This window comes from Streptomyces sp. NPDC002055, assembly GCF_040296705.1.
In the GTDB taxonomy this organism is placed as follows: domain Bacteria; phylum Actinomycetota; class Actinomycetes; order Streptomycetales; family Streptomycetaceae; genus Streptomyces.
The window spans coordinates 1-114,583 of the sequence record NZ_JBEOXS010000023.1; the positions used below are offsets into that span (position 1 = coordinate 1).

Annotated in this window: 102 protein-coding genes, 1 tRNA gene, 3 pseudogenes and 1 riboswitch; of the genes and pseudogenes, 48 read left to right on the forward strand and 58 right to left on the reverse strand. The window is 71.4% G+C overall.

Translation table 11 applies throughout. The features are described from left to right. Positions 1-310 precede the first annotated feature (310 nt). The 6 genes from ABT112_RS16395 to ABT112_RS16420 all read right to left on the reverse strand — a co-directional run bounded on the left by ABT112_RS16395 (position 311) and on the right by ABT112_RS16420 (position 9,255). Entirely contained in the window at positions 311-2,104 is a 1,794-nt protein-coding gene (locus ABT112_RS16395; protein ID WP_502975363.1) for an ATP-binding cassette domain-containing protein, read from the reverse strand. Continuing rightward, positions 2,047-3,834, reverse strand: coding sequence for an ATP-binding cassette domain-containing protein (locus ABT112_RS16400; protein WP_351510031.1), 1,788 nt, complete (start codon positions 3,832-3,834; stop codon positions 2,047-2,049). Before ABT112_RS16400 ends, ABT112_RS16395 begins: the two co-directional genes overlap by 58 nt. Positions 3,835-4,136: 302 nt before the next feature. Further along, positions 4,137-4,265 (reverse strand): SapB/AmfS family lanthipeptide, encoded by a 129-nt coding sequence (locus ABT112_RS16405; protein ID WP_351510033.1) that lies wholly within the window; start codon positions 4,263-4,265, stop codon positions 4,137-4,139. 16 nt (positions 4,266-4,281) lie between these two features. Beyond that, positions 4,282-6,984, reverse strand: coding sequence for a class III lanthionine synthetase LanKC (lanKC, locus tag ABT112_RS16410; RefSeq protein ID WP_351510035.1), 2,703 nt, complete (start codon positions 6,982-6,984; stop codon positions 4,282-4,284). Positions 6,985-7,561: 577 nt separating this feature from the next. Beyond that, positions 7,562-7,795 carry a ferredoxin gene (locus tag ABT112_RS16415; RefSeq protein WP_351510037.1) on the reverse strand — a complete coding sequence of 78 codons (234 nt, stop codon included), beginning with the start codon at positions 7,793-7,795 and terminating at the stop codon, positions 7,562-7,564. Further along, on the reverse strand, positions 7,795-9,255 hold the full coding sequence (locus ABT112_RS16420; protein WP_351510039.1) for an aldehyde dehydrogenase: 1,461 nt from the start codon (positions 9,253-9,255) through the stop codon (positions 7,795-7,797). The genes ABT112_RS16415 and ABT112_RS16420 overlap by 1 nt, the downstream gene beginning before the upstream one ends. A gap of 252 nt (positions 9,256-9,507) precedes the next feature. Here ABT112_RS16420 and ABT112_RS16425 point away from each other — a divergent pair, with 252 nt between their 5' ends. From ABT112_RS16425 to ABT112_RS16455, 7 genes are all read left to right on the forward strand, one after another. After that, positions 9,508-10,563 carry a Strvi_7410 family MBL fold metallo-hydrolase gene (locus ABT112_RS16425; RefSeq protein WP_351510041.1) on the forward strand — a complete coding sequence of 352 codons (1,056 nt, stop codon included), beginning with the start codon at positions 9,508-9,510 and terminating at the stop codon, positions 10,561-10,563. Positions 10,564-10,700: 137 nt separating this feature from the next. After that, positions 10,701-10,795: riboswitch (adenosylcobalamin-variant (AdoCbl-variant) riboswitch) on the forward strand. A 174-nt stretch (positions 10,796-10,969) separates the two neighbouring features. Continuing rightward, on the forward strand, positions 10,970-12,334 hold the full coding sequence (locus tag ABT112_RS16430) for an SCO2321 family membrane protein (RefSeq protein WP_351510043.1): 1,365 nt from the start codon (positions 10,970-10,972) through the stop codon (positions 12,332-12,334). Positions 12,335-12,577: 243 nt separating this feature from the next. Continuing rightward, positions 12,578-13,261, forward strand: coding sequence for an SCO2322 family protein (locus tag ABT112_RS16435; protein WP_351510045.1), 684 nt, complete (start codon positions 12,578-12,580; stop codon positions 13,259-13,261). Beyond that, positions 13,258-14,604, forward strand: a complete 1,347-nt coding sequence (locus tag ABT112_RS16440; protein ID WP_351510047.1) for a CbiQ family ECF transporter T component — start codon at positions 13,258-13,260, stop codon at positions 14,602-14,604. The genes ABT112_RS16435 and ABT112_RS16440 overlap by 4 nt, the downstream gene beginning before the upstream one ends. Then, the gene (locus ABT112_RS16445; RefSeq protein ID WP_351510050.1) at positions 14,601-16,220 is read left to right on the forward strand and encodes an ABC transporter ATP-binding protein; all 1,620 of its coding nucleotides are present in this window, start codon (positions 14,601-14,603) and stop codon (positions 16,218-16,220) included. Before ABT112_RS16440 ends, ABT112_RS16445 begins: the two co-directional genes overlap by 4 nt. A gap of 92 nt (positions 16,221-16,312) precedes the next feature. Beyond that, on the forward strand, positions 16,313-17,302 hold the full coding sequence (locus ABT112_RS16450; RefSeq protein ID WP_351510052.1) for an ECF transporter S component: 990 nt from the start codon (positions 16,313-16,315) through the stop codon (positions 17,300-17,302). Positions 17,303-17,325: 23 nt separating this feature from the next. Further along, positions 17,326-17,613, forward strand: coding sequence for a DUF6881 domain-containing protein (locus tag ABT112_RS16455; protein ID WP_351510054.1), 288 nt, complete (start codon positions 17,326-17,328; stop codon positions 17,611-17,613). 53 nt (positions 17,614-17,666) lie between these two features. Here the strand turns inward: ABT112_RS16455 and ABT112_RS16460 are convergent, their stop codons facing one another. Beyond that, a complete protein-coding gene (locus ABT112_RS16460; protein WP_351510056.1) occupies positions 17,667-18,836 on the reverse strand; it encodes a steroid 3-ketoacyl-CoA thiolase in 1,170 nt (389 codons plus the stop codon). Between the two features lie 215 nt (positions 18,837-19,051). On the opposite strand from ABT112_RS16460, the gene ABT112_RS16465 reads away from it, so the two are divergent. Further along, positions 19,052-20,284, forward strand: a complete 1,233-nt coding sequence (locus tag ABT112_RS16465) for a cytochrome P450 (RefSeq protein ID WP_351510058.1) — start codon at positions 19,052-19,054, stop codon at positions 20,282-20,284. Between the two features lie 75 nt (positions 20,285-20,359). Here ABT112_RS16465 and ABT112_RS16470 read toward each other — a convergent pair whose 3' ends face one another. The 8 genes from ABT112_RS16470 to ABT112_RS16505 all read right to left on the reverse strand — a co-directional run bounded on the left by ABT112_RS16470 (position 20,360) and on the right by ABT112_RS16505 (position 26,471). Next, positions 20,360-20,650 (reverse strand): S1 RNA-binding domain-containing protein, encoded by a 291-nt coding sequence (locus ABT112_RS16470; RefSeq protein ID WP_351510060.1) that lies wholly within the window; start codon positions 20,648-20,650, stop codon positions 20,360-20,362. A 662-nt stretch (positions 20,651-21,312) separates the two neighbouring features. Next, positions 21,313-21,564 (reverse strand): S1 RNA-binding domain-containing protein, encoded by a 252-nt coding sequence (locus ABT112_RS16475; protein WP_351510062.1) that lies wholly within the window; start codon positions 21,562-21,564, stop codon positions 21,313-21,315. A 1,429-nt stretch (positions 21,565-22,993) separates the two neighbouring features. Continuing rightward, on the reverse strand, positions 22,994-23,569 hold the full coding sequence (locus tag ABT112_RS16480) for a S1 RNA-binding domain-containing protein (protein WP_351510064.1): 576 nt from the start codon (positions 23,567-23,569) through the stop codon (positions 22,994-22,996). 50 nt (positions 23,570-23,619) lie between these two features. Next, positions 23,620-23,877 (reverse strand): DUF7660 family protein, encoded by a 258-nt coding sequence (locus ABT112_RS16485; RefSeq protein WP_351510066.1) that lies wholly within the window; start codon positions 23,875-23,877, stop codon positions 23,620-23,622. A 221-nt stretch (positions 23,878-24,098) separates the two neighbouring features. Next, the gene (locus tag ABT112_RS16490) at positions 24,099-24,512 is read right to left on the reverse strand and encodes a contact-dependent growth inhibition system immunity protein (protein ID WP_351510069.1); all 414 of its coding nucleotides are present in this window, start codon (positions 24,510-24,512) and stop codon (positions 24,099-24,101) included. A gap of 561 nt (positions 24,513-25,073) precedes the next feature. Beyond that, positions 25,074-25,382, reverse strand: coding sequence for a hypothetical protein (locus ABT112_RS16495; protein WP_351510071.1), 309 nt, complete (start codon positions 25,380-25,382; stop codon positions 25,074-25,076). Positions 25,383-25,558: 176 nt separating this feature from the next. Beyond that, positions 25,559-25,957 carry an Imm50 family immunity protein gene (locus ABT112_RS16500; protein WP_351510073.1) on the reverse strand — a complete coding sequence of 133 codons (399 nt, stop codon included), beginning with the start codon at positions 25,955-25,957 and terminating at the stop codon, positions 25,559-25,561. 10 nt (positions 25,958-25,967) lie between these two features. Further along, entirely contained in the window at positions 25,968-26,471 is a 504-nt protein-coding gene (locus tag ABT112_RS16505) for an Imm50 family immunity protein (RefSeq protein WP_351510075.1), read from the reverse strand. A 258-nt stretch (positions 26,472-26,729) separates the two neighbouring features. Between ABT112_RS16505 and ABT112_RS16510 the strand changes: the two genes are divergently transcribed. Both ABT112_RS16510 and ABT112_RS35370 read left to right on the forward strand, forming a co-directional pair. Further along, positions 26,730-27,302: a MepB family protein gene (locus tag ABT112_RS16510; RefSeq protein ID WP_351510077.1), complete on the forward strand. Its 573-nt coding sequence runs from the start codon at positions 26,730-26,732 to the stop codon at positions 27,300-27,302. Positions 27,303-27,533: 231 nt separating this feature from the next. Continuing rightward, the gene (locus ABT112_RS35370) at positions 27,534-28,151 is read left to right on the forward strand and encodes a DUF6023 family protein (protein WP_502975364.1); all 618 of its coding nucleotides are present in this window, start codon (positions 27,534-27,536) and stop codon (positions 28,149-28,151) included. A 20-nt stretch (positions 28,152-28,171) separates the two neighbouring features. On the opposite strand, the gene ABT112_RS16520 is transcribed toward ABT112_RS35370, so the two are convergent. Next, on the reverse strand, positions 28,172-29,035 hold the full coding sequence (locus tag ABT112_RS16520) for a class I SAM-dependent methyltransferase (RefSeq protein ID WP_351510081.1): 864 nt from the start codon (positions 29,033-29,035) through the stop codon (positions 28,172-28,174). Between the two features lie 85 nt (positions 29,036-29,120). On the opposite strand from ABT112_RS16520, the gene ABT112_RS16525 reads away from it, so the two are divergent. Then, positions 29,121-29,720, forward strand: coding sequence for a TetR/AcrR family transcriptional regulator (locus tag ABT112_RS16525; protein WP_351510083.1), 600 nt, complete (start codon positions 29,121-29,123; stop codon positions 29,718-29,720). Between the two features lie 55 nt (positions 29,721-29,775). Here the strand turns inward: ABT112_RS16525 and ABT112_RS16530 are convergent, their stop codons facing one another. From ABT112_RS16530 to ABT112_RS16540, 3 genes and pseudogenes are all read right to left on the reverse strand, one after another. After that, entirely contained in the window at positions 29,776-30,873 is a 1,098-nt protein-coding gene (locus ABT112_RS16530) for a serine hydrolase domain-containing protein (protein ID WP_351510085.1), read from the reverse strand. Positions 30,874-31,055: 182 nt separating this feature from the next. Then, positions 31,056-31,253, reverse strand: coding sequence for a hypothetical protein (locus ABT112_RS16535; protein WP_351510087.1), 198 nt, complete (start codon positions 31,251-31,253; stop codon positions 31,056-31,058). Between the two features lie 505 nt (positions 31,254-31,758). Further along, positions 31,759-32,265: pseudogene (locus ABT112_RS16540) on the reverse strand (PadR family transcriptional regulator); the annotation flags it as partial. A gap of 106 nt (positions 32,266-32,371) precedes the next feature. On the opposite strand from ABT112_RS16540, the gene ABT112_RS16545 reads away from it, so the two are divergent. Both ABT112_RS16545 and ABT112_RS16550 read left to right on the forward strand, forming a co-directional pair. After that, a complete protein-coding gene (locus ABT112_RS16545) occupies positions 32,372-33,061 on the forward strand; it encodes a cysteine hydrolase family protein (RefSeq protein ID WP_351510089.1) in 690 nt (229 codons plus the stop codon). A 275-nt stretch (positions 33,062-33,336) separates the two neighbouring features. Next, a complete protein-coding gene (locus tag ABT112_RS16550; RefSeq protein WP_351510091.1) occupies positions 33,337-34,197 on the forward strand; it encodes a CPBP family intramembrane glutamic endopeptidase in 861 nt (286 codons plus the stop codon). A 104-nt stretch (positions 34,198-34,301) separates the two neighbouring features. Here the strand turns inward: ABT112_RS16550 and ABT112_RS16555 are convergent, their stop codons facing one another. After that, complete coding sequence (locus ABT112_RS16555) at positions 34,302-34,907, reverse strand: DUF5701 family protein (protein WP_351510207.1); 606 nt, start codon at positions 34,905-34,907, stop codon at positions 34,302-34,304. A 331-nt stretch (positions 34,908-35,238) separates the two neighbouring features. On the opposite strand from ABT112_RS16555, the gene ABT112_RS16560 reads away from it, so the two are divergent. Further along, positions 35,239-35,907, forward strand: coding sequence for a TetR/AcrR family transcriptional regulator (locus ABT112_RS16560; protein ID WP_351510093.1), 669 nt, complete (start codon positions 35,239-35,241; stop codon positions 35,905-35,907). Between the two features lie 53 nt (positions 35,908-35,960). Here ABT112_RS16560 and ABT112_RS16565 read toward each other — a convergent pair whose 3' ends face one another. From ABT112_RS16565 to ABT112_RS16590, 6 genes are all read right to left on the reverse strand, one after another. Continuing rightward, positions 35,961-36,149, reverse strand: coding sequence for a DUF397 domain-containing protein (locus ABT112_RS16565; protein ID WP_351510209.1), 189 nt, complete (start codon positions 36,147-36,149; stop codon positions 35,961-35,963). 31 nt (positions 36,150-36,180) lie between these two features. After that, on the reverse strand, positions 36,181-36,954 hold the full coding sequence (locus ABT112_RS16570) for a hypothetical protein (protein ID WP_351510095.1): 774 nt from the start codon (positions 36,952-36,954) through the stop codon (positions 36,181-36,183). A 21-nt stretch (positions 36,955-36,975) separates the two neighbouring features. After that, positions 36,976-37,191: a M10 family metallopeptidase domain-containing protein gene (locus ABT112_RS16575; RefSeq protein ID WP_351510097.1), complete on the reverse strand. Its 216-nt coding sequence runs from the start codon at positions 37,189-37,191 to the stop codon at positions 36,976-36,978. A gap of 1,239 nt (positions 37,192-38,430) precedes the next feature. Further along, on the reverse strand, positions 38,431-38,679 hold the full coding sequence (locus ABT112_RS16580; RefSeq protein WP_502975368.1) for a DUF397 domain-containing protein: 249 nt from the start codon (positions 38,677-38,679) through the stop codon (positions 38,431-38,433). A gap of 219 nt (positions 38,680-38,898) precedes the next feature. After that, the gene (locus tag ABT112_RS16585; RefSeq protein ID WP_351510099.1) at positions 38,899-39,186 is read right to left on the reverse strand and encodes a DUF397 domain-containing protein; all 288 of its coding nucleotides are present in this window, start codon (positions 39,184-39,186) and stop codon (positions 38,899-38,901) included. Further along, complete coding sequence (locus ABT112_RS16590; protein ID WP_351510101.1) at positions 39,170-39,994, reverse strand: helix-turn-helix domain-containing protein; 825 nt, start codon at positions 39,992-39,994, stop codon at positions 39,170-39,172. The genes ABT112_RS16585 and ABT112_RS16590 overlap by 17 nt, the downstream gene beginning before the upstream one ends. 86 nt (positions 39,995-40,080) lie before the next feature. Here ABT112_RS16590 and ABT112_RS16595 point away from each other — a divergent pair, with 86 nt between their 5' ends. Then, entirely contained in the window at positions 40,081-40,587 is a 507-nt protein-coding gene (locus ABT112_RS16595) for an ATP-binding protein (RefSeq protein WP_351510103.1), read from the forward strand. Between the two features lie 349 nt (positions 40,588-40,936). Here the strand turns inward: ABT112_RS16595 and ABT112_RS16600 are convergent, their stop codons facing one another. Continuing rightward, positions 40,937-43,093, reverse strand: a complete 2,157-nt coding sequence (locus ABT112_RS16600) for a bifunctional glycosyltransferase 87/phosphatase PAP2 family protein (protein ID WP_351510212.1) — start codon at positions 43,091-43,093, stop codon at positions 40,937-40,939. Between the two features lie 553 nt (positions 43,094-43,646). On the opposite strand from ABT112_RS16600, the gene ABT112_RS16605 reads away from it, so the two are divergent. From ABT112_RS16605 to ABT112_RS16615, 3 genes are all read left to right on the forward strand, one after another. Continuing rightward, positions 43,647-43,973: an antibiotic biosynthesis monooxygenase family protein gene (locus tag ABT112_RS16605; protein WP_351510214.1), complete on the forward strand. Its 327-nt coding sequence runs from the start codon at positions 43,647-43,649 to the stop codon at positions 43,971-43,973. A 421-nt stretch (positions 43,974-44,394) separates the two neighbouring features. After that, positions 44,395-45,834 carry a sensor histidine kinase gene (locus ABT112_RS16610; RefSeq protein WP_502975369.1) on the forward strand — a complete coding sequence of 480 codons (1,440 nt, stop codon included), beginning with the start codon at positions 44,395-44,397 and terminating at the stop codon, positions 45,832-45,834. Between the two features lie 7 nt (positions 45,835-45,841). Next, positions 45,842-46,522 carry a response regulator gene (locus ABT112_RS16615; protein ID WP_351510104.1) on the forward strand — a complete coding sequence of 227 codons (681 nt, stop codon included), beginning with the start codon at positions 45,842-45,844 and terminating at the stop codon, positions 46,520-46,522. On the opposite strand, the pseudogene ABT112_RS16620 reads toward ABT112_RS16615, so the two are convergent. The 8 genes and pseudogenes from ABT112_RS16620 to ABT112_RS16655 form a co-directional block, all read right to left on the reverse strand. Then, a pseudogene (locus tag ABT112_RS16620) lies at positions 46,481-47,203 on the reverse strand (phosphatase PAP2 family protein); the annotation flags it as partial. The gene ABT112_RS16615 and the pseudogene ABT112_RS16620 sit on opposite strands and share 42 nt — an antisense overlap. 219 nt (positions 47,204-47,422) lie before the next feature. Beyond that, entirely contained in the window at positions 47,423-48,001 is a 579-nt protein-coding gene (locus tag ABT112_RS16625; protein WP_351510106.1) for a hypothetical protein, read from the reverse strand. A 95-nt stretch (positions 48,002-48,096) separates the two neighbouring features. Next, positions 48,097-48,921: a hypothetical protein gene (locus ABT112_RS16630; protein WP_351510108.1), complete on the reverse strand. Its 825-nt coding sequence runs from the start codon at positions 48,919-48,921 to the stop codon at positions 48,097-48,099. A 498-nt stretch (positions 48,922-49,419) separates the two neighbouring features. Beyond that, positions 49,420-50,334 (reverse strand): hypothetical protein, encoded by a 915-nt coding sequence (locus ABT112_RS16635; protein WP_351510110.1) that lies wholly within the window; start codon positions 50,332-50,334, stop codon positions 49,420-49,422. 22 nt (positions 50,335-50,356) lie between these two features. Then, positions 50,357-51,217, reverse strand: coding sequence for a hypothetical protein (locus ABT112_RS16640; protein WP_351510112.1), 861 nt, complete (start codon positions 51,215-51,217; stop codon positions 50,357-50,359). After that, on the reverse strand, positions 51,214-52,452 hold the full coding sequence (locus ABT112_RS16645) for a putative T7SS-secreted protein (protein WP_351510114.1): 1,239 nt from the start codon (positions 52,450-52,452) through the stop codon (positions 51,214-51,216). The genes ABT112_RS16640 and ABT112_RS16645 overlap by 4 nt, the downstream gene beginning before the upstream one ends. Then, positions 52,449-52,721, reverse strand: coding sequence for a hypothetical protein (locus tag ABT112_RS16650; RefSeq protein WP_351510116.1), 273 nt, complete (start codon positions 52,719-52,721; stop codon positions 52,449-52,451). Before ABT112_RS16650 ends, ABT112_RS16645 begins: the two co-directional genes overlap by 4 nt. Positions 52,722-52,977: 256 nt before the next feature. After that, positions 52,978-55,074 (reverse strand): MDR family MFS transporter, encoded by a 2,097-nt coding sequence (locus ABT112_RS16655; protein WP_351510118.1) that lies wholly within the window; start codon positions 55,072-55,074, stop codon positions 52,978-52,980. A gap of 712 nt (positions 55,075-55,786) precedes the next feature. Between ABT112_RS16655 and ABT112_RS16660 the strand changes: the two genes are divergently transcribed. Further along, the gene (locus ABT112_RS16660) at positions 55,787-56,449 is read left to right on the forward strand and encodes an HAD-IA family hydrolase (protein WP_351510120.1); all 663 of its coding nucleotides are present in this window, start codon (positions 55,787-55,789) and stop codon (positions 56,447-56,449) included. 206 nt (positions 56,450-56,655) lie between these two features. On the opposite strand, the gene ABT112_RS16665 is transcribed toward ABT112_RS16660, so the two are convergent. Then, positions 56,656-57,240 (reverse strand): TMEM165/GDT1 family protein, encoded by a 585-nt coding sequence (locus ABT112_RS16665; RefSeq protein ID WP_351510122.1) that lies wholly within the window; start codon positions 57,238-57,240, stop codon positions 56,656-56,658. 258 nt (positions 57,241-57,498) lie between these two features. Continuing rightward, on the reverse strand, positions 57,499-58,341 hold the full coding sequence (locus ABT112_RS16670; RefSeq protein WP_351510218.1) for an ABC transporter permease: 843 nt from the start codon (positions 58,339-58,341) through the stop codon (positions 57,499-57,501). 578 nt (positions 58,342-58,919) lie between these two features. Between ABT112_RS16670 and ABT112_RS16675 the strand changes: the two genes are divergently transcribed. The 5 genes from ABT112_RS16675 to ABT112_RS16695 all read left to right on the forward strand — a co-directional run bounded on the left by ABT112_RS16675 (position 58,920) and on the right by ABT112_RS16695 (position 65,374). Further along, positions 58,920-59,591: an HNH endonuclease family protein gene (locus ABT112_RS16675; RefSeq protein WP_351510124.1), complete on the forward strand. Its 672-nt coding sequence runs from the start codon at positions 58,920-58,922 to the stop codon at positions 59,589-59,591. Between the two features lie 184 nt (positions 59,592-59,775). Next, positions 59,776-61,650, forward strand: coding sequence for an alkaline phosphatase D family protein (locus ABT112_RS16680; RefSeq protein ID WP_351510126.1), 1,875 nt, complete (start codon positions 59,776-59,778; stop codon positions 61,648-61,650). A gap of 279 nt (positions 61,651-61,929) precedes the next feature. Next, positions 61,930-63,900 carry an FAD/NAD(P)-binding protein gene (locus ABT112_RS16685; RefSeq protein WP_351510128.1) on the forward strand — a complete coding sequence of 657 codons (1,971 nt, stop codon included), beginning with the start codon at positions 61,930-61,932 and terminating at the stop codon, positions 63,898-63,900. A 73-nt stretch (positions 63,901-63,973) separates the two neighbouring features. Then, entirely contained in the window at positions 63,974-64,426 is a 453-nt protein-coding gene (locus ABT112_RS16690; protein ID WP_351510221.1) for a DoxX family protein, read from the forward strand. Positions 64,427-64,699: 273 nt separating this feature from the next. Continuing rightward, positions 64,700-65,374 carry a DedA family protein gene (locus ABT112_RS16695; RefSeq protein ID WP_351510129.1) on the forward strand — a complete coding sequence of 225 codons (675 nt, stop codon included), beginning with the start codon at positions 64,700-64,702 and terminating at the stop codon, positions 65,372-65,374. A gap of 306 nt (positions 65,375-65,680) precedes the next feature. Here ABT112_RS16695 and ABT112_RS16700 read toward each other — a convergent pair whose 3' ends face one another. The 4 genes and pseudogenes from ABT112_RS16700 to ku all read right to left on the reverse strand — a co-directional run. Next, entirely contained in the window at positions 65,681-66,415 is a 735-nt protein-coding gene (locus ABT112_RS16700; protein ID WP_351510131.1) for an alpha/beta hydrolase, read from the reverse strand. 211 nt (positions 66,416-66,626) lie between these two features. Further along, a complete protein-coding gene (locus ABT112_RS16705; protein WP_351510134.1) occupies positions 66,627-67,106 on the reverse strand; it encodes a hypothetical protein in 480 nt (159 codons plus the stop codon). Positions 67,107-67,364: 258 nt separating this feature from the next. Further along, on the reverse strand, positions 67,365-67,793 hold the full coding sequence (locus ABT112_RS16710) for a hypothetical protein (RefSeq protein WP_351510136.1): 429 nt from the start codon (positions 67,791-67,793) through the stop codon (positions 67,365-67,367). Between the two features lie 396 nt (positions 67,794-68,189). Next, positions 68,190-69,305, reverse strand: a pseudogene (ku, locus tag ABT112_RS16715) (non-homologous end joining protein Ku); the annotation flags it as partial. 30 nt (positions 69,306-69,335) lie between these two features. Between ku and ligD the strand changes: the two are divergent. From ligD to ABT112_RS16730, 3 genes are all read left to right on the forward strand, one after another. After that, positions 69,336-70,232 (forward strand): non-homologous end-joining DNA ligase, encoded by an 897-nt coding sequence (ligD, locus tag ABT112_RS16720; protein ID WP_351510137.1) that lies wholly within the window; start codon positions 69,336-69,338, stop codon positions 70,230-70,232. Between the two features lie 4 nt (positions 70,233-70,236). After that, positions 70,237-71,136, forward strand: a complete 900-nt coding sequence (locus ABT112_RS16725) for an ATP-dependent DNA ligase (protein ID WP_351510139.1) — start codon at positions 70,237-70,239, stop codon at positions 71,134-71,136. A 126-nt stretch (positions 71,137-71,262) separates the two neighbouring features. Then, positions 71,263-71,886: a hypothetical protein gene (locus ABT112_RS16730; protein ID WP_351510223.1), complete on the forward strand. Its 624-nt coding sequence runs from the start codon at positions 71,263-71,265 to the stop codon at positions 71,884-71,886. A 123-nt stretch (positions 71,887-72,009) separates the two neighbouring features. Here the strand turns inward: ABT112_RS16730 and ABT112_RS16735 are convergent, their stop codons facing one another. Next, on the reverse strand, positions 72,010-72,927 hold the full coding sequence (locus tag ABT112_RS16735; RefSeq protein WP_351510141.1) for a LysR family transcriptional regulator: 918 nt from the start codon (positions 72,925-72,927) through the stop codon (positions 72,010-72,012). 415 nt (positions 72,928-73,342) lie between these two features. Here ABT112_RS16735 and ABT112_RS16740 point away from each other — a divergent pair, with 415 nt between their 5' ends. Both ABT112_RS16740 and ABT112_RS16745 read left to right on the forward strand, forming a co-directional pair. Then, positions 73,343-74,077, forward strand: coding sequence for a L,D-transpeptidase family protein (locus tag ABT112_RS16740; protein ID WP_502975370.1), 735 nt, complete (start codon positions 73,343-73,345; stop codon positions 74,075-74,077). Between the two features lie 489 nt (positions 74,078-74,566). Further along, the gene (locus tag ABT112_RS16745) at positions 74,567-76,399 is read left to right on the forward strand and encodes a glycoside hydrolase family 15 protein (protein ID WP_351510227.1); all 1,833 of its coding nucleotides are present in this window, start codon (positions 74,567-74,569) and stop codon (positions 76,397-76,399) included. Between the two features lie 11 nt (positions 76,400-76,410). On the opposite strand, the gene ABT112_RS16750 is transcribed toward ABT112_RS16745, so the two are convergent. Further along, positions 76,411-77,064, reverse strand: coding sequence for a GNAT family N-acetyltransferase (locus tag ABT112_RS16750; RefSeq protein WP_351510144.1), 654 nt, complete (start codon positions 77,062-77,064; stop codon positions 76,411-76,413). 303 nt (positions 77,065-77,367) lie between these two features. On the opposite strand from ABT112_RS16750, the gene ABT112_RS16755 reads away from it, so the two are divergent. Next, positions 77,368-79,203: a TIGR03767 family metallophosphoesterase gene (locus ABT112_RS16755; protein WP_351510146.1), complete on the forward strand. Its 1,836-nt coding sequence runs from the start codon at positions 77,368-77,370 to the stop codon at positions 79,201-79,203. A gap of 187 nt (positions 79,204-79,390) precedes the next feature. Here ABT112_RS16755 and ABT112_RS16760 read toward each other — a convergent pair whose 3' ends face one another. After that, positions 79,391-80,242, reverse strand: coding sequence for an LLM class flavin-dependent oxidoreductase (locus ABT112_RS16760; protein WP_351510148.1), 852 nt, complete (start codon positions 80,240-80,242; stop codon positions 79,391-79,393). Between the two features lie 370 nt (positions 80,243-80,612). Here ABT112_RS16760 and ABT112_RS16765 point away from each other — a divergent pair, with 370 nt between their 5' ends. Continuing rightward, entirely contained in the window at positions 80,613-81,035 is a 423-nt protein-coding gene (locus ABT112_RS16765; RefSeq protein ID WP_351510150.1) for a DUF4234 domain-containing protein, read from the forward strand. 400 nt (positions 81,036-81,435) lie between these two features. After that, positions 81,436-83,517, forward strand: a complete 2,082-nt coding sequence (locus ABT112_RS16770) for a HelD family protein (protein WP_502975371.1) — start codon at positions 81,436-81,438, stop codon at positions 83,515-83,517. 47 nt (positions 83,518-83,564) lie between these two features. On the opposite strand, the gene ABT112_RS16775 is transcribed toward ABT112_RS16770, so the two are convergent. The 3 genes from ABT112_RS16775 to ABT112_RS16785 all read right to left on the reverse strand — a co-directional run bounded on the left by ABT112_RS16775 (position 83,565) and on the right by ABT112_RS16785 (position 86,379). Continuing rightward, positions 83,565-84,713 (reverse strand): serine hydrolase domain-containing protein, encoded by a 1,149-nt coding sequence (locus ABT112_RS16775; RefSeq protein WP_351510155.1) that lies wholly within the window; start codon positions 84,711-84,713, stop codon positions 83,565-83,567. A 352-nt stretch (positions 84,714-85,065) separates the two neighbouring features. Then, positions 85,066-85,464, reverse strand: coding sequence for a recombinase family protein (locus ABT112_RS16780; protein WP_351510157.1), 399 nt, complete (start codon positions 85,462-85,464; stop codon positions 85,066-85,068). Between the two features lie 444 nt (positions 85,465-85,908). After that, positions 85,909-86,379 (reverse strand): lamin tail domain-containing protein, encoded by a 471-nt coding sequence (locus tag ABT112_RS16785; RefSeq protein WP_351510159.1) that lies wholly within the window; start codon positions 86,377-86,379, stop codon positions 85,909-85,911. 702 nt (positions 86,380-87,081) lie between these two features. Between ABT112_RS16785 and ABT112_RS16790 the strand changes: the two genes are divergently transcribed. From ABT112_RS16790 to ABT112_RS16840, 11 genes are all read left to right on the forward strand, one after another. After that, positions 87,082-88,293 carry a helix-turn-helix domain-containing protein gene (locus tag ABT112_RS16790; RefSeq protein ID WP_351510161.1) on the forward strand — a complete coding sequence of 404 codons (1,212 nt, stop codon included), beginning with the start codon at positions 87,082-87,084 and terminating at the stop codon, positions 88,291-88,293. A 113-nt stretch (positions 88,294-88,406) separates the two neighbouring features. Continuing rightward, positions 88,407-88,775 (forward strand): DUF6415 family natural product biosynthesis protein, encoded by a 369-nt coding sequence (locus ABT112_RS16795; protein WP_351510163.1) that lies wholly within the window; start codon positions 88,407-88,409, stop codon positions 88,773-88,775. Next, positions 88,772-88,981, forward strand: a complete 210-nt coding sequence (locus tag ABT112_RS16800) for a hypothetical protein (protein ID WP_351510165.1) — start codon at positions 88,772-88,774, stop codon at positions 88,979-88,981. The genes ABT112_RS16795 and ABT112_RS16800 overlap by 4 nt, the downstream gene beginning before the upstream one ends. 319 nt (positions 88,982-89,300) lie before the next feature. Beyond that, positions 89,301-91,034 (forward strand): sensor histidine kinase, encoded by a 1,734-nt coding sequence (locus ABT112_RS16805; RefSeq protein ID WP_502975372.1) that lies wholly within the window; start codon positions 89,301-89,303, stop codon positions 91,032-91,034. Between the two features lie 96 nt (positions 91,035-91,130). Continuing rightward, entirely contained in the window at positions 91,131-91,784 is a 654-nt protein-coding gene (locus ABT112_RS16810; protein ID WP_351510168.1) for a response regulator transcription factor, read from the forward strand. A gap of 242 nt (positions 91,785-92,026) precedes the next feature. After that, the gene (locus ABT112_RS16815; RefSeq protein ID WP_351510170.1) at positions 92,027-93,589 is read left to right on the forward strand and encodes an alpha/beta hydrolase; all 1,563 of its coding nucleotides are present in this window, start codon (positions 92,027-92,029) and stop codon (positions 93,587-93,589) included. Between the two features lie 350 nt (positions 93,590-93,939). Further along, on the forward strand, positions 93,940-95,127 hold the full coding sequence (locus ABT112_RS16820; RefSeq protein ID WP_351510172.1) for a helix-turn-helix domain-containing protein: 1,188 nt from the start codon (positions 93,940-93,942) through the stop codon (positions 95,125-95,127). Positions 95,128-95,445: 318 nt separating this feature from the next. Further along, positions 95,446-96,639, forward strand: coding sequence for a helix-turn-helix domain-containing protein (locus ABT112_RS16825; protein ID WP_351510174.1), 1,194 nt, complete (start codon positions 95,446-95,448; stop codon positions 96,637-96,639). A 112-nt stretch (positions 96,640-96,751) separates the two neighbouring features. After that, positions 96,752-97,126 (forward strand): DUF6415 family natural product biosynthesis protein, encoded by a 375-nt coding sequence (locus ABT112_RS16830; RefSeq protein ID WP_351510176.1) that lies wholly within the window; start codon positions 96,752-96,754, stop codon positions 97,124-97,126. Continuing rightward, complete coding sequence (locus ABT112_RS16835) at positions 97,123-97,314, forward strand: hypothetical protein (RefSeq protein ID WP_351510179.1); 192 nt, start codon at positions 97,123-97,125, stop codon at positions 97,312-97,314. The genes ABT112_RS16830 and ABT112_RS16835 overlap by 4 nt, the downstream gene beginning before the upstream one ends. Positions 97,315-97,697: 383 nt before the next feature. Next, complete coding sequence (locus ABT112_RS16840) at positions 97,698-98,876, forward strand: methyltransferase domain-containing protein (RefSeq protein ID WP_351510181.1); 1,179 nt, start codon at positions 97,698-97,700, stop codon at positions 98,874-98,876. A 47-nt stretch (positions 98,877-98,923) separates the two neighbouring features. Here the strand turns inward: ABT112_RS16840 and ABT112_RS16845 are convergent, their stop codons facing one another. Next, a complete protein-coding gene (locus ABT112_RS16845) occupies positions 98,924-99,133 on the reverse strand; it encodes a helix-turn-helix domain-containing protein (RefSeq protein WP_351510182.1) in 210 nt (69 codons plus the stop codon). A 304-nt stretch (positions 99,134-99,437) separates the two neighbouring features. Then, positions 99,438-99,509 (reverse strand) — tRNA-Val (locus tag ABT112_RS16850). A 361-nt stretch (positions 99,510-99,870) separates the two neighbouring features. Here ABT112_RS16850 and ABT112_RS16855 point away from each other — a divergent pair. From ABT112_RS16855 to ABT112_RS16870, 4 genes are all read left to right on the forward strand, one after another. After that, positions 99,871-100,728: a DUF4097 family beta strand repeat-containing protein gene (locus ABT112_RS16855; protein ID WP_351510184.1), complete on the forward strand. Its 858-nt coding sequence runs from the start codon at positions 99,871-99,873 to the stop codon at positions 100,726-100,728. 74 nt (positions 100,729-100,802) lie between these two features. Next, entirely contained in the window at positions 100,803-102,203 is a 1,401-nt protein-coding gene (locus tag ABT112_RS16860; RefSeq protein WP_502975365.1) for a hypothetical protein, read from the forward strand. Positions 102,204-102,601: 398 nt separating this feature from the next. After that, positions 102,602-103,111, forward strand: a complete 510-nt coding sequence (locus ABT112_RS16865; RefSeq protein ID WP_502975366.1) for a DUF4383 domain-containing protein — start codon at positions 102,602-102,604, stop codon at positions 103,109-103,111. 284 nt (positions 103,112-103,395) lie between these two features. Further along, a complete protein-coding gene (locus tag ABT112_RS16870; RefSeq protein ID WP_351510189.1) occupies positions 103,396-103,611 on the forward strand; it encodes an FmdB family zinc ribbon protein in 216 nt (71 codons plus the stop codon). 187 nt (positions 103,612-103,798) lie between these two features. Here the strand turns inward: ABT112_RS16870 and ABT112_RS16875 are convergent, their stop codons facing one another. The 4 genes from ABT112_RS16875 to ABT112_RS16890 all read right to left on the reverse strand — a co-directional run bounded on the left by ABT112_RS16875 (position 103,799) and on the right by ABT112_RS16890 (position 109,185). After that, a complete protein-coding gene (locus ABT112_RS16875) occupies positions 103,799-104,458 on the reverse strand; it encodes an O-methyltransferase (protein WP_351510191.1) in 660 nt (219 codons plus the stop codon). Positions 104,459-104,495: 37 nt separating this feature from the next. Beyond that, positions 104,496-105,320 carry an HAD family hydrolase gene (locus tag ABT112_RS16880; RefSeq protein WP_351510193.1) on the reverse strand — a complete coding sequence of 275 codons (825 nt, stop codon included), beginning with the start codon at positions 105,318-105,320 and terminating at the stop codon, positions 104,496-104,498. Next, entirely contained in the window at positions 105,317-107,899 is a 2,583-nt protein-coding gene (locus ABT112_RS16885) for a phosphoribosyltransferase (protein ID WP_502975367.1), read from the reverse strand. The genes ABT112_RS16880 and ABT112_RS16885 overlap by 4 nt, the downstream gene beginning before the upstream one ends. Positions 107,900-108,027: 128 nt before the next feature. After that, complete coding sequence (locus ABT112_RS16890; RefSeq protein ID WP_351510195.1) at positions 108,028-109,185, reverse strand: HpcH/HpaI aldolase/citrate lyase family protein; 1,158 nt, start codon at positions 109,183-109,185, stop codon at positions 108,028-108,030. Between the two features lie 211 nt (positions 109,186-109,396). Between ABT112_RS16890 and ABT112_RS16895 the strand changes: the two genes are divergently transcribed. Then, positions 109,397-110,278, forward strand: a complete 882-nt coding sequence (locus tag ABT112_RS16895; RefSeq protein ID WP_351510197.1) for a TerD family protein — start codon at positions 109,397-109,399, stop codon at positions 110,276-110,278. A gap of 108 nt (positions 110,279-110,386) precedes the next feature. Here the strand turns inward: ABT112_RS16895 and ABT112_RS16900 are convergent, their stop codons facing one another. The 5 genes from ABT112_RS16900 to ABT112_RS16920 all read right to left on the reverse strand — a co-directional run bounded on the left by ABT112_RS16900 (position 110,387) and on the right by ABT112_RS16920 (position 114,266). After that, positions 110,387-111,127 (reverse strand): TerD family protein, encoded by a 741-nt coding sequence (locus tag ABT112_RS16900; RefSeq protein WP_351510199.1) that lies wholly within the window; start codon positions 111,125-111,127, stop codon positions 110,387-110,389. A 100-nt stretch (positions 111,128-111,227) separates the two neighbouring features. After that, a complete protein-coding gene (locus tag ABT112_RS16905) occupies positions 111,228-112,364 on the reverse strand; it encodes a DUF475 domain-containing protein (RefSeq protein ID WP_351510201.1) in 1,137 nt (378 codons plus the stop codon). Positions 112,365-112,413: 49 nt separating this feature from the next. Then, positions 112,414-112,989: a TerD family protein gene (locus ABT112_RS16910; RefSeq protein WP_351510203.1), complete on the reverse strand. Its 576-nt coding sequence runs from the start codon at positions 112,987-112,989 to the stop codon at positions 112,414-112,416. 112 nt (positions 112,990-113,101) lie between these two features. Further along, complete coding sequence (locus ABT112_RS16915) at positions 113,102-113,677, reverse strand: TerD family protein (RefSeq protein WP_351510234.1); 576 nt, start codon at positions 113,675-113,677, stop codon at positions 113,102-113,104. A 130-nt stretch (positions 113,678-113,807) separates the two neighbouring features. After that, the gene (locus ABT112_RS16920; protein ID WP_351510205.1) at positions 113,808-114,266 is read right to left on the reverse strand and encodes a peroxiredoxin; all 459 of its coding nucleotides are present in this window, start codon (positions 114,264-114,266) and stop codon (positions 113,808-113,810) included. Between the last annotated feature and the right edge of the window lie 317 nt (positions 114,267-114,583).

Sequence of the window (114,583 nt, forward strand, 5' to 3'; positions counted from 1 at the left end):
GAGCGAACTGTCACTGGTTTTCCGACGTGTGCTATTCCGAACCGGAAGCTTCCGGAACCCCCACCCCTCCGGCCCCGGCCCCCTCCCGTCTCGTCGGCGGCTCTCCCCCGGTGGTGGGTTGGCCGTCCGAGCGTCCCTCCGGCTGTCTCGTCAGCGGCTTTTCCTCGGTGGTGGGTTGGCCGTCCGAGCGTCCCTCCGACTGTCTCGTCAGGGGCTTTTCCTCGGGGGTGGGTTGGCCGTCCGGTCCTGTGCCCTCCCGTCCACCTTTGCCGGATGGCGGGTTGGGGGTCCGAGGGGTGCTCGCCGTGGTTCACCGGGTCGGGGTGTCGGTGTGCCAGTGGCCCGTCAGGTCGCGGTAGAGGTCCGAGCGTTCCAGGAGGTCGTGGTGGGGGGCGCAGGTGGCTCGGGTGCCGTCGAGGATCAGGACGCGGTCGGCGCGGTGGGCCGAGCTGATGCGGTGGGCGATCACGATCAGGGTGCCGGGGCGGTCGGCGAAGGCCTGTTCGGCGCGGGCCTCGGCGGCCGGGTCCAGGTGGCAGGTCGCCTCGTCCAGCAGGACCAGGGGGGCCGGGGAGAGGTGGGCCCGGGCCAGGGCCACCAGTTGGCGTTCTCCCTGGGAGAGGGCGGCGGGGTCGACGAGGGCGTCCGGGCCGCCGAGTCGGTGCCAGAGGGCGTCCAGGCCGACGGCGTGGGCCGACGCTTCGAGTGCTCGGGGTTCCGCGCCGTCCGGGCAGAGGTAGAGGAGGTTGTCCCGGAGGGTGCCGGTGAAGACGTAGGCCTGTTGGGGGATCAGGACCCGGAGGCGGGACAGTTGGTGGTGACGCAGCGGCTTTCCCTGGATGTGGATGTCGCCCGTGTCGGGCTCCCGCAGGCCGGCGATCAGGGTGGTGAGGGTGGACTTGCCGATGCCGCTGGGGCCGACGACCGCCAGGTGTTCGCCCGGCTCGATCACCAGGTCGAGGTCGCGGAGGACGGGCTGCGCCCCCGGGCCGTACGCGAAGGTGACGGAGCGGAGTTCGACCCGCGGGGGTGCGGGGTCGACGGGGGCCGGTGGCGTGGCGGGTGGAGTGGGGCGGGGCTCGGTGGCGGTGAGGTGGTCCAGGATGACCAGCAGGCGGGTGCCCGAGGCGCCCAGGGCGGTCATCAGGGTGTGCAGGGCGGGCAGCAGCGCCTGGGTCAGGTAGGTCAGGGCGCCGAGCAGCGCCCCTGCGGTGAGGCCCTTGCCGAGCAGCCAGGGGGTGGCCGCCAGGAGGAGCACCACGGGGAGCTGGCCGGCGACCGCGAGGGCCAGGGAGCGGGCGGCGGCCCAGCGGGCCAGGGCGTGGGCAGCCCGGGTCTGGGCCGCGATGAGGTGCTCCGCCTCGGCGGCCGTACGGTCCTGGGCGCCGCAGGCCACGATGTCCCGCAGGCCGGTCGACACCGCTCCGAAGCGTTCGGCCAGGGCCTCGTCGGCGCGCAGGAACTCGCGCTGGCGGGCGGCCATCGGGTGCAGGGTGGCGGCGAACAGCAGCAGTCCGAGGGCCAGCGGCGGCAGGACGACCAGCAGGAGCAGCGGGGCGAGCGAGGCGAGGCCGAGCAGGGCTCCGGCGGCGGTGAAGACGAAGGAGCGGGCGACCAGGACGAGTCCGGCGAAGCTGTCCCGGGCCGTCTCGGTCTGCTGGGTGAGGCGGGACACGGCGCCGCTTCCGGCGCGGGCCGCGGGTGCCTCGACGGCCTCGGCGAGGGAGTCGGAGACGATCCGCCGCACCAGGCCGTCGCGCAGTGGCTCCACGAGTCCCGCCAGGCCGCGGAAGACGCCGCGGGTGGCCAGGCCTCCGGCGAGGACGGCCGCCGCGGCGAGCGCGAGCCAGGCGAGTCCGGTTCCGGTGCGGCCGGCCAGGAAGCCGTCGTCCAGGGCCTTGGCGGCGCCGTAGCCGCCGAGGAAGGTGTGGGCGGACTCCAGGACCGACCAGCCGGCCAGGCGCAGGAGGACCTGCTTCCGCCGGCCGAGGAAGCGGCGGGCGCGGGGAGCGATCCGGCGCAGCGGGCGCTCCCGGCGGTGGCGGGTCACCGGGGCTCCCCCGGCCCGGTGGCGAACACCGCGCGGTAGTCCGGGTGTTCCCATAGCACGGCGTGGGGGCCGACCGCTCGTACCCGGCCGTCCTCCAGCCAGGCCACCAGGTCCGCGCGGGCCGCCGAGGAGGCGCGGTGGGCGATCAGGAGGCGCGTGCCGGAGCGCACGTCCCGGGTGAGCGCCCCGCTCACCTCCCGTTCGGTGACGCTGTCGAGGCTGGAGGTGGCGTCGTCGAGGACCAGCAGCCGGCCGGCGTGCGCGAACGCCCGTGCCAGGCCGAGGCGTTGCAGCTCGCCGCCGGAGAGCGGCGCGTCGGCGAGGGCGGTGCGGTAGCCGTCCGGGAGGCGCTGGACGAAGGTGTCGGCGCTGGCGGCGCGGGCCGCGGCGACGACGTCCGGCTCGGGCGGCTGGTACGGGCCGAAGGCGATGGCCCCGCCCACCGTGCCGCCGAACAGCTCGGGCCGTTCGAAGGCGTAGCCGACCTCCCGGCGCAGGGCTTGAGGTTCGGCCTCGGTCAGCGGCACGCCGTCCAGCAGCACCTGGCCACTGTCCGGGTCGGCCAGCCGGCCGGCGAGTGCGGCGAGGACGGACTTGCCCGCGCCGGAGCGGCCCACCACGGCCAGCGTCGTACCGCCCGGGACGACCAGGTCGACGCCGCTCAGGACCGGTGCGCCGCCGCGGCTCGCGGTGACGGCCCGCAGTTCGAGGCGGCCGGGTCCGTCCGGGGGCAGGGGGCGGGTGCCGGCGGGTACCGGGGGCACCGCGAGGAGTTCGGCTGTGCGCCGGGCGGCGGCGCGGCTGCGGAGCAGGGAGCTCAGCTGTCCGACGACGGCGCCGGCGCCGGCGGCGATGGCGGCGTAGCGGGAGGCGGCGAGCAGTTCGCCCACGGTCACGGCCCCGGCGGCGAGCCGGATCCCGCCGGCGGCGAGGACCGCGGTCTGGAGCAGCGGCACCAGGATGCCGCCCTGGACGACGGCCCGCCCGTACACCTGCCACATGCGCCGCCCCTGGACGCCCAGTTCGGGCAGCGGGGCGAGGACGCGGGCGCGTTCCCGGGCCTCGGTGCCGGCGGCGGCGACGGTGCGGGCGCCGCTCAGGGCCTCGACGAGGCGGGCGGCGATGTCGCCCTGGACGCGCTGGTAGCGCTCCACGCTGTCCGAGGTGCCGCGGGCGAAGGCCCGCAGCATGAGGGCGAGGAGCGGGACGCCGGCGAGGAAGACGGCGGCCAGCCAGAGGTCGAGGAAGGCCAGGGCCACCAGGCCGCCGACCGGGGTGAGCAGCGAGGCGAGGCCGGTGGCGGCGGTCGCGGGTGCGGTGGCGGCCTCGGTGGCGTTCCCGGTCAGCCGGGTCACCAGGTCGCCGGGGGTGAAGCGGGCCGCCCGGTACGGTCCGACGGACAGCAGGTGGGCCAGGCCGAGCCCGCGCAGCCAGGCGGCGCAGCGGGCGTTGGTGGTGCCGGTGAGCAGGGCGACCAGGGCGTCCGCCAGCACCTCCGCCGCGATGAGCGCGGCGCACAGCGCGAGCCACCCGCCGTGGCCCCGTCCGCCGTCGAGCACCAGGTCGAGGGTGTGTCCGAGCGCCGCGGGCAGCGCGATGGTGGCGGCGGCCGACACGGTGCTGAGGAGCGCGAGGGCCGCGGCGCGGCCGGCATTCAGCCGGGCGGCGGTGAGGAGGAGTCCCGTGGGTCCGGCCCGGTGCCCGTCGGCCGCGCGGTCGCCGAGCGGGGTTCCGGACGGGGCTTCGGGTGCGGTCGGCGGGGCGGCGGGAGACGTCGGTGCCATACGCGGTGGGTCCTCGGTCGGGTGGCCCGGGCCGGCGCCGGGCGGGTCCACGTCCCGAGCGGGTGCCGGGTGCCCGGCCCGTGGGAACAGCCGGGCGGTGACGCGCGGTTGTCCTGGCGCGTACCGCGCGGGACGATGAACGGTGAAGTCCTCATCTCTCCGTCCGCGCCGCCCGTACACCACTCTTCGTACCCGTACGGCACGGCTGCTGCGGAGAGGCCCCGGACGGGAATCCCGCCCGGGGCCGATGCAACGATCTCTCCGCCACGCGGGGCACAGCCCGCCTCGCGTTGCGGACGAGGTCAGTTACAGGTGGTGACGCTCAGGCTGCTGTCACCGCAGAGGAGCAGGCTCGCGCGGCTGCCGGTCAGAGCGGCCTCGGCGGACTCGTCCTTCGGGGTCTCCAGGGACTGCAGGTCGAGAAGCGACATGGTCGTGTTCCTTTCATCATGGGGACGGTGTACTTGCCACGGCTTCCCGGAGGGAAGCCGGCTCTGGGGCCGCGGGTGCGGCGGGTGTCGGCGCCGGGAGGAAGGGCAGCTGCACGGGCTTGTCGTGCAGCGCGCTGCCCAGCGCGAGGAGGCATCCGGCGGTGCCGGTGCTGAGGTCCATGGAGAGGCGCATCATCTGCTCGCCCGGGAAGGCGAGCCGGCCTCGGTAGGGGACGGCGCCCCAGGAGAGGGCGTCGATCTGGCGGCGCACATCGGCGGCGCGGGTGCCGGGACCGCCGGTCGTCGTCCGGCTCAGGTGGAGCACCATGCCGGCGGTGCCGCGGAAGAGGCCGGGCTGGGCGTAGAACATCGCCTGCGCGGCCCGGACGATCTCGCGGCGCGCCCCCTCGAACTGCTCGTCGGGGCGGTGGGCGAGGTAGTCGTCGAGCACCATGCCGATGCCGACGCTCCCCGCGCCGAGGTAGGGCATCGTGCGCCAGCCCTCGTCGACCTGGAGCGCCCCGCCGGCGCCGCGCACGCAGCGGGCCAGGTCGCGGCGGAGGGCGTCGGCGGCGAGGTCCAACAGCGCCGGGTCGCCGGTCCGCTCGTACAGCCTCAGGTGGAGCAGGGCCTGTCCGGTGGCGCCGTGCAGCAGCCCGGCGCGCGGCGGCCGGCCGGACGGTGTGCCGTCCGCGGCCCGTTCGGCGGCCCGCGCGACGAGCCGGGAGCACTGCAGGGCCCGGTCGTGCAGGGTGCTGTCGCCCGTGGCGGTGCCCAGGGCGTCCAGGGCGAGGCCGATGCCGGAGAGTCCGCTGTGCAGGTCGGGGGCGATCCCGTCCCAGTCCTGGGCGCAGACGGTGTCGAGCAGGGCGAGGGCGCGCTCGGTGTAGCCGAGGCGGTCCAGGACCCAGGCGATGCCGGACAGTCCGTCGTAGAAGCCGAAGGGGGTCCCGGACGCCGGGTCCTTGGTGGCCTGGAGGAGCCACTCCTCGGCTTCCGGGCAGTCCGGTGCGCCGGTCTCGGCGAAGGCGTGCAGCACGCCCGCGGTGCCGTAGGCGAAGCAGGCGCCGCCGCCGGGGGCCGCGAACTGGGCGATGTCGCCGGGGAAGAAACGGTCCTTCCGCTCCGGTGTGGCGGCGGCGAGGATGGCTTGCACCAGGGAGTCCCGGCTGCGCGGCCAGTCGCCCGGGTCCACCGGCAGATAGCCGCCGCCCTTTCGGGTGCCCGACGGTGCCGGGCGGGAGGCCGGACGGGGATCGACGGGGACGTAGCCGCGGGTGATCTCGGCGACCGCCTCGTCGAGGAACTCCCGGGGCACCGGGAACTGTTGGGCGGCGATCTCCGCGAGGTGCGCGGCCTTGTCCCGGTCGATGGCGAACAGGCTGGTCAGCGGCAGGAAGAGGGCGATCCGCAGACAGGCGAGCGCATAGCGGTCGACGTCGAAGCCCCTGCGGTCCGCCGGGGCGACGAAGCCCGGGTTGGCGACGACCTGGCGGCGGCCCTCGTCGATGTGCGCCGCGGCCTCGAAGTCCAGCAGCACCACGGAGGATTCGTCCTCGGCGACCATGATGTTGAACAGGTGCAGGTCGTTGAAGGCCACGCCGCGGGCGTGGATCGCCTCGACGGCCTCCTCGACGAGACGGTGGATCCGCAGCGCCCAGTCGGTGTAGGCGGCGAGACGTTCCTGCCCGGGGTTCTCCTCGATCAGCGGGTGCCGCCGCGCGAAGAAGGTGTTGAGCGGCTTGCCCGCTATGTGCTCCAGGACGAGGAACCGGTGGTCGCCGAGAGTGAACCAGCCCCGCACCTCGGGGGTGCAGCCCAGTCCCGAGAGCCGCTCCAGCGCCGTCTTCTCGCGCTCCAGGCGGGTCACGGCGTCGGCGCCGTCCGCGGCCAGACCGGCGTACGGCCGGGCCTCCTTGAGGACGACCTGCTCCCCGGTGCGGCTGTCGCGTCCGACGTAGACACCGCCGCCGTTCGAGAAGTGCAGGGCACGCTCGATGGTGTACGGGATGTCGGTGGTCGTGACGGCGGACCGGGCCGCCAGGTGCGGCTTCAGGAAGTCGGGCAGGGTCACCCAGTCCGGGACATGGAAGGCCGGGTCCCGGCGGTCGGGCACCAGCCGGCCCTCGCCGTCCTCGACGGCGGGGCACAACTCGCCGTCGGGGCCGAAGCAGTGGCGCTCGGTGAAGCTGCCGTACCGGACGTGCACCGGCCCGGCGCCCCACCGCAGATCGCTGAGGATGTACGGGCCGGGCTCACCGGCCAGCAGCGCGTCGAGCTCCTCGGCGACGGTGCGGCAGTGCTCCTCGTCGACGGGGTAGACCGTGATGAACTTGCCGCTGCTGCCGCGGTCCGCGTACTTGGCGTTGCGGTTGCGCAGCAGATAGCGGCTGGGCATGAACTTGAAGGCGATGCCCCGGGAGAAGCAGTGGTCCCGCACCCGGTCGAGAATGCTCTCGGCGTTGTCCAGACAGGCGGAGATGTGAATCTTCCAGCCCTGGCCGGGCAGACGGGTGTCGAGGGGACGGAACGCGAGCCAGTCGCCGGAGCGGTGGCGCTGCCAGCCCTCGGGGGCCTCGCGCCGCGCCGCTTCGTAGAGGGCCTGTCCGTGCGAGGTGCCAGCGGTGCCCGCCGCGTCGGCCGCGGTCGCGTGCAGCCGGTGCGGAGCGTCGTAGAACTGGCGGTCGGCGTCGCAGAAGACGGCGTAGCCCTTGCTCATCCCACTCCCTCTCGACTGTCGGGGCCGGTTTCGACGGGATGAGATTTCCATGGGGCCGGGGGCCGGAGACAGTCACGGGTGTCATGAAGCAACCGTGAAGAATGCACGCTCCGTTACTGACTGGTAGCTCTGCGCTGTGGCCCGGGAGCGCAGGTCATCGGCGTCCCGGGCGGCCGCCCGGTGGAACCGGGTGGGAGCGGTGGAGGCCCCGGGAGCGGTGGGAGGCCCGGGAACGGTGGGGGCTGCGGAACGGCCGCAACGGCCGGGAGGCGTGGGGGGCTCGGGCGACCGGACGGGCGGGCACCCGGGCCGGGCGGACACGGACGGCGGGTGTGCCCTCCCGGGCCCGGACATGAGGACGGGCCCGGGAGGAGGACGACCCGGGCCCGAGTTTCCCTCGCCGCGAGGCTCAAACATCGGACGGAGGATGTGGGGTGGCGAAGGGCTTCGGCGGATTGCGGGCGGCGGGTGCCCGACGGACCGTCATGAGCGGTCGCGGGGGCTGGAATACTCAGGGCCGGGGATCCGGTTGCGACCGAGCCCCGGCCGGGAACAGCCCGCGCCGGGCGCGCACCGCTCACTCCTCCGGCGGGAACACCGCCTCCCCCGTGCCGTCGAGGCTGATCAGGATGGCCTCGACGGGGCAGCCCTCGGCCGCCTCCAGCAGCGCCTCGGACGCCTCCGTGCGGGGTTCGGCCGGGTGGGACTGGCGGGCGGAGTCCAGCCGGAAGCCGCTGGGCGCGGTGCCCGCGCAGAAGCCCGAGCCGATGCAGACGCTGCGGTCGACCTCGATGTGCCAGCGGTCGCTCATCAGTCGCCCTCCCAGCCGGCGGGGAGATGGATCATCTTGTGCTCCAGGTACTCGGCGAAGCCCTCGGGCCCGAACTCGCGCCCCAGCCCGCTGTTCTTGTAACCGCCGAACGGGCCGAGCATGTCCAGGCTGAAGGTGTTCACGGAGTAGGTGCCGGTGCGCACCTGCCGGGCGATGTCGATGCCGTGGGCCACGTCCGCGGTCCAGACGCTGCCGGACAGCCCGTACTCCGAGTCGTTGGCGATCCGGACCGCCTCGGCCTCGTCCTCGTACGGGAGCAGGCAGATCACCGGTCCGAAGATCTCCTCGCGGGCGATCCGCATGGAGTTGGAGACGCCGCCGAAGAGGGTCGGCTCGACGTACCAGCCGCGGTCGGGCGCCGCCGGCCGGCCGCCGCCGGCGAGCACCTTGGCGCCTTCCTCCTGTCCGAGCCGGATGTAGTCCAGGGACCGCTGCTGCTGGCGGCGGGTGACCAGCGGACCGACCTGGGTGGCCGGGTCGAGCGGGTCGCCGACGGCCAGGGCGCCGGCCGCGGCGGCGAAGCGTTCGGCGATCTCGTCGTAGTGGCTGCGCGGGGCGAGGATCCGGGTCTGGGCGACGCACGCCTGACCATTGTTCATCCAGGCGTTGGGGACGATGCCGGCGACGGCGGTGTCGAGGTCGGCATCGGGGAGGATGACCGCCGCCGACTTGCCGCCGAGCTCCAGGGTGACCCGGGTCAGGTTGCGGGACGCGACCTCCATGACGCGCTTGCCGGCCGCCACGGAGCCGGTGAACGACACCTTGTCGACGCCGGGGTGGCCGACCAGGTACTCGCTGACCTCGCGGTCGGCCGGGAGGATGCTGAGCACGCCTTCGGGCACCCCGGCCTCGGCGGCGATATCGGCGAGCAGCCAGGCGTCGAGCGGGGTCTCGGGCGACGGCTTGAGGATCACCGAACAGCCGGTGAGCAGCGCGGGGCCGAGCTTCGCGGCGGCGACGAACTGCGGGACGTTCCACGGGACGACGGCCGCGACCACCCCGACCGGCTCCCGCCGGACGAGGATCGGCCCGAGCGCCCCCTGCCGGCGCTCCTCCTGCGCGGTGTCCCGGGCCACGGTGATCGCCGCGTCCCACACCATCATCGCGCCGAGGGCCTGGGCGAGGACGCTCCAGGCGTAGGGGGAGCCGTTCTGCGCGCTGATGGTCCGGGCGATCTCCTCGTGCCGGACGGCGATCGCGTCCTTGATCCGGGTGACCACCTCGATCCGTTCGGCGAGGGGCGTACGGGCCCAGGGCCCGTGGTCGAAGGCCTCGCGGGCGGCGGCGACGGCGCGGTCCACATCGGCGCGCGAGGCGTGCGGCACGCGCCCGATGACCTGCTCGGTGTGCGGCGAGACCACCTCGATCACGTCCGGGCCGAGCGGGTCCACCCACGCGCCGCCGATGAACAGCTGTCCGTGCTCGATGAGGTCGGTCATCGCCTCTGCCTCCCCGCCGTCCGGCCGGCCCGCAGCGAGCGGGGCCGCTCGAGAATGGTCTGCCGCAGCAAGTATCTGACGCAGCATCAGAACTGATACCAGTTCCCGTTACAGTGGGCAATGCGTCGGCCGTCTCCCGCCCGCGGGGCTCCGGTCCGGCCGGCTGCGGTGGAGAACGCGTTTCACCGCTCGCTCGGGGCACGGGACCAGGCGGGGAATCCGCTGGGCGAGGGCTCCATGGAGGAGGGCTCCATGACGGAACCGGCTGCTCCGGTGACCGACCACGGCGGCGGGGTGTGGAGCATCCCGGTGCCGATCCCCGACAACCCGCTCGGCCACACCCTGGTGCACCTCCTGGACACCGGCCGCGGACCGGTTCTGATCGACACCGGCTGGGACGACCCGGCCTCCTGGGACACCCTCGTAGCCGGTCTCGCGGCGTGCGGGACGTCGGCCACCGAGCTGCACGGCGTGCTCGTCACCCATCACCACCCCGACCACCACGGGCTCTCCGGGCGGGTGCGCGAGGCGTCGGGGGCCTGGATCGCGATGCACCCCGCGGACACCCGGGTCGTGCGCCGGGTCCGCGCCGCCCGGCCCGCGCTCTGGCTCGACCACCTGATCGGGAAGCTCGAGGCGGCCGGGGCGCCGGAGGACCACCTCCGTCCGCTGCGCGCGGCCCGGTCCTCCGGCCGGGACCCGGCGCTGCCCGGCCTGCGGGCCGCACTGCCCGACCGCGCCATCGTCCCCGGCGAACTGCTCGATCTGCCGGGCCGGAGACTGCGGGCCGTCTGGACACCCGGACACACCCCGGGCCATGTCTGTCTGCACCTGGAGGAGGACCATCCGGCCGCCGGGCGGACCGGCCACGGCCGGCTGTTCTCCGGCGACCATCTGCTGCCCACCATCAGTCCGCACATCGGCCTCTACGAGGACCCCGACGCCGTCACGGCCACCGACCCGCTCGGCGACTACCTCGACTCCCTGGAGCGGGTCGGTGCCCTGGCCCCGGCCGAGGTGCTGCCCGCCCACCAGTACGCCTTCCCGGACGCGGCGGCCCGGGTGCGGCAGCTCCTGGCGCACCACGAGGCACGGCTGGCCGGGCTGCGAGATCTCCTCGGGACCCGCGCGCTCACCCCGTGGCAGCTGGCCGAGGCCATGGAGTGGAACCGGCCCTGGGAGCAGATCTCCCCCGGGTCGCGGAACATCGCCGTCTCCGAGGCGGAGGCCCATCTGCGGCGCCTGGTGACGCTGGGGAGGGCGGAGCCGGTCCCGGGCAGCGGGCCGGTGGAGTACCGGGCGGTGTGAGGGGGCGGGCGGCGGATGGTGAGAGGCGCGTGCGGGGCCGGCGGGTATTCGGACCGGTTGCGAGGTGCCCGTGGCGGCACGGCGCATCGGGCGCCCATGGGCCTCCTTGCTACGGGCCGGTAGAGTGTGCCAGTCGATACCGCATCCCTCAGGGGAAAGCCGGTGCAATTCCGGCACTGACCCGCAACCGTGAGGCGCCGCTACGGCGTCGAGTCGGAGTGCCCTGGCGGATGTGACCGGCTCCTGTCTCCGGACGGGCCGTCCCACGGCCGCGCCCGGAGGCCGGCACCGTCGAGGAATACGGAGCCGGAGCCCGGTGCCCCGCCGCGTGCGCACGCTCCCGTACGCACGGCCGCGCGGTGCGCAGCGGATCCGGCCGCGTCCGCTCACCGAAAGGCACCGCCCGATGCTGCATCACCCCGGGGAGATATCCCCGCGCCCCCGGCCGGGCGGTCTCCCCCGGCACAGCAGACTCCGTCGCGCCGCCGCGCTGACGGCCGTCTCCGCCGCCCTGTGCGTGACCGCCGCTCCGGCCGCGTTCGCCGCCGACTCTCCGAAGCCCGCGGCCCCGGCGAAGCTCCCGGCCGGGCTGTACGGCACCAAGGACCCGAAGTTCGACGCCGTCTGGCGGCAGTCGGTGGCCCTGATCGCCCAGGACACGGTGAAGGTCACGCCGGCCCCCGAGGCCGTGGACTGGCTCGCCGGCCAGCAGTGCGCCTCCGGCGGCTTCGCGGAGTTCCGCGCGGACGCCGGCAAGGAGTGCGACAAGAAGACTCCGGTGGACAGCAACGCGACCGGACTCGCGGTGCAGGCGCTGGCCGCGGTCGGCGGCCACGGCGACGCCGTGAAGAAGGCCGCGAACTGGCTGAAGTCCGTGCAGAACGAGGACGGCGGCTGGAGCTACCTCCCCGGCGGCCCGAGCGACGCCAACTCCACCTCGCTGGTGATCGGCGCGCTCGTCGCGGCGGGCGAGAAGCCGGAGGACGTCACGGCGGGCAAGAAGCCGGGAGAGAAGTCCGGCAAGAAGTCCGGCACAGCGGGCAAGTCGCCGTACGACGCGCTGCTCACCTTCCAGCTCGGCTGCGACGACAAGAAGGGCGAGCGCGGGGCGTTCGCCTTCCAGCCGGACAAGAAGGGCAAGCTCGCGCCGAACGCCGACGCGACGGCTGCCGCGGCGCTCGCCGGGCTCGGCAAGGGCCTCGTCGTGGCGGCGCCCGCGAAGGCCGCCGAGAAGGCCGAGCCGCTCGACTGCGGCTCCTCGGACGCGCAGGACACCCGCGAGCCGGACGAGGCGGCCGGCGCCGGCGCCGCGTACCTCGCGGAGACCCTGCGGAAGAGCGACGGGCACCTGTCCACGCTCGCCCCGGGTGCCGACAAGCCCACGCCGGACTTCGCCAACACGGCGGACGCGGTGACGGCCCTGGCGGCCGGCGGCCACCAGGACGCGGCACGCGCCTCGCTGACCTGGCTGGAGCACCACGCGAAGGCCTGGTCGAAGGACAACCCGGCGGGCCTGGGGGCGCTGGTCCTCGCCGCCCACGCGACCGGCGCCGACCCGCGGGACTTCGGCGGGCAGGACCTGGTGCGGCAACTGAACGCCACCGGCCCGAAGCCGGCGGCGCAGGCCCCGGCAGAGGGCGGCGACGCGCAGGACACCAAGGAGGAGGGGAACGGTTCGGGCGGTATGTCGACGGCCTGGACGGTCGGCGCGTTCCTGGTCGCGGGCATCGGGATCGGCTTCCTGATCAGCGGCCGCAAGAAGAAGGCCTAGACGATGGTGGTGGGCGTGCGCGGTCCGGCGGACCGGGGCGAGAACGGGACGGTGCCGGGGATCGGGGACGAACACGGATCCGGGCTCGCGTCCAGGCTCGCGTCCGGACTCGCATCCGGACTCGGCTGTGAGCACCGGCCGGGATTCCGGGCTCTGTTCCGGATGTGGTTCCGGTCGTCGTTCCGGGATTCGCTCCGGGATTCGTTCCGGCCGCGGTCCGGCCGGCCGGCTCCGGCCCGGGGCGTGACGGCTGTCGCGACCGTCGCGACCGTCGTGGCCGGGGCCGTGCTCGCCGTCCTCGGCGCCGCGCCCGCCCACGCCCAGGGCTACCGCTACTGGTCGTTCTGGGACCGGAAGGGCGAGAGCTGGGTGTACGCCACCCAGGGCCCGGCCACCGAGCGCCCCGCGGACGGCGAGGTGCGCGGCTTCCGCTTCGCCGTCAGCGCGGATTCCAAGGATGCCGAACAGCCGCGCGGCTCCGCCCGCTTCGGCACCCTCTGCGCCGATACCTCCGCCAAGGCGGGCAGCAAGCGCGTCGCGGTCGTGCTGGACTTCGGCACGGCCGCGGACGCGCCCGACGGCGAGCGCCCGCCGGCCCCCCGTACGGAGTGCGCGAGCGTCCCGGAGGACGCGACGTCCGCGGAGGTGCTGGCCGCGGTGGCGAAGCCGCTCCGGTACGACTCCGGCGCCCTGCTCTGCGCCGTCTCCGGCTATCCGAAGAAGGGCTGCGGCGAACAGGTCGCCGACGGCGGGGGCAGGGGCGGCAAGCGCGGCTCCGCCGAGGAGTCCGTGTCCGCGGGCTCCCCGTCCTCGTCGGAGGCGGACGGCGGTGACGACGGCCCGTCCGTCGGGCTGATCGCCGGCCTCGCCGCCGTACTGGCCCTCGGTGCCGCCGGCGGGTGGCAGGCCCGTCGCCGCCGCGGATGAGTAGCGAGCACGGCCGGGCACCCGCACGGGCCCCGGAGACGGACACCCGGACCGCCGCACCGGCACAGCGGTCCCGCACCGGGTGGCGGGTCCGGACAACGCTGCTCCCCAAGGGCGGGCGGGCTCCGGAAGCGACGCGCAGCAACGCCCTGCACGCCGGGGCGTGGTGGCTGTGGGCCCTCGGGCTGGCCACCGCCGCGTCCCGGACCACCAACCTGCTGCTGCTGGGGCTGCTCGTGGCCGTCGCGGGCTATGTCGTCGCCGTGCGCCGCACGGACGCGCCCTGGGCCCGCAGTTACCGCGCCTTCCTGCTGCTCGGCCTGTCGGTGGTGGTGATCCGGCTGGTCTTCTCGGTGATCCTCGGCTCGCCGATCCCGGGCAGCACGACCCTGGTCACGCTGCCCGAAGTGCCGCTGCCCGACTGGGCGCAGGGGGTGCGGATCGGCGGCCGGGTCACGCTGGAGTCCCTGGTCTTCGCGTTCTACGACGGGCTGAAGCTGGCCGCGCTCCTCGCCTGCCTCGGCGCGGCGAACGCCCTCGCCAACCCCGCCCGGCTGCTCAAATCCCTCCCCGGCGCGCTGTACGAGGTGGGCGTCGCGGTGGTGGTCGCCATGACGTTCGCCCCGAACCTCGTCGCGGACGTGGTGCGGCTGCGGGCCGCCCGCCGGCTGCGCGGGCGCCCCGACAAGGGGATCAAGGCGGTGCTGCAGATCGGGCTGCCGGTGCTGGAGGGCGCACTGGAGCGCTCGGTGGCGCTGGCGGCCACCATGGACGCCCGCGGCTACGGGCGCACGGCACAGGTCCCGCCCGCCGTCCGGCACACCACGACCGCCCTCACGCTGGGCGGGCTGCTCGGCGTCTGCGCCGGTACGTACGGCCTGCTGGCCGCCGAGGGCGCCGGGTTCGGCCTGCCGTTGCTGCTGGTGGGGGTCGCGGCGGCGCTCGCCGGACTGCGGCTGGGCGGCCGCCGGTCGGTGCGCAGCCGCTACCGCCCGGATGTCTGGGGGGTGCGGGCGTGGCTGGTCTCCGGCTCCGGCGCCGCGGTCGCGGCCCTGATGATCGGTTGCGCGGCCCGGGATCCGGCGGCCCTGCACCCGTCGGTGGTGCCGTTGGCCGCGCCGTCGCTGCCGCTGTGGCCCGCGGCCGCCGTCCTGCTCGGCCTGCTCCCGGCGTTCGTGGCACCGGCGCCGCCGCTCCCCGGGGCGTCCGGCCGGCCGGGAGTCCGTCCGTCCGCAGCCGCTTCCGGCGGCACACCGGGCGTCTCCCCCGAGCGTCCGCGGCGTACTTCCAGCCTCTTCCGCCCCTCCCATCCCTCCAGCTCTCCCGAGGAGGAGAAGCCGTGATCCGGTTCGAGCAGGTGTCGGTCGCCTACGACGGGGCGCCCGGATTCGCCCTCCGCGAGGTGGACTTCACCGTCCCGGAGGGCGAGCTCTGCCTGCTCGTCGGGCCCTCCGGTGTCGGTAAGTCGACCTTGCTGGGCGCGGTGAGCGGGCTCGTACCGCACTTCACCGGGGGAACGCTGCACGGCAGGGTCACCGTCGCCGGACGGGACACCCGGACGCACCGGCCGCGCGAACTCGCCGATGTCGTCGGCACCGTGGGCCAGGATCCCGTGGCGCACTTCGTCACCGACACCGTCGAGGACGAGCTCGCCTACGGCATGGAGTCCCTCGGGCTCGCCCCCGAGGTTATGCGCCGCCGCGTCGAGGAGACCCTCGACCTACTGGGCCTGGCCGACCTGCGCGACCGGCCCCTGGCGAGCCTGTCCGGCGGCCAGCAGCAGCGGGTGGCCATCGGGTCGGTGCTCACCCCGCATCCGCGTGTCCTGATCCTGGACGAGCCGACGTCCGCACTGGACCCGGGCGCCGCGGAGGAGGTGCTGGCCGTCCTGCAACGGCTCGTGCACGACCTGGGCACCACCGTCCTCATGGCCGAACACCGGCTGGAGCGCGTCATCCAGTACGCGGACCAGGTCGTCCTGCTGCCCGGGCCCGGTGAGCCGGTCGTCACCGGCGCGCCCGCGGACGTCATGGCCGTCTCCCCGGTCCACCCGCCGGTCGTCGCCCTCGGCCGGCTCGCGGGCTGGTCCCCGCTGCCGCTCTCGGTCCGGGGCGCGCGCCGCGCCGCCGGGCCGCTGCGGGAGCGGCTGGCCCCGCTCGCCCCGGACACCCTCACCGGCCCGGAGCCCGCGGAACCGGTCGTCGGCACCGCGGGACTGTCGGTGCGGCGCGGGCGGACGGAAGCCCTGCGGCAGGTCTCGCTGTCCGTCCGGCCGGGCGAGACCGTCGCGTTGATGGGCCGCAACGGAGCGGGCAAGTCGACGCTGCTGGGCACACTGGTCGGCCTGCACGAGCCGGACGCCGGCTCGGCGACGGTCGGCGGCCTGACCCCGCACCGGACGAGCCCGCGGGAACTGATCCGCCAGGTCGGGCTCGTCCCGCAGGAGCCGCGCGACCTGCTCTACGCGGACACCGTGGCGGCGGAGTGCACGGCGGCCGACGAGGACGCCGGGGCCGCGCACGGCACCTGCCGCGCCCTGGTCGCCGGGCTGCTGCCCGGCGTCCCCGACGACACCCACCCGCGCGACCTGTCGGAGGGCCAGCGGCTGGCCCTCGCGCTGTCCATCGTGCTGACGGCCCGCCCGCGGCTGGTGCTGCTGGACGAGCCGACCCGCGGCCTCGACTACGCGGCCAAGGCGCGGCTGGTGGAGATCCTGCGGGGCCTGGCCGCGGACGGGCATGCGATCGTCATGGCCACGCACGACGTGGAGCTGGCGGCCGAACTCGCCCACCGGGTGGTGATCCTGGCGGACGGCGAGGTGGTCGCGGACGGCCCGACCCCGGAGGTCGTGGTCTCCTCCCCGGCCTTCGCACCGCAGGTCGCGAAGATCCTGACGCCGCAGCGCTGGCTGACGGTGTCCCAGGTGCGGGAGGCGCTGGGGGCGGGGGTGGGCCGGTGAACCCGCCTCGGGCCTCGGATGGTCGGGAAGGCCGGGACGGTCGGGGAGGCCGGGACGACCGGAACCACCGGAACCACCGGAACGGAGTCGTCATGGCCGGCAGTGCGCCGGTCGGCGCTCGCGGAACCGGCGAGGCCCCCGCACCGGCCGGCTCTGCTGCCGCCGCCAACTCTGTTGCCGCCGCCGGGTCTGCTGCCGCCGCCGGGTCTGCCGCTCCCGCCCGCTCCGCACCTGCGGTCCGTCCGCCCCGGGCCGTCCGGCTCGGCGCCCGCTCGGTGGCCGCCCTCGTCCTGGTCTCGGCGATCGGGGTGGCCGCGTTCGGCTGGCCGCTGCTCGCCGACCCCTCGTCCAGCCTCGCCCACTCCACCGACGCACCCTGGCTGTTCGCCGCCCTGCTCCCCCTCCTCGTGGCGGTGGTCGTGGCGACCATCGCCGACTCCGGACTGGGGGCGAAAGCCGTCGCCATGCTCGGCGTGCTGGCGGCGGCCGGTGCGGCGCTGCGCCCGCTCGGCGCGGGCACGGCCGGCCTGGAACCCATGTTCTTCCTGATGGTGCTGGCCGGGCGGGTGCTCGGACCGGGCTTCGGGTTCGTGCTCGGCTCGGTGACCATGTTCGCGTCCGCGCTGCTCACCGGCGGTGTGGGCCCGTGGATGCCGTTCCAGATGCTCGCGATGGGCTGGGTATCGATGGGCGCGGGGCTGCTCCCGGGGCCGGACCGGCTGCGCGGCCGGGCCGAACGGCTCCTGCTCGCGGCATACGGGGCGGCCTCCTCCGTGCTCTACGGCACGGTCATGAACCTCCAGGGCTGGCCGTACCTCGGCGGTCTGGCCACCGGCGTCTCCTTCGACCCCGGTGACCCAGTGCACGAGAACCTCGTCCGCTTCCTCGCCTACTGCATGGCGACCTCGCTGGGCTGGGACCTGCCGCGGGCCGTGCTGACGACCGTCCTGATCCTCACCATCGGCGGCACGGTCCTGAGGGCACTGCGCCGGGCGAGCCGCCGGGCGGCGTTCGAGGCACCGGTGACGTTCGGCCGGGAGCCGGCAGGGCAACCCGCCGGCCCGGCGGCGGAGCGGACCTGACGACGCAGTACTGGGGAGTGAAGATGCAGTACTGGAAAGTGCGGTGGATGCATGACTTCGACATCGAACCGGTCACGCTGTACAGCAAGATCGGCGACGACGGATACGAGGTCCGCAAGGTCCAGGAGTACCGGGACGGGCGCCTGCTGAAGGCGGACGCCGCGCATGAATGCAGTGAGATCGGACTCGGCGAGATCCCGGTCGGCCCGATCGAGGACGTGCGGGCGCAGCCCGAGTTCTCCGCGGATGTCATCGACCGGCCAACCTTCGAAGGGGCATGGGAGCGTGCCCGGTACGGGGACGGGCACTGAACCGGTCCCGGCTGCCACGGGCCGGGGCCGGCCCGAGTGTGCGGGTGGTGGGTCTACAGCCGCTGGATGATCGTCCCGGTAGCCAGCGCACCCCCCGCACACATCGTGATCAGCGCGAACTCCCCGTCCCGCCGCTCCAGTTCGTGCAGGGCCGTGGTGATCAGCCGGGCGCCGGTCGCGCCGACGGGGTGGCCGAGCGCGATGGCGCCGCCGTTCACATTGACCTTCTCCAGGTCCTGTTCGAAGACCTGCGCCCAGGAGAGCACCACGGACGCGAAGGCCTCGTTGATCTCGACCAGGTCGATGTCCCGGAGTGACATCCCGGCCTTGCCGAGGACGGCGCGCGTCGCGTCGATGGGACCGTCGAGGTGGAAGTGCGGGTCGGTGCCGACGAGCGCCTGGGCGACGATCCGTGCCCGGGCCTTGAGCTTCAGCGCCCGTGCCATGCGCTTGGAGGCCCACATCACGGCCGCCGCGCCGTCGGAGATCTGGGAGGAGTTGCCCGCGGTGTGCACGGCCGTCGGCATGATGGGCTTCAGTCCGGCCAGGGCGTCCATGCTGGTGTCGCGGAGCCCCTCGTCCCGGTCGACGAGCCGCCACATGCCCTGCCCGGCCGCCTGCTCCTCCTCGGTGGTCGGCACCTGCACGGCGTACGTCTCCCGCTTGAACCGCTCCTCGGCCCAGGCCCGCGCCGCCCGCTCCTGCGACATCAGGCCGAGGGAGTCGACGCGCTCCCGGGTGAGACCGCGGTTGCGGGCGATCCGCTCCGCCGCCTCGAACTGGTTGGGGAGGTCCACATTCCACTCGTCCGGGAACGGCTTGCCCGGCCCGTGCTTCGATCCGCTGCCGAGCGGCACCCGGGACATGGCCTCGACGCCGCAGCCGATGCCGACGTCGATGACCCCGGTCGCGATCATGTTGGCGACCATGTGGTTGGCCTGTTGCGAGGAGCCGCACTGGCAGTCCACAGTGGTCGCCGCCGTCTCGTACGGCAGGCCGCAGGCGAGCCAGGCGTTGCGCGCCGGGTTCATGGACTGCTCACCGGCGTGGGTGACCGTGCCGCCGACGATCTGTTCGACGCAGTCGGGCTGGATTCCGGTCCGGGCGAGCAGTTCGCGGTAGGTCTCCCCCAGCAGGTAGGCAGGATGCAGATTGGCGAGCGCGCCGCCGCGCTTGCCGATGGGAGTGCGTACGGCTTCGACGATGACGGGTTCAGCGGCCATGACTCGTCCTCTCCTCGTCCGCGGGGCGTCCCGGCGCCCACGGCAGAACTAGTACGCGTTCTAGTTCTCTTCGAAGTCTGCTGACTATTACCTTCGGTACGCAAGGGGCGTGCATGCGCCTCATCCACAACCGATACCGCCTCGGGCCTTGCCACTTGAAGAGCCCGTTACTACCTTGCCGAGAGATTCTGATGGACCGTCAGATGGAGTCGCCGATGTCCTGCCCAGCGCTGCCCGAAGGGTTCGACTTCACCGATCCCGACGTCTACCAGCAGCGGGTCCCGCTCCCGGAACTCGCCGAGCTGCGCCGGACCGCCCCGGTGTGGTGGAACCCCCAGCCGCACAACATCGCGGGCTTCCAGGACGACGGCTACTGGGTGGTGACCCGGCACGAGGACGTCAAGGCGGTCTCCACCGACCCCGAGACCTTCTCCTCGAACACCAACACCGCCATCATCCGGTTCAACGAGTCCATCAGCCGCGACCAGATCGACGTCCAGAAGCTGATCATGCTCAACATGGACCCGCCGGAGCACACCCGGCTGCGGCAGATCGTGCAGCGCGGCTTCACCCCGCGGGCGATCCGCGCCCTGCGGGAGGCCCTGACCTCGCGCGCCACCAGGATCGTCTCGGGCGCGGCGGGGAAGCCGTCGGGCAACTTCGTCACCGACATCGCCTCCGAACTGCCGCTCCAGGCCATCGCCGAACTCATCGGCGTCCCGCAGGAGGACCGCCTCAAGCTCTTCGACTGGTCCAACAAGATGGCCGCCTACGACGACCCGGAGCTGGCGGTCACCGAGGAGGTCGGCGTCGAGTCGGCGATGGAGCTGATCTCGTACTCCATGAACATGGCCGCCGCCCGCAAACAGTGCCCGGCCCACGACATCGTGACGAAACTGGTGGCCGCCTCGGACGAGGGCAGCCTGACCTCCGACGAATTCGGCTTCTTCGTCCTGGTCCTCACCGTGGCCGGCAACGAGACCACCCGGAACGCCATCACCCACGGCATGCACGCGTTCCTCACCCACCCCGAACAGTGGGAACGCTTCAAGGCCGAACGCCCGGCGACGACGGCCGACGAAATCGTCCGCTGGGCCACCCCGATCGTCTCCTTTCAGCGCACCGCCACCCGGGACACGGAACTGGGCGGGGCGCACATCAAGGAGGGCGACCGGGTCGGCATGTTCTACTCCTCGGCCAACAACGACCCGGAGGCCTTCGACCGCCCGGAGACGTTCGACATCACCCGCGACCCGAACCCCCACCTCGGCTTCGGCGGCGGAGGCCCCCACTTCTGCCTGGGCGCCAGCCTCGCCCGCATGGAAATCGACCTCATCTTCAACGCCATCGCCGACACGGTCCCGGACATTCGGCTGGAGGGGGAGCCGCGGCGGCTGCGGTCGGCTTGGATCAATGGGGTGAAGGAGCTGCGGGTGAGTTATGGGTGAGGGAGTCGGCTGAGCCTCCCCGGCTTACGGCTCCGCGGCCAGATGGGCAGATGGGCAGATGGGCAGCGACAGGAGTCAGTCAAGGAGAAGCGAAACCTGTCGCTTGCGGACGTTGATGGACGCGACCTTCACCGCAACGCCGTCGCCGATCTCCAAGGCGTGCCCCTCCTCGCCCACTTCGGAGAGCGGCAGTAGGCCCGTGACACCCGACTCCAGCTCCACGAAGACGCCGATGGGCGCCACCTTGACCACTCTGCCGGAATGGCTGCACCCCAGCATCGTGCGCGCGAAATCAAGGAACGGATTCGGCTCCAGATCCTTCAACGACGCCGCAACGCGCCCACGCTCGGCATCAACATCCAGCACGACAACCGTGACTTCTTGCCCAGGCTGCACCACCTGGGGCACTTCATCGGACCCGGCTGGGGCCAAAGCCCATCCAGCGCCGCCACGCACACCCCTCAGGAGTCAGCGAATATAGTCCGCTTCTCCATTTCATAGTCCTTCAGCGCTTGAGGGTCGCCGTCGTAATAGGATTCCCAGAACCCTGGCCGACTCCACGAATCCGGGCAAAGAGCGAATGACCCACCGCCGAACTGGCAATACCTCCAGTTCGACGGCATCGAGGAGCATGTCACCACAAACGCCCTGCTATCAAATAGCGCCGACCTCTCCCCGTCAATGAATTCAATCCGGAATTCCGGACTTTTCCCGCAGGCCACATAGACTTCGAGAAGTACATATTCTCGCCTTTCCTGCAGGTCACCAAGACCTTGCCGGATCTCAGGACGTTCAGTGAGTGGCCGCGCAAACCGAGCACGCATTCCCGCTACCTTCTATTCAAGATGGCCTTGTCATCATAGTTCAGCACTCACCCCGTCGCGGGGTTGCAATAGTGGTGCATCTGAAAGTCCCCGTAAGGCGACTGATGCGCCTTCGTCGTATGCTTGCCCCAATCCGCGAGAACACTCCCGTCCGAGGTCATCAGGTCGCGAACGACAGGGGAAACGGATCCGGCTCCAGACCCTTCAACGACGCCCTACCGCGCCCACGCTCGGCATCAAGACAACCGTGACTTCCTGCCCCGGCTGCACCACCTGGGAAGGGTGATCGAAGTGCACCCAGGACAGATTGGGCGCACTCAACAGCGCATGCAGGCACCCAAGGTCTACGAATGCCCCGACGTCCGTCACGGACTCGACAAGCCCCCTTCGCACCTGGCCAGGTTCCAGGTCTCCGACAGTGAGCCCACGGACTGCATGACTGAACCCTTCACGCATTGACACTCCGTTGCACCACCAAGCCCAGGCCTCCCAGCCACAGCACGGCGCAATTATTCTGAACTACCGAACACTCAATCTGCGCCAGGCATTCTCCCCTCCCCCGTTCGATCGCTCGTCAGGAATCGGCCAAGATTTTTCGCTTCTCCGCTTCGTAGTCATCGAACGCCTTGGGATCACCATCGTAATAGGATTCCCAGAACCCTGGCCGACTCCACGGCCCCGGACGCAAGGAGAACGACCCATCATCGAACTGCCTATATCGCCAGGTCGATGGGATCGAAGAACACGTCACGGTGAATACCCTGCAATCGAACAATGCTGGACCTTCTCCGTCTATGAACTCGATCCGAAACTCTGCATTTTTCCTACAAGCCGCAAACACTTCGAGGATCGTGTACTCTCGCCCCTCCTTGAGCGCGTCGACTCCTTGTAGGATCTTGGCGGACTCAGTCCACAGAGGAGTAAAACGGGCACGCACTTGCGCCACTTCCCATTCATGTCGTTCTGCCCTTCCAAGAGGACTTGGACGGGCAGCTCTCCCCTCGCCACCCCTGCAGGTTCGGACGGCACCCTGCTGTGTGACCCGAGACGTCGAGGTGTCGAATTCAATTGAACATCGACCCAGCCCGAATGGGGGTTGAGTTTTCCCGACTCATATCATGAACTCTCCCGCAGCACGCAGCGATCATCCTACTCCACGCGCCTGAAGGGGCCGAACCTCGAAGGCGTTGCCGGACCGCCCACGTCCTCATGCCACTGGCAATTCGCCGCAACGACGTAATGCGGACCCCCATTGAACAGAAACGGGCGCCCGATTCGAATCCCCCGCGTCTCAATAAACGAGAATTCCCCGGACTCATCGACTTCAATGCTGTCGATCCGGAGGCTCGAAAATGACGTCGGAGAGCTAAGAAACTCGACACCGGGAAAGAGTACATCAACCCGCGTGTCACCCACAGGGTCTACATTCACACTCCTTAGTAGCAACTCAGAGTGGCTGACCGAATAATGCCAAACCCTGAATTTCCTATCCCACGAAGCCAAATTTTCCACTTCCTCAACCTCCTATTGCCGACGGACGGGCCGGGTAGACCCTATTTCCCTTATAGTAGAAATTAATGCTATCCCATGAGCGATTTCCCCACTTGACGGAGTCCCCCACGATGGCCATCTCCCTCTCTGTCGTCCACCAATTATCCCCCTTACCCCGGGTGTAAGCAGCCTCGAAAAGTTCGTCAACATCATCGGAGATCTTGTTGCCGAAACCTCGAAATCCGTCCATTACAATGTGTAGCCGAACTCCAGGACGCTCATGGGCGACATTCCGGACCTCGGAGAGCGCACCCTCTTGCCCCATGCCGCAAAAATGAGGTCGGCTGAGCCTCCGCCGACTTCCGGCTCCGCGGCCAGATGGGCAGCGACGGGATCAGTCAAGGAGAAGCGAAACCTGTCGCTTGCGGACGTTGATGGACACGACCTTCACCGCAACACCGTCCCCAACCTCCAGGGCATGCCCCTCCCCGCCCACTTCGGCGAGCGGCAGAAGGCCCGTGACACCCGACTCCAGCTCCACGAAGACACCGACGGGCGCCAGCTTGACCACTCTCCCGGAAAGGCTGCACCCCAGCATCGTGCGCGCGAAATCAAGGAACGGATCCGGCTCCAGATCCTTCAACGACGCCGCCACGCGCCCACGCTCGGCATCAACATCCAGCACGACCACCGTGACTTCCTGCCCCGGCTGCACCACCTGGGAAGGGTGATCGAAACGCGCCCAGGACAGGTTGGGCACACTCACCAGCGCATGCAGGCCCCCAAGGTCTACGAATGCGCCGACGTCCGTCACGGAGTCGACAAGACCCCTTCGTACCTGGCCTGATTCCAGGTCGCCAAGGGTGAGCGCGCGGGGCGCGCTACCAAAACCTTCAGACATTGAACCTCTTACTCGCAACGGCCCATCGAAATCTCGCTGCACCCGACACGAAGCCGAAAACCTACACATCGGCCGAGCGGTAGACCATCAAGACGAACGGAGTCGGAAGCCTCTACTCCTCACTCGTAAATACATGCGGCAGAGAAAATCATGGCAATGGTCTCCCATTCTGGATCCTCTGGAACCTCTTCCCCATTATTAAGAAAGAACCCGTCCATATCATTAACCCAATGCGCCGCAGCTTTCACGAAGTTGACAGCCGAGACGTTCTCCAAGAGATACTCCCCGGCCTCCACTTTACTTGCCAGCTCCAGCAAATATCGAAAAAGCCCCTCACGAGACCGAACGGAAGATGCATCCGCAGTCCAAGCACTCACGGTTCCCACACCTCATCAATTTGATGAATGACGATCGACTTCCCCCTCGGTACGGGTGGAGAATTTCCACCTCTCACGCACAGCTTCCCCGGGGGTTGCTGTTCGTGTCGAGCGTAAACAATTTTCCGCTCTTCACCGTGACCCGAGGGATGATGAACTTTCTACAGAAACAGGGGCGGCTTCAAACAGCTCACCCCCATACGCTGACCAAGGATCGAGAGTCACCACGGCAACCTTGAGCGAAACTTAACAACATCCCGCTGAATATAGGAAGGGAGGTCTGTCAGGATCTCCAGAACGTTCACCATCTCCTGAGCCAATTCCGGAAATGTCGACCAGGTTGACGATTTTCGATTGAGTACGGCCGTCAGCAGCTCGTCATCGTACCAACCGGTCTCCACCTGCTTCGGCGCTGTATCCCGGAGAATTTCCACGCCCAACGGAAGCGTCCAGGGAAGGGCAACATCCTGCCCGATCAGGCGAGCCAGGTCCCATGCACTCAAGGTGCCGACAGGGCGCTTGCGAAGTTCGTGCACACTCCTCACAAGGCCAGTGGAATCCTCAGGAGGATCTGACCACGGATCCCCCTCGAGCATCTCAACGGAAAGCGTACGATCGAATTTTACATTAGCCACCGATTCTCCTTTCAGGTTCGTACGGCCGCCGCATCGGGTGGTGAGCCCGCTCCAAGTCCGGACGACGGTCTGGACGGCTCAACTATCGTGTTGGTCACGCCAAGAGGTACGCCCCCAGGTCTTCACCTTATCCAGCCTTGTTGGACAGCTCCGAGGAGGGCAAGCGGCGGGGGCCATCGTTCGAGTCGGCCGAGATTCTCCCGGAGAGAAGCTCCCAGAATTCATCCAGCCTCAGCGAGGATGACCGCGCCTTCACGAATCCTCTTGACGCCGGTTCCCGAGAGACGGACCCTTGCCGCGTGCGGAGGGTCGATGAAGTCGACGCGCACTCCTTCATAGCGATCGATCCAGTCCAGGGAGAGCGATTCAGTTTCAGCGGCTTCCTGGGTTCGAGTGCGAATACCGAGCCGGCGTGCACAACGCCACCCACGCATCGCACGATACAAATGGCCCAGGTCTCGCCAGATTTGTCGACGGAGTGGATGTGGAGCGCTCCTCTGTCGGCCACTCTTAGGCCTCCTTCGCAACATGTGCAGCGGCGACCCAACGCCGGAGTCCCCCTCAGGCGGGTTCCCGCCCTTCACCTTCCCAGAAGGGTGCGCCCACGCGGAGTCGGATCTGCCGATCCCGATCGACCAGTCGCACGACAACACCTTCCACGGTTTCGCCGATTTCAGGGAGCGGGCCCTCTTCTCCCTCTTTGGATCCTGGCGATCTGCAGGAAACAAGGTCTATGAACCCGTTCACCTCGGGCGCATGCTCAAGTTCCAGAAATACGCCGAAGTTGAATCTTGCCTTGACCGCACCCCGGGCGGTGGAGCCCAGGGGATACCTCTTCTTGGCGTCCTGCCAAGCATCCGCGTGTGTCACGTGCTCCGAATCCTTGGATACGAGTTGTTTTCCCCACCCGACACCGAGGCTCGCCCCGCCCCACGCCCGTTCGATATCGGCGCCTCCCCTTGCCGCACGCCCGCCCACGCAACCACTCGGCAGAGTTCAGGGGGTTCGATCGATACTCCATCGCCCGACCGCCCTGAGGCGCACAACTACCAGGATGACGAGGCCAGGAAGGCCCGGTGCTCAGCAAGTCGGGCAGTAGTGGCGTGGAAGCTCATGGTCTCGTCGTCGGCAGCGAGCATCACATGAAGAAGACCCGTGTGGTCGTGCGAGAGGGTCACATGGGGTTCCTGGGCCCCGGAGAATCCGCACCAGTTCTCGATGCCAAGTCGGGTCACCTGGGCGAAGCGGAACAGGAACTGGCTGGCGTTGAAGCCCTTGCAGAGCCATTCCGCCAGGGGCCTGTCCGGCAGGCGTCCCAGTTCGAACCCGAGCGTCACCTCCGTGTTCCGCTCATCGATGTGCACGTAGATGAGCCGGAAGTCGCCCACTCTCAGGGGCCGCTCGAAAAGATCCCTGAAGGCTCCGGATGCATCGATGAGATCCATCCAGTGCGCTCTACACATAGAAGTTCCTCTCCGTGACCTCCGGGAGAATCGAACCGTATCTCCTCCTACCCAAGGGGCTTGCGTAGTAGTACGTTTCGCTGCCGGGGGTTGCGTCACGGTCATACGCATACGCGCTCACCCATGCCACGAGCAGGGAGTCGCTACTGGTGAAGTCGAGATCGATGCCCTCACCTGTTACGTGCACATGGATGCGACGCAAGGGGCGAGGCCGCAGGGCGACTGAAGCCACGGCGGGTGGGCTCCACGATCTCATCGACAGTTGGTCGACCGCCAGGAACTTCACCTGGCACTGGAATCGATCGCAATGATGCTCCACCCATTCCTCATCCGGCTTGTTCGCGAAGCCGGGAAGGTCGAAACGAAGTGTCACCGTTGGCCCGACCCGGCTGAGGTTGACCGACCTCACGGCAACCGATTCCAGCGGAGGGACGGAGGTGTAGAAGCGGTCCAACAGCTCGCGGTTCCGTACATACCCGATCCAGGAGGAGGTCACAGCCAGGCCTCCATACGGTCCGCCAACTCCGGCAAGTGCCGGGAAAGGGCCTGCCGGGACCTGGCAGGGGATGTGTCCGCAGTCCCACCACTCACGGTCGCTCCCCCTCACTCATATGACGCAGTACGCATGCTAATGATCTCCGTCAGGCTCCGAGTCGGCAGGTCACCCACCTCGGAAGCCCCAGCAGTCTCCGACCCCGGCGTCCACGGACCTCGAGGAGGCTCCATGAAGCAGTGGTGGCAGAATCGACGAGTGATGACGAAACATGGTGATTCCTCGGGATCCGGCTCCGCCGCACCGACCGCCCCCTGGCCAGGAGCGGAATCCCTCCCCGCTGACCTGCTCGCCGCGAAGGCGCTGGTGTACGACCCGTGCGGCTTCGCCTGCTCGCCGCCGACCGCCGAACCGGAGGGGGCCGAGTACGCGGCGCACTCCTTCACCGTCGACGGGTCATCCGTCGTTTTCCGGGTCGCCAAAACGACGCCCACCAAGGTCGGGCAATTCGTCACTGTGTGGAAGCGGTCCGCGGAGGGCCCCATCCGGCCGTTCGACGTTCGGGACGGTATCGACCTCACCATCATCAGCAGTCGGAGCGAGGGCCGTTTCGGGCAGTTCGTTTTCCCCAGGGACGTGCTCTGTGAGCGGGACATCGTGTCGCGCGACAGCACCGGCGGGAAGCGAGGATTTCGGGTCTACCCGCCCTGGGTGACGACCACCAGCCGCCAGGCGGACCGCACGCAGACCTGGCAGGTGAAGCACTTCCTGGATATCCCCGAGGACGGTGGCCACCTCGACTCCGCACGCGCCCAGGCCCTGTACCACCCGTAGACAGCCGTCCCTCCCTCTACTCCAAGGGCCTTGCGTTCCTGTGCCCTGTCTCGCATGACGCGCCGATTTCCCCACTCGCCCTTCCTCTGAACTTCCTCAACAACGGAACCACCTCCCCTGCCGCCCCCTCTCGGTCCATGAAGTCGGCTGCGTTCGCCTGAGATGGCGACAGAGCGAGGGGGGATGGATGCCGTGGAAGGCCGCACACAGAGCACTGTGATGAGAGCTGTGATGAGAAGGGGATCCCTGACCGCCGCACCGCATGTTCCGGTGTCGGCCTTCGGTGGGTCCGCCGCCGGCACGTCGGTCCTCGCGGGCCCGGGGCCGGCCGTAGAAGCGCGTCCGCGGTACGCCCGCACCGCCGTATGGGCCGCCTGCGTATTGTCGGCCGCTCTGACCGCCGGTTGCACGGCGAGTTCCGAGGCCGACGGGCAGCGCTCGCGAGCCGAACCGACCTCCGCCTCTCCCTCCCCCACTGCCTCCGAACGAGAGCTCGCGAAGCGATCCCGTGCAGCCGTGAGCTCAGAACGGGACAGCGCAAGCAAGTCCGTTGCGTCCGGCCACGGATCACTCAGAGGCGGCCTCCACACGCAGATCCCACAGTTGAAACGGAGGCACTACACACTTGCGGTGTCCTGTGCCGGGACGGGAGAGGCCACCTTCACCGTGAAGAACGACGACCGGGAGGAAATGCAGCGATTCGACTGTGACGGCTCCGCTGTCCAGCAGAGCAGCGAGAAGGCCTCCAGCCTGTTCGAGATCGATATCGCCGGGCGTCCGGGGTCGTCCGGAATGGTTGCCTGGACACTGCTGCGCGATGACGACACTCCCATCCTGAATTCCCCCTGACGAGAGGTGCGCCCCGCCGGTCAGGCGGTACTGATGGTCCTGGGGCTTCCGGTGCGCGTGTTGCCGGTACGCGTACACGTGACCGCCACCGTCGTGTAGCGCATCGTGAAGCTGCCGCCCATCCCGTCGATGACGGTGCCGACTCCTTCCAGCACCGGCGTCAGCTTCTCCGGCGGGAGCCGGGTGAAGGCGCCCTGCGTGGGCATCTGGTCCAGCCACGCGTCTCTGGTGTAGGTCCGGTCCCAGTCGCATCGCCACTGCTCCGGTTCGCCGAACGCTTCTGCTGCCCGCATGCCGTCGACCGCTGTGACGAACAGCGGCTGGTACCCGTCGGAGGGTTGCTTCGTCATCGCCTGAGCCAGGAACGGCACGTCCGGCAGCACCTGTTGGCAGGCGGCGGCGAAGGCGTCCGCGACCTCGCGCGGCAGTTGGAACACATTCCAGAACGCCGCCAGTCGGCCGCCGGGCCTCAGGATCCTCGCGGCCTTGGCGGCCCCTGCCACGGGGTCCAGCCAGTGCCAGGCCTGCCCGGCGACCACCGCGTCGTATTCCCGGCCGACCGGGTCCCAGGTTTCGAAGGTCGCTGTATCGACCTCGGTCCCGAGTCGGCGCGCGACCTCGGCCATCCGCTCGTCGGGCTCGACTCCGAGCACCCGGCAGCCGGCTGCCTGGAACTGGCGGCTCGCGATGCCGGTGCCGCAGCCGACGTCGAGGAGGTCGGGCCCCGGGCTGCCGGCAACGATCCGTTCCACCAGGGCGTCGGGATAGCGGGGGCGGGCGCGGTCGTAGCGTTGAGCGTCCGTCCCGAAGGACTGGGCCGCCTGCCGGAATTGATGGGGCTCGTACGCTGGATCACCCGGTCGCACCGGGGGCGTAGTGGGCATGCGCCCACTATGGTGGGCGCATGCCCACTCGTCAATGAGGTCCGGTCCGAAGGGTCCGGTACCGAAGACAGGGAGGATGCTCGGTATGCCGACAGGAGTGGCGCTGCGCGATGCGCGGGAGCAGCTGTTCGATGCCGCCGAGCGAGTCCTGCTCCGGGACGGGCCGAACGCACTGACCAGCCGCGCGGTGACGCTGGAGGCCGGGTGCGCCAAGGGCGTTCTGCACCGGCACTTCGCCGACTTCGATGCCTTTCTCACCGAACTCGTACGGGACCGCATCCGCCGGATCGACCACCAGGCCGCCGCTCTGCGCGCGTCCGCCGGGACCGGCACCGTGACGGAGAGCCTCACCGAGGCGCTGATGACCGTGTTCGGGTCGGTGGCGCTGGCCATCATCGGCCTGATCACCTCGCGGGACGGACTGCGCGCCCGACTGCGTCAGGCCGGCTCGGTCGGTGTCCCCGTCCTGACGGAAGCCACAGCCATGATCGCGTCCTATCTGGCCGCCGAGCGCGACGCAGGCCGCATCGCGGCGGATGCCGACGTCGACACGCTGGCGCTCACGCTGATCGGGAGCGGCCACCTGCTGTTCGCGGGCCGGGAGGGCACCCCGCCGGAGGCCGACGCCGTCGGCAGGGTGATCGCCTCGGTCATCGCCGGCGCGGTGCCCGACGGCCCGCCGTGAGGCGTGTGCCGTACGAGGTGGCCGACCGTTCCGGTCGTAGCGCGCCCTGCGGCTATCAGCCCTTGCCGCACAGGGCCGCGTCCACCGCTCCCTGGAGGTGGCGCAGCCGTTCGCCCTCGGCCGCCCAGGTGGTGGTGTAGACGGTTACGGTGCCGCGGCCGGCCGTCGCCCGGCCGCCGCCCACGGAGTCGCCGGGCAGGTCGCCGCCGTGGCCCCAGTAGACCCCACCGCAGCTGAGCGGGATCGAGGCGATGCCGTAGCCGTAGCGGCTGCCCGCCGGGTAGACGTCACGGCCGCCGATGTCGGTGGTGTCCCGGGTCATCAGGCGCACCGCCCAGGCGGGCAGGAGCCGGCCGCCGAGCAGTCCGTCCCAGAAGGCGTTGAGGTCCCCGGGCGTGGAGACGAGGCCGCCGGATGCGCCGAACTCGTACCCGGGGAGCTCGGTCACGTCCACCCGGCCGCCCTCCGGGTGCGCCGGGTGGACGCCGTAGTTACGGGCGTGGGGTCCGCGCAGGGACAGCTCGCCGGGCGCGGGCCAGTAGGTGTCGTCCAGGTGCAGGGGACGCAGAACCGTACGCTCGATGTACGTGCGGAAGCCGACGCCCGAGACCTTGTCGATCACCATCCCGAGCACCAGGTAGTTGGTGTTGGAGTAGCCCCAGTCGGTGCCGGGCTCGAAGACGGGCTTCTCCTTGAGCGCGAGAGCCAGGTAGTCCTCGGGCGTGCCGGGCCGGCTCCAGTCGACCAGGGCGGAGTAGTCCGGCAGCCCGCTGGTCTGCTTGAGCAACTGCCGTACGGTGACGGGGCGTCCGGTGAGCTGTGGCACGTAGCGGCTCGCGCGGTCGTCGAGGCGTATCCGCCCGTCCGCCACCAGGCGCATCACGGCTGCCGCGGTGAAGGCCTTGGTGTTGCTGGCCAGCCGGAACCGGCCCTGCGCGTCGACCATCGGACGGCCCGACTCCAGATCCGCGACACCGGCGGTACGCGTGACCTTGCCGTCGTACGCGAGAGCGCCCGGCACCCCGTCCCGGTCGACGAGGAGATCCAGTTGTCGCTGCACCGGGTCGCGGTGGCGGGCCGCCGCCACCGGGGCGCACGCCCCGATGATCGTCGCGGCGAGCAGGACTGCGGCGGCGAGGCGCTGACGATGCATGATTCCCCCTGGTCATGACTGGTGTGCGCGGGCCGATCGGCCACTTCTCCGATGATCCTGCCAGGACCGCGGCGCCGTATCGGTAGGGCAGACCCCCGAATCGGGGTGCGGCACGCCCCCGCATGGGGTTCACCGGCCACGACGGTCATACCCCTTGGTCAGGGCGCCCTGCAGAAGGTGATTCAGTAGTTCTGCAGTTCCATCCTGGCGATGCCGATCGCCCATTCCACAAACGTCACCGACAGCGACTCCCCCAGCGCATCGAGAGAAGCCTCCCCGGACGCTCCTCTGCGCACATGCAGCACTTCGCCGCCGCCATTGGGCCCGAGATCCCAGAACTCGACCACCCACCCGTCGTCGTCTTCCGCGTCGCTGAGCACACTGGTCTCAATGAGCCTGTCTCCGTATCGGTGTACGGGCACTTCTCCGATTCCCTTCCGAGAGAGCGGAGCGCTCGGTCTCCAGCCCCTCACCGTGAGCGTCCCGGCGCGATTTCCCTGATCTCCTATCCCAGGCGCAGGACGGGATTCAATCCCTCCAGCGCAGGATGTTCACTCCCGAGATGTTTCCGCGAGAGAGCCCGAGGAGCACTTCGACCACCTCGTCCCAGGACTCAGCAGAGCCCTCACGTGGTGGAACGGAGGAGTCCTCGACGTTCTCCCACCACACAGTCCGGTCCGGATGGACACTCAGGGACCATCCGGACTCATGCACCAGCGAAACATCCCCGTGCTCATCGTCCGCTTCTTCAAGCTCCGCCAGCAGCAAGCGGATCTGCATCTCAGTCGGGGCATCGATCGACTCACCCATGAGGTTGCGCATGAAGTAGCGTGCTGTTCCGCTTTCTTCCTGGGATGGGACGGCACTCGCGGGCCTCCTGTCCTCCAGTTCCTCGCGCAGCCAGGCCCGTTCCGCCTGGCTGGTGGCTCGGGCGACGACGAGCATCCCCCGGCGGTAGCGGTCGTCGGTGTCCTCGGCGCGCAGTGGGCGGTCGCCTTCGTAGAAGAAGCTCGCCGGCTGTTCCAGGAAGTCCAGGCGGCGCCGCAGTACCGCGTGGCGGTCGGCGATGTCCGGGAGCTGCGAGAGGAACGCGAGGATCGCGAAGAAGCGGGTGCTGTCGCTGATGTCCAGGTCGTCGGGGTACCGGAGGCGCCGCAGCAGCTCGTTGCGGCCGGCGGCGGTCAGGCTCAGGGTATGTCGACGTGCGGCCGAGGATCCCGGTTCGGTGCGACGGTCGAGCAGTCCCGCCGTGACCAGGCGGTTGATCGCCGGGTAGAGGCTGCCGTCACTGACGGGCCGGTTGTGGCCGGACAACTGGGCCACATGGCGACGCAGTTGGTAACCGTGCAGCGGCCCATCGGCCAGGAATCCCAGGATCGCGAGCTCCAGCATGCTGCTACCCTCGCACATCGAATCGAGGTACCTCGATTCGAGGCATGCCTGAATGCGAGGCGCGCCGAGGACCGAAGTGCCGAACCGGGCGGCGAAGGGGGCAGTCATGGAGTACACCGAGGAGTGGGTGACCGCGCGGGCGCGGGACGCCTACGAGAACGGGCGGGCGGCGTTCGAGGTGCGGCCGGAGCGCACGGCACTGCTGGTCATCGATATGCAGGACGAGTTCGTCCGCCCCGGCTGGAGCCCGTACTGGGTGCCGGCCGCGACCCGGATGGCGCCCCGGCTGCGCGGGTTGATCGAGGCGAGCCGCGCCGCGTCGGTCCCGGTGATCTGGACGATCTTCGACGACACGCACCTCGGGCTGGACCGGCCGCGGGCCTTGCCCCACCTGCCGCACGCCGACACCGACTGGCGCAGGCCGGGCCCGGCCACGGTGTGGGACGGGATGGGCCACCGGGACGACGAGGTGCTGATCCGCAAGCCCTCCTACGGCGCCTTCTACGACACCCCACTCGACACCGTGCTGCGCAACCTTGGCCGCGACACGGTCATCGTCACCGGCACGCTCACCAACTACTGCTGCGGCACCACCGCCCGACAGGCGTACGAACGCGGCTACCGGGTGGTGTTCGGGGCGGATGTCACGGCCACGGACGACGAGAGCCGGCAGGAGCCCGAACTCGCCGTACTGCGCAAGGGCTTCGCGCTGGTGCTGACGGCCGAGGAGATCACGCGCCGCTTCGCAGCACGGCCGGACGGCACCTCCGTAATCCTGTCGCACCGCCTCCCCTGAATGACTCCCCTGAAAGAGCTGTGCCGGACCGGCATCGCCATCCCTACAACGGGGGAAGGCATGTCGCTCCTGGTAGCGATCCCGCCCCGTGCGGCCGGTGCGACGGTGGGGATTCCCGACGCAGGGACCAGGAATCCAGAAAGGCGGATGAGCTCATGCCCGCACACCGGCCGAATCCAGTAAGCCACCGATCCGACCCCGTCAGCCACGTTCCCGTCAGCCACGTTCCCGTCAGCCACGTTCCCGTCAGTCACGTTCCCGTCAGCCGTAAGGGAGTGACGGCCTTCCTCATTATTTCGTTCGCGGGCACCTGGCTGTGGTTACTGTTCGCGCGGACGGTTCTCGGTCTGTCCCCGCTGAACCCCCTGCTCCAGCTCCCCGGCTTCTGCATGCCCGGCATCGCCGCGGTGGTCGTCCGTCGCTGGATCACCAAGGAGGGGTTTGCCGACGCCGGGCTCGGACTCCGTCTCAAGGCTGCTCGGCGCTACTACGCCGCCGCTCTCCTCGGTCCGCCGCTGCTCGCGGCGGCCACCCTCGCACTCGCGGCGGTGCTGGGTCTGTGGCACCCGGACCTGTCAGGCCCGGGTGGAATCCCCGGAGTCAAGGAATTGGCAACGGTGCTCGGGCTCATGGCAGTGGCCCTGATCCTCACGCCTGTCTATGCGGGCGAGGAATTCGGCTGGACCAGCTATCTGAGGCCGCGTCTCTTCGGGGGGCGCACCGCGCCGTCCATCGTGGTGACGGGCTTGATCTGGGCGGTGTGGCACTTTCCACTGGCCTTCATCGGCTACGTCGAATTCTCGAATGTGCTGATCGGCCTGGTGGTGTGGACCCTGGCCTTCCAGCTCCAGGAGATCATCCTCATGTGGCTGTACATGCGCAGCGGCAGCGTCTGGGTCGCGAGCCTGGCTCACGCCGGGAACAACATGGTTCTCTTCCTGGTGCTCGGCGCTGTTCTCGACGACAGGGCGGGCCTGGGCTCGCTCACCCCCATGCTGCTGTCTCTCGTGCCAATGGCCGCCGTCTGCCTGTGGATCGCCGGACGCCGGAAGCTGACCGGCGAGCACAGCATCCCGGAGCCGGCCCACACCCGGGGAGAACCAGGCAGGCGGCATGCGGAACTCGGTCCTGAGTGACCCTGCCCCCGCGGAGTGCCCGAGCTCTTGGAGGGAAGCCGGTTCCGGGCGTCCGAGCCCCGGCCCCGGCGATCCCCAGTCACAGCGAGCGAGCCCCGCCCCCGTTACGCCGTGCCCTGCCGGCCGCCCGCCGAGGCCATACCCAGCCAGGTGTGCGGGTTGCCCTGCCAGCACCAGCCGAGCTTCGGGGCCTTCTGACCGATCCAGATCGCCGGGACCCGGCGGTCGCCGCACCGCGAACCGCCCAGCGAGAAGCACTTGTTCTTGACCAGCACCTGCGGGAAGTGCGTGATGAGCGCGATGCCCTCCTCGATGGTCAGCAGGGTGCGCCCCCGCGCGGCGACGGCGTGCATGGCGTCGTTGGGGACGACGCCGCAGAACTCCTCACCGCGTTCGATGTCGAGGAGGAGATAGGCCTTCCGGTCGGGCAGTTCGGTCTCCTCGGTGGCGACGAACCGTTCGAGGGAGCCGGGCTCGAAGGAGCGGTCGACGAACCCCGGCAGGCGCCCCTTGTGCAGGACGGTGCGGGGCATCGTCTCCTCGATCGGCGCCACGTCCCGCGTGACGACCAGCAGGAACGGCACCCGACCGGCCTCGGGGCCGTACGCACCGTCCCGCACGGCCTCGGCGCGGGCACGCAGCGGGGCCACGAGGGCGGCGAAATCCGCCTCGCCGAGACCGGCCATGGCCGGGTATCCGAGGTCCGTCATGGTGCGGACCTGGCGGTCGAATTCGGTTCCGGCGTCGAAGGCTTCCTGGGTCAACTGGGTCCTCTCGTCGCGTTCAGGCCCGGTCCCGACGGGCGACGGGCCGGTGGGGTTACTGGAAGAGCCGAGCTCAAGGGGGCCGCGGGTCCGACCCGAGGCTGCGGCACCCGACGCTCCGGACGCCGACGATCCCCTGTGACGCCGCCACTGCCGAGGGGCGGAAGCGGACGGCACCTCAGCAGCGCAGCTTTTCCGAAATTTACGACGAGGGTAAAGTTATATCCGAGGCAAGCAAAGTGTCAACACAAAAGTACTACCGGGGTAAGATTTTTCCATGCGTACGGAGTCGAGCACCACGACGGAGAGCGCGAGCACGGCCGCGACGGGCCTGCGCGAGACCAAGAAGCGCGAGACGCGGCAACTGATCTCCGACCGGGCAACCGAACTCTTCCTGGCGCAGGGCTTCGAGCGGACCACCATCGCCGAGATCGCCGACGCCGCGCGCGTCGCCAAGAAGACCGTGACGAACTACTTCCCGCGCAAGGAGGACCTCGCCCTGGACCACCAGGACGAGTTCGTCGCCGGCCTGGCCCGCGCCGTCGCCTCGCGGGAACCGGGCGAATCCGCCTTCTCCGCGCTGCGCCACGCGTTCCTGTCCGCCGTCGCCACGCAGAATCCCGTCGCGGGCTTCGCCGGACCGGAGTTCACACGCATGATCGCGGAGAGTCCGGCGCTGTCGACCTGCCTGCGTGGCCTGCACGACCAGCGCGAGGACGCCCTGGCCATCGCCCTCGCCGAGGCCACCGACGCCTCCCCCGACGACGTCTGCCCACGTACCGCCGCGTCGCTGTTGGGCGGGGTCCACCGGGTACTGTTCCGCCGCATCCAGGACCTCACCCTGGCGGGCCGCTCCGGCCAGGAGATCGCCACCGTCCTCGAAGCGGAGGCCACCGAGGCGTTCGACCTGCTCGAACCGGCCCTCGCGGGCTACGCCCGGGCGTGAGATGGCGTGTTGGGTGGGGTGTGGGGTGCGGTCACCCCACACCCCACCCAGCCTCAGACGGACGGCAGGGCCTGACCGCTCTCACCATGAAACTCGCCCCGCGCAGCGGCGGACACGAAGGCCGCGAACGCTTCGGAAGTGAAGTTCAGGGCCGGGCCGTTCGAGTCCTTGGAGTCGCGATGGCGACAGCGTAAGCCGCGACGGCGACCTCGACGCAGTTGAGGCCGCCGTCCACACCGAATCTGGACCGCTCCGCCTCTCGCCCAGCCCTTCTCAGCGACGGAGCCTGTCCTTGCCCGACTCCTGCGCCACCTGCTTCAACTGGTCCACATCCGCCGTGAAGTGTGTGCCACTCTTCTTGGCGGGAAACCCCTTGGCGCCGGAGAGACTTGCCACGACCTCCGACCGAGCCGTTGCTCGGGAACCACTCACATCGAAGATGCCATTGTCACCCGACAACGGCACATAGAAGTCCTTGCTGACGCCGGTAATGCCGGGCGACTCGGCATCGGTGATGCGTTCCAGATAGAGGACGGTCGACTTGCCCTCAACAAGCTCGGACGCCCCGTCCATCTCCACCGCCGAAGTGTCGATGTTGCCGACCACTAATTGATCTCCTACGGAGACCTCCGGACCTGACCCCTCAGTGATGACGTCGTCGACTTCGTACCGCAAGAAGACCATCGGCAACCCATCATCATCCGGACCCTTGCCGCTCACTCCGGGAGGCGCCGGCTTGGACTCGGTATGAGATGGGGAAGGGTCGGGGGCCGGCGTCTCGTCACTCTCGTCCCCTTCGGGTGGATCGATCGTGGGCTCGATGTCCCCGCCCTCGTCCACCTCCTTGTGCATCGTTGCCACAACATGGCCACGTACAGCGATGTCCGAGGTGGTCGTCAGGCTTTCCACGCTCATGTATGCCGGGTAGTCCGCTTCGATATGAGGTTTGGCTTCACCTCCAGTTCCACCTTCACCAGGAATTGAACATGCCGCCAGCAGGAACGCGCCCAGACCGAGCGCTAAGCCCCTCACAGCCTGTTCCCTCATCTGCACCACCCTTCGCTTTGCTCAGTACTTGGCCAAGACGCCCTGCACATCGTCATACCAGGGTCCATCACTGTGGCACCCAAACTTCACCGTCCCCTGCTTCATGACAGAAGGTCCCGGGTTTCTACAGGTAAGCGCCTCGTGACCGAGGCCGTACGCATGCCCGATCTCATGCTCGGCGACGAGGTACTTCTCGCGCTTGGCAAGGCTCCTCATCTCCCGCGAGTTGAACTTCATCTTCACCTCGTCGTACGACCAATACCCTGCAGTGCACCCGGACCAACTCGTACTCGCCCAGGCTCCCCAACTGTAACTTCCGTCACGCACTTCGATGCTGGGGTCACCATTCCGCTTTTCATGCCGAAAGTAACCAGTGGCTCGGGTCGAGTCCCATCTACCCTGAGCATGATTGAATGCCTTGTAGTAAGTACTCGTTATGTCGTAGTAGCGGTAGGAGATGGCAGGATTCCAGCTCAGGCCCCAAAACTTCCCACACAGGTGGTGATACGCCTGGGCCGGAGCAGCCGAGACCAAGCTTGTAGTTGCCACCAGCGCGAGGACCGCCAGTGCGCTCAACACCCAGGACCGCACGACCGGCACGGCATTAGCGGCCCTAGCGACGCATCGAAGACTTAACCGCTCCAAGGATTTCCCCCAATATCCACATGGAATCGCATTATTCCCAAGCACCACCAGCCGTCAAGCGCACGGTCGCACCATTGGGAACCAAGAGGGAGCGTCATCACACATTGGTGCCACCGTCGCCACCCACAGAAGAATTCTCCGTGAAAAGCAGCAGACTCAAGATCGATCTCGAAAGTTCACCGCACAGGTTCCAAAAACACCCATGAGGCATTGCTCCCCCGTCCGGAAATCAACCGATCCCCGGAAAGCGCCCTCAACGTACTGCGATGACTGGCGGAACCGCAACATCATTGAGAGCCCCATACGTTCAGCGGAATCCGCGCGCGGCAGCCAATCCAGGAAGAGTCACAGGACGATGGACAGCTCTCCCCCTATCCGGAACCGGGGAATTTCCCGCATCTCACCCGCATGAGACGCAGGTCACACCAACCGTGCGCCTGAGGGTGGCAGTCGAGGCCGACTTCCGCGCACACCTCCCGGCCACCTGCCCCTCGCGTCGAATCGGCGCGCCCAAAGCCCTACCGTGAGCCGCCGACTTCCAACTGCACCCCCTAAGCGGCGCCGGGGCTCGCTGATGCGACACCTACGCAAAGGCGGTCCGATGCTTGCGGGAGTCTTGCCCAATCGCCGCAGCACACCAGGAGCGGCGGTCAGGGCTGGCGCCACGGGAACTGGTCCTGATCCACCACGGCATGGCATCAATCAAATGCGGCAGTGCCACACCGCTGGACGGACCGGGGCCAGAGCTTCGCTCGCAACGACTCAAACCGGGGCCATTGGCTGCTCATCAGGCCCGTCACGTCGCGCAGCGTCTGATTCTTTGCATCCGAATCACTGGCCCACTGCGCGGAACTCGCACCGTGCGGCGGCCGATACGAAGGCAGCGAGCACGTCGGGAGAGAATGTCAGGGCCGGGCCGTTCGGGTCCTTGGAGTCGCGGACGGCGACGGCACACGAGGCAGCGGCGACCTCGACGCACTGACCGCCGTCGTCACCGCTGCAACTGGACATACGCCACTGCGCTCCGGTGAGTTCAGGGAGCCCCCAGCGTTCCTCCATCACCCGGGCGATCGACTGCACCAAGCCCCACAGAGGGAGCAGCTGCCTGCCCTGTGCCCGTGACCGCATCGAGGGGGCTTCAAGCCGCGCAGAAACTAGCCACGTCCGAGAGGGGACAACGAACCGGTCCCTGTTGACCGGCGATAGGACACAGGCCGAGAGCTGGTGGCCCGGTCGGCCGGAGTGCGGGCGCCAGCGATTGGGCCCGCACTGTGTCACCAGTGCCAGGACAACAGGCACTCAGGCCTTCGTGGAGAATTCTCCGGTCGCCGCGGCGGTCACGAACGCCGTGAAGGCCTCCCGGCTGAACGTCAGGGCCGGGCCGTTCGGGTCCTTGGAGTCGCGGACGGCGACAGTGCAGGGAACAGCGGCAATCTCGATGCACTCACCGCCGGTGTCGCTGCTGTAGCTGGACTTGCGCCACTGGGCGCCGCCCACTGGTGCACACTCGATGCACTCACCGCCGGTATCGCCGCTGTAGCTGGACTTACGCCACCGCGCGCCGCTCAGTTCAGGGGTGCTCCCCATAGCGTTCCTCCATCACCCTGGCGATCGACGCCGCCGAGTCCTCCACGGAGAGAGCGGCGGCCTGGAGGTGATCGTAACGGAGCGAACGTGCCTTGACTTCATGCGGATTGGCCCTCAGGTGCCCTGGCCCGTATCCCTCGTCGTAGAGGATGTCCGGGTCGTCCTCGAAGCGGAGCAAGGTAAACGATCCCGGCAACCCGGCATGAGCTCCCACCTCAAACGGGAGGACTTGAACCTGGACCCACTCCCACTCAAGGAACTCCAACAAGTGGGCAAGTTGCTCTCGCATCACCCCCTTGCCGCCGATGACCTGGTAGAGAGCGGCTTCGCTCAGGATCACCCAGGCCAACGGCGGGTTCTCCCGCTCCAGGATGCGCTGCCGCTCCAGCCGCGCCGCGACGCGTTCGTCCAACCGGTCCTGCTGGAGCACGCCGAGAACGGCTCGGGCGTACTCCTCGGTCTGGAGCAGGCCATGCACCAACTGCGCCTGGAAGCTGTAAATGTGGCTGGCTTTCGCCTCCATCTCCGCGTACGGCTGGAACCAGGACGGCAGTTGGCTGCGCAGCACCAGCTTGAGCAGCCGCATCAGCGCGCCGTCCGTCCCCAGTGCGGCGTCGACCCGCTGGGTGAAGGCGCGGGTGGGCAGTTTGCGGGCTGTTTCGATCTGGCCGATCAGGGAGCCGGTGCAGTAGATGATCTCGCCGAGTTGCTGTTGGTTGAGGCCCGCCGCCTCGCGGAGGCGGCGCAACTCGGCGCCGTAGTAGTCGAGGGGGGACGCACTCGGGTCCAGGTCACGGATGTTCGCCATGGGTTACCCCTTTGCTCAACCCACCGTTGTGGCGTGTTGCGTTCGATCCGTAGCCGAGAGTAGTCGCGGGCACTGACGATGGTGCTGTGAATGTGCCAATTGACCTCGTTCCGGCCATCGTTCATCCGGCCCGTCAGTACCGGATGGCGTTCCAGGTCGGTGCGCACTCCGCTCGGCATCTGCGGCGGATCGTCCGTACGTATCTCCAGCTCTGGGAGATGGAGGAGCTGACCTGTGCCGCCGAGCTGGCGGTGACCGAACTGATCGCCAATGTCGTCCGTCATGTGCCCGACCGGCGCTGTTCCGTGCTCGTGCTGCGTCTGCCGAAGGGGCTGCGGGTCGAGGTGGCGGACAGCTCCCCGACCGTGCCCACCATCCGTGCGGCGGAACCGTTCGAGGAGGGCGGGCGGGGGCTCGCGATAGTGGCGGCGGTCGTGGACGACTGGGGCGTGGACGTGTCCGCCGGAGGCGGGAAGACGGTCTGGTTCGAGTGCGCGGCCGCTTCCTCCGAAGACGGCGCGGGTCCGTCGGGAAGCGACGCGAGCGAAGGTTCGGCCGGCGGCACCCGGTGCCGTCACGACGCGCCGATGTGACCTGTCCGGACCAGCGCTGACGCTTCGAGTGGCGGGGCGGTCCGCTTCATCGGATGCTGAACGTGCGGCGATCCGGCGGGGCGGCGGAGACCGGCTACCGGCCGGTCTCCGCCGCCCCGCGTCGCCCTGCGTCGCGCCCCCACACGCATGGCCCCGCGTCGTTCCGCGTTGCCCCGCACTCGTTGCTCTGTGTTGCCCTGCGTAGCCCCGCACCCGCTGCCCCGTCGCTCCTCCGCGCCCGCGGCCCGCCCTGTCCGCTCGGGCCGCCGTGTCCGCATGGCCCGCCCTGTCCCCGCGGCCGACCCTGTCCGCTCGGGCCGCGGTCGTTCTCCACCAGGTCAGCACCAGGTCATCCACCGGCCGCGTGTTCGGGCACCGTCTCCGGCGGAATCTCGTGCGGGTGCGCCTCCCCTGCCGGGTGCGTCTCCCCGTCCCCTTTCGGGCGCGCCTTCCCCGCCACGTGCGCCTTCCCCTCCGGCCCGGCCCCGTGCGGCTTCCCCTCCGGCCCCGCCACCTGCGCCTCCCCCTCCGGCCCCACCACGCGCGGCTTCCCTTCCGGCCCGGTGTCCCCCTGCGGGGATGCAGTCCCGTCCCGCGGTTCCCGCGTCCGTCCCATCAGCACGTACTGGAGCGCGAAGCCCAGCGCGACCACCAGGGCCCCGCCGACCGCGTCCAGCAGGTAGTGGTTGGCGGTGCCGACGATCACCAGGGTGGTGACGACCGGGTGGAGGAAGCCGACCGGTCGCAGCCACCAGCGCCGTACGAGCAGGGCGATGACCACCGCGCACCACAGCGACCAGCCGATGTGCAGGGAGGGCATGGCCGCGTACTGGTTGGAGATGGCCGTGAGGACGCCGAAGCGGGGGCTGTCGAAGTCCTGCGGGCCGTTCAGGGTGTCGATGTACCCGAGGCCCGGCATCAGCCTCGGCGGGGCGAGCGGATACAGCCAGAAGCCGAGCAGCGCGAGGAGCGTGGTGATGCCGAGGGCGGTGCGGGTCCAGCGGTACATCGCGGGGCGGCGCACGTACATGAGGCCGAGCAAGGTCAGCGGGACCAGGAAGTGGAGGTTGGTGTAGGCGAGGTTCATGACGGTCCGCAGCCACGGCACACCGGCGACCGCGTGATTGAACCCGCGCTCCATGTCGATGCCCAGGGCCCGCTCCCAGCCCATGATCTGGCGGCCGTGCCGTTCCGCCACGGCTCGGCCCCCGGCGGCCGAGCCCCGGACGTGCGAATAGACCCAGTAGAAGAGGCGGATCAGCAGGAGTTCGAGGAAGATGTTGGGCCGGTCCAGGGGGCGGCGCACGCGGCGCAGCAGCGGGAGCGCGCCGAAGCGGCCGGGGGCCGGTTCCCCGTAGATGGTCGGGATGGGCACGGCCCAGTGCGGGTCGCGGCGCGACAGGAACGGCACGACGCAGGCCGCGGCGACCGCCAGCAGCAGTGGGGCGTTCTCGCCGATGAGGCGGATGCCCTTGCTGGTGGGGACGATGGCGGCGCTGCTCAGGGTCATCACCATGACGACCGCGACCGGCCATACGAGCCGGTCGGCCTTCCGCCTGCCGACGCGGCCGACCACGGCGAGCAGGATCCAGAGCTGCTGGTGCAGCCAGGCGGTGGGCGCGACGGCCACGGTGACGCAGCCGGTGAGCGCGATGGCGAGGAGCAGCTGGCCGTCCCGGGCGCAGCGGGCGGCCCGGCGCAGTCCGAGGACGGCGACGACGACGGCCAGCGCGCCGTAGAGCGCCAGTTCGGCCGGTCCGCTGAGGCCGAGCCGCAGGAGGACGCCGTGCAGGGACTGGTTGTGCAGGCTGTCCGCGGGTTCGCCGAGCCCGGCGCCCGCGATGTGGTGGAACCAGTACGTGGCGGAGTCGCGCGGCATGACCGTCCAGGTCAGGGCGGAGATCCCGGCGAACGTCCCGGCGACGACGGAGGCCGCGCGCCGCCGTCCCGTCAGCCACAGCAGCGGCGCGAACAGCAGCACGGTCGGCTGGAGGGCCGCGGCCAGACCGATGAGGATCCCCGCCCGGCGGTCCGGCAGGCGGGGCAGGAAGCCGAGCATCACCAGCAGGACCGGGAGGATGCTGGTCTGGCCGAGGGTGAAGGTGTTGCGGACCGGGAGCGACACCACCATCAGGCTGATCGCGGCGGGCGCGGCGAACAGCGCGGTGCGGCGGGCCACCGGGAGCGGCAGGGCGCGGGCGGCGACGAAGCCGAGGGCGACGACGAGCAGCAGGGTGCCGAACGTCCAGAAAACGCCCAGCCCCTGTTCGGCCGCGCGGGTGACCGGCCTGAGGATGAGCCCGGCGAACGGTGTCCCGGCGAACGTCCCCTTCTCGTACAGCGGTCCGGGCATCCGCAGGACGCCGTGGTCGCCGGTCCAGGTCTCCAGGTCGGTGAGCCGTTGTCCGGGCGGCAGGCGCAGGACGGCGGCCGTCTGGCGCGCGGCGAGCAGGCCGGCCAGGAGCCAGAGGCCGCCGAGGATCAGGGCCCTGCGGAACCGCGGCACCTCGGCTGCCGCTGTCAGTCCGCGTCTCGGTACCGTCGCCACGCCCTGCGCTCCCGTATCAACCCGTCGTTGGGAGCAGGTCGATCGGATCGCCGAGGACCCCTGCCGCAGACGAAGGACACCAGTTCGCCATCTGAAAGCCGCTGCATCTGAGAGCCGCCGTGGGCCACTCGCTCGAACAGTAGAGGCGGGTGGCGAAGCTCCGCATGTCGGCGGTGGGGCCGCCGGGTGCCGTCGGATATCCGCGGGACGGGCGGGAGGACGGAGGGTGGGCGGAGGGGTGGGTGGACGAGTGGACGGAGGGGCGCGGAGCTGCCGGGAGCGGCGGACCGGGCGGGTGCGCCCTGCGGCCCGCTCCGGTGCACGCGCGGGCTCCCGTGCAGGCGTGGGCTCCCGTGCACGCGCGGGCTCCCGTGCAGCCACCCTCGCCGCCGCCCTCGTCGTCTCCGCCGCCACCGGCCTTGTCGTCGCCCTGGTCTGCGCTCGCGCCGCTGCCCGTCCCGTCGCCGCCCTCGGTCGCGCCCCCGCCGGGGCACTACGGCAGGATGGACGCATGAGCATCGTGAAGATCAATGTCCTGACCGTGCCCGACGAGCAGCGCGAGGTGCTGGAGAAGCGCTTCTCCGCACGGGCGGGGTCGGTGGAGAACTCGGACGGCTTCGAGTGGTTCGAACTGCTGCGGCCGGTCGAGGGGACCGACACCTACCTGGTGTACACCCGGTGGCGTGACGAGGCCGCGTTCCAGGCGTGGATGGAGGGCCCGATGAAGGCCGCGCACCAGGGCGGCGGCGAGGGCGCGCCGAAGCAGAAGCCGGCGGCGTCCGGTTCCACGCTGTGGTCGTTCGAGGTGGTGCAGCAGGCCGCCCCGAAGCAGGGCTGACCGCACCCCGCGGCGCAGAGCCCGACCACCGGCCCACGGCCCGGGAGACGGCATCGCGGCCGGGCTCCGGGGAACGGCCGGCGCCCGCCGGGGAACCGAGGTCCGCGGTGCGGCCGGCGGCGGGTACGCCGGCCGCAGCGGGCCGACGGGCGCAGGCTCGGGGGCGGTGGACACGGCTGCACCGGGTCGCACCCTGCGTAGCCACATACGACCAGTGGACGGCGGGCGGCGGCAAGGGCCCGCAACTCGTCTCTGCCGGGGTGCGGGATGCCGGGCTGCGGGATGCCGGGTTGCAGGGCGCCGGATTTCGAGCTGCCGGTGCCGGGTGTGAGTAGTGGCGGTGCCGCCTGGATCGATGTGGACTTTCGGCAGTGGTCGGACGGCGCCCGATGTCCGTACCGTCACCTCCGTGGACAGCACAATGATCAGCGGTGGGACTGCGAGCGGAACCGCTGTTTTACGGCGGGCACTTGATCCTGGGGCCCTTCTCACAGCGGCTGCTGTGGTGGCCGCCGGTCTGAGCGTGATGAACCTCTGGTGGGCTGCCCCGACCGCCATCGCCGCGTTCCTGGCAGGACGACGGCCTGGACGGACGGCGCCGACAGCGCTCGCCCTGGTCGCGATTCTCGCGGCCAGTGTGGTGGCCCTGTCCGTCGTTCCTGCTTGGCTCCCCCTGGCCGGCCGCTTTGTCACAGTGGTGGTTGCAGCCGGGATGCTGCCCTGGTTCGCGGGCCGGTTCTGGTGCCAGTATCAGCAGCTTGTCCGGGCCGGGTGGGAGCGCGCCGATCAGCTGCAGCGCGAGCAGCAACTGATCGCTGATCAAGCCCGGCTGCGCGAGCGGGCACGCATCGCTCAGGACATGCATGATGTCCTCGGCCATGACCTCAGCCTGATCGCCTTGTCGGCCGGCGCACTCAAACTCGCGCCGGGCCTTGAAGAGCGCCACCAAAGGGCCGCGGGGGACATCCGAGCCAGATCCGCGGCCGCTGTGGAGCGTCTCGGCGAGGTGATCGGTGTCCTGCGGGAGGAAGCCGACACCACGCCGATGGACCCCAACCATTCCAGCCTCACGGGTCTGACCTCCGAGGCTTCCGCGGCCGGCCTCACAGTGGAGCTGCGCGTCGGCGGCGAGGCGGACGACGTGCCGCCCGTGGTCGAACGGGCGGCTCACCGGGTCGTGCAGGAAGCTCTGACCAACGTTGCCAAGCACGCGTCCGGCGCGACCGTGACGGTCCACGTGACGCATACGGCAACAGAGACGAAGGTCGTCGTGGAGAACGGCCCGCCATCATCTGCGGCCAACCAGCAGCCCCGGCCTCGGAGCGGAGGGCACGGCCTGATCGGTCTCGACGAACGGATGCGGTTGACCGGCGGAACGTTCGACCACGGCCCGCGCGACGAAGGCTACGCAGTCGTCGCGCGTATCCCGCACACCCCGTCGCCGCCGCCACCGCCGCTCGCGCACTCGGCCTCTCCCGGTGACGAGCTGCCGCAGGAACATCGCCGCGCTCGGCGCCGGGTCGGCCGGGCCCTGGTCGCCGCGGTCATGGTGCCCCTCGTGACGGGAGCTCTGCTGAGCGGAGCACTCATGGGCTGGGAGATGCTGTCGGCGTCACGGTCGGTCCTGGACCCACGCGACTATGCCCGCCTGTTCGTAGGGCAAGATCGTTCCGAGGTGGAGCGTCTCCTGCCGGACCGGCAGACGAACTACCGACCGCTGACTGCCGAGCCGACGGGAGACGGCACCACGTGCGAGTACTACGCGATGACGGCCGACCGGTTCGACGACCGGTCCGGCGACGCCTACCAGCTCTGCTTCCGGGAGGACACCCTGGTGTCCCTGGACACGATCACCCCGTGAGCGCTCGATGATCCGGGTGCTGATCGCCGACGACGAGCCGATGATCCGCGCAGGGGTACGCGCCGTTCTTGCCACGGATCCGGACATCGAAGTCGTCGCCGAGGCCGTCGACGGGCACGACGCCGTGGAACTGGTCCAACGCCATCGTCCCGCGGTGGCCGTACTCGATATCCGCATGCCGGGAATCAACGGCATCGACGCCGCCGCGGAAATCCGCACCACCGTGCCGGCCACGAGCGTCATCATGCTGACGACCTTCGGTGAGGACGACTACATTCTCAAGGCACTCGGCGGTGGCGCGGCAGGCTTCCTGGTCAAGTCGGGCGAGCCGGAGGAACTGATCACCGGAGTCCGTGCGGTGGCCGAAGGCGCCGCCTACCTGTCACCGAAGGTCGCGGCCCGGGTCATCGCGCACCTCGCTGCTACGGGCGCGGGCGCCCTGGCCGGTCGGCGCTCCGCCGCCCGCCACCAGGTCGACACCCTCACCGCCCGGGAAAGAGAGGTACTGGCCCTTCTCGGAAGCGGCCTGTCCAACGGACAGATCGCCCGGCGGCTCCATGTGGTGGAGGGAACGGTCAAAGCCCACGTGAGTTCCATCCTGGCGAGGCTGGGCGTCGACAACCGGGCCGCTGCCGCGGTGGTGGCCCACGAGGCCGGGATCATTCCGCCTCAGCCTTCCCAGCCGTGACGCCGCCCCCTGGGCAAAGGGCATGAACGCGAGCAGCACCGCCGCCACGACAGCGCCGCCGAGCGTCGCGCCGGCGAGCACATCGTGCGGGTAATGCACCCCCACCAGCACACGCAGCAGCGCGGCAGCCCCCGCCAGCGGCAGCGTGATCGCGGCGAGGCGGGGCCGCAGCACGGCGAGACCGACGGCCAGCCCGGCGGCCAGGGTGGCGTGGTTGCTCGGGAACGACCAGTCCCCCGCTCCGGGGCATGCCGCGACCGATTCGGCGCCTGCGCGTAACGCACGGCAAGGACGCTCCTCGTCCACGACGAGCTTCACCGCTTCGCTCACCGCATAGGCCGCTACAGTGCCGAGACCGGTGAGGACGGATCCGGCGACCTCCCGTACGTCTTTGCGGCGGATCGCCGTCCACCACATCCAGACCAGCAACATTCCGAGGATCACCAAAGTGCCCTCGGTGGCCACTTCCAGGAGAGGGCCCAGCCACGACGGTGCATCCGCCACCGCCCCGGCAACCGACCGGTACGCGGACGCCGAAGCTCCACCCGTGACCTCGACAGCATCAGCCTCGCCCAGCCCACGGGGGGACAGCCACGTGACGACTCCTGCTCCCACGCCCAGGGCGGCCAACGCGCCGAGCAGCCGACCGACTCGGACTTTCTTTCGCGGTTCTTGTTCCATGAGCCCGAACGTAGAAGCGGGAACAGCCGGGAACCCGAGCCGAACGGCAACACCGGAGCTTGACGATCGTCAGGGTTGACGGCTCCGGGCGCCTTCGTTCCGCGTCATCGGACACACACCCCGACCTTCGACGAACCTTCGTCTTCTGAAGATCACTCCGCAGGGCCGCCCGGAGCGCGCAGAGCCTTCAAAACCCAGGTCATTCAACCCGGCGGCGGCTCAGACCTTCAGCAGCCGCTGCATCACATCGCGGTAGTCGCGGAGGGCGGTGCGGAGTTGCTCCGTACCCGCTCCGTCGCCGTCGGCCGCGCCCTCCTGCCAGGCGGTGCGGAGCAGGCGCCGGCGTTCGGCCAGGCAGGCGGTGATCCGGGCCGTCGCCTCCTCGAAGAGGGCGTCCGCCTCCTCGACGGACCGCCACGGGCCGTCGACGAATCCGATGACCGCGTTCTGGAGGCGGAGGGCGAGCTGGTCGCTCTCGGCCCGCGGCAGTACGGGTTTCACTCCGGGGCCGCCCACCCCGGTTCCGCGGACTCCGCGCCGGTCGCGGACGGCCGTCCGGTGCTCGGCGGGTGCCGCGCCTCCGGTTGCGGCGCCCGGGTGACCGGTGTGGGCCTCGCCCTCGCCGGCCGGGCCGGGCTGGTGCGGCACGCCGGAGATACGGGCCGCGCGGGCCGCCCGCCTGGCCTCCGCTGCCTCCGCTGCCCGGGGCGCGGAGCCGACCGCCCGGGGCGCGGAGCCGACCGCCCGGGGCGCGGCGGAGGCGCCGGATCCGGCGGATCCGGCGGCTGCCTCGGCCACCACCGGCCCCTGCGCGGCGGGCGGATCAACTGCATGAGCCGCCCTGCGTTCGTCGGGACGTTGTTCGTCGGGACGTTGTTCGTCGGGACGTTCCATCACGCACCGCCCTTGGTTGCGCCGGGGCCACGCTGGTTCATCGCCCACGGCAGGTGCAGGCGACCGGTGTTCGGCTTGCCGCTCCCGGCCCGGTCGGCCGCGTCCTGGTCAGCGGCGGCCCGGTTGCGAGCCGCGGCGCGCCCCCGCGCCGTGAAGCGGCCGGCCGGACGGTTCCGGCCGTGGTGGTCCCGGGGGTGGGAGGTGACGAGCTGTTCGAAGAGTGCGCGGGCGCCTACCAGGGCCTCACGCAGTTCCTCGGTCTCCGTCGTCCGGCTCTCACTCCCCGTCGTCCAGCTCCCGGTCTCCGTCCGGCTCTCGCTCCCCTTCCGGCTCCCGGTCTCCGTCCGGCCCGCAGTCTCCGTCCGGCCGTCGGTCACGCGCCGGGCCGCCGCGTGGATGCGGCGGTATCCGCCGACCTGTTCGGCGTGGTGCACCGACAGGGCGTCGACCTGCTCGTCGTAGGCGTCCGCCGGGAAGCCGCGGTCCCGGACCAGCCGGCCGAGCAGCCGGTCGGCCTCGGTCACCGCCGCGGCGGGCGAGTCGACGAACTGCTCCTGGATGCCGGCCCATCGGGCCACGTACTGCTCCCGGGCCGTTTCGGCCAAGGGCTGGACGCGCAGGTCGCCGTGGCGTCGCAGCCGCTCGCTGAGCTCCTTGTGCGCCGCCTTGGTGTCTCCGTCATGCCGGGCGACGGCCCGGTCGTACTCGGGGCCGAACCGGCGCCGCAGGCCGCTGCCGCCGCTCTGCAGCACCGGCTTGGCGAGCAGCAGCGCCACGATGACGGCAGCCGCAACGGCCAGGATGATGATTGCGCCAGTGGACATGTCGTGCCTTCCGCAGAGGTCCTCTCGTGCGAGGCTTTCATCACCGCGTGTTACCCGGCGCCCTGGCGGCAAACGCCCGCTCCCGGCAAGGCCGTCGGCCGCGCTCCGGGCCGACACCCCATCAGCCCAGGTCCACGCCTTCTCCGCAGGTCGATGCTGGTGTCGGCAGCCGACGATCCCGCCCGGCCTCACCGCGGTGAGGCGAACTGAGAGTGATCAACCGGCGTTTCGAGCGCGGCGTGCCGGTGGTCCCGGGGCCGGAGGGCCACCGGGGTCCGGGGAGGCGTGGAAGCCGGTGAGGCATGGGAGCCGGGAGGCGCGAGAGCCGGTGAGGCGTAGGAGCCGGGAGGCGTGGGAGCCGGGAGACGCGGGAGCCGGTGAGGGCCGTGGCACGCCGGGCGCCGCCGCGCCTACGCTGCCGGTGCGCCGCCGCGCTTACGCTGCCGGTGCCCGCCGCGCTTCGACTGCCGGTACGGAGTCCGGCCCCGTGCGCAGCACCTACGTCCGGTACTCGGGGCCGGGTTCCGGCTCCTGTACGACCCGTTCGCCGAAGCGCCAGGAGCCGCGGTTCCAGAAGGTCTCGACGCGCAGGCCCTCCTCGTGGGCGATCCGGGTCACGTGCTCCGGGGTCAGGCCGGGGTAGTCGCGTGGGGACAGGCGGATGTAGCCACGGCGGTCGACGTTCCGGGCCCGCAGCGCATCCCGCAGCCGCTGCTCCTGATCGCGAGGGGGTGCACCGTCCCGCGTCCGTCGGCGGGGCGTCGCCCGGCCGTGGCCCCGGTGCGCACGGTAGGCGGTCCGTCCGACGGCGGCGAGGCAGACCGCCGCCACGCCGCCCACGCCGAGCAGGTCACTCGTGGGGTCGGCCCCCTCGGGGGTGCGCGGGGACAGCTTCCCGGTGGGGTCCTCGATCACGGTGACGGTCCGTCCCACCGCGAACCGGTCGGTGTCGCTGACGAGTTCCGGCCCCGGGACGGGCAGCCCGTTCCGTTCGGTCAACTCGTAGTACCAGGTCCGGTCGCCACGGGAGCCGGTGTCGAGCCGCTCCGCCATGACGACGGCCCGTACGGTCCGCCCGCGCTCCCGGAGCACCAGATCCTCCCAGGCCGCCGAGCCGATCCAACAGCCCAGGGCGGACAGCAGCAGCACGCACACCGCCGCCGAACAGCCGGCCTCCGCCCCTCCGAGCCGGGCGAGGAGGGCGAAGAGACCCACCGCGTAGAGCAACCACAGCAGCGCGGTGAGGAGGGCACCGAGGCCGTCGGATCGGGCGGCCATGGCGTTCGTGCCGACGATCATGGCCGGGATGCCCACGAGCACCTGGCAGGATGCGGCGGCGGTGAGGCCCAACAGGCGGCCGGTGCTTCGTCGTCCGGTCCGCCGGCCGGCGGCGGGTGCGGTGCTGTCACTCATCGTTCTCCGGTCTTCCCCTCGGTCACCCGTCCGATCCCTCTCGGGACCCCTGCGTGGCGTCCGGCCCGGTGCGGTACCGCTCGTCGGACGCGACACCGGGCCGGACGACGGCGGGTGCACCGGACCCGGCATCGGGCCGGGGGGCCGGGGACCCGGCATCGGGCCGAAGATCCGGGAGCCCGGCATCGGGCCGGTCCTCCGGGCGGTCGACGGGCTCATCGGCCGAGACGGTGCACAGCAGTTCGGCCATCACCTGGAGATAGTTGTCCCACTGGTCGATGTCCTCGGTGGAGAAGGCGAAAACCAGGGTGTGACGGCCGGTGTGGAGCGGTACCGCGAGCTGCACCTGGCGCAGTGTCGTCACCCCGTCCTGCCCGCCCCCTCCGCCCTCTCCGTCCTCGGCGCCGAACAGCGCCGCCGGTACGGGTATGTCGTGCTCCACGGCGCAGAGCGCGGCCGGCCCGTACGGGAGGATCACCCCGCCGACCTCCGCATCCGGGTTCTCGGCGAACCATTGGTCGGCGATGCTCTGGGCCATGCCGAGGGGTTCCGACGAACCGAGGTGTTTGATGAACACCGCCAGCATTCCCTGGGACAGGCCGCCGTCGTCGCGTCGGCGGAGGCAGTGGGAGAGATGGACCGCCCCGGCGCCGAGCATCGACGCGACCGCGTATTCACCGGACAGGACGAGGCTGAGCCGCTGTTCCGGTGCGGCGTCGGGGAACAGGGCCTCGACGGCCTCGGCCATGCGCACGACGCGCTCCTCCGCGGTCCCGTCCAGGGACACCGGGAAGAACCCCGGAGGGAGTACGAACCACACGTCCGGCTCGTCGGCGGACAGGGTGAGGGGGACCGCCGGCGCGCTCCCGGGTCCGGCTGTCATCGTGTCTCCCATACGCCGAGGCCGATCGCGCTGCCGAGGCCCGCGATCCCGCCGAACCTGCCGCCGCCGCTGCCGGCCGCGACATTGCCGATCGCGGTGCCCCAGTTCGCGGCGTTGGCGGCGCCGTCGCTGGGCCGGGCCGCCGCGTACGCCGTCGGCGCGGTCCAGGCCAGTTGTCCGGTGGCCTGCACTCCGTCGGCGATGCGCTGGGCGTTGACCGCCGAGGCGCCCAGGCGGGTGGCCGCGGCCTCGACGGGCCTGGCGATCAGGGGAAGCGCCGGGTTGGCCGCTCTTGCGGCAAAGTTCGCTCCGCGCGCCCCTGTGGAGATGCCCACCTTCAGGCCGGCGGCCGCACCGGGGACGCCGCGAGCCGCACGCACCCCGGCGCCCACGCCCTTGGCGGCGGCGCCGAAGCCGGGAATGGCGCCCAGTGCGTCTCCTCCGAGGGTGAGGTAGTTGCCGATCTTGTCCTTCGACGGTGGCCACAGCCCCTCGGAGCCGTACTTGGCCCCGTGTGCCACGAGGGCGACAGCGCTCAGGGCGAAGGCCACGGGCGCCAGTGCCGGGAAGAAGATCGCCGCTACGCCGATCACGGAGGCGGCGACGGTGATCCAGTCGGCGTTCTCCTTGATGGCCTCGCCGATTTCGGAAAGGGCGCCACCGATTTTGTCGCCCAGCTTGTCCCAGAAGCCGGGCTCATCCGGGGCGATGTCACCGGCGTGCTGCAGACGCCGGGCGATATCGGCACCCTGTGATTCGAAGGCACTGTGCAGCCGGCGGGCCTCGGCCCGCAATTCCTCGACGTGGTCCTTGCCCTTGTCATCGCCGGCCCCGCCACTGCTTCCCCCGGCTTTACCGCGCTGTCCGGGACTATCGCGGTCGGAGGCGTCTGCGCCCTTCTTCGCGGCGTGGGCCCGCTCTTCCAGACGGCGGGCGCGGGCCTGGTAGCGCTCCAGGTCCTCGGCCCAGTCGCCGAGCGCCCCGCGCGCCTCTGCGAAGGAGGTCAGCGCCTTCTCCACCTTGGGGCGGAAGTCGTCGGAGAGAAGCTCGCGGAAGGCGTCGGCCGTCTTGCCGCGCCAGGCTCCCTTGTCGGCTCCTCGCAGGACGCGCACCACTTCGCCGAGCGCGTCCGTGGTCCTCTTGAGCGTGGCGACCACGGAGGTCACGGCGTGGTGGTCACCGGGGCAGGGCACGAATCCCAGGGTCGGGAAGTCGTCGACGGTGGGAGCGGTCACTTCTTCCTCGCCGCCTTGCTGAGCTGCCGGGCGAGTTCCCGGTCGAGTCCGGAGAACTTCTTCTCGATCCGGTCCAGCGCCTTGACGGCCTTACCCGAGAACTTCTTCAGCTGCTTGATGCCGTAGTTCCACTCGTCTCCGAACTCACCCATGCGCTTCTCCAGTTCGGAGGCGCCCATGGCGCGCGTATCGACCACGTCCATGGCATGGGCCGGCTTCGTGAGTAACTCGTCCACATGGGCAAGATTGGTGCGGACGCGCTGCAGCATCGCATTGTCTATGTACAGGTCGGTCATATCCCCGTTATTGCTTTCCAGTCGGCTTCGCATGCCCCCTCACCGAACTCGTCCGTCCGATTCCGGGGCCTTGTCACGGGCCTCTGACGTATGCCGGAATTCCCCCCGGCGGCACGTTCCGACGAGCATAGCTGCATGCTGCACTCAGCAGCGTTAAAGGAGCGCAAGGATTCCCTTACGGGGCAGTCGGCACGCGCGGAGCCCGCCCGGCACGGCCGGACTCCGGCCTTCAGTAGTGGTCCGGCCGGTACGGGCCCGTGGTGCGCCGGATGTCGGGCTGGTGCGGGCGCTCGCCGTCCGAGCCGCACATCTCGGCGTTCAACTCCTTGACCAGTTCGACGAGATCGGTGGGCCGGTCCGGGCCCCACCAGTCGCCGAGCAGTTCGGCGAGGGATTCCTCCCGCGCCCGGGACAGCGCGTCCGCGACCTGCCGGCCGTCATGGGTCAGCACCAGCGGCAGCCCGGCCCGTACGGCGAGGCTCCGCTCCTCCAACTGCCGTGCGGCGCCGGAGATGACGCCGAGCGGCACGGTGCTGTGCTCGGCCAGCAGGGCGGGTTCGGCGCCGCCGTAGCGGCTGATGCGCAGCAGCAGCCAGCTCGCCGCCGGTTCGAGGTCGCAGCCCGCGCGCCGGGTGATCTCGACGTAGGCGTCGCGCCGTCCCTCGCGGCTGCCGAGGACCGACAGCGCCCGGCACACCTCGTCGCGCGAGGAGCGCTGGACGGGGTTGCTGGCCAGCGTCTCGGTGATGTCGGGCGAGGTGACCGAGCCGCGCAGCGGGTCCTCCTTGAGGAACCAGGCGACGACGAAGGCGACGGTCACCACCGGGGCGGCGTAGAGGAAGACGTCGGTGATCGAGGTGGAGTACGCGTGGATGACGTCCGGCTGGAGGGCGGCGGGGAGCCGGGCGATGGTCCGCGGGTCCGACTCCAGGGTGCCGAGCCCGATGCCGGGCGGGAGCTGTTTCCCGGCCAGCTCCTCCGCGAGCCGGTCGCCGAGCTGCGAGGTGAAGATCGTGCCGAAGATGGCGACGCCGAACGAGCCGCCGATGGAACGGAAGAACGTCGCGCCGGAGGTGGCGGCGCCCAGGTCCTCGTAGCGGACGCTGTTCTGCACGACCAGCACCAGCACCTGCATGACCAGCCCCAGTCCGAAGCCGAACACCGCGAAGTAGGCGCTCGTCTCCCAGGTGCCGGTGGTCTCCTCGAGGTGATGGAGGAGGAGCAGACCGACGGCGGTGACGGCGGTGCCGGCGATCGGGAAGACCTTCCACCGGCCGGTGCGGGCGACGATCTGGCCGGAGCCGGTCGAGGCGACCAGCAGTCCGGCGACCATCGGCAGCAGGTGGACGCCGGACAGGGTCGGTGAGACGCCCTGCACGACCTGGAGGAAGGTCGGCAGATAGGTCATCGCCCCGAACATCGCGAAGCCGATGACGAAGGAGATCACCGAGCAGAGCGCGAAGGTGCGGATGCGGAACAGGCCGAGCGGCAGGACGGGTTCGACGGCCCGCCGCTCGACGGCCACGAACGCCGTCAGCAGCAGCACCGCGAGGACGCCGAGCAGCACGATCTGCCAGGAGGACCACGCCCAGGTGGTGCCGCCGAGCGAGGCCATCAGGACCAGGCAGATGGCGGCCGAGGCGATGAGGAAGGTGCCCGGGTAGTCGATGGTGTGCCGGGTCGGCCGGGCCGGGATGTGCAGCACGGCGGCGATGACGAGGAGGGCGACGACGCCGATGGGCAGGTTGATGTAGAACACCCAGCGCCAGCTGAGGTGGTCGGCGAAGACCCCGCCGAGCAGCGGTCCGAGCACGCTGGACGCGCCGAAGACCGCGCCGAACAGCCCCTGGTAGCGCCCGCGGTCCCGGGGCGGCACGATGTCGCCGACGATCGCCATGGACAGCACGATGAGCCCGCCGCCGCCGAGCCCCTGGACCGCGCGGAACGCAATGAGTTCGGGCATGTTCTGCGCGACGCCGCAGAGCGCGGAGCCGATGAGGAAGAGGACGATCGCGGCCTGGAAGAGCTTCTTGCGGCCGTACTGGTCGCCGAGCTTGCCCCAGAGCGGGGTCGCCGCGGTGGCGGCGAGCAGATAGGCGGTGACCACCCAGGAGAGGTGGTTCAGGCCGCCGAGGTCGCTGACGATCGTGGGCAGCGCGGTGGAGACGATCGTCTGGTCGAGGGCGGCCAGCAGCATCCCGAGGAGCAGCGCGCCGATCGCGACGAGCACGGTGCGCCGCGGCTGTCCGGCTCCGGGCACCACGGTGACGGCTCCCGCACCTGTGCCGGAGCCGGAGCCGATGGGTGGGCTTGCGTCCGGAGCCATGGACGCCTCCTCGCCTGGACCGTCCGCCACGGCACGGGTCCGCCGCGGCACGTATCCATCCTGAGCGGTCCGCCGGAGGACGGCCTGCTGAGACGGTGCGGCGACTGTGGAAGGGGCGCGGGGGCGGAGGCGCAGGTGGGGAGGCGGCCGGACGGGGACGGGGACGGCCGGACGGGGCCGAGGCCAGGGGCGGCCGGACGAGGCCGAGGCCAGGGGCGATCACCCGCACCTGGGGAACGGGGGGACCGGCCGCGCCCATCCGGGCCCGGGTGGGGCCAGGAGCGGGTGGCACGGGGTGACGGCGGACGGGTGGAACCGGGTGAACCGGGTGCCGGAACGTGACGGGCGGGCCGGGTCGGCGGGGCGCCCGGCGAGGGCCGGCGGAAATTGATGACGCCCAGGACTGGCATCGAGCCGCCCTTGTTTGTATCGTGTAGGAACAAAGTGGTTCCGCCCGCATTTCCCTGACCGGCGGGCGGAACCACTTGGTATCCCCCTGGCATCCCCTGGTATCCCGTTGCGCGCCGGCCCCGTCCGCTCCGCAGCCCGTCCGCCGCCGGCCGGGGACCGGTCCGCCCGGCCCGCCTCCGACGGGCTTCGAAGCCGGCCGCCCCGACCGCCCGCCGCCGCCCTTCACCCACCCGTCGTGCCCCGGTCCGCACTCCCGCAGTACTGCCCCTGCCCCTCCTGTCTGCCTTCCTGGAGCCTGCCGATGACGGCCACCACGCCCCTCACCGCCCGCGCCCTGCTGCTCGACATGGACGGCACCCTCGTCGACTCCGACGCCTCCGTGGAGCGCGCCTGGCGGCGCTGGGCCGGGGAACAGGGCCTGGATCCGGAGCACGTACTCCGCGACATGCACGGCCGGCAGGCGCACGCCACCATGGCGCTGCTGCTGCCCGGCCGGAACGAGGAGCTGAACCGGGCGGACGACCGGCGGATGCTGGAGTGGCAGACCGGCGACACCGACGGGGTCGTGGCGATTCCGGGTGCCGCCGCCCTCCTGGCGGGGCTCGCCGGGCGGCCGCACGCGCTGGTCACCTCCGCCGACGAGCACCTCACCCGGGCCCGGATGGGCGCGGCCGGGCTCCCCGTTCCGGAAGTGCGGGTGACCGCCGAGCGGGTCGGGTGCAGCAAGCCGGACCCCGAGGGCTATCTGAAGGCCGCGGCCGAGCTGGGCTTCGCGCCGGAGGACTGCGTCGTCTTCGAGGACTCGGCCGTCGGCATCGCGGCGGGCCGGGCGGCCGGGATGCGGGTCGTGGGCGTCGGACCGCGGGCCGCGGCGAGCGGCCCGACGGTCGCGGTGCCCACGCTGGAGCAGGTGCGGGTCGAGGCCGCCGCGGACGGCGGCCTCGTTCTCACGGTCAGCCACTGACGGAGGCCGGGCGGGGCGGGGGCGACGGGGCGACTCCGGGGATTCCGGCCGCCCGGAACCACCGCAACGCCGCGCCACCGGACGCCGGGCCACCCGCGCCGCGCCAGGGGTCTACCGCTACGCCGCACCTCGCGGCCACCCACACCCCCGCGCCTCGGAACCCCCGCGCCCCCGGGGCAACCGCCTCGCCGCGCCCCGGCCCCCCGCTACCCCGCGACCGCCTCGTAGAGGCTGAACCCGGCCAGCGCCAGCATCACCACGGCCGCCACCCTGGTGATCAGCCGCAGGGGGACGTACTTCATCAGGGTGCGCCCGCCCAGGATGCCGATGGCGGCCACCGTCCACAGCGCGAGCACCGCGCCCAGGCCCACGGAGACGGGGTCGTCGTAGCGGGCGGCGAGGTTGGCGGTCATGATCTGGGTGAGGTCGCCGAACTCGGCGACCAGGATGAGCATGAACCCGGCGCCCGAGACCTTCCAGAAGCTCTGGTCGGCGGGCTCGCGCAGATCCTCCTCGTCCTCCTCCTGCCGCTTGAAGAGCAGCACCAGCGCACCCGCCAGGAAGAGCAGCCCGACCACCGCCTGGACCAGCCGGTGCGGCAGCAGGGTCAGGACGCTGCCCGCCGCGATGGCGAGCGTCACATGCACGGCGAAGGCGGCCGCCACCCCCGCGAAGACGTACGAGGCGCGGTAGCGGGTGCCGAGCACCAGGCCCGCGAGGGCGGTCTTGTCGGGCAGCTCGGCGAGGAAGACGACGCCGAAGGCCACTGCGGCGATGCTGAAGCTGATCACTGCGGTTGATTCCTCAATCGGTCGGGGCTGCCGTACCGAGAGACCTGCATGGATCAGGGGTCGCTTCGGCACGGCAGCGTCCATGTGGATCCATGCGGGCATGGACGGACACTGCTGGCCGAAGGTCTCGCCGGCGCGGTACGCGGACGTACCGGCCTCCGGGCGCCGGCTCAGCCGTTCACCCTGCGCGCGAGGCGCCCCACCGGAAGCGGTGGGCGGGTGGCGGGCCGGGCAGTATGTCGACGGTCCGGCGAAGAGCTACTCCCCTTCTGCTCGCCCCAGGGTACGGGACGCCGCCGGCCCGCCGTCACGGCGGTGCAGCCGGCCCCGGGCGACCAGCTCCAGGACGAGCGCGACCGCCACCGCCTGCACCATCAGCAGCGCGACCAGGACGAAGAGCTGCACCGCGCCGGCGTCCACCGGGGACGCCCCGCCCAGCAGCATCCCCACGAAGGCCCCGGGCAGGGTGACCAGGCCCACGGTCCGGGTCTGGTCGAGCCCGGGGAGCAGGGCGTCGGACGCGACGGGCCGGGCGACCTCCAGCCGGGCCTCGCGCTCCAGCAGGCCGAGGGCCAGGCCGGCCTCGACCTCGCCGTACCGGGAGTGCAGCTCGTCCAGGCAGCGGCGGCCGGCCAGCACGGTGGCGGTGAGCGCGCCGCCGATCAGAATCCCGGTGATCGGGATCAGCGCGATGCCCTTGAGCGGAACGAGGCCGGTCAGCAGCAGCACGGCGACGACGGGCAGCACCCCGGCGGCGATCGGCACGGCCGCCCACCACCAGGTGCGGTTGGCGGTGATCCGGCGGCCCGCGGTGCGGACGGCGACGGCGAACATCAGGGCGATGAAGCCCAGCAGCAGCGGAACCGCGCGCACCACCCAGCCGATGACATACGACACGGCGGCGAGCTGGACCGCGGCGCGCAGGCCCGCGGTGCCGATGGCGCGGGCGTAGCCGCGGCCGTCGTGGTCGGCGAGCCGGGCGACGGCGGCGACCCCCGCGGCGGCCACGAGCAGCGCGCCGAGCACGATCCCGAGGGTGGGGTTCACCGGCAGCAGGGGCTCGGCGGCGAACGACTCGGCGGGCAGGGGCGGAGCCGCCATCGGGCCGGGGGCGGGCGGCCGGGTCACCAGCGGCCCGGCCGTGAACGGTTCACCGGCAGCATGCACCCGGCAACCCTACGGTCGCCCGCACCGCGGCGGAACGGACCGAGGACGGCGGCGCGCCCGAACCCTGCCGGCCGTCCCGAGAGGCGCCCTTGCCCGAGAGGTACCGACTTCGTCGCCGGGACACCCGTTCCTCGCGGCGCGCCCGGCGCCTCTGCCTTCACAACCCGCGCCCGGGCCTCTCCGGCCTTCACAAACCCACGTCGGCCCCTCCAGCCTTCACAACCCGCACCTGGGCCTCTCGGTCTTCACAACCGGAGGCCCGCCCTCTCCCGCCGGAGGCCGCTCCCCTCCCCTCGGAGGCACCGTGCGCCACCTCGGCCCCACCCTCCTCACGGACCGAACTCCCCCGCCCGTCCGCCGGGTGGCGATGCGTCAGGTGTGACGAGCAACCTCTTGATATGGCGTGCACATGTCGCCAGTCTGTTACGTGGTGCCCACCCCACGGAAACCCGGCACCGCGACGATGACCGGACCTTGTGCGGTCATCACCCCCCACAACCCAGGGAGTTCCCATGTCCCGTACTTCCACCTCCGCTTCCGGCCGACGTGGCGTCTACGCGCGTCGAATAGGGATCGTCGCCGGGGTGGCGGCCCTGGCCGGAACGGTTTTCCTGAACGGCCCGTCCGCCCAGGCCGAGCCGCCCGCCCCGCCGAACGCCGAGACCGCCCGTACCCAGCTCGCGAAGCTGAAGGTGCAGCCGGAGGGCTCGCAGGACGGCTACAGCCGGGAGAAGTTCCCGCACTGGAGCGACCAGAAGGACGAGTGCAACACCCGTGAGGTCGTGCTGAAGCGCGACGGCAAGGACGTCAAGCAGGACTCCTACTGCTCCGCGAAGAGCGGCACCTGGACCTCCCCCTACGACGGCGCCACCTGGCACGACCCGCAGGACGTGGACATCGACCACGTCATCCCGCTGTCCGAGGCGTGGAAGTCCGGCGCCCGGGACTGGACCACGGACCGCCGCGAGGACCTGGCCAACGACCTCACCCACTCGCAGCTCATCGCCGTCACCGACAACGTCAACCAGGGCAAGGGCGACCAGGACCCGGCCAAGTGGCTGCCCTCGAAGAAGAGCTACCACTGCACGTACGCCCGGATGTGGGTGTCCGTGAAGCACACCTACGGCATGACCGTCGACTCGGCCGAGAAGAAGGCCCTCAGCGGCATCCTCAAGGGCTGCTGACCCACCCGCCGCCGGGGCCCCGGCACGGTCCCGACGCGCCCGGCGCGTCCCGGCCGGCCTGGGCCCGGTGGCGGTGCGCGGGGAACCCACCGGGGGGAACTCCCGAAGAACCTCCGGCGGGAAACCACCCGCTTCCCTCCGTCGTTCCGTACCGTACGGGGCGACAGAGGGAGGGCGGACGCCGATGGCGGGACTGCTCCTGGGACCGCTCCTGCGGTACGTGGACGAGCACAGCGCGACCGTATGGATCGAGACGAGTCGCCCGTGCGACGCCGAGGTCGTCTGCGACGGCGGCTCGGGCGGCGGCGCGGCACGCACCTGGCAGGTCGCCGGCCACCACTACGCCCTGATCACGGTGATCGGACTCGAGCCGGGCACCAGCACCCCGTACCGCGTGCGGCTGGACGGGCAGGAGGTCTGGCCGCCGCCGGAGGACACCCGTCCGCCCAGCACGATCACCACGCTCCCGGCCGGAGCGGACGGCCCGCTGCGGATCTCGTTCGGCTCCTGCCGCTGGGCCGCGCCCCCGCACGGCGGCGCCGCCGCCCGCGCCGCGGGCCGGGCCGTGCGCCACGATCCGGTGGGGCCCGACGCGCTCGACCTGCTGGCGACCCGCCTCGCCGGGGAACCGGACGCCGAACGGCCGGACGTGCTGCTGCTCCTGGGCGACCAGGTCTACGCGGACGAGACCTCGCCGGCGATGCGCCAGTGGATCGCCACCCGCCGCGACCTGAAGGAGCCCCCGGGCAGCCAGGTCGCGGACTTCGAGGAGTACACCCGCCTCTACTACGAGTCCTGGCTCGACCCGTCGGTGCGCTGGCTGCTGTCCACCGTGCCCAGTTGCGCGGTCTTCGACGACCACGACGTGATCGACGATTGGAACACCAGTGCGGCTTGGCGGGAGAAGATGCAGGCCGCCCCGTGGTGGCAGGAGCGGATCCTCGCCGGGTTCATGTCGTACTGGGTCTACCAGCACCTGGGGAACCTCTCCCCCACCGCACTCGCCGCCGACCCGCTGTTCACCCAGGTCCGGACGGCGGCGGACGGCACCGACCTGGTCCGCGAGTTCGCCGCCCGCGCCGACGCCGACCCCGGCCACACCCGCTGGAGCTACCGGCGCGACTTCGGCCGGACCCGGCTGCTGATGGTCGACACCCGGGCCGGCCGTGTGCTGGAGGAGTCGCGGCGCGCGATGGTCGACCCGGACGAATGGGCGTGGGTCCGCGACCAGGTGACGGCCGGCGGACCGGGCGCCTACGACCATCTGCTGATCGGCACCTCGCTGCCGTGGCTGCTGCCGCCCGCCATCCATGACGCGGAGCGGTGGAACGCCGCGCTGTGCGCCGGGGAGCGCGGGCGACGCTGGGCCCGGATCGCCGAGAGCCTGCGGCAGGCGGGCGACCTGGAGCACTGGGCGGCGTTCCCGTCGTCCTTCGACGCGTTCACCGAGCTGGTCGCCGAGGCGGGCAGCGGACGGAGCGCCCCGGCGACGGTCTGCGTCCTCTCGGGCGATGTGCACCACGCGTATGTCGCCGAGCCACGCTGGCCGGGGGGTGCGGAGAGACCGGGGGGTGCGGAGAGCCCGGGGGAGCCCGGGGGCGCCCAGCAGGCCGGGGACACCTCACAGCCCGGGGACGCCCAACAGGCCGGTGGAGTCCGACAGGCCGGGGATGCCCAGGGGCCCGGCAGTGCCCAACGGGCCGGTGGATTCGTGCCGCAGGCCCGGATTCTGCAGCTGACCTGTTCGCCGGTGCACAACAGCGTCCCGGCCTCCATGAAGCTCGGTTTCCGGTTCGGCTGGAGCCGGGCCGGACGGTGGGTGGGCCGGGCGCTGGCCCGGCACGCGCGGGCCGCCGAACCGGCGATCGGCTGGGACCGGACCGGCGGTCCGTGGTTCGGCAACCAGTTGATGACGCTGACGATCCGCGGGCGGACGTCGAGCCTCCGCCTGGAACAGGCCCGGCAGGAGAGTGACGGCCGGACCTGGCTGGAGCAGGCGGCCGAGAGCGAGGTCAGCGGGCCGGGGCAGGAGCGGGCTCACCCCACTCGGCGCCCCTGACCGTTCCGCACGTTCGGCCGTTCACGGACGGGAGAGCAGCCGGGTCCGTCCCCTCGGCCGCTTCCCCGTCCGCTCCGTCGGCCGTCCGCTTGCCCGTTCTCATCCCCCTGTGGTCCGCAATGGCGGACGATCGCCCGCGATCCTCCACGATCACCCGTGATCCGAAGTGATCCATCCCACACCGAAGAGAGATCCTCCGATCAGGGCTTCGAAGACCGGTGGGGCGGGCGGCATGATGGCCTCTTCGCTTGAGCCCCAGTTGCCTCGGGAGAGTCCGTCTTGGCCGGAGAGCACCACGCCATAGCCCTCGTCGGAGCCGGCCCCCGCGGTACGAGCGTGCTGGAACGCATCTGCGCCTCGGTCCCGGAGTTGCTGCCCGGCGAGCGCCTGACCGTTCATGTGGTGGACCCGGCTCCGCCGGGCGCGGGGCAGGTCTGGCGCACCGACCAGCCCGGCGAACTGCTGATGAACACGGTGGCCTCGCAGGTGACGCTGTTCACCGACCCCAGCGTGGAGTGCGACGGCCCGATCCGTACCGGCCCGAGCCTCTACGAGTGGGCCGCGTCGCTCGACGCCCGCTGTCCCGACCCCGCGCTGCTCGCCGAGGCGCGGGCCCTCGGCCCCGACGACTACCCGAGCCGCGCCTTCTACGGCCACTATCTGAGCTGGGTCTTCCACCGCGTCGTCAGCGGGGCGCCCGCGGCGGTGGACGTGCGGATCCACACCTCCCGCGCGGTGCGGCTGGAGGAGCGGGCCGGCGGCGAACAGCGCCTCACCCTGGAGAACGGCCACGAACTGGCCGGGCTGGCGGCGGTGGTGCTGGCCCAGGGCCATGTGCCGGTCGTCCCGGGCGAGGCAGAGGAGCGTTTCTCCTCGTACGCGGCGGAAAACGGCCTGGGCTACCACCCGCCCGCCAACCCGGCCGATCTCGACCTCAGCCGGGTCGCCCCGGGCGAGGCGGTGCTGCTGCGCGGCCTGGGCCTCAACTTCTTCGACCATGTCGCGCTGCTGACCACCGGCCGCGGCGGCGCGTTCCGCACCGCGGCGGACGGCACGCTCCGGTACCACCCCTCGGGACGGGAGCCGCGGCTGTACGCGGGGTCGCGCCGCGGGATCCCGTACCACGCGCGCGGCGACAACGCGAAGGGCGCGTGCGGGCGGCACGAGCCGCTGCTGCTGACTCCGGCCGTCATCGCGGCGTTCCGGGCCCGGGCGGACCGCGGTGATCACCCGGACTTCCTCGCCGAGGTGTGGCCGCTGGTCGCCAAGGAGGTCGAGACCGTCCACTACGAGGCGCTGCTGACGGCCCGCGCGGCCGCGGCGCCGGTGACCGCGCCGCTGTTCCGGGAGCGCTTTCTGGCCACTGGGCACGGCAGCGCGGAAGAGGCCTCCGTCCTGGACGCGTTCGGGATCTCCGAGGACGAGCGCTGGTCGTGGCCGGACGTGGCCCGCCCGCACGACGGCCGCACCTTCGCCGGCGTCGGCGACTTCCGGCAGTGGCTCCTCGCCCACCTGCGGCAGGACGCCGAGCACGCGCGGCTCGGCAATGTCGCCGGCCCGGTCAAGGCCGCGCTCGACGTGCTGCGGGACCTGCGCAATGAGCTCCGGCTGATCGTGGACCACACCGGGCTCTCCGGCACCTCCCGCCGCGACCATCTCGACCGCTGGTACACCCCGCTCAACGCCTTCCTCTCGATCGGACCGCCGCGCCGCCGGATCGAGGAGCTGGTGGCGCTCGTCGAAGCGGGCGTCCTGGACGTGCTCGGGCCCCGGCTGGAGGTCCGGCCCGGAACGCCGGGCGGCGGCGCGGGCTTCACCGCGTCCTCGGCGGAGGTGCCCGGCTCCGAGGTGACCGTGACCACGCTGATCGAGGCCCGGCTGCCGGCCACCGATCTGCGCCGGACCTGCGATCCGCTGCTGGCCCAGCTGCTCAAGACCGGCGCCTGCCGGACGCATGTGGCCGACGGGTACGAGACGGGCGGGCTGGACGTCACCCGGGTCCCGTACCGGCTGGTGGACGCGGAGGGGCGGCCCCATCCGCGCCGGTTCGCGGTGGGCGTGCCGACGGAGGGGGTGCACTGGGTCACCGCGGCGGGCGCCCGGCCGGGAGTCAACTCGGTCACACTCGCCGACACCGACGCGGTGGGCCGGGCCGCCCTGCGGGCCGTGCAACCAGGCGCTCCGGCCTTCGGGACAACGCAGAAGAAACCGGATCCGCGGCCGAATATTGAACTTGCAAGTATTGATTAGGTCTACCTAACGTGGGCCCTCATCGGTTCCGTCCCCACCGAAGGAGTCCCCCGTCATGTCTTCAGCCAGCCCGCTGAGATCCCGCCTCGACGGCGCGCAGCCGTACGCCCTCGGCCTGTTCCGCTTCGTGATCGGCCTGCTCTTCGCCTGCCACGGGGCCGCCTCGCTGTTCGGCGTGCTCGGGGGCGCGATGGGCGGCGGCACCGTCCCGACCGGCACCTGGCCCGGCTGGTACGCCGCGGTGATCCAGCTCGTGGGCGGCGCCCTCGTCGCCGTCGGCCTCGGCACCCGGGCCGCCGCGCTGATCTCGTCCGGCTCGATGGCCTACGCCTACTTCGTCGTTCACCAGAGCGCGGGCCTCCTCCCGATCCAGAACGACGGCGAGCCCTCCGCGATGTATGCCTGGGCCTTCCTGCTGCTCATATTCACCGGTCCCGGCGCGTGGGCGCTGGACGGGCTGTTCGGCGGTCGCGACCGGACGGCCGCGCCGGCCGCCGCCCCGGCCGAGCAGCCGAGCACCGTCTGACGGCACCGGCGCAACAGCATCCACCGCGGGCCGGGGGCACTCCCCGGCCCGCGGCCGTCTATCGGTCCACGCCCCTTCCGGTTATGACCTCCGCGCCCATTCCGGTTATGACGCCCGGCGCCCCGAACGCGGGCATCCGGGTGAGAGTGCTCCGACATCGCCCATCCCCCGGCAAATCTCTCCCCAAGGCCCAGGCGTACGCTGTATGGCTATGAAGGCCGCCCCTGCCGCTCCCCTGCGACGTCGCGGCGGGGGACCGGACAGGGAGAGACGTTGCTCGCGAATCTGGGGTCGCTGACCCTCACTCCGTGGATCTACGTGATCGTCGGGATGTCGGTTCTGCTGGACGTCTTCCTTCCCGTGCTGCCCAGCGGTGTGCTGGTGATCGCCGCCGCCACCGCCGCGGCCGGCACCGGGACCGCGGCGGGCGCCGTCTCCGCGACGCACGGCGCGACCGCCGACGTTCCCGACATCCTCGGGCTGGTGCTCTGCGCGGCCACCGCCTCCTGCCTCGGCGACCTGGTCGCCTACCGCCTCGCCTGGCGCGGCGGCGACCGGCTCGACCGCGCCATCGCCCGGTCCCGGCGGCTGACCGCAGCTCAGGCCCGGCTGGGCAACGCTCTGATCCGGGGCGGCGGCCTGCTCGTCCTCGTCGCCCGCTTCGCACCGGCCGGACGGTCGGTGGTCAGCCTCGGCGCGGGCGCCATGCACCGCAAGGCCGCCGAGTTCCTGCCGTGGTCGGCGCTGGCCGGGCTCGCCTGGGCCGGATACAGCGTCAGCCTCGGCTACTTCGGCGGCCAGTGGCTGGGCGCGACCTGGCTGGGTGCGGCCGTCTCGGCGCTCGCCCTGTTCGCCGCCGGCGCGGGGGCGGCGTACGCGCTCCGGGGGCCGAGCGCCCGACGGACCCCGACTCCTGCTCCGGGGGCATCGCCGGCCGCCCAGCAGTGAGCGACCGGGGCGGCCGCACCCCTGTGGCCGTACCCCCTGCGGCCGTACCCCTGCGGCCGTACCCCCTGTGGATCACGCCGGGTACGGCGCCCCGGCGCGCCGGCGCGCCCGCGTCACGTCACGGCCCCGGTACCCGTCCGCGTCTGGCGTCGGCGGCGAGGCCCCCACGACCTCGCCGCACGTGCCACCCGGCGCACCGGCCCCTCGACCCATCCGGCACGCCGGGCAGTCGTCGGACGGGCTGCCGTCGGACGGGCCATCGTCGGACGGGCCGTCTCGGACGGAGTGTCGTCGGACGAGCCGTCGTCACACCCGGCACGCCAGGCCCTCGTCCTCGCCGTCCACCGAGGCGAGCGCGGACACGACCTCCGGCGGCAGCTCCGCGGCACCGAGGAATCCCGCGGTGAGCTGTGCCGTGATGGAGTGCCAGTCCGTGGCCCGCTTCAGCATGGCGTGGTCGCTGCCCGGAACCACCAGGCGGCATACCTCAGCGCCCGCCGCGCGGGCTCGTAAAGCGAAGCTGAGCGAGCCGCGGGGATCGGTGATCCGGTCACGGTCGGAGTGGATGAGCACCACGCTCTTCCCGGCCAGGTGCTCGACCGGCTCGTCCAGCGGGCACCAGGGAGCGAGCGCGATCACCGCGCGCACCCGCGGATGACCCCCGATGCTCAGCGCGGCGCGGGCGCCCAGGGAGTGCCCCACGAGGACGAGCGGCAGCGGTCCGACGGCTGTCGTCAACTCCTCGACCGCGGACTCGGCGTCGCGGGCGGCGTCGGCCCGCAGGCCGTTCCACCCCCGGTGCCGGTAGCGGACCTCGCCGAGCGCGACGCCGTAACCGGCCGTGGCGCGCTGGACGGCGCGGCAGATGGGACGCATCCGCAGCGCCGGCAGGTTCCACGGGCACGGACGGTCGAGCGCGTCGGCCTGCCCTCCGTGCAACAGCAGCACACCGGCTCCCGGCTCGGCGGGCATTCTGCGCATCACCAGCGGGCGGTGCCCCACACACTCTCCGAAGCCGCGATCCTGATGGTCGTTGTCCACGCCGCGCTTCCCTTCCCCAGCGATCCTTGGTGCCTCCGGGCCCGGCAGGCCCGACGCGCATCTCCCCCGCCCTCTATTCGTCGCCGGGGCGGGTGCGGATGGGTCCTCGTTTCGGAACGGGGGAGTTCTTGCTCGCTGGCACTGCGGATCAGTCCCGGACGCCGTTGCCAATGGGCAGGGTGCGCTCTTTTCGGGGCCTGTGGACGGTGGGTCAGGCGCCCTTGGGGGTGGCCCGTGCGCCCTTGCAGGCGCGCTTCCCGGCGGTCCGTGCGCACACCCCCGTGAGCCCGGCCCGCCGCCCGGCCCCGTTCCCGTTCCGGTCACCCGGCGGACGGGAGAGCAGCGCGGCCACGGACAGGGCGCCCCAACCCACCGACACGGCCACCGCCTTGACCCGGGTGGCACGGCCCGGCAGCGTCGCGCCCAGCAGTACGGCGTCGCCGAGGTCCGAGGCGATCCGCAGCACCGTGGCCGCCCGGAGCGCGGCCCCCTCGGGGGCGACGGCCATGGCGAGCCCGTTGGCGGCATCGCGCCAGGCCAGCGGGCGCAGCGAGATCGCGGTCTCCACTGCCGTCCGGCCCGCGTCGTCCACCAGGCCCGATGGGCGGGCGAGCCACTCGGGGCGGGTCGCCACCGCGACGCCGTAGGCGGCTGTGACGGCTCCGATGAGCCGCAGGAATCCCACTCGCACGTCTCTGCCTCCGCACTGTCCATGGGCCGGTGGCCCGGTGAGCGTTCCCCCGGCAGGAGGGCCCCGAATGCCCCGCAGCCGGGCGGACCCGGAAGCCGAGCATGCCCAGGACCCCGAACCCAGAACCCGAGCGAGCCCCGAACCTGAGCGAGTCCCGAACCCGAACGAGCCGGGACCCCGAATGAGCCTCGCATCGGCCACAGGCCTGGTCGGGGCACCTCGCGGGTTCCCGTCCGGGCAAGTCCCGCCCGTCTCCCCTCAGGGCACCTCGCGCAGGTAGGTGGCGCCACAGGTGTGGCAGCAGGGTTCCCGGGTCGTGCCCCAGGAATCCTCCGGCCGGATGGCGGCCCGTGGGTCGAGTTCGCGACCGCAGAGGGCGGTCGTGCCGGAGTTCCGGACCATGTGCCACATCTTCACCGCTCCCAGGCCGCTCCCGCCCTCGGCCGCCCGCCGCCTCTTCCGCCGCTTCGCCCGGTGCCGCGCCAGGATGCCGCTCCCGGCGTCCCTGGGAGAGCCGCCAGAGCCGCCAGAGCCGCCGTGGCGAGTGCCACCGCTCCCGTCCGCGGTCCCGTCCCCGGTCGCCGCCCCACTCCCGTCCCCGGCTCCGTCCTGGGCGCTGTCCCGGGCTCCGTCCTGGGCTCCGTCCTGGGGTGTGTACTCCGCGCGCAGTTCGTGCAGCGCATGCATCGGACCACCTCCCTGTCAGGCCGAGGCGCGCTTCTTCGCGGCCGTCTTCTTGGCCGCGGCCTTCTTCCCGGCCGTCCCGCCGGCCGCGCTCGCGGCGGTCGTCCGCCGGCCGCCGGACGCGGCGGCGCTCTTCGCCGTGGACCGCGCGGTCGATTTCGCGGTCGACTTCTCGGGCGACTTCGCGGTCGACTTCGCCGTGGTCTTCCCGGCGCTCTTCGCTCCGGAGCTCCGGGCCGTCGACGTGCTCTTCTTCCCGCCGCCCGCTTTCGGGGAGCCGGCCCCCGCACCCGAGGAGGACGCCCGGGACGACGACGCCTTGGCCGACGCTCCTCGGGAGGAGGAAGCCTTGGCGGATGTCGATTTCACAGCGGACGCCCTCGTTGCGGATGTCTTCGTCGCGGACGCTCTCGTGGCGGATGTCTTCGCAGCCGATGCCTTCGCACCGGACGGCCTCGCGGCGGACGAAGTGGCAGCGGAGGTTTTCGCCGCGGGCGTCTTCGTCGAGGAGGCCTTCGTCGAAGACGGCTTCGCAGCGGACGTCTTCGCGGCAGACGACTTCGCCGAGGACGTCCCGGCGCTCTTCCGCGCCCCGGCCCCGGACGAAGCCCCCTTCCGCCCTCCGGCCCCGCTGCCCGCCCTGCCGCCCCCGGCCGCGGCCCGCCCACCCGTACCGCTCTTCTTCGCGCCCCGCGCCGGGCGCAACTCCTTGACCTCGGCCTCCTCCCCGTCCTCCGCGCCCCGCTCCCCCCGGGCCGCCCGCACGCTCTTCTCCAGCGCGGACATCAGGTCGATGACCCGGCCGCCCTCCGGCCGCTCCCCCGTCCCCTCGGGCTCGGTGCCCTCCAGCTTCGCCGCGACCAGGGCCTCCACGGCCTCCCGGTACTCGTCGTGCAGTTCCTCGAACTCCAGCTCACCGAGGGTGTCCATCAGGGTGTCCGCGAGATCGAGCTCGGCCTCCCGCACGGTCACCTTCGTATCGGGCACCATGCCCTCCGGCGGCCGGATCTCGTCGGGCCACAGCAGGGTGTGGAGGGCGAGCGCGTCATCGATCACCCGGAGCATGCCGAGGGTCTCGCGCCCGCGGAGCGCGAACTTGGCCACGGCCACCTTCCGGGTGCTGGTCAGCGCCTCCCGCAGCAGGACGTAGGGCTTGGCCGCGGCCGGCCCGTCCGCCCCGAGGTAGTACGAGCGTTCCAACTGGAGCGGATCGATGCTCTCCGCGGGCACGAAGGCCAGGATCTCGATGGTCTTGGCGGTCGGCAGCGGCAGCGCGGCGAGGTCCTCGTCGGTGAGCGGCACGGTCGTGCCGTCCGGGGCCTCGTACGCCTTGACGATCTCCTCGTTGGGCACTTCCTCGTCGTCCAGCTCGCACACCTTGCGGTAGCGGATGCGGCCGTTGTCGGCGAGGTGCACCTGCCGGAACGAGACCGAGTGGCTCTCCGTGGCACCGAACACCTTGATCGGAATGTTGACCAGGCCGAACGAAATGGACCCTTTCCAGATCGATCGCATCATCCGTCCTTTTCATGGGATTCTCATGGTATGTCGCAGATGACCGAGGTGGAGGGGCGGCGCCTGGCGCTGAGCAACCTGGACAAGGTGCTCTATCCGACCGGGTTCACCAAGGGCGAGCTGCTGCACTACTACGCCACCACCGCCGGCGCCGTGCTCCCCCACCTCCGCGACCGGCCGCTGTCGTTCCTGCGCTATCCGGACGGCGCCGAGGGCGAGCACTTCTTCGCCAAGAATCTGCCGCCCGGCACCCCCGACTGGGTGAGGACCGCCGTCGTCCCGCGCTCGGGAGCCGGGGAGACCGGCCGGCACGTCCTGGTCCAGGACATGCCGACGCTGATGTGGGCGGCGAACCTGGTCACCGAGTTCCACACCCCCCAGTGGACGGCGGACGACCCCGGCACGGCCGACCGGCTCGTCTTCGACCTCGACCCCGGCGGGCCCGCGACGATCGTCGAGTGCTGCGCCGTCGCCCGGTGGCTGCGGGAGCGGCTCGGCGAGGACGGGTTCGAGGTCTTCGCGAAGACCAGCGGCTCCAAGGGGCTGCACATCCTCGCTCCGCTGGAACCGGTCGACGCCGAGCGGGTCACCTCGTATGCGAAGGGGCTCGCCGTCGAGGCCGAGCGGGCGATGCCGGGCCTGGTGGTGCACCGGATGGCGCGGAACCTGCGGCCCGGCAAGATCTTCGTCGACTGGAGCCAGAACACCGCCGCGAAGACCACCGCCGCCCCCTACACCCTGCGCGCCCGCCCCTCCCCCACCGTCTCCACGCCCGTCACCTGGGACGAGATCCACGCCTGCACGGAGCCCGGCGAACTCTCCTTCGAGGCGGACGACATCGCTCCGCGGCTGGCGGAGCACGGCGATCTGCTCGACCCGCTGCTCGACCCCGGGCGGGGACGCCCGCTGCCGGCCACGGCGGAGTGACCGCATGACGGAGAGCCCGCCCGCGGTGGTGCTGCATCCGCCGGTCGAGGTGATGCGCCCCCGGAACGCCGACGAGATCCCCCGGCAGGGCAGCACGGCCGGAGGCTTCCAGTACTCCCTGAAACTGGACGGCTTCCGGGCCCTGGCCTTCGTCCTGGAGAGCGGCCGCGTCTTCCTGCAGTCCCGCTCCCGGCGGGACCTCGCGCCCGAGTTCCCGGAGATCGCCGCCTTCCTGGGCGCACATCTGCCTCCTGGGACCGTGCTGGACGGCGAGCTGTGCGCCTACCGCGAGGGGCGGCTGAGCTTCACCGATCTGCTCCGCTCCCGCCGGGACCGCGAGCAGGCGGGCATCCCCGTCTACTACATCGCCTTCGACCTCCTCGCCGCCCCCGGCCGGGACGTCCGGGCCCTGCCGCTGAGCGAACGCTGGGACCTCCTCGGAACGGCACTGGCGGACATCGGCCCGCCCGTCCAGCGGGTGCTGGCGACGCTCGACGAGGAGACCGCCCGCCTCTGGTTCGGCGACCTGCGGGACGCGGGCGTCGAAGGCATCGTGGCCAAAGCGCTGAACTCCGCCTACCGGCCCGGAGGCACCTCGTCCTGGCGCAAGATCCGGCACTCCGAGACGCGGGACGGCGTCCTGCTCGGCGCCTTCGGCCCGCCGGACCGGCCCCACGCCCTCCTGGTGCAGGTCGCCGACGAACAGACCCCGCAGACCACACCCCGGCTGACCACCGCCCAGGCACGCGAGGTCGGCGAGCTGCTCCGGGGCCGGCTGGGCGAGCTGACGGACCATCCGGACCACGGTCCGGTGCGGATGCTCACCACCCCGCTCCCGGTCGAACTGCGCCAGGCGGCCGGACGCCACGAGACCGCCCGCTTCGTGCGCGTCCGGGCGGAGTGACGACGGACGGGACGAGCGAACGCCGCCACGGGCCGGGGGAACCCCGGCCACCGGGATGAGCGACGCGACGCGAAAAGGGGGCTGCCCCCGCCTCCCGCGACGGCGACACTGGCAGGCGTGCTGATCATGGATGCCGTACTGGAGACCTACGACGCCCGGGGCTTCGCCCTGTGGCCCGTCGCCGAACCGCGCCCGGCCCCCTGGCTGCCCCTGTCCGGCGCCCTGTCACCGTCCGAGGTGGGCACGGCCCTGGCGGTCCTGACCACCTACAACCGGGGAGGGCGCCGCTCCGACGGCACACCCCGGAACGTTCTGGAGCAGGTCCGTCGGCTGACCGATGCCGAGTGCGTCATCGCCCCCGGCGGCCTGCGGGTCCGGCACACCGGAACCGGGATCACCGCACAGCCCGGCTGCTGTTTCGGCCTGGAGAACTGGCGGGACTGGCTCGAGCTGGTGGACCGCGGGGAGCCCTGGCTCGGGCACGACCCGACGCCCGTCGTGGAGCACAGCGGGGAGACCGCCCGGCTCTGGAGCGACGGCGACCGGCGGGACACGCCCCCGATCGACATCCCCCGGGCCCTCCTTCCGGGCCTGCTGGGCTCCGTGCACGACGGACTCGTCGGCTTCCTGGCCTCCGTCGGGCAGTGGGCGGACCGGCGCGTCCCCTCCCTCGCCGACGACCTGGTCGCGAAGCTCGACGAAGGCCTGGCCATCACCGCCCCGCTGCCGCACCCCGGAGCGGCGGCGTAGGAACGAGGGGCCCCCGGCCCGCGCATGCGCCCCCAGCAGGGACAGCCCCAGCAGGTACGGCCCCAGCAGGTACGGCCTCAGCGGGAACGGCTGAGCAGGACGGCCTCAGCGGACAGGGGCGCCTCAGCCGGCGGGCGGTGTGCCCGTCAGGCTGTCGACGACCGCGTCGGCGAAGGCACGCGCCGACGGGCTGAGGGCGTCCCACTGGCGCACCGCCCAGCCCACGGCGAGCGGCGGCAGGGCCGGTATGGGGACCAGGCGCAGCCCGCCGTGGCCCGAACCGTCGCGGACCCACCCGGGCAGCGCCGGCACCACCGCATGGCCCAGGCTGAGTTCGGCCAGCAGGAGGGCCGTGTCCCAGTCCGCGACGCTCGTCGTCGCCTCCCACCGGCTGCCCAGCCCCGTCAGGTGCTCTTCGAGGCGGAGCCGCGACGCCGAGTTCTCCGGAAGCCCGATGGGCCGGATCGAGGCGAGCTCCTCCGCGTCGATCTCCGACCGGGCGGCGAGCGGATCGTCGGTCCGCACGGCCAGCACCCAGGGCAGCTCGACGACGGGGCGCTGCTCCATCCCGCGCGCCGTGCCGGTAGCCGCCCCGATGGTGATCCACGCCAGGTCGACCTCACCGCTGTCGAGTGCGGCGAAGCAGTGGCGGCCGGCGCTCTCGGTGTGGAATTCGAGGCTCACCCGGGGGAAGCGGCTCCGGAAGGAGACCACGGCGTCGGCCATGAAGTGCCGTACCGAGGTGGCCCCGGTGGTGACCCGGACCGTTCCGCCGCCGCCCTGCTGCAGGTCGGCGAGGCTGCGGAGGGCGAGATCGAGGCCGCCGATGCCGTGGGAGGCGGCCCGGTGGAGGATCCGCCCGGCGTGGGTGGGGGTCACGCCGCGCGGCTGCCGTTCGAGGAGACACAGGCCCAGCTCGCGTTCGAGCCGCTTGACGTGCTGGCTCACCGCCGACTGACTGCACGACAGGTCGCGGGCGACCGCGCTGAGACTGCCGGATTCGCAGGCGGCGACGAAGACACGGAGATCATCGAGAGTCACCAACCCAAGCTAGACCTTGGGGATATGGAAGAAAACCCGTTGATTGACTTGGGTATGGCCGACGCGTCACGCTGTTTCCGGATCCAGGCGGCAACCTGTCCGGCGCGACGCGCGACGCGCGGGACAGGTGCCGACCCTCTATCCCGACACGTCTCCACGGTGGTTCGGTGTGGGCCGCCGGTGTGATGAACCCGGTGGGACTTTTGGCCGGCCACGCAGCGCGAGAGGAATGTGGTGCCGGCCGACGCACCGTCACCGGCGTTCCGGCCTCCATCCCCTGGTGGGGTTGATCCCCATGCTCCGTGTTCCGCTGATGCGCCGTCCGGTGGGCCATGCTCCGCCGACAGCAGCCTTCACGACCGCCTCCGCCCCAACCACCTCCTTTCCAACCACCTCCTTCCCGACGGTCTCCTTCCTGACGGCCGCGCTCGTGGCCGCCACGCTCCTGACCGCCGCGCTCCTGACCACTGCGCTGCTGCCGCCTCCGGCCGCGGCGTCCGGCCGGCCGGAGGGCGGCTCGCCCGCGCCTCTCCCCGCACGCATGGCCCGTACCGGAGGCGGCACCCAGCTGATCACCGCGGTCGCCCCGGTCCCGGCGTCCACCACGGGCACGGTGACCTGGTGGCGGCAGCGCGCGGGCAGCTGGGTCCGGGTGGGTTCGGCCGCCGCCCGCTTCGGGGCGAACGGCCTGGTCGACGGGAGCGGACGGATCCAGGGCACCTCCACCACCCCCGCCGGGCTGTACGGGCTGCCCTTCGCCTTCGGGACCGCCGGAGCACCGGCGGGTACCTCGTTCCGGTACCGCCGGGTCACCGAACGCTCCTGGTGGTGCCAGGACAACCGCTCCACCGCCTACAACCGGTGGGTCGAGCCGCTGCCCCGGGACTGCGCCGCCACGGAGGCGGAGCGACTGGCCGCGTACCGCACCCAGTACGCGCGGGCCCTGGTGATCGGTTTCAACTACCGGCGCCCGGTCCGGGGGCGGGGCGCGGGCATCTTCCTGCACGTCAACGGGCGTGGGGCGACGGCGGGTTGTGTGTCGGTGTCCGCACAGGCGATGCGCGCGATCCTGACCTGGGCGGATCCGGCGGCCAGGCCGCACATCGCCATCGGCACCGGCTCGGGGCCCACCGCGATCACCCGCTACTGAGGCGATCCCCCGCCCCCGACACGACCGGGCCCCGCCCGACAGCCCCGACGCCCCGGCACCCGCCCAGCCCGGGCACCCCAGGCACCCCGGCACCCCAGGCGGCCCAGGCAGCCCGCCGCGCCGGCTCCCCCCGACACCACGGCAGCCCACCAGCCCCGGCGCCCCCGGCATCCGAAGCAGCCGAGGCAGCCGAGGCAGCCGGGCCGGCTCCCCGGGCGAGGCGGCAGCAGTATCGGCTTAGGCTGATATGTGGTGCTTACTCCTGTTCGACCACGGAGGGCGGTCGGAGTGACAGCTGACGCCGAAGCGACCGGCACCGGTGCCACCCGGCCCGGTCCGCCGGCCACCGCAGCCACCTCGGCCACCCGGCCGAACCCCCCGGACACCGAAGCCCCGGACAGCAAGGCCCCGGGCACCACGGCCCCGGACCCCGACTCCACCGACCCCCGGCCGGCCGACGCCGGCACCGGCACCGGCCGAACCGCCGAGGTGCCCGAAGCCCGTGGCGGCTCCGGCGGGGCGGGCCCGTCCCGCTATCTGCCGATCGCCGAGCACGGCCTGATCGGCGATCTCCGGAGCGCGGCCCTGGTGGGCACGGACGGCACCATCGACTGGTACTGCTGCGGGCGCTTCGACGCCCCCAGCGTCTTCGCCTCGGTCCTCGACGCCGACCGGGGCGGGTGCTTCGAGCTCGCCGCCGACGTGCCGTCCCGCACGAAGCAGTTCTACTTCCCCGACACCAACGTCCTGATCACCCGCTTCTTCGCGGAGGACGGGGTCGGCGAGATCCAGGACTTCATGCCGATCGTGGACGACTCCCGCGAGGCGGACCGGCACCGGCTGATCCGGCGCGTGGTCTGCGTCCGCGGCGCGCTGCCGTTCCGCGCCCGGGTGGCGCCCCGGATCGACTACGCGCGGCAGGAGCACACCGTGAGCGTCGAGAAGGGCCAGGCCCTGTTCGCGGCGCCGTCCCTGACGCTCGCGCTCACCACCAGCGTGCCGATCGAGACCGACGGCCGCGACGTGTGGTCCCTGTTCAAGCTGCGCGAAGGCGAGTCGGCCGTGTTCGCCCTGGACCGGGTCGGCGGCGAGGTGACACCGCGGTCCTGTCCGCTCGGCGAGGCGGAGGAGCTGTTCGACGCCACGGTCCGGTACTGGCGCCGCTGGCTGTCGAAGTCCCGCTACCGGGGGCGCTGGCGCGAGATGGTGCACCGTTCCGCGCTCACCCTCAAGCTGCTGACCTACGCCCCCACCGGCGCGATCGTGGCCGCCCCGACGACCAGCCTGCCGGAGCAGATCGGCGGCGAACGGAACTGGGACTACCGCTACGTCTGGATCCGGGACGCCGCGTTCTGCATCTACGCGCTGCTCCGGCTCGGCTTCACCGACGAGGCCAAGTCCTTCATGCAGTTCCTGTCCCAGCGCATCCGGGTCGGGGACAACTCCTCGGGCCCGCTGCAGATCATGTACGGCATCGACGGCCGCAGCGACCTCCCCGAGGAGCTGCTGCCGCACCTGTCGGGCTATCTGGACTCCGCCCCGGTCCGGGTCGGCAACGCCGCCGTGGACCAGCTCCAGCTCGACATCTACGGCGCCCTCATCGACTCCCTCTACCTTTACGACAAGTGGGGGGAGCCGATCTCCAGCGAGCACTGGGACACCGTCTGCACCCTGATCGAGTGGGTGTGCGACCACTGGGACCAGCCCGACGAGGGCGTCTGGGAGACCCGCGGCGGCCGCCAGCGGTTCCTGTACTCGCAGCTCATGTGCTGGGTGGCGATCGAGCGGGGCATGCGGATGGCCGCCCACCGGGGCCTGCCCGCCGATGTGATGCGCTGGGGCCGGGAGCGGGACGCGATCTACCGGCGGATCATGCGCCGCGGCTGGTCGGACGAGCGGCGCGCCTTCGTCCAGCACGAGGGCGACACCGTCCTCGACGCCTCCGTACTGATGATGCCGCTGACCAAGTTCATCTCCCCGACCGACCCGAAGTGGCTGTCGACGCTGGACGCGCTGGGCGAGGACCTGGTGTCCGACTCCCTGGTCTACCGCTACGACCCGCAGGCGAGCCCGGACGGGCTGCGGGGCGAGGAGGGGACGTTCTCCATCTGCTCGTTCTGGTACGTCGAGGCGCTCGCCCGGGCGGGCCGCGGGGACGAGGCCCGGCTGGCGTTCGAGAAGATGCTGACGTACGGCAACCACCTCGGCCTGTTCGCCGAGGAGATCGGCCGCACCGGCGAACAGCAGGGCAACTTCCCGCAGGCGTTCACCCACCTCGCGCTGATCAGCGCCGCGTTCAACCTCGACCGGACCCTGGGCTGACGGCCAGGCGCCTACACCCGCTCCTCCGCCCGCTCCTCCGCTCGTCCCTCCGCCCGCTCCTCCATCTGCCCCTCCACCCGTTCCACCAGCCGGGCCTTCGCCGGCGGCCACTCGTCGGCGAGCATCGAGTAGTACACGCTGTCCCGCCAGCTGCCGTCCGGCTGCTTTCGGTGGCGGCGCAGCACCCCCTCGTGCCGGGCGCCGAGCCGGGCGATGGCCTGCTGCGAGCGGACGTTGCGGTGGTGGGTCTTCCACTGCACGCGCCCCATCCCCAGCTCCTCGAAGGCATGGGTGAGCAGCAGCAGCTTGGCCTCGGGGTTGACGGCGGTGCCCCAGTGCGCGCGCCCGTACCAGGTGGAGCCGATCTCCAGCCGTTCGTGGTGCGCGCTCAGGTCCAGGTAGGTGGTCTGCCCGACCGCCCGGCCGGTCTCGCGCAGCACGACCGCGAACGGAACGGTCAGGCCCGCCTCCTGGTCGGCGAGCTGCTGCTCGACCAGTCCGTGCAGGGCCTCCTCGGTGCCGGGCGTCCGGACGGACTGCCAGCGCCATACCTCGTCGTCGGCGCCTCCGGCCTCGAACAGGTCCGGGACATGGCCGGTCGTCAGCGGCTCGAGGCGGAGGGTGCGGCCATGGAGAACAACGGGCACAGGGAGCGCACAAGTCATGATCACACGGTAGCCCTGCTCTGCACTAGAGACAATGCCTCATTGCACTAATACATAATACGCCCCCCTCTCGACGGCGCCGCCCACAGCCCCTCCCTGAACAGCGGATGAGCGCCCGGCAGCGCCCCCATGACCTCCACGAACCACCTCACCCCCGGCGCCATCGCCGACCACTCCCGGGCGTTCCGCGTTCCGGCACCGTTCAGGAATCAGCAACTCCGGCCGTTCACGATCCCGGAGAGAAAAGTCGACTCAGTGATGTATCGATCTTGCTGATCCCTGACGCGGCACCGGAAGGACCCCATGGCCGGAACCGATTCCGCACCCGACGCGCCCGATACTCTCAACGCCCGCACCGCCTCCCACGCCCTGAACCGCCGGCACTTCCTGCTCACCTCCGGCGCCGCCGTCGCCGCTGTCGGGCCGCTCGCGCCGCTGCTCCCCGCGCCCCGCAGCAGCCCGCCCCCGCCCGCCGCGCGGCCGGCGGCCGGCACCCCGGCCACCGCGCCGCCCGTCCGGCGTGCCGCGCCGTACGGGGTGACCACCCTGGAGACGACGGCGCGGCTCCCCGGCGTGACGGGCGGCGGCTACCGGCGACTGGCCTCCGGCCCCGGCCGGCCCCTGGTCGTACGGGGCGAGCTCGCCGCCCCCGGAGCGGGCCGGAAGGACCGGCGCACCGCCCTGGCGTGCTTCGTGCAGTTCACCGACCTGCATGTGGTGGATGTGCAGAGCCCGTTGCGCACCGAGTTCCTGCGGGCGCGGAACGCCGGCTCCTGGCGGCCACAGGAGGCGCTGTCCGTGGCCGGCGCGGTCTCCCTGGTGGAGCAGGTGAACGCGCTGGACGAGGGCCCGCACACCGGACTGCCCCCGGCGTTCGTCATGACCACCGGCGACAACGTGGACAACAACTCCTCGATCGAGCTGGAGTGGTTCCTCACCGTCATGAACGGCGGCCGGATCACCCCCAACACCGGCGACCCGCGCTCCTACGAGGGCGTGCAGAACTCCGGCCTGCCCCTGTACTGGCACCCCGAGGACCGCCTGCGCGACCAGGACAAGAAGCTCGGCCTGCCGCACCTCCCGGGCTTCCTGGACGCGGCGGTGCGCCCGGTCACCAGCCCCGGGCTGCGCATCCCGTGGTACTCCACGGTCGGCAACCACGACGACCTGCCGGGCGGCTGCTGGGCCCCCGACGACCCCGCCCTGACCGAGGTCGCCACCGGCGCCCGGAAGCTGTACCGCGTCCCCGACGCCGACCTGGCCGCCCTCGCGACCGCGGTCTCCACCGGCGACGACCCCAAGGCGGGCGTGCTCAAGAAGATCCTGGCCGACTACGCGCCGCAGGCCCGGACGGTCACCCCCGACCCCCGCCGCAAGCCGTTCACCCCGCACGAATACCTGGCGGCGCACCTGGACCCGCGGCACACCGGCCCCGGCCCGGCCGGTCACGGCTACACCGCCGGCAACCTCGACGGCGACCACATGTACTACGCGTTCCCGGTCGCCGAGGGCGTCCTCGGCATCAGCCTCGACACCACGTACCGCAGTGGCCACTACGAGGGCTCACTGGACACCGGACAACTGCGGTGGCTGGAGCGGACGCTGACCGCCCACAGCTCCCGCCACTACGACGCCGACGGCCGCGCCGTCCGCAACCCGGCGGCCGACGACACCCGCATCCTGGTCTTCAGCCACCACAACAGCCCCACCATGCTGCGCCGGCCCGACGCGGCCCGGTCCGAGGAGCCGCGGCACGACGGAGCGGAACTGATCGCGCTGCTCAGCCGGTTCCCGAACGTGGTGGCCTGGATCAACGGCCACAGCCACACCAACCGGATCACCCCGCACGCCCACCGCACCGCCCACCGGTCGTTCTGGGAGGTCAACACCGCGTCCCACATCGACTATCCGCACCACGCCCGCGTGGTGGAGCTGGTCGACAACCACGACGGAACGCTCTCCCTGCTGACCACCCTCATCGAGTCCGCCGCCCCGCACCGGACGGACCTCGGCGACCTCTCGGCGGTCGGACTGGCCTCCCTGTACCGGGAGCTGTCGTACAACGCCCCCGGCGTCAGGGAGGGACTGGCGGGCACCCCGGCGGACGGCAACACGGAACTGCTCGTGCGCTACGCGTAGAGGCAGGGAGGCCCCAGCCGCCGGGGACCCGCGGAACGGCACCCAGGCACGACAGCACACGGCACACGGCACACGGCACACCGGAACGCGCCACAGGGAACGGGTCCGGGCCGGGCAGTCCGGAAACCACCCGGCCCCAGCACGTCTCCCGAGGCCCCCCGACGTGGCCCCGACGTGGCCCCGAGCGTCAGAACACCACGTCTGCGAGGCGCTCGACCTGGTCCGGATCCGAGGACCAGCAGTAGAGCATCACTTCGTCGGCACCGATGCCGGTGAACCCGGTGACCGCCTCCCGTATCCGCTCCGGCGTGGTGAGCAGGCCCCTCGCCACCTCGTCGGCGCGCCCGGTGAAGGTGTAGTAGTCGCGGAGGTTCCGGCGCGCCTCGGCGACGACCGGGTCGGGGCCGAGGACGGCGTTGGCCTGGGCGACCAGGCGCGGCCGGCCCGGGCGCGACCACCGCTGCCAGGCCGCCTCCGCGTCCCGGAAGAGGCCGTCCATGAACTGCGGGGGCAGCGAGGCGCCGAGAAAGCCGTCGCCCCAGCGGCCGACCCGCTCGATCGCCGCCGGCGCGAAGCCGCCGAAGAGCACTTCGGGGCCGCCGGACGTCGCGGGCCTGGGGCCGATCGGCCCGACGCCCTCCCCATACGGCTCACCGGCCCAGACGCGGCGCAGGGCGGCCATCTGCTCGTCGAGCCGGCGTCCGCGGCGGCGGGGGTCGATCCCGGCGGCCCGGCAGTCGTCCTCGCGTCCGCCGACCCCGATGCCCAGGGTGAAGCGGCCGCCGGACAGGCGGTCGAGGGTGGCGGTCTGCTTGGCGAGCAGGGCGGTGTTGTGCTGCGGGGCGAGCAGGACCTCGGTCTGCACCCGGATCCGGCGGGTGGCACCGGCGAGGGCCGCGAGGGTGACGAGTGGTTCGGGGTTGTCGTGGACCAGCCGGTCGAGCAGCCCGAGCGTCCGGAAGGGGCTGTCGTCCGCGCGCCGGGCCCAGTCGGGCAGCAGTTCGGGGGCGTCGATCGGAAGGCCGAGGCCTATGTGCATGGCAGAACTCTCCTGATGGAAGGGCAGGCTGAAGCGATGCCGCCCCTCCGTGGCCGCGCACGTGCCGTGCGGGCCTGCTCCCGTTCTGCGGCGTCCTTCTGGGAGCGTGATCGTCAGAGTGCGGCCACCGTAGCCCGCGTCCCGGCCCGTCGGCACCACATTTTCGGCCCCGTCGTTCCGGCACCACCGGGGCCGCGGTCCGGGCACCACCGGGACCGCGGCCCCGGCACCTCCGGCTCCGCCCACCGCCGGCCGCCGACCGCCGACCGCCGACCGCCGACCGCGGCCCGACGCCCCGGGCGGGCGAGGGGGAAACGGCGGCGATTGCCGCCCTCCGGACGCGGTCGTACGCTCAAGGCATGCACATGCAATGCATCCTGGAGGCAGCCCGGTGACCGGCCGCGCGGGCAAGTACCGCAACATCTTCCTGGTGTGGCTGGTCTGGCCCCTCATCACCCTGGGGATCTACCACCTGGTCTGGTACTACAAGGTGAACCGAGAGTCGCGCGATCTCGACCGCCGGATCGAGGTCGATCCCGTGGTCTCGGTGCTCGCGGTGACCCTCGGCGCCCTGCTGATCGTGCCGCCGTTCGTCTCGGTGTACAAAACCGGCGCCCGCATCGCCCGAATGCAGCAATCGGCCGGAATGCAGCCCACCTGCAGCCCACTGATCGGCCTCCTCCTCACCTTCGCGCTGAGCCTGCACTCGCTCTACTACCAGCACGAGCTGAACCAGATCTGGGAGCGCTACGGCTACCCGGCGGAGGGCCAGGAAGTACCGCTGGCGGGCTGACGGCCGGCCCACGGCCACAGCCTCCGGACTCCCGGCCCCCGAACCCGGCAACCGGCACGGCACGACATGGCCGTCGGGCCGGGGCCGCGCCCCGTCCCAGCCGCACCGCGCCGGACCACGCCACACGGGGTGGCGCCGAGGCAAGCAGGCAAGCCCAAAAGCCGCCAGTTTTCCCGAGCGCGGCAAACATCGCCGGCACCCAAGGGCGGGCTCGCCCATAAAGGCAGGCGGGCATCGGGAGCGCAAGAGCGATATACGGAACGGCGGAATGCGCGATACGGTCAGCCGTCATGGATTCAGCCGCAAGGCCATGTCTTCGTCAAGTAAGTCAAGACTTACCTTCAGGGATCTCTGACCGTATGGTGTGGGCTCGAATCGAAGGAGCCCCCTGTTGTCGACGTTGTCGAACATAAGTGATCCCGCTGCGCGTGCGGTTGCATCGGAGCGGGATTATGTGTCCTCGTTGTATGAGCTGCTCACCGAGCGGCTTTCCGAGGCGCGAGTACAGCGAGCGAGTGTGCTGAAGGCCCCGGCGGAAAGCGCCGGTGAGGCATACGAGAGAGAAATCGCCGCCGAGCGTCTGGCCAAGGAAATCGGCCGGCTGGAGGGCGCCGAAAAGGGCCTGGTATTCGGGCGCATCGACTGGACGGATGGCACGGCCCTGCGCATCGGGCGGATCGGACTGCATACGGAGGAGGACGAGCTGCCGCTGCTCGTGGACTGGCGCGCGAACGCGGCGCGGCCCTTCTACGAGGCGACACCGGTCCACCCGATGGACCTGCGGCGGCGCCGGCACCTGCGCCTCGAGGAGCGCACGGTCGTCTCGGTGAGCGACGAACTGCTGGACGGGACCGACCCGACCGACGAGGACGTCGTGGGGGACGGCCCGTTGACCGAGGCTCTGTCGGCACGGCGTACGGGCAGGATGCACGCGGCCGTCGCGACGCTGCAGGCCGAGCAGGACGAGATCGTCCGCTCCGCCCACCGCGGGGTGACCGTGGTGCAGGGCGGGCCCGGCACCGGCAAGACGGTGGTCGCCCTGCACCGGGCGGCCTACGTCCTGTACGCGTTCCCGCGCGCCGCGGAGGAGGGTGTCCTGGTGGTGGGCCCGAACGCCCGCTTCCTCGACTACATCTCCCAGGTCCTTCCCTCGCTCGGAGAGAACGACGTCGTTCTGGCGACCTGCCGGGAGCTGGCCGGAGTGTCCACGGACACGGTGGACCCGTTCGCTACGGCGCGTCTCAAGGGCGGCTCCGACCTCGCCGACGCCCTGGCCGGCCTGCTGCGCGTCCACCAAGCCCCCGCCGGTGACTTCACCGTGCGGGTCGGACGGCAACGGGTTCACCTCTCCGGCGAGGAAGTCGCCACGGCACGCGACACCGCCGTGACAGCCGCACCGGGGCACAACCCCGCGCGCCAGGTGTTCAAAGAGCTCCTGGTCGACGCCGTCACCGACGCGATGCAACGGGACATGGGCGACGTCCTGGAGCAGATCGACGCCGATGCCGAGAAGATGACGGGCATGGACCTCGACCGGTTCACGGGAGCCGCCCAGCGCCGTGTCGAAGGTGCGGCCGCCCCGGGTCCGGTCCACGAGCTGGACCTGGACGCCATCCGAGCCGATCTCCTCGACGACGCCGGCGTCGACCGAGCGGTCGAGGTGTTGTGGCCCCGGCTGGCACCCGGTGACCTGGTGCAGGCGCTCCTGACGAACGCCGGCGCTCTCGCCGAGCACCTGCCCCGCCTGACCGCGCAGGAGCGGTCCCGTCTGCTGCGCGGTCCGGACGACCCGTGGACCGATGCCGATGTGCCGTTGCTGGACGAGGCGGCGAGCCTGGTCGACGGCCCTCCCGAGCGGACGTACGGGCACGTCGTCGTCGACGAGGCGCAGGAACTGACCGCCATGCAGTGGCGGATGATCGTCCGCCGCTGCCCGGCAAGGGCGATGACGCTGGTGGGTGACTTCGCCCAGGCGGGCCCGGTCGCGACGGCACGCGACTGGAAGGAAGCACTGAGCCCGCACGTCGGCCCGCGGTTCGCACTGCACCACCTGACCGTCAGCTACCGCACCACGCAGGAGATCCTGGAGAGCGTCCGGGACCTGCTCACGCGGATCGCTCCGGACCAGAAGCCCACACGGTCACTGCGCAGCGGTGAGAGCCCTCGCACCGTGACCACGGCTCCGGACGGGTTGGTCGCCGCCGTCGTTCGGGAACTCCGCGCCCAGAGCACCGCGCACCCGGGCGAACTCCTGGGAGTGCTCTGCGCGGACACCAGGGTGAGCGAGCTGACGGCCCGGGGCGTCGCTGACCACGCACGCATCGTGCCGGCGTCCGAAGCACGCGGCCTGGAATTCGACGGGGTCGTCGTCATGGACCCCGAGGAAATCATCACGGCCCGCCCCGGCGGGGAAAGGGACTTGTACGTGGCCCTGACCCGGGCCACCAAGCGCCTCTGCACCATCACCGTCCAGCCCGCCTGACGACCAGTGCTCTGACCGCATAGGTTCGCAGGGGTGCCCGGGCGTTGTCACCGGTCGCCGTGCACCGGACTGGATGGGTGGTCCGACTGTCGGCCAGCGAGCGCGGCGTTGACGATCGCCTTGATGTACGGGAGGTCATTGCCGGTCCCCGTTGGGTTCAGGGAGTACACCACGCGGTGTTCGAGGTCGCGAGTGGCGAAGATTCCGTTGTCCCAGCCGGGGCGGGATCCGGTTTTGCCCCAGGCGTACTCGCCGGTCGGGAGCTGGTAGCGCATGAGCCCGCCGATGCTGTAGCAGGCCGCACGGCCGACGCAGTTCGTGTTGTCGGCGGCGCTCTGCACATTCGGCACCTTGAACACCAGCTTCTGCTGAGCGGGCGGGAGCAGGCGGCCCCGGAACAACGCGGTGATGAAGCGGTCCAGGTCGGCGGCGGTGGAGACCATGCCTCCCTCGGCCCACGGATACGGGCTCTGCTCAGTCACGTCCTGGCCGTCGACGTACACCTCCGCATGGGGCGAGGGGATCGCCGGGTCGTCGGCGGTGGGCAGGCTGGTGTGGCGCAGGTGCAGCGGCCGGATGATCCTTTGCTCCAGTTCGGTGGTGAAGGAGTGGCCGGTGACCTTCTCGACGATCAGGCCGAGGACGAAGGAGTTGAGCCCGTTGTACTGCTGTTCGGAGCCGGGTGCGGGCAGTGCGTCGGTGGCTGTGGCGAACGAGTCGCGCAGGAAGTCTTCGGGCGTTACGGACTTCAGCTGCCATCCTGGTCCGTCGGCCGGGCCGGGGGTCGGCGCGGGCCTGGGCAGGCCGCTCGTGTGGCCGAGGAGCTGGCGCACGGTGACGCGGTCGTACGCCTCAGGCAGCATCTGGGGGACGTACCTCCGCGCCGGTGTGTCCAGGCCAATCCGGTGCTCGGCGGCGAGCTGGAGAACCACCGTGTTGGTGAACACTTTGGTGACACTGCCGATCCGGAAATTGGCGTCAGTGGTGACCGGGCCGGCAGCGACGCCCACGCCATCCCGTCTGATCAGCGCGCCCGCAACGACGTCGTCGGGCAGGTGGTCGAGGATGTCCTGGACCTTCGGGTTCGTGGACGCCGGGATGCTGGAAGCGGGCGTGGCGGCGGCCGTGGGCAGAGCCGCGCCGGCGGAGAGAGAGGTGGCCAGGGCAAGGGCGGTGACGGCGAGACGGATGCGCATTGAGGTTCTCCGGAACGGCGCTGACGGGAGTTGGTGACCACGCCAACTCTGCTGTGTGCTACCGCTATTGACCATCAGTCATCACCCTGATCACAACCCTGGATTACCCCTGACAGATGCGACCTGGTGCTGCCGCCCCATCAGTTCGCGGGTCGGTCAGGCTGCGGTTGTCATGGGGGCGTCCGCCCCCCGTTCCAACCCCTGGAACCGCCAACCCGGCGAACCTTCCCGGTCAGAGCACCAGGCACCCGCGTCGTCGCCGCGGGCGCACCCGGCGAGGTACGGGCACCGGCCCGCGCGCACGGAGCTGCTCGCCGCCGCACCGCTCCGCGGCCGGAGGGGCCACCGGCGCTCAGCAGCCGTTGTAGCCCGCGGTCGGCATCGACAGCCTGCGGTGCACCCGGGCCTTCATCTCCGCCGTGTACGCGGGCTCGGGCAGACCGGTCGTCTCCACCCGGATACCGCGCCGCTTGCACTCCGCCTCGAAGGCTCCGACGTCCCGCAACGCCCGCTCCAGCACGCGCCGGTTCGGAGCGAGGAATATGTCGGCCAGCCCGTCGTCCGCGTCCTTCCACCAGCCCCAGCTCGTCCCCGTCGAGTCGTGGGTGGTGTGCTGCACATGGACGGTGTGCCCGTGCCGGGCGGCCCACTCCTCGCACAACCGCTGCTGGGTCCGGGCGTCGGCGAGGAACGGATCCGAGTCCAGCGCCTCGTCGAGCGGTGTCTGACAGGTGATGGTCGATACGCGCACGGCTGTCCCCCTCGCTAGCGGTGGGAGTCGACAGTACCCGCAGCGTGGGAGCGCGCGGGAGGCGTGCCGCCAGGGCTCGCATAGCCGCAGCCGTAGCAGACCAGCCGTCGTCCTGATTCTTCGTCAGGACACCGCCGCACCGGGGACAGACGTCCATCCGGGCCGCCGCGACGGCACCGGCGCAGAGCCGCCTGCCCACTGCTGCTGTCACGAGGTCTCCCCCGGTGGTGGAACGTAGAGTGCCCCGAGCGTACCGGCGCCCGGACGCCCGCCCGGCCCGCCGCACCCGGGGGCGAGGGCACGGACGTCCCGGACTTCCGGACCGCCGTGCGTACCGGGCCGCTGCGGGGGCACGGGAATGGCGGCGGCCGGACACGGAACAGCGCCGCCTCCACCCCGGTTCGGACGGGGTGGAGGCGGCGCTGCTGTTCAGCGGAGCGGGTGTCAGCAGTCGGTGTGACCGCCGTCGCCACGGCCCCAGCGGCACTGGTCGACCCGGTTGCCACCGTCGGTGCGCAGGGTCAGGCGGCCGCGGTTGTTGTCGTACAGGTGACGGTTGGAGTCCTGGTAACGGTGCCAGCGGTGGTCCTGGCCGTGACCGGTGTGCACCGTGACCTCCTGGCCGCGGCGCAGCCGCAGCCGGTCGAAGGTGTAGGTGTTGCCGTCCCGGTCGCTCACCGTGTAGTTGCGGAGCTGGACGGCGTGCCGTCCGTTGTTGACGACGGTGAAGAACTCGCTGTTGAGCGAGCGGTTGTTACGGCGGTCCGGGCCGGGGGCGTCGTACTGGACCTGCCCGATCTCCAGCCCGCGGTGACGGCGGTCGTCCTGATGGGCAGAGGCCGGCATCGCGGCGGCAGTCAGCATCGCCCCGGTGATCAGGGCCGTGGCGGTGAGGGTACGAGCGGTGCGGGACATGTTGATCCCCTGCTTTCGTGTGCAGGCATGGCCAAAGAAGGCCCATGACCAGGTGGTTCATCCCGACCGGATGGCCGGGCCAGACCAGATTGGGGCCACCGGGGGTCTGGTAGAGCACTAAACCATTGCGTGTTACACAACACGGACATTCACGCAACAACAGTGCGCTAAGGCGCACGACCCCGGCGCGCGGCACACCTCAATGCCGTGGCCCCTACACCCACCCATATGGGACAAGCCCCCCGAGGCTTCGACACCGCCTCTCCCCCGTCATCGGCACGCCCCCCGGGCGACCTGAGGACCCCGCGGCACGTAACAGGCGACCATCACCCGAACGGCGTAGCGCCGACGCGGCGCCGAGCCGCGCCGGGACCACCGAAGCCCTCTTCGACCCCTCGGGGCCCCCACCGAGGGCGGGGACACCCACCCGTTCGGAGTACGGAGACGGACGGGAGGGCGACGAGCCCGCCGAGGAGTACGGAAGAACCGGCCGCCCGCGCTCAGTCGAGAGGGGACGCCCAGGTCGCCGCGGGGCACGAACGACGGCACCCGGCAGCGGGCCGTCCACTTCACGGACCATGCGGGGTGCCCGACTGATGGCCGACAAGGGCCACCGGCAGGCCAACTCCGCTCACAGCAGCGCCGATTCGCCGCCCGGCCAGGAGTACCGTTCTGAATGTCTAGGTCAGAACGGAGTTCAGCATGCCCTACGGCACCGACGAACCCACCGGTGGAATCGGGCGGCGGATCGCGGAACTGCGAGCCGTCCGCGGCTACTCACTACGACAGCTCGGCCGGCGCTCCCACGTCTCCGCCTCCATGCTCTCCATGATCGAGAAAGGGGACCGGAACGCCGGGGAGGAGATCGTGGCCGCCGTCGCCCGCGCCCTCGACGTGGGCATCTCCCATCTGCGGGGCCAGCCCTATCGCGAGCAGATGCAGCAGGACCGCATAGACCGCATGATGGAGCCGCTCGGCAGCGCGCTCGACAACTGGGACCTCGCCCCGGATCCGGCGGCGCCCCCGCCACGTCCGGTGGACGAACTACGCGCCGCCATCATGCACACCGTCACGATGCGCGCCGCCGCCGACCTCGGCGGCCTGGCGGAGACCCTGCCCCCGCTGATCTCCGAGATCACCCACGCGATTCACCTCCACGACCGGCCCGGCCGGACCCGCGAGGAGCTGCACGGCCTCCAGGCCGAGGCCGCGCGCGGCGTGTGGCGGGTGGCGTACCGGGTCGGCGAGATGCATCTCGCGCGGCTCGCCCTGTCCCGGATGGCCCAGGTCGCCCTGGAGTGCGGTGACCCACGGCAGGTGGCGGTCGAACGCTGGATGCGCGCCCAGACCAGCGTCGAGAGCGGCCGGCCGGGGATCGACACCGGGCTCCGCCTGGTGAACCAGGCGCTGCGGGACCTCGACGACGACGGGGCGCCGCAGACCCGTGCCGTCCTCGGCGCGCTCCACCTCAAAGGGTCGATCCTGTCCTCCCGGCGAGGGGACAAAGAGGCTTCCGACGCCTGGCTGGACGAAGCGCGCGGACTGGCCCGGGGCACCGGAGAGACCAGCTTCTACGAGCTGACCTTCGGCCCGACCAATGTCCAGTTGCATGCGGTGGCGGCAGCCGCCGACCAGGACAAACACGGCCTGGCGCTGAAGCATGCGGCCAAGGTGACGATCCCGGAGGACTACCCACCGGGCAGAGCCGGGCACTTCTACATCGACTTGGCCCGCGCCCAGGTGTGGACCGCCCGGCACGGCGAGGCATTCGCCTCCCTGGTGAAGGCGCGGGAGGTGGCCCCGCAGATGACGCGACATCACCCGCAGGTCCACGAAACGGCAGCAGCATTGCGCCGGGCGCAGGCGCGTGTGCCGGACCCGCTGCGGGACTTCTCCCTCTGGTGCGGCGTCTAGCGCTCCCCTGACGGCTGGTCAAGGACCCTGGTGTTCACAGCCTGTGAACACCAGGGCCTTCCCCTGTCGGCACCATGTGACTGCAAGCACACAGTCCGTACATGGAGCCGACCATGACGTCCACTCAGGGCTGGCCGCCGCGCGAGGCGGCCGCCCCGTCCCCCATCGATCCGGTCACCATTCAGGCCGCGATCGACCGGGCCTTACTCACCGGCACCGGCCGCCTCGACCCAGACGAACTCACTCGCCTCGAAGCCACCCTCCGCGAGCACATCACCGCTCTTCTCCCCGCGGCGGACGCCGCCACCGACCGGCTCTGGCGCGGCAGTCTCGCGTGGTACACCCGCCGCGCACGCATCGACGGCATCCGGCAGCAGGCCGGACAGGGCCTCGGCGACGGCCCGCTCTCCGCGCACATCCAGGTCACCACCCTGGCCCGCGACTGCCAGTGGCTCCTGGCCGAACACCGGGAGCGGCCATGAGCACCGGTGAACCGATCCGTACCGGCCAGTGGTGCACCTGGTGCACCGGGCGGACCGATCAGCCCACCCTCATCGCCGTCATCGAGACCGGCAGCGGACCCGGCGCGATCCAGTACGCGTGCCCGGACTGCATGCGCATCTACCGGCTCCGGCCGTTCGATCCGGCCATGCACGGCTGCCCCGTCTACGCACGACGCCGCACCTGAGAGATGCACCCGAGACCGGGCTGCCGGCGGCGATCCCCCTCCGTCGGCAGCCGCGCGGATCACCTCGTACGCGCTGTCCGTACGTCACCCTTCTCGCCCGACCGACGGAGCGAGACGCCGGGGGCGTCGGCACGACTTTCGTTGCTGTACGTCGCGACGAACGGTGGTGTCGGCGGCCGGCGAGGTTGCTTAACGTGGCTCCGTGACAGGTGTGGAAGGTATGGAGCGGGTGAGGCGCGCTCGCCAGGCGCCGGCGGCGAGGCTGCGTGGGGTGTTCCGGCGGCTGGCCGATCCGGGCAGGACTCTCTGCGATCCCGGGATGTGGCCGCTCGGGCGCATGGTGGGCGAACTGCTGCTGAGCCTGGTGCTGGGGTCGCTGGCGGCGGGGATCGAGGCCCTGCGCCACGGTGGCGCGGTACAGATCATTGCCGTCGCTCTGGCTGCCGGACTGCTGTTGCAGCTGCGCCGGGTGCTGCCCGGGACCGTCCTGCTGGTGACCGTCGTGGGTGCGACCGCGTTCGACGGTCTCGCCCCGCTGACCCTCGTCGTCGGCTGGTCGGCCGGCCGCCGGATCATCGGGGTGGGCAGGGCGACCGGCACCTTCGCCGTTGCGTATGCCCTCAGCTTCGGCCTGGAACTCCTGGAGGAGTTGCCCCGTGTCACGCCGGCGATTCTGGGCATCGGCGTCCTGGTGACGCTGGTCACGACCGTCGTTCCCGGCCTCGCCGGCCGCTACTGGTCGCAGCGGCGCACGCTGCTGGACACCCTGCGGGAGTACAACGCCCAGCTGCTGCGCGAGCGCGCGATGATCGCCGGACAGGCCCGGATGCGCGAGCGCCAGCGCATCGCGCAGGACATGCACGACAGCCTCGGCCATCAGCTCGCGCTCATCTCGGTGCACACCGGAGCCCTGGAGGTGGACCGCGGGCTCACCGGGCGCCAGCGGGAGGCCGTGGGGGTGCTGCGAGAGGCGTCGGTGAGCGCGATGCACGAGCTGCGCGAGGTGGTGGGGCTGCTGCGGGACGGCGCCCACGCCCCGGAGGACGGGGCCACTCCCTCGGCGACCACCGGGGGCATCCCCGCCCCTGCCCTTGAGGCCATGGGGGAGGAGAACGCCACGGCGTCCGCGCGAGGGGTGGCAGGCATCGAGCGCTTGGTGGAGGTGTCCCGGAGCGCCGGTACGGCCGTGGAGCTGCGGCGCTCGGGCGAGGTGCGCCCGCTCGCCCCGACCGCCGATCACGCGGCGTACCGGATGGCCCAGGAGGGCCTGACCAACGCCCACAAGCACGCCCCGGGCGCCTCGGTCACCATCGAACTGCGCTATGAACCGGACTCGTTGGTCGTGGAGATCGCGAACGGTCCCGCGCCCGGGACCGCGGACGACGGCCGGAGCGTGGTGAGCGGCGGCCAGGGGCTGACCGGGCTCGAGGAGCGGGCCCGGGTCGTCGGAGGCATGGTGCATGCGGGTCCGACGGCGGACGGCGGCTTCCGGCTGGCGGGTGTGCTGCCCTACACCTCGTCGGACGCCGGTGCCACGGGTCCCTCGCCCAGCAGGGCAACGACGACGTTCGTTGACCCAACCGGCGACTTTCGGCAGCAGATTCCGGCGGGTCCGCTCGGCGAAGCTGATCCGGTCATCGACTGGAACGGTCTGCCGAAGGAGCTGGCCAAGGCAATGAGCAGGGACAGGAGGAGCAGTGGCACAGCCATCGGTTGCGGGGTGGCGGCACTGATCTCCCTGCTGCTGGTGACCGGCGTCGCCGGTGGGATCTTCCTCAAGAGCGAAATGGACAAGGCAATGATCGAACCGCAGGAGTACGCGGCGGTGAAGGTGGGCCGGCCCGAGGCCGAGGTGCGCAAGCAGTTGCCGGACGGCGCCACGTTCCTGGCCGAAGGCATGGGCAAGGGCGCACCACCCGTGCCGGAGGGGGCGAAGTGCCTCAGCCTCAATTCCACGGCGTTCGGCAGCAGCTGGGAGAAGGACCCTGTCTTCCGGTTCTGCTTCAAGGACGGCACGTTGATCGAGAAGAAGTCCTTCGAGGTCACGACGTAAGGGGAACGCTCGCCGTGATGTCCCGGGCAGGCCGCTTGACCGGGGATGACGGCGAACGGCCCGCAGCTATACCGTTCAAGAGGGCGCAGGAGACTCGTGATCAAGGTTCTCGTCACGGATGACGAGCCGCTCATTCGGGCGGGCATCAGGATGATGCTCACCTCGGCCGACGACATCGACGTCGTCGCGGAGGCGGCGAACGGCCGCGAGGCGGTCGAACTGGCCCGCGCCCAGAGCGTGGACGTCGTACTGCTCGACATCCAGATGCCGGTGATGGACGGGCTGACGGCCCTGGCCGAACTCCGCCGCGCCGTCCCCGACGCACGGGTGCTGATCCTCACCACCTTCGGGGAGCAGCAGAACGTGCTGCGCGCCCTGGCGGAGGGCAGCGTGGGGTTTCTGCTCAAGGACTCGGCGCCCGCGGAGCTGATGCGTGCGGTACGGGCCGCCGCGGCCGGTGACGCGTATCTGTCACCGGGCGCCACACGCCATGTCGTGGACTCGCTGGCATCCGGCCAGAGCGCGCGCCGTTCCGAGCAGGCGCGCCGCAGGCTGGAGAGCCTGTCGGGCCGTGAGCGGGAGGTCCTGGCACTGCTGGGCGAGGGCCTGTCCAACGCGGATGCCGGCCAGCGGGTCCATATGAGCGAGGCCACGGTCAAAACGTATGTGAGCCGCATCCTGGCCAAGCTGGGCTGCGAAAACCGGGTACAGGCCGCACTCCTGGCACGAGACGCCGGCCTGGGAGCCTGAGCCCGCACCGTCGGCCGAAGGCTGGGTGGCGCGACGTACACCGCGCCGGCGAAGCCGCTCCCGGCCGGCGTGCCGCTGCCGTCACCCCTCACGACGGGGCCGCGGCACGCTCGCGCCGAGACGCGCCGGTCCGACGCAGCAGCCGCAAGGGGCCGGCACGCCCCGCCGGCAACATGAACGTCCAACTCTCCCCGCAATCCACTCACTTCAACTGCATTTCATTCACCAACAGGAAGACCGTCATGCCCAAAATTCCAGCTCTCCGCACCATCTCGCTGCTCTCCGCCTCCCTCCTGGTCACGCTCGGCGCCACCGCCTGCGGCCCCGACGAGGACGATGCCGGCCGCACAGAGTCCGCCCCCTCGGCCACCGCCGAACTCCCCGCCTCCCTCACCTCCCAGAAGCTCGACTGGCAGCCCTGCCGGGCCCCGTCCACCGCCCAGGGGGCTGGCGCAAAGCCCGGCAAGCTGCCGGACGGCACGGCATGGGAGTGCACGAACCTGAAGGCACCCCTGGACTACGCCAAGCCCGCCGGCGACACCATCGACCTCGCGATGATCCGCGCCAAGGCCAAGGGCGGCGGCAAGCGGATCGGCTCGCTGGTCTTCAACTTCGGCGGGCCGGGAGGGTCCGGCGTGGCCACCCTGCCGGGCTACGCCCAGGCCGCCCGGTCCCTGCACTCGCAATACGACCTGGTCAGCTTCGACCCGCGCGGCGTCGGCAACAGCGCGGGGGTGACCTGCCTGAGCGACAAGGAGCTCGACAAGCAGCGCGGCGAGACCCACGATCTGGCCGGGACGGCCGAGCAGAACAAGCAGACCGCGGCAGCCTGCGCGAAGAAATCCGGGAAGGTGCTGCCGCACGTCGGCACCGAGAGCGCCGCCCGCGACATGGATCTCATGCGCCAGGTACTGGGCGATGCCAAGCTCAACTACTTCGGCATCTCCTACGGGACCGAACTGGGCGGCGTCTATGCCCACCTGTTCCCGAAGCATGTGGGCCGCACCGTCCTGGACGCCGTCGTGGACCCGACCCAGGATTCCGTACAGGAGTCCCTGGACCAGGCGAAGGGCTTCCAGCTGGCGCTGGACAACTACCTCGCCCACTGCGTCAAGACCCCCGGCACCTGCGCGTACCGGAGCCCCGAGGACGGACGCCGGCAGATCGCCCAGCTCCTGGCGAAGATCGGTAAGCAGCCGCTGCCGACCAAGAGCGGGCGCAAGCTCACCAAGGAGCAGGCGGTCCTGGGCATCGCCGAGACGCTCTACGCCAAGGAGGCCTGGCCTGTCCTGTCGGCCTCGCTCTCCCACGCAGAGCAGGGCAGCGGCGACAACCTCCTCATGCTGGCCGACAGCTACCTCGGCCGGGACGACAAGGGGCACTACAACAACATGGAGCCCGCCAACGCCGCGATCAGCTGCGCCGACACCAAGCAGCGCCCCACTCTCAAGGAAGTGCAGGCCAAGCTGCCGGAGTTCCGCAAGGCGTCCCCCATCTTCGGTGAGCTGACCGCCACGGGCCTGCTGAGCTGCACCGGCTGGCCGGTCACCGGCAAGGCCGACACCCCGGAGGTCTCGGCGCCCGGCGCCGCCCCCATCGTCGTCATAGGCAACGCGGGCGACCCGGCGACTCCCGTCGCGGGCGCCCGGAAGATGGCCGAGAAGCTCGGGAAGGGCGTGGGGATGCTGCTCACGGTCAAGGGCGAGGGCCATGGCACGTATGGCGTCAATGAGTGCGCCACCAAGGCCGTGAACGGGCACCTGCTGAACGGCAAGGTCCCGGCCGACGGCACCGTCTGTTCATGAGCACGGCATAGCGCGAAGGCCCGCTCGCCGCGAGGCGCCGGAAGCCGGCAACTGCCACGGCCAGAGCGACAGCCACAGCCACAGCGGTACGGCTGCGGCTGCGATACGGCCCGCCACAGGGCCGGGGAGCTCTCACCAGGGTGAGCGTTCCCCGGCCCTGGGCGGTGCCGCCATGATGAAGCGGTGGTGCAGCCGAAAGACCGGGGCGTCGGCCTCCGCGGTGGCAAGGGCCATCCGTAACTGCTGCCTGCCGCGTGCGTCGCAGCCCCCACCGAAATGGGAGCCGATACAGCAATTCCCGCGGTGCACCGGGAGTACCGTTCTGGTGTCGAGTCAGAACGGAGTTCAGTATGCCCGAGCACACTGACATGCAGATCGGCTCTCGCCTCCGCGACGTACGCAAGCGCCGTGGAATGACACAACGAGACCTCGCCTCGGCCTCATCCGTCTCGCTCTCCCTGATCCGGAAGCTGGAGCAGGGCGAGGTAGCCGACACCCGGATGGAGACCGCCCGCCGTCTCGCCGCCGCCCTCCGAGTGCCCACCACAACACTCCTCACCCGGGACGCCGAGCCCGCCTCCCGCAGCACCGCCGACCACTGGGCGCCGGTCCGCGCCGCCCTGGGCGCACCGCACTCCCCGACCGGCCTGGACGACGAGCCGACCACGGCGGGCGTCGCCGCCGCCCTGGACGCCGCACTGCCCCTCTTCTCCCGCGACCAGTTCGCCGAGCTCGCCCTCGTCCTCCCCGGCCTGCTCCGCGACGCCGACGCCGTAGCGGAGACCGGGCCCGAGGGCCGGGCCGTACGAGTCCGGCTGCTCCAACTGACGGGCTGGCTCCTCACCCAGACACGCCAGTACGGCGCCGCGAGCGAGGCCCTGGCCCGCTCACTGGACGACGCCACCGACCGGCTGCAGGGCGCGGCCACGGTCAACACGCTGTGCTGGCTGCTCCTCCGTCAGGGAAAGCTTGTCGAGGCCCGCGAGCTGGCCACCCGGTGGGCGGATGACACCGAGCCACGGGTGTCCCGGGCGACGCCTGCCGAGCTGAGCGCGTGGGGCTGGATGCTGCTGCGCGTGTCGGCTGCCGCGGTGCGGGACAACCGTGGCGGTGAGGCCACGGACGCGCTGCGGCTGGCCCGGTCCGCGGCGGTCGCGCTCGGCCGCGAGTACGCGCCCCGTCACGACTTCCTGCGCACGTTCGGCCCGGTGACGGTGGCTCTCAAGCGGGCAGAGAACGCGGCCGTGACGGACCGTCCGGACCGCGTCCTCAAGCTGGCCGCGACGATCCCCGGCGACGGGCTGCGCCCCACGTCGAACAACCGCAACCGTCACCTGCTGGACGTGGCGAGTGCGCACGCCTCGATGCGGCAGTACGGCGACGCGGTCAGCATCCTCTCCGGGATCCGGGACGAGTCACCGGAGTGGCTGCCGCAGCAGCGGTACGCGCGGGACATCCTCGACCGGATCGTGACACGCCGGCGGACGCTGACACCGGAGATGCGGTCACTCGCCGAGGCGGTCGCCCTGCCGCTGTAACTCCCTTGGGCACTCCCGGATCTGACGGTCCGGAAGTGCCATTGAGGCCCCCGTCACACCCTCATAGCGTCACGGCATGGACACAGACTGTGCAGGCGAGCGGGGCGACGGGGGCACTGCCACGTCCTCAGGGTGAGCGTTCCCCGGCCCTGGGCGGTGCCGCCACTAAGGGTGCCCCTTCTGGCCTTCGGGCCGGGAGGGGGCGCTTCCGTCATGTCCGAACGCACGTCGGCCCCCACCGAAATGGGGGCCGATCAGCAGTACCCGCGGAGCCGACCGGGGGTACCGTTCTGGTGTCGAAGCTGAACGGAGCCCATGATGGCACAAGCCACCGGGCAGCCCCAGGGCGTTGGCGCGCGCATCCACGAACTCCGCGCGCTCCGCGGCTACTCCCTGCGGGAACTCGCCCAACGAGCCCACGTCTCCAAGAGCATGCTCTCCGACGTCGAACGCGGAGAGCGACACCCAAGCGAACAGGTGATCGCCGCCGTCGCAAAGGCACTGCACGTCTCGGTACCCGTCCTACACGGCCAGCCCTATATTGAGCAGCTGCGCCGCGACCAGCTCGACCAGCTCATCGCCCCGCTGTCGAACGCCCTCGACGACTGGGACATCCCGTCGGCCAATGATGTACCGCCGCCCCGCCCGCTGCCGGAGATCGAGGCCACCGTGCGGCGCATCTACCGGCTCCGGTCCGCCGGCCGCTTCGGCGATCTGGCGCGCGCCCTGCCGGGCACGCTGGCCGAGCTGTCCTACGCGGTTCTCGACGCGTCGCCGGGTGAACGCGAGCGGTTCTGCTGGCTCCAGTCGGAGGCAGCGCTCGGCGGGTTCAGCGTCGCCTACAAGCTCGGCTATCTGGACCTCGCCCGCCTGTCGCTGGCCCGGATGGCCGCCGCCGCGGCACAGTCCGGCGACCCGCGGCAGGTGGCGGTCGAACGGTTGAAGCGCGCCCAGCTGTCGGCCAACGGTCCGGCGATAGAGATGGGCCTGCGGCTGGTCAACCGTGCGCTGGCAGATCTGGACGACGACCGGACGCCGGAGACCCGCGCGGTCCGCGGCGGCCTCATGCTGAAGGGCGTCCAGCTGTACGCGCTGACAGGGCAGGGAGACGAGTCCGACACGTGGCTGGCCGAGGCGCACGGTCTGGCCCGGGACCTCGGCGAGACCGACCACTACGGCATGGTGTTCGGCCCGACGAACGTGGGCCAGCACGGTGTCGCGGCGGCTGGGGACCGGGACGAGCACGGCCTGGCACTGGAGCGGGCGGACGGGGTGCACCCGCCGGAGGGCTATTCGCCGCTGCGGACGGGGCAGTTCCTGGTGGACCGGGCTCGGTCACAGGCGCTGACGGCGCGGCCGGAGGATGCCCTGGCGTCGCTGCTGCGGGCGCGGGAGGTGACGCCGGAGCAGACGCGCTACCACCCGTCAACGCGGGAGACGGTGGGCACGTTGCTGCGGGCCCGGCGCCCGTCGGCGGAGTTGCGCGAGTACGCACTCTGGAGCGGTGTGTAGCCGCAATGTGACTCCAAGTCAAGTCCCTGGTGTCCGCAACCGGCGGACACCAGGGACTTGTCGCGTCGGCAGGATGTGACTGTCAACACACAGTCCGTACATGGAGCCGACCATGACGAGCCCCGAGGGCGCGCCACCCACCGAGGCAACCACCGCGCCCCCCGTCGATGAAGCCACCATCCAGGCCACCATCGACCAAGCCTTACGAACCGGAACCGGCCGCCTCGACATGGACGAGCTGACGGCCCTCGAGGAACTCCTCCTCGGGCACATCCAACTCCTCCTCCCCGACGCCGAAGCCGCGACCGACCGACTCTGGCGCGGCAGCATCACGTGGTACACGGCCCGCGCCCGAATCGACAGCATCCACCACCAGGTGAAGCAGGGACTCGGCAACGGGCCACTCGCCGCCCACATCCAGGTGGACGCACTCGCCCGCGACTGCCACTGGCTCCTGATCCACCACCAGCACCGGCAGCAGGCGTGACCGCCGAACGGTGGTGCCACTGGCACCAGGGCCCCACGGACCGGCCCACCCTCATCGCGCTCATCGAGACCGGCTCGGGCCCCGGCGGAATCCTCTACGCCTGCCCGAGCTGCATGAGCATCTACCGGCTCCGCCCCCTCGACCCGGCCGCGAGCGGCGGCCCCGTGTACGAGCGGCGCCGCACCTGACTGGGTCGCCGGCGGATGTCCCCCCCCTCCGCCGGCGGCCTGCATAACCCCCGCCCCGGTCACCGGAGCCCTGGACAGGTCGTGCGACCGGGGCGGGTTCAGGAAGCAATCAGCTACCCACACAGGAGTGTGACATGTCGAAGCCGAGCAGCCCCGATCCGGCACCCCAGCCCGAGCGGACCCCCGCCAGGCCCGGCGGGCCCAAAGGCGGCCGGTAGGCCGGCACTCACCACCGAACATCACACGAGACCACGAGGAGAACCGATGAGTTGGGCAACAGGAACCGTCACTGCGAAGCACGCGGGCGACAAGGACTTCGGCAAGGCGCCACCGAACCCGGACACCAAGTCGCCCAAGCCTGAGCCGAAGCACAAGGGCAAGTAGTGCAGCCCCTCAGCGAGAAGGAGCAGGCCGCCTTGTGCGGCCTGCTCCGCGAGGCTGCCGACGACCTCGGGGCGCCGGTGCCGGCCGAGTGGGCGAAGGCAGTCACCGCCGCGCCCCGGCACCGGTTCCTGCCGCCCCGGGTGTGGCTGATCGAGGGTGACGGATACGCCCCGTGCGACGCCGAGCAGGAGCCTGACCGGTGGCTGGAGGCGGCCTACGCCGACGCACCGGTGGTCACCCAGGTGAACGACGGACAGGACCCCGGCGACGAGGACGTATGGCCCTCCTCGTCGGCCTCGGCACCGTCGATCGTGCTCCGCATGCTGCGGGAACTGGACGTGCGCGACGGCATGAACGTGCTGGAGATCGGCACCGGCACCGGCTGGAACGCGGGGCTGCTGTCGGCCCGGCTCGGATCGGACCGGGTCACCACGGTCGAGGTCGATCTCGGGCTCGCCGACCAGGCGACCGACATGCTCAAGCGAGCTGGGTACGACCCGTGCGTCGTGGGCGCGGACGGAGCGGAGGGACATGCGGCCCGCGGCCCGTACGACCGGGTGATCGCGACGTGCTCCGTGCAGGAAGTGCCCTACCCGTGGGTGGCGCAGACCAGGCCGGGCGGGGTGATCCTCACCCCGTGGGAGACGCCGTGGTTCTGCTACGGACTGCTGCGGCTGACCGTCGAGGAAGACGGCTCCGCCTCGGGACGGTTCTCGCCGCACTCCGCGTTCATGCTCATGCGCGGGCAGCGGATCGATCTCCGCATCTTCCGGGACGTCGTCCGTGACGAGCACACTCCGGTGGAGTCCTGCACGAGCCTGTCGCCGTGGTCTGTCACGGGCGACGACTGGACCGCCCGGTTCGCCGTGGGGATGCAGTTGCGGGACGTCTGGCACACGTGGCAGGACGAGCCGGACCTTGACGGCGTGCAGCGCCGGTTGTGGGTGGCGACTGCCGATGCGAAGTCGTGGGCCGCTGTCGACTGGGACGGCCACCGGGAGGACCGGTTCACGGTGTGGCAGCACGGGCCTCGCCGGCTGTGGGACGAGGTCGAGGCAGCACATCTGTGGTGGCTCTCTGCCGGTATGCCGCGTCCGGAGGAGTTCGGGCTCACCGTGACACCGGAGGGCGAGCGATTCTGGCTCCGCTTCCCGGACAAGGTTGTCAGCTCGTATTGAGACCGGCCCCGGCTGTCCGTTCCCCGTGGCGGACGGCCGGGGCTCTCTCACGCCGTGAAGAGGTCGACCACGCTCACGTCGTGCGCGCGGGCGATCATCACCAGGTGGTCGACGGAGATGCGGTGAGCCCCCAGCTCCGTCCGGTACACCGCTTGCCAGCCCACTCCGGCGAGGTGGGCGAGCTGCTCCTGCGATAACCACGCCTCTTCACGGTGCCGGCGGACCCGCCTGCGGACGGCGCAGCGCTGCTGGAGCACCAGTCGGGCAGGAGGTCGGTCGGCACCCGGTCAACACTCGGGCTCCATGATCATTTTTTCGGCACCAAAGTTGATGCACGTACTTACCATCGCGTAACAATGGCTGCGGCCAGCCGGTACGTGCGTCCCGGTCGCGCCGCTCCTGCTCCGGTCTCCACGTGCCCCTACTTGGGTTCGATACCTCGTTCGAGTGAAGAGACGGTGCAAGATCACCGGGGGATGTGGAGGACTTCATGTGGACTCCGGGACCAGCAGAAGCCCCGCATCCGAGGGGATACAGGGCTTCCGACCAGGTCATCTAGGGTGGGCACAACAGGATTTGAACCTGTGACATCTGCTTTGTAAGAGCAGCGCTCTACCGCTGAGCTATGCGCCCTGGGATGAGCTGACAGAGTACATGGCCCCCGGGCCGGAGCTCCAAACTGTTGCCGGGCAGGGCCGGGCTTCCCCTGCCTCCGCCGCCCGGCCACCCGGCAGGGAACACGACCTCCCTCCCCGACCGGGACAGAGCCCGCTCCCCGCCCCGCAGACCCCCGCCCCCAAGGCCGCCCCCCAGGAACAGCCCCGGACCTCGGGTTATCCCCACCCCGCCCCCGGTGGGCCGCCGGATGCCGTCGCACATGTCCGACTCCATACAGTCAAGGAGCGTTTTCGTTCCTCGTCCTCGTCGCTACCGGTTTCCGTGCTCGTCGCCGCACCCTTCGTCCTCGTCGCCACCAGCCTCCCGGGAGATCATCGTGGCTCTCCGCCACCGTCCGCCCCACCTCCACACCGCCGACGCCCGTACGCCAGGCGACGCCGACACGCCCGCCCGCGCCGGAGCCCGTACACCCCGTGGCCGCGCCGGCCGGTCGGTGGTCGCGCTCAGTGGAGCGCTGTTGCTCGCCGTGGCCGCCACCGGTTGCGGCAGTGCGGATGCCGCGGACGACAAGACGCCCGAGCGGCGCGACTTCGCCCTCCGGGGGCACGCCCTGACCGTCGTCGCGGAGAACACGGACGTCGAGCTGGTGCCCGCCGATGTGGAGAAGATCGAGGTCACCCGGTGGTTCAACGGCTGGACCGCGGTCGGCGGGGGCGTGGAGAAGTACTGGCGGATGCAGGATGGCGAACTGCGGATCGGCGTCGACTGCGACGGGCTGATCAACAACTGCGACACACGACATGTGATCAAGGTGCCCCGTGCGGCGGCGGTGACCGTCAAGGGGGACAACGGGGATCTCACGGCGAAGGGCTTCGGCACCCCGCTGACGCTGGCGTCGGACAACGGCACCGTACGGGTGAGGGACAGCCGTGGGCGGCTCGACCTCAGCAGCGACAACGGCGGCGTCTCGGCCACCGGCATAGGGGCCCGGCGGGTCTCGGCGCAGTCCGACAACGGAGACGTGCGGCTCGCCTTCGCCCGGGTGCCCGACCGGGTCGAGACCGGGACCGACAACGGCGGGACCGACGTCGCGCTGCCGCGCGCCCGGTACCGGGTCGAGGCCGGCACCGACAACGGCGACACCGACGTCTCGGTGCCGCGGAGCGACCGCAGCGGGCACACCGTCACCGCCCGCAGCGACAACGGCGACATCACGGTGCGTACAGGGAACTGACCAGGCCCGTGTGTTCGTCCCTGCCGGGTGGAAGAATGACACCGGGCAGGGGCGGAAGAGCACGGGAGAGGGATGTGACGGCGACACCACAGCAGCCGTACACGCAGCGAGCACGCCACCGTCGCACCCCCGAGCCGCCGGACCGAGCAGGTGTCCTCCGGGATGTGCTCACCCTCGTCACCGTTCAGCTGGCGCTGCTGGCCGTCACCGCGTCCGGGGCCTTCGCGGGCGGCGGCACCCGCCGCTGGTGGGGCCGCGGCGAGAACCAGCGGGCCGACGCGCAGACCGCCAAGGACGCCGCTGCCGCCGCCTTCTACGAGCTCGACACCGCCCAGCGCGACCTGCGGATCTCCATCGAGACGATCTCCGCCGTGGACGACTCCCCCGGCGCGCGGCGGGCCGTCGAGGAGTTCCGGACCCTCGGGCGGCGTATCGACGACGTCAGCGGTGCCTACATCGGTGCCGTGGACGCGCACGACCTGGACCGCGACGACCTGGAGCCGGCCGCCGCCGCGCGTGCCCGGGACGATCTGACCCGGGCCAGGAACGAGCTGGAGCTGGTCAAGGTCGATCTCGACCGGTTCGCCCAGGGACTCGGGCCGCTGCTGGAGAAGGCCGAGACGCAACTCGCGCGGCTGGCACCCGCGGTCGAACGGGCCCGGCAGGCGCTGCTCGCCGCCACCCGCGCCCTCGACGAGGTGCGCGCCTCCGGCCTGCGGGCGGATGACCTCGCGGCCCGGCTCGCCGCGCTCTCCCCCGAGCTGACCAAGCTCAACCAGGGGGCGGGGCAGCACGGCGTCCAGGAGACGATCCGCCGCGCGGACGAGGTGCTGCGGGGCGCGGAGGCCGTGCGCAGCGAGGCCGAGCGGCTGCCCGAGAAGGCCGCGGAGATCGACCGCCGGCTGGTGTCGCTGCGCACCCGGGCCCAGGCGCTGACCACCCGGTCCGAAGGGGTCGAGCCGGTGCTCAGCGAGCTGCGCCGCCGGTACAGCGCCGCCTGCTGGCAGGACCTCCAGCCGGTTCCGGAGCAGGCGGCCCGGTCCGTCGCCCAGGCCGAGGAGAAGCTCAAGGAGGCGCAGGCGGCCCGCGACGACCAGCGCTGGCCGGACGCGACGTCGCTGCTCAGCACGGTCCGGGCGCTGCTGAACACCACGGACGACGCGGTGTCGGCCGCCGGTGACCGGCTGCGGCGGCTGGACGAGGTGTCCACCGACCCCTCGCGGGAGATCGAGCGCACGCGGTTCGCGATCCGGGACGCCCAGCGCCTCGCGATGGCCGGGCGCAGCACACCGGACCCCCGGCACGCGCGTCCGCTGGACGACGCGGTGGCCCGGCTGGACCGGGCCGTGGCCGGCCTGGAGGGCCGGCACCCGGACTACTGGCACTTCCTCACGGAGACCGAGGGCGTCCGGAGGACCGTGGCGCGGGTCGTGGCCGGGATCCGCGAGGACCTGGGGCACGGGAGCGCTCCCTAGGCTTCTCCGCCTCCCCTGAGGCGCCTCCCCTGCGGCGCCTCCCCTGCGGCCCGGCTCGCACCCCGCGGCGCCCGGCAGCGGGCAGTCCCTGCCGCGGTGGTGCCGATCCGCGCTGGTCCCTGTCCGCGCTGGTGCCTGTCACCGCCGGCCCCCGTCCCCGCCGGTCCGGCTCGGTGGCGAGGTGCGCGGGGGGAACGGATGCTGGGAGTGGGCGCGGCCCGGTGCGCGCCCGTGCTCGCGACCGGGAAGGAGGCGGTTCCATGGCCGCCGACCCCACCGCACGGAGTGATCGGAGCGCACGCACCCCACGCAGCGCACGCACCCCACGCAGCGAACGGACCCCACGGAGCGATCGGGCCGCGCGTCGCCGGAGGATCCGCCTCGACGAGCACCTGCCCGTGGACCACCGTCTGAGCAAGGTCTACCGGGTGGGCGCCGGGGTCATGGGGCTGGTGCTGCTGGCGTTCGGCATCGTGGGACTCACCGGCAACATCGGGGTGTTCGACACCGGCGGTGACACGGTGGCCGGGCTGAACACCAACGGCGCGCTGAGCGTGCTGTCGATCGTCGTGGGCGTGCTGCTCTTCGTCGGCATGGTGCTCGGCGGGAACTTCGCCTCGACGCTGAACATCGTGATCAGCGTGGGGTTCCTGCTCAGCGGGTTCGTCAATCTGGCGCTGCTGGAGACCGACGTCAACTTCCTGGCGTTCCGCATCCAGAACGTGCTGTTCAGCTTTGTGGTCGGCATCCTGTTGATGATCTTCGGGATGTACGGACGGGTGAGTCTGACGCTGCCGCACGACAACCCGTACTGGCGGTCCCGGCACCCCGAGCAGGCCGAGCGGGAGCAGGCGGCACTGCGCGCCAAGGCGACCCGGCTGAGCATCCAGGCCCGGCAGCGCGACTGACGGCGGACGGCGGACGGCTGACGGCTGACGGACGGGACGGAGAGGGCCGGAACAGCAGGGTCGGAAGGATCGGAAGGAACAGGAACGGCCGGGACGGAGACGGCCGATACCCGGACGCACGCGTCGCCAGGACCGGGCCGGGTTCCGGCCGTCGGTTCCCGGTGGGTTTCCGGCCGCCCGTTCCGGCCGCCGGTTCCAGCCGCCCCGGCCGAGCGTTCCGGCCAACTGCGCCGGAGGGCCGCCGAGGACCACCGCTCCCCCACCGGGGCGGATACTCTGGGGCCATGCCTCGCTACGAGTACAGCTGCCGCTCCTGCGGGACCACCTTCGAGCTCAACCGCCCGATGGCCGAGTCCGACGCGCCCGCCACCTGCCCGGACGGCCACCAGGACACGGTGAAGCTGCTGTCCACCGTCGCCGTGGGCGGCACCGCCTCGGCTCCGGCCGCGCCCGCCGGTGGCGGCGGAGGCGGCTGCTGCGGTGGCGGCTGCTGCGGCTGACCGCACGCCACCGCTGCCCTCCGAGGCGGCCCTCACCGACGCCACCGCTGCCCTCCGAGGCGGCGCTCACCGCCGCCTCCGGAGCGGCCCGGGCGGTCGGCCTGCCCGTGACCGCCCCGGATGCCCGTGCCCTCGCTGCCTCCCGGACCGGCCGGTCCTAGGGCGTGCGGCGCTCAGGGTCGTCGTATCAGCGTTTGCGGGACAGCGTCAGGCCGTCCGCGATCGTGACCAGCACCGACTCCATGCGGCCGTCCGCGACCACATGGTCGTTGAACGCCCGGATCGAGGCCGCGGGACCGGTGGCGGCCGGGTCGGGGACCTGGCCGTGGAAGAGCACGTTGTCCACGACCACCAGGCCGCCCTGCCGCATCCTGGGCACCAGTTCCTCCCAGTACGGGATGTAGTTCTCCTTGTCGGCGTCCAGGAACGCCAGGTCGATGTGCGGCTCCTCGGGCATGCCGCGCAGGGTGTCGAGGGCGGGCGCGATCCGCAGGTCGACGCGGTCGGCCACCCCGGCCTTCGCCCAGGCCGTGCGGCCGTACGCGGTCCACTCCTCCGAGACGTCACAGGCGATCACCCGGCCGCCGGGCGGCAGCGCCTCGGCCATGGAGAGGGTGGACAGGCCCGTGAAGGTGCCGACCTCCACGATGTGCCGGGCGCCGGTGAGCCGTACCAGAAAGGCCAGCAACGGGCCCTGTTCCTCGGCCACCTGGAGGCCGGCGACGTCGGCGAGGGCGGTGTGCGTGGTCTCGACGAGCTCGCGCTGCACCGGGTCGAGCGGCGGGTTGTGCGCGAGCACGTAGTCGTAGAGCTCCTGGGTCAGCGGGTTCGATTTCGACTCAGCCATGCCGTCATCCTGGCTCACCCGGAGACGGCGTGCAGCCTCATCGGGAGACGGCCCGCAGCGCCTCCCGCAGGATCTCCTCCCCGGCGGCCACCCCGCGCAGCCCGAGCGCGGTGACGTGGGGCGCGGTCCAGCCGCTGTCGGCCAGTTCGCCGTGGCCGGGACGCCACCCCCGGTCGCCTGCGAGCAGCAGGTCCGCGTCGAGGAGCGAGTCCCCCGCCGTGAGGACCCGGCCGGCGCCCGTGCGGCGCACGACCTCGGCGAGGGCGGCGCTCTTGGTGAGCGGCTTCGGCACGGCGTAGACCTTGCGGCCCTGCAGCGAGACGGTCCAGCCCTGCTCCTCGGCCCAGTCGGCGAGGTCCTTCACCCAGTTGTCGGGGAGCAGCCCCCGGTCGACGACGAGATAGGCGAAGAGGTCCTCGGCGACCCGCTCCTTGAGCAGCCAGGACGGATCGGCGGAGCGCACCAGGTACTCGCGGACGGCGGCGAGCGGGGCGCAGCCGGAGTCCAGGGTGCGGCGGACGTGGGCCTGCCAGTCGGGGTCGGACACGCCGTCCACCAGGAGGTGCCCGCCGTTGGCGCAGATCGCGTACCGGGAGGCGGGGCCGGGCAGGCGGATGCGGCCGTACTGCTCCCGGGTGCGGGTGGTGGTGGGCACGAAGACCGCGGCGCGGGCCAGTTCGGCGAGCAGGCCGGCCGCGGTCTCGGTCACGTAGGAGAGCGGCTGGTGCTGGTAGACCTCGACGCAGAGCAGCCGGGGGGCCCGGTCGTCGGGCATGTCGAGCCCGAGGGCGGCCGCGGAGTAGATCAGGGTGCGGTCGAGGTCGCTGGCGACCAGGGCGGGAGCGGCGGGAGCCGGTGTCATGACGCGTTCACCGCCCGGCCGTCGGTGCCGGTCGCGCCGCGGGTGTAGCGGGGGTGGATCAGCCCGACGCAGGTGTAGGGCAGGCCGTCGACCTCCTCGACCGGCACGTCGCGCTGCTCGGCGAGGAGCCGTACGTGGTCCAGGTCGGCGCCCGCGCCGCGGCGCGCGAGGATCCGCCAGGGGACGCGGCGCAGCAGGACGCGGGTGGTCTCGCCGACGCCGGGTTTGACGAGGTTCACGTCGTGGATGCCGTACTGCTCGCTGATCCGCTCCACCGCGGCCCAGCCCTCCCAGGTGGGGGTGCGGTCGGCGGCCATGAGCTCCTTGGCGTCGCGGGTGGCGTCGTCGGTGACCTCGGCGAAGCGGGCGGCGACGGTGTCGAGGAAGAGGCCGGAGACATCGGATCCGGCCAGTTCGCGGTAGAACTTCGCGCCGTGGAAGTCGTCCGGCCCGACGAGGTCGGCGCGCAGCACGGTCCGCGAGACCAGGCCGGAGACCGTGGAGTTCAGGCAGGCGGAGGGGATGAGGAAGTCCTCGCGGGTGCCGTAGGTGCGGACGCAGCGGCCCGGGTCGGCGAGCACCGCGACCTCCGGGTCGAATCCGGGGAAGGGCGCGACGGCGGCGGCCAGTTCGCGGGTGATGGCGCCCTTGCCGGTCCAGCCGTCGACGAAGACGACGTCGGCCGGGTCGTGGTGGGCCGCCAGCCAGCGCAGCGCCGTGGTGTCGATGCCCCGGCCGCGGACGATGGAGATGGCGTAGTGCGGGAGGTCGAGGCCGTGCGCGTGCCGGGCCCAGCGGCGCATGAGGACGCCGACGGGGGTTCCGGCGCGCGCCAGGGACACCAGGACCGGGCCGCCGCCCCGGCGGTCCGCGCCGCCGCGTTCGGCGAGGACGGTCTCGGTGACGGTGCCGACCGCGCGGGCGATCCGGGCGGCGGAGGTGTCCAGCGCGGAGCGGAAGAGCTCCTGGTAGGCGGCGTTGGGCTGGTACTCGACGGGCAGCGACTCGGCGTAGTGGGCGCCGCCGCGCTGGATCGCCTCCTCCCGCTCCTCGGTGGGTGCCTCCAGCGCGGCTTCGGAGAAGTCCTGGAGGAGCCAGCCGACGTCGTCGGGGGCGTAGGACGAGAAGGCCGGTCCGCGCAGCGGCTCCGGGAGGGCCCCGGTGCCCGGCCGGCCGGCGCCGGGGGCCGCCGCCGGGATGTCGTCCTGGTGTCGGCCATCGTCCCGCCGCTCACCGCCGGGCGCGGTGCGGTTCCGCGCCGGCGCGGGGACGTACGAGGGCACCACGGCGAGCAGCACCCGGTCGGTGTGCGGGGCCAGATGTGCCAGCAGGCCGTCGGGGGCCTGGAGTCCGGGGGTGTCGCCGACGGAGTCGACCACGGCGACGACCGCGTCGAAGCGGCGGCCGGGGTCGCTGCCGGGGGCGACGTTGTAGGCGTAGCGGAGCCCGGGGCCGTCCGCCGGGGCGTCGTGGTCGCCGAAGACGAGCCGGGTGCGGATCGCGTATCCGGGGGCGTCCACGGCGAGGACCGGGGAGCGCGTCGTGGTGGAGTAGCGGACCTCCGCGTCCGCCGCCCGGTCCAGGGCCTGCGCCAGCCGCAGCGGCGCGTACATCAGCTCCTCGAAGCCGAGGACGAGCACCCGCCGGGCCCCGGCGGGCAGGGCTGCGGCGATCCGGGCGGCCATGTCCGGCAGGGCCCGGTCGAGCGCGTCCCGGTGGGCGGGGGTGAAGCCGTGCCGTCCGCCGTCCGGGAGGCCCGCGGGCCAGCCCAGGTCGACGCGCACCGCCGCGTGGGGGTCCGCGGGAGCGGGCGGCGGGGTCTCGTGCTCCTCGACGAGCCGGCGGCCCCGGTCCAGGACGTCCTCGGGCAGCCGGACGCCGCCCGCGGCCAGGGCGACCAGGTCCACCCGGGCGCCGAGCCCCGCGGCGAAGGCGTCGAGCCGCTCCCGGTCCCCGGCCGACCGCATGTCGACGAGGGCGACCACCACGTAGTGGTCGCGCGGGTGGCGGGCGTGCAGCGAGCGGATGGTGTTGCGGACGGTGTTGCCGGTGGAGAATTCGTCGTCGACCAGGACCAGCGGGCCGTCCCCGGTCAGCAGCTGAGGATCCTCGGGCAGCAGCAGGTGGTCGGTGGCGTGGCTGTGGGCCTCCTGGAACTCGGCGGCCGGCCCGACCCCGGCCACCGGGCGGCGGGTGGAGTGCAGGCACGGCGCGGTGCCCAGCCCGTCGGCGACCGAGTGGCCGAGGCCGGTGGCGGTCTCGGCGTAGCCCAGGACGACGGCCCGCGCGGCGGCCTCCTCGCCGAGCAGCTCGCGCACCCGCCGGCCCAGCCCGAAGCCCGCTCCGTGGACGGTGTCCGGCCGCTGCGGCACATGCTTGCCGAGGACGTTCGAGACGAGGAGGTGGGCCCGTTTGGGGTTGCGGCGCAGCGCCATGCCCAGCAGGCCGGTCAGCTCCTCGTCCCCGGTGAGCTCCACACCCAGCCGGTCCGCGACCCACTGTCCCGACCACACCATGCCGCGCCGTTCTCCCGTCCTGTCGGCGGCCGTCCCGTCGACGACCGTCCCGTGTTCCGTCATGTCCGCGGCAGCCACACCGCTCGCCGCCGCCCTCCCGGGAGGCGCCCCGGTCCCGGCGGAGCCGTTCCCCGGAGACCCGGTCCCCGGCCTGCCCCGCACGGCCGTCCGCCCGCCGCGGCCCGCAGCGGTCACGTCAGCCCCGCGGCGAGCAGTTCGACGAAGCCCACGTCCTCCCGGGCCACCCCGAAGACCTCGGCCCGCAGGAGCGTGCGCTCGGCCCACGCCCGGTGCGGCTTCACCTCGTTCATCTTGTTCGTGTACGCCGACCGCAGCACTCCGCCGCCGCAGCGTTCCGGTTTCAGTATGTCCGCTGCGTCGCTGAACTCCTCATGGCTGACCACGGACAATGCATGAACGGGGGTGACGTGCGACGGGTGGATGCAGGTCTTGCCCTGCAGACCGTTGGCCCGGTCGAGCTCTATCTCCCGCAGCAGCCCGTCGAGGTCGTGCTCGATGAGCGCGGTGCGCAGCTCCTCGGCGCGCCCGGTGAACGGGCTGCGCCGCAGCTGGGGCTTGAACATCCGCTCCTGGAGCCGGAAGTACTCCCAGACCGGCCCGGTCACGGTGTAGCCGGTGCCGTCCGCGCGGCCGAGGGTGTTCACCACGTCGCCGATCACCGAGGCGACGATCTGGACGTCGTAGGCGGTCATGTCCGGCGGGCGGCGCAGTCCGTAGGCGGAGCAGAAGTCGGTGACGCCGAGCCGGAGCGCCAGGACGCGGTCGCGGTACTTGTCGACGGTCCGCCGGATGCCGGCCAGCGTCTCGGGGCGGCTCTCCAGGTGCAGCAGTTCCGGGGACTCCAGGACGGGCATGGCGAAAAGCCGCCGTCCGCAGTCCGTCTCGGCCGCGGTCAGCGCCTCCAGGAAGGGCACTCCGCGCTCCTCGGTGAACTTCGGCAGCACGAATCCGGACAGGGTCCGCACGGCCGGCCCGAGCCGGTGCACGAGGTCGGGGATCTGCCCCGGCTCCCGGACCCGGACGAAGAGCAGCGGGTGGTCCCGTGCGCCGTCGTGGAGGGCGGTGAGGTGCCGGACCAGGTTGTCCTCGGCCGCCGCGACCTCGGTGTCGCTGATGGAGTCCTCCAGGCACAGCACCATGGACACCACACCGCGGTCGGCCTGTTTGAGCACGTCCTCGGCGAGCCGGGGACGGGTCGCGGGGCTGTAGAGCGTCGCGCCGAGGGCGGCGGCGAGCGTACGGGCCGGGGCGTCCGCGGTGAACTCGGCCGGTTCACGGTGGAACAGTCCCTGGCGGACGCCGGGCGACAGGTGCCCGAAATGACGCATGCGTTCCCCCGTGCTGATGACAGTGCGACGACTCGATCCAGCCGGTCATCGTACGTCCGGCCAAGGGTCAAGAGTTCCCCAAAACCATGAACGAGTCCATAAAAACCAAGTAGCCGGTACGCGTCACCGACGTTGCCGACGGCCGGACACCGGGGGCGTCTCCGAACCCCCGCGTTGTTCCCGCCGTCACGGGGAGGGCAGGATTGCGGACATGACGCATGCGATGCTCAAGGGGTCGAACATCCCGCTGGAGGCCACCACCGTACGGGCGGTACTGCGCTGGACCCCCGGTCCGGACGTACCCGATGTCGATGCGTCGGCCCTGCTGCTGGGCCCCGACGGGCGGGTGCGTACGGATGAGGACTTCATCTTCTACAACCAGCCGCAGCACCCGTCCGGCCTGGTCCGCCACCTGCCCAAGAAGCGGCTGGCCGAAGGGCTCACCGACACCATCGAGGCGGAGCTGCCGCCGATGGAACCGTCGGTCGACCGGGTGGTGCTGGCCGCGTCCGCGGACGGCGGCGCCTTCGGCATGGTCCAGGACCTGTGCGTGCTGCTGTACGCCGCCGACGAGCCGGCGGCGGGCGGCGAGCCCGGCAGCGGCGAGCCGATCGCGACGTTCGTGGTGCAGCCCGAGACCGGCGACGAAACCGCCCTGATCTGCGGAGAGTTCTACCGTCGCGGGGACGCCTGGAAGTTCCGCGCGCTGGGCCAGGGCTACGACTCCGGTCTGCTCGGCCTGGCCACCGAGTTCGGGATCTCGGTCGAGGAGGGCGGGCCGGAGACGGCCGGCACCCCGGAGCCGGAGGCCTGGCCGCAGCCCGGTCCCGAGGCGCAGCAGTCGCCGTCCCAGCCGCTGCCCGAGGCACAGCCCGAGCCGCGCCCCGTCGCCGACTCCGCGCCCACCGAGCCCCTGCAGCAGGGGTACGGCTATCCCCCGCTGCCTCCGACCGCACCGCCCACGGTGCCGCCGCAGCAGCCCGCGCCCGCCTACGGCTACCCGCAGCAGCCCGCGTACGGCTATCCGCAGTCCGCGACGGGCGAGCCGGTGACGCTGCCGCCCCAGGGGCCGCAGTTCCAGCAGAACCGATGAGGTGACGGCGGCCGGTTCCGTGTGCCGGAACCGGCCCCGGCGCACGGGCCGTTCGGACGGCCGGCGTCCGGGACGGCCCGGACGTGCCGGTCGTGGCGGTCGTGCTGCCTAGACCCCGGTCTTCTTGTACCCCCGGCCCCAGTGCATCCCCCAGCCGTAGAGCCGGTCGAGCTCGGCCTGGAAGCCGTAGACGTACTTCACCTCGCGCCGGACCGTCAGCTCGCCCTTGTTGTTCTCGATCATCAGCACGGCGCAGGAGCGGGCCTGCGGGGCGCGCTCGTCGAGGCCGATCTCCACCCGCGGGCCGTTGCTGGGGTAGAGGGTGACGACGGCGTGCGTGCGGTCGAAGGCCGGGGTGCCGTCGTAGATGTAGACGAAGATCAGCAGCCGCTTGATCTCGTCCCGGTGGTCCAGGTTGATGTAGATCGTCTCGCCGGAGCCGGATCCGAACCGGTCGTCGCCGCTGAGCTTCACATACGGCGGGGAATTGATGTCGCCGAGGAATTCGCCGAGCGGCTGGACGACGCCCTTGGTGCCGTCCTGCAGCTCGTAGAGGCAGGCCAGGTCGAGGTCGATCTGCACCACCGCGGGCCCCTGCGCCTGCACCATCTCGGGCTGGAACATCCTGAGCGGGTGGCGCAGCAGGTCTCTGATGCTCCGGGTGCGGCCGCCGATGTCGGACGTGCGCATCCGCCAGGACAGATTGACGCGCAGATTTCCGGTGGCCGCGCCCTGTTTGGTGAGCGACACCGTCGCATGGCGTTTCGTCAGCTCGATGGTGTTCGACGACGCGTTGCCGCTGTCGAATCCCGACCCTCCGCCCCGCAGCACGTTGTTCCAGAAGGACATCTCGACCCCCACATTTGTCGGCCCCGAACAGCACGGGGCGGCCACGAGGACTGCGCCTCGTGACCGCCCCGGTTCAGAGCGTTCCTCAAACCCGCTGTGGTCACACCCCGGAGGTGACCTCGGACTTCTCCTCGCTGGAGCCGCCCTCGGCCGCCTCGGCGCGGTTGCGGCGCACCGACGACCAGAAGGACAGGGCGATCAGCAGGACGCCGATGCCGCCGGTGATGACCTCGGGGATCTCGTACTGGATGGTGACGAGCAGGATCACCGCGAGGGCGCCGATGGCGTAGTGCGCACCGTGCTCCAGGTAGACGTACTCGTCGAGCGTGCCCTGGCGCACCAGGTAGACCGTGAGCGACCGGACGTACATCGCGCCGATGCCGAGGCCCAGCGCCATCCAGAAGATCTGGTTGGTGACGGCGAAGGCGCCGATGACGCCGTCGAAGGAGAAGGACGCGTCCAGCACCTCGAGGTAGAGGAACATGAAGAACGCGGCCTTGCCCGCGATGCCGACCATGGTGGGCTCCTTGCCCGCCTTCTTGGCCTCCTCCTCGGCCTCCTGCTCGCGCTCCTCCTCTTCCTCGAGCTTGTTCTCGAAGTGGCCGGAGAGTCCGCCCACCAGGAGGTAGGTGATCAGACCGGCGACCCCCGCGAGCAGCACGGTGGACGACTTGTCGGCGTGACCGGTGCTCTGGTGCGCGTGGGTGGCGAAGGTCATCGCCGAGACCAGCAGCACGATCAGGGCGATGCAGACCGACAGCATGTCGACCTTGCCGAGCTTGGCGAGCGGGCGCTCGATCCAGCCGAGCCACTTGATGTCCCGGTCCTCGAAGATGAAGTCCAGGAAGATCATCAGCAGGAACATGCCACCGAAGGCGGCGATCGCCGGGTGGGCGTCGGTGACCAGGGCCTGGTACTCGTCCGGCTTGTCCAGAGCGAGCTGCACGGCCTCGATCGGCCCCACCTTGGCGCTGATCGCGACGATCACGACCGGGAACACCAGCCGCATACCGAAGACCGCGATGAGAATGCCGATGGTGAGGAAGATCTTCTGCCAGAAGGCATTCATCTTCTTCAGCACGCCGGCATTGACGACGGCGTTGTCGAAGGAGAGGGAGATCTCGAGGATGGACAGGATCAACACGACCCCGAACGCCTGCCACCCCCATCCCCAGGCGGCTGCGGCAAGGCCGATCACCGTGACGGCGAACGACCAGCCGAACGTTTTCAGAAGCACTGGCTACCCAATCGTGTGTACGGGGTCCCCCGCGCCCGGGGCGCAGGCTTTACGAAACATTGACCCCGAAGTCTAGAGCGATGCCGCGGAGTCCTGACGCGTACCCCTGTCCCACCGCCCGGAACTTCCATTCCCCTTCGTACCGGTAGACCTCGCCGAAGATCATCGCGGTTTCGCCCGAGGCGTCCTCGCTCAGGTCGTAACGCGCCAGCTCCTGCTGGTCCGCCTGGTTCACCACCCGGATAAACGCATTCCTGACCTGGCCGAATGTCTGGCCGCGGGCGTCGGCGTCATGAATCGAGACCGGAAAGATGATCTTGTCCACGTACTCGGGGACGGTGGAGAGATCCACCAGGAGCGACTCGTCGTCGCCCTCGCCCTCACCGGTGAGGTTGTCGCCGGTGTGCTCCACGGAGCCGTCCGGGCTCTTGAGGTTGTTGTAGAAGACGAACCACTCGTCGCCGAGCACCTTGCCCGCCTGGCAGAGCAGGGCACTGGCATCGAGGTCGAACGCCGCACCGGTGGTGGAGCGCGCGTCCCAGCCCAGTCCGACCATCACCTGCCTGAGGTTCGGCGCGGCCTTGGAGAGGGAGACATTGCCCCCTTTGGCGAGCGTGACGCCCATGTGTGTTTCCTCCCCTGAGTGATCTGCGGGTGACCTGCGCGAGCGGCACCCGATCCGCGTCCGGCGCCGCACCCCGGGAGGGTGGCGGCGCCGGACACCGGTGGACCCGCGGTCAGACGTTGACCCCGAAGTCCTGCGCGATGCCGCGCAGACCCGAGGCATACCCCTGTCCGATGGCCCGGAACTTCCATTCCGCGCCATTGCGGTACAGCTCGCCGAAGACCATGGCGGTCTCCGTCGAGGCGTCCTCACTGAGGTCGTACCGCGCCAGCTCGTTGTTGTCGGCCTGGTTCACCACGCGGATGAACGCGTTGCGGACCTGGCCGAAGCTCTGCTGACGGCTCTCCGCCTCGTAGATCGAGACGGGGAACACGATCTTGGTGACATCGGCCGGCACGGCGGCGAGGTTCACCTTGATCTGCTCGTCGTCGCCCTCGCCCTCGCCGGTGATGTTGTCACCGGTGTGCTCGACCGAGCCGTCCGGGCTCTTGAGGTTGTTGAAGAACACGAAGTTCTGGTCGTTGCCGACCTTGCCCTCGGCGTTGGTCAGCAGGGCGCTGGCGTCGAGGTCGAAGTCGGTACCGGTGGTGGTACGGGCGTCCCAGCCCAGTCCGACGGTGACCGCCGTCAGGTTGGGGGCTGCCTTGGACAGCGAGACGTTGCCGCCCTTGCTGAGGCTGACTCCCACGAGTCCTCCCATCGATTCGAGGGGAACGTAGACAACCTGCGCCCCCGTCGTGCTTGGCATCGGATCAACGAATCGATCCTAGTGAGCGGTTCCCCCCCGACTACAGGGGGTTTGCCGCGGAGAGTCCCGGTCAGAGCGTGTCGAGGGCCTTCACGTACTCCTTCAGGTCCCGGGCGTCGGGCAGACCGTTGACCACGGTCCAGCGCACCACGCCCTCCTTGTCGATGATGAAGGTGCCGCGGACCGCGCAGCCCTTCTCCTCGTCGAAGACGCCGTAGGCGCGCGACGCCTCGCCGTGCGGCCAGAAGTCCGACAGCAGCGGGTACTCCAGCCCCTCCTGCTCGGCGAAGACGCGGAGGGTGAACGGGGAGTCGTTGGAGACGGCAAGCAGCTGCACGTCGTCGTTGACGAAGCGGGGCAGCTCGTCCCGCAGGGCGCACAGCTCGCCGGTGCAGACGCCGGTGAAGGCGAACGGGTAGAAGAGGAGCACGACGTTCTTCTCCCCGCGGAAGTCGGAGAGACGCACGGTCTCGCCGTGCTGGTTCTTCAGCTCAAGATCCGGGGCCTTCGTACCGACCTCGATCGCCATGGCGCGTATCCCTCTCTCGAGACGGGCCGGCCCCCGGGAGGCCTGTGCCGCCCCGGCGCCGGCGGGTTCCCGGCCAGTCTGTCACTGCGGGCGGGGCGGGACGCACCATGCCCCCGGTGGCGGGGCCACCGGGGGCATGGAGTGCCTGGCGTGTCCGGTCCGGGGACGGGTCCCCGGAAGCCGGGCGGCAAGGAAATCGGAGGCGGAGCCGTGAGCGGTTGCCCGGTGCGGCAGCGGGGCGCGGGCGCCGCCGGCCGGCGATCCGGTGGCGCGCGGCTCCTTCGAGCGGGCCGCTCAGGCCCTGGCGGCGGGGATCG

What these genes read in the sequence shown, in the direction of transcription:
- ABT112_RS16805 (WP_502975372.1), top strand. Translation starts at nt 89,301, where the DNA reads ATGTGGCCGCTCGGGCGCATGGTGGGCGAACTGCTGCTGAGCCTGGTG.
- ABT112_RS16425 (WP_351510041.1), top strand. Translation starts at nt 9,508, where the DNA reads ATGACGGAACCGGCTGCTCCGGTGACCGACCACGGCGGCGGGGTGTGG.
- ABT112_RS16900 (WP_351510199.1), bottom strand. Translation starts at nt 111,127, where the DNA reads ATGTCCTTCTGGAACAACGTGCTGCGGGGCGGAGGGTCGGGATTCGAC.
- ABT112_RS16570 (WP_351510095.1), bottom strand. Translation starts at nt 36,954, where the DNA reads ATGAGGGAACAGGCTGTGAGGGGCTTAGCGCTCGGTCTGGGCGCGTTC.
- ABT112_RS16800 (WP_351510165.1), top strand. Translation starts at nt 88,772, where the DNA reads ATGAGCACCGGTGAACCGATCCGTACCGGCCAGTGGTGCACCTGGTGC.
- ABT112_RS16440 (WP_351510047.1), top strand. Translation starts at nt 13,258, where the DNA reads ATGAGTAGCGAGCACGGCCGGGCACCCGCACGGGCCCCGGAGACGGAC.
- ABT112_RS16775 (WP_351510155.1), bottom strand. Translation starts at nt 84,713, where the DNA reads ATGCGCATCCGTCTCGCCGTCACCGCCCTTGCCCTGGCCACCTCTCTC.
- ABT112_RS16575 (WP_351510097.1), bottom strand. Translation starts at nt 37,191, where the DNA reads ATGAAGTTCAACTCGCGGGAGATGAGGAGCCTTGCCAAGCGCGAGAAG.
- ABT112_RS16820 (WP_351510172.1), top strand. Translation starts at nt 93,940, where the DNA reads ATGCCCGAGCACACTGACATGCAGATCGGCTCTCGCCTCCGCGACGTA.
- ABT112_RS16655 (WP_351510118.1), bottom strand. Translation starts at nt 55,074, where the DNA reads ATGGCTCCGGACGCAAGCCCACCCATCGGCTCCGGCTCCGGCACAGGT.
- ABT112_RS16475 (WP_351510062.1), bottom strand. Translation starts at nt 21,564, where the DNA reads ATGCGTGAAGGGTTCAGTCATGCAGTCCGTGGGCTCACTGTCGGAGAC.
- ABT112_RS16790 (WP_351510161.1), top strand. Translation starts at nt 87,082, where the DNA reads ATGCCCTACGGCACCGACGAACCCACCGGTGGAATCGGGCGGCGGATC.
- ABT112_RS16730 (WP_351510223.1), top strand. Translation starts at nt 71,263, where the DNA reads ATGGATGCCGTACTGGAGACCTACGACGCCCGGGGCTTCGCCCTGTGG.
- ABT112_RS16510 (WP_351510077.1), top strand. Translation starts at nt 26,730, where the DNA reads ATGACGAAACATGGTGATTCCTCGGGATCCGGCTCCGCCGCACCGACC.
- ABT112_RS35370 (WP_502975364.1), top strand. Translation starts at nt 27,534, where the DNA reads ATGAGAAGGGGATCCCTGACCGCCGCACCGCATGTTCCGGTGTCGGCC.
- ABT112_RS16460 (WP_351510056.1), bottom strand. Translation starts at nt 18,836, where the DNA reads ATGGCCGCTGAACCCGTCATCGTCGAAGCCGTACGCACTCCCATCGGC.
- ABT112_RS16765 (WP_351510150.1), top strand. Translation starts at nt 80,613, where the DNA reads ATGCATCCTGGAGGCAGCCCGGTGACCGGCCGCGCGGGCAAGTACCGC.
- ABT112_RS16480 (WP_351510064.1), bottom strand. Translation starts at nt 23,569, where the DNA reads ATGTGTAGGTTTTCGGCTTCGTGTCGGGTGCAGCGAGATTTCGATGGG.
- ABT112_RS16450 (WP_351510052.1), top strand. Translation starts at nt 16,313, where the DNA reads ATGGCCGGCAGTGCGCCGGTCGGCGCTCGCGGAACCGGCGAGGCCCCC.
- ABT112_RS16680 (WP_351510126.1), top strand. Translation starts at nt 59,776, where the DNA reads ATGGCGGGACTGCTCCTGGGACCGCTCCTGCGGTACGTGGACGAGCAC.
- ABT112_RS16875 (WP_351510191.1), bottom strand. Translation starts at nt 104,458, where the DNA reads ATGGCTGAGTCGAAATCGAACCCGCTGACCCAGGAGCTCTACGACTAC.
- ABT112_RS16615 (WP_351510104.1), top strand. Translation starts at nt 45,842, where the DNA reads ATGATCCGGGTGCTGATCGCCGACGACGAGCCGATGATCCGCGCAGGG.
- ABT112_RS16755 (WP_351510146.1), top strand. Translation starts at nt 77,368, where the DNA reads ATGGCCGGAACCGATTCCGCACCCGACGCGCCCGATACTCTCAACGCC.
- ABT112_RS16670 (WP_351510218.1), bottom strand. Translation starts at nt 58,341, where the DNA reads ATGGCGGCTCCGCCCCTGCCCGCCGAGTCGTTCGCCGCCGAGCCCCTG.
- ABT112_RS16815 (WP_351510170.1), top strand. Translation starts at nt 92,027, where the DNA reads ATGCCCAAAATTCCAGCTCTCCGCACCATCTCGCTGCTCTCCGCCTCC.
- ABT112_RS16635 (WP_351510110.1), bottom strand. Translation starts at nt 50,334, where the DNA reads ATGAGTGACAGCACCGCACCCGCCGCCGGCCGGCGGACCGGACGACGA.
- ABT112_RS16455 (WP_351510054.1), top strand. Translation starts at nt 17,326, where the DNA reads ATGCAGTACTGGAAAGTGCGGTGGATGCATGACTTCGACATCGAACCG.
- ABT112_RS16880 (WP_351510193.1), bottom strand. Translation starts at nt 105,320, where the DNA reads ATGACACCGGCTCCCGCCGCTCCCGCCCTGGTCGCCAGCGACCTCGAC.
- ABT112_RS16660 (WP_351510120.1), top strand. Translation starts at nt 55,787, where the DNA reads ATGACGGCCACCACGCCCCTCACCGCCCGCGCCCTGCTGCTCGACATG.
- ABT112_RS16675 (WP_351510124.1), top strand. Translation starts at nt 58,920, where the DNA reads ATGTCCCGTACTTCCACCTCCGCTTCCGGCCGACGTGGCGTCTACGCG.
- ABT112_RS16545 (WP_351510089.1), top strand. Translation starts at nt 32,372, where the DNA reads ATGGAGTACACCGAGGAGTGGGTGACCGCGCGGGCGCGGGACGCCTAC.
- ABT112_RS16500 (WP_351510073.1), bottom strand. Translation starts at nt 25,957, where the DNA reads ATGGATCTCATCGATGCATCCGGAGCCTTCAGGGATCTTTTCGAGCGG.
- ABT112_RS16785 (WP_351510159.1), bottom strand. Translation starts at nt 86,379, where the DNA reads ATGTCCCGCACCGCTCGTACCCTCACCGCCACGGCCCTGATCACCGGG.
- ABT112_RS16760 (WP_351510148.1), bottom strand. Translation starts at nt 80,242, where the DNA reads ATGCACATAGGCCTCGGCCTTCCGATCGACGCCCCCGAACTGCTGCCC.
- ABT112_RS16430 (WP_351510043.1), top strand. Translation starts at nt 10,970, where the DNA reads ATGCTGCATCACCCCGGGGAGATATCCCCGCGCCCCCGGCCGGGCGGT.
- ABT112_RS16885 (WP_502975367.1), bottom strand. Translation starts at nt 107,899, where the DNA reads ATGACGGAACACGGGACGGTCGTCGACGGGACGGCCGCCGACAGGACG.
- ABT112_RS16520 (WP_351510081.1), bottom strand. Translation starts at nt 29,035, where the DNA reads ATGCCCACTACGCCCCCGGTGCGACCGGGTGATCCAGCGTACGAGCCC.
- ABT112_RS16465 (WP_351510058.1), top strand. Translation starts at nt 19,052, where the DNA reads ATGTCCTGCCCAGCGCTGCCCGAAGGGTTCGACTTCACCGATCCCGAC.
- ABT112_RS16525 (WP_351510083.1), top strand. Translation starts at nt 29,121, where the DNA reads ATGCCGACAGGAGTGGCGCTGCGCGATGCGCGGGAGCAGCTGTTCGAT.
- ABT112_RS16830 (WP_351510176.1), top strand. Translation starts at nt 96,752, where the DNA reads ATGACGAGCCCCGAGGGCGCGCCACCCACCGAGGCAACCACCGCGCCC.
- ABT112_RS16605 (WP_351510214.1), top strand. Translation starts at nt 43,647, where the DNA reads ATGAGCATCGTGAAGATCAATGTCCTGACCGTGCCCGACGAGCAGCGC.
- ABT112_RS16890 (WP_351510195.1), bottom strand. Translation starts at nt 109,185, where the DNA reads ATGCGTCATTTCGGGCACCTGTCGCCCGGCGTCCGCCAGGGACTGTTC.
- ABT112_RS16750 (WP_351510144.1), bottom strand. Translation starts at nt 77,064, where the DNA reads ATGACTTGTGCGCTCCCTGTGCCCGTTGTTCTCCATGGCCGCACCCTC.
- ABT112_RS16405 (WP_351510033.1), bottom strand. Translation starts at nt 4,265, where the DNA reads ATGTCGCTTCTCGACCTGCAGTCCCTGGAGACCCCGAAGGACGAGTCC.
- ABT112_RS16640 (WP_351510112.1), bottom strand. Translation starts at nt 51,217, where the DNA reads ATGACAGCCGGACCCGGGAGCGCGCCGGCGGTCCCCCTCACCCTGTCC.
- ligD (WP_351510137.1), top strand. Translation starts at nt 69,336, where the DNA reads ATGTCGCAGATGACCGAGGTGGAGGGGCGGCGCCTGGCGCTGAGCAAC.
- ABT112_RS16710 (WP_351510136.1), bottom strand. Translation starts at nt 67,793, where the DNA reads ATGCATGCGCTGCACGAACTGCGCGCGGAGTACACACCCCAGGACGGA.
- ABT112_RS16795 (WP_351510163.1), top strand. Translation starts at nt 88,407, where the DNA reads ATGACGTCCACTCAGGGCTGGCCGCCGCGCGAGGCGGCCGCCCCGTCC.
- lanKC (WP_351510035.1), bottom strand. Translation starts at nt 6,984, where the DNA reads ATGAGCAAGGGCTACGCCGTCTTCTGCGACGCCGACCGCCAGTTCTAC.
- ABT112_RS16555 (WP_351510207.1), bottom strand. Translation starts at nt 34,907, where the DNA reads ATGACGGACCTCGGATACCCGGCCATGGCCGGTCTCGGCGAGGCGGAT.
- ABT112_RS16400 (WP_351510031.1), bottom strand. Translation starts at nt 3,834, where the DNA reads ATGGCACCGACGTCTCCCGCCGCCCCGCCGACCGCACCCGAAGCCCCG.
- ABT112_RS16920 (WP_351510205.1), bottom strand. Translation starts at nt 114,266, where the DNA reads ATGGCGATCGAGGTCGGTACGAAGGCCCCGGATCTTGAGCTGAAGAAC.
- ABT112_RS16590 (WP_351510101.1), bottom strand. Translation starts at nt 39,994, where the DNA reads ATGGCGAACATCCGTGACCTGGACCCGAGTGCGTCCCCCCTCGACTAC.
- ABT112_RS16825 (WP_351510174.1), top strand. Translation starts at nt 95,446, where the DNA reads ATGGCACAAGCCACCGGGCAGCCCCAGGGCGTTGGCGCGCGCATCCAC.
- ABT112_RS16910 (WP_351510203.1), bottom strand. Translation starts at nt 112,989, where the DNA reads ATGGGCGTCACGCTCGCCAAAGGGGGCAATGTCTCCCTCTCCAAGGCC.
- ABT112_RS16585 (WP_351510099.1), bottom strand. Translation starts at nt 39,186, where the DNA reads ATGGGGAGCACCCCTGAACTGAGCGGCGCGCGGTGGCGTAAGTCCAGC.
- ABT112_RS16420 (WP_351510039.1), bottom strand. Translation starts at nt 9,255, where the DNA reads ATGACCGACCTCATCGAGCACGGACAGCTGTTCATCGGCGGCGCGTGG.
- ABT112_RS16395 (WP_502975363.1), bottom strand. Translation starts at nt 2,104, where the DNA reads ATGGGAACACCCGGACTACCGCGCGGTGTTCGCCACCGGGCCGGGGGA.
- ABT112_RS16870 (WP_351510189.1), top strand. Translation starts at nt 103,396, where the DNA reads ATGCCTCGCTACGAGTACAGCTGCCGCTCCTGCGGGACCACCTTCGAG.
- ABT112_RS16530 (WP_351510085.1), bottom strand. Translation starts at nt 30,873, where the DNA reads ATGCATCGTCAGCGCCTCGCCGCCGCAGTCCTGCTCGCCGCGACGATC.
- ABT112_RS16650 (WP_351510116.1), bottom strand. Translation starts at nt 52,721, where the DNA reads ATGCTGCAGCGCGTCCGCACCAATCTTGCCCATGTGGACGAGTTACTC.
- ABT112_RS16610 (WP_502975369.1), top strand. Translation starts at nt 44,395, where the DNA reads ATGATCAGCGGTGGGACTGCGAGCGGAACCGCTGTTTTACGGCGGGCA.
- ABT112_RS16895 (WP_351510197.1), top strand. Translation starts at nt 109,397, where the DNA reads ATGACGCATGCGATGCTCAAGGGGTCGAACATCCCGCTGGAGGCCACC.
- ABT112_RS16630 (WP_351510108.1), bottom strand. Translation starts at nt 48,921, where the DNA reads ATGTCCACTGGCGCAATCATCATCCTGGCCGTTGCGGCTGCCGTCATC.
- ABT112_RS16560 (WP_351510093.1), top strand. Translation starts at nt 35,239, where the DNA reads ATGCGTACGGAGTCGAGCACCACGACGGAGAGCGCGAGCACGGCCGCG.
- ABT112_RS16415 (WP_351510037.1), bottom strand. Translation starts at nt 7,795, where the DNA reads ATGAGCGACCGCTGGCACATCGAGGTCGACCGCAGCGTCTGCATCGGC.
- ABT112_RS16725 (WP_351510139.1), top strand. Translation starts at nt 70,237, where the DNA reads ATGACGGAGAGCCCGCCCGCGGTGGTGCTGCATCCGCCGGTCGAGGTG.